The organism is Bradyrhizobium sp. CCBAU 45384 (assembly GCF_028128665.1).
GTDB lineage: Bacteria > Pseudomonadota > Alphaproteobacteria > Rhizobiales > Xanthobacteraceae > Bradyrhizobium > Bradyrhizobium manausense.
In genome coordinates this window covers 2,039-117,381 of record NZ_LBIZ01000007.1, presented here as the reverse complement: position 1 = coordinate 117,381, position 115,343 = coordinate 2,039, and the positions used below count along the sequence as shown (strand labels likewise).

The following is a 115,343-nucleotide window of genomic DNA, read 5'->3' as shown; positions in this document are numbered from 1 at the left end:
CCTGTGCTGCGGCTGGCTTGAGCAAGTCGGTGACAGTGCATACGCTTCGGCACACATTCGCGACCCATCTGCTGGAAAACGGGGCCGACATACGCATCATCCAGGTGCTGCCCGGCCATGCCAGTCTGGCCAGCACGGCGCGCTATACCCAAGTCGCCACAAAGACCATCAGCAATACGCCAAGTCCACTTGACCGGCTCCGCCTGGAGGTCGTGCCGCCCGGCTGAGCCAACCTGATGGCTCCGGTTCTGGAAGTGGCGGATATCTTCCGCCGCTACGGCGAAGCGTTTCGGCAAGCTCGTGCCGGACATCTGGGCCGCGCCGAGCGGCGCGTCATGGGCGCAATCACGGCATGCCGGACGGCTGTGCTTGGCGGCCACATCGAGCAATGCGACGACTGCGGTGCCACCCGGATCGCCTACAACTCCTGTCTTATGGGCAAAGCCGGTAATGGGGAGCTGGCCGTTATTTGATCGCGCTCCTGCACCAATCACCGCCAACCCCGCTCTCCATTACGAGGTACGCCTGAGAAGTTCGATCAGCTGGTCGGTGGGCTGGAAGACGCCGCGCCGCAGGTGGGGCGGCACGATCGCCTCCATCGCATCGAGCTTCTCGGTTGGATCACCGTTGTCTCAGGAGCCAGTGGCTTGCACGACATCTACGGATCCGCGCTCGCAGCGCAGCCGGGCAAGTCGTAGGGGGCGGCCAAGTAACAAAGCGAGCTCACAGCTCATGGTCATGGCGGCCTGCCACCGTTTCGTGCTCCAGCGCCCTATCCCGGCTTCGACAGACTAATCCGGACGACCAGTCCTCTCCACCGGGTTTGAGCGCTGAAAACATCATGCCCTTTAACAATTGCGCTGAGCGTGCATTGAGAGGCATTGTCTTGGGAAGGCGCAACTGGACCTTCGCTGGCAGCCAACGTGGCGCCGACCGTGCCGCTATCATGCTGACGATGATCACGACCTGTCGCCTCAACGACGTCGATCCCAAGGCTTGGCTCGCCGGCGTCCTCGCCCGGATCGCTGATCTTCCCACGACGCGTCTGCGCGAACTGCTGCCCTGGGAATGGAAGCGCCTGCACCAAGCCGGCAAGTCCGCCGATCAGCAAGCCGCCTGACCTTCACGCAACGCCATCGTAGAACTCGCCGTGCTCGCGCGCATGCGTCAATCAGGCGGCCTTCGTCGTATGCGTACGGCTCATGAGCCGCGCAATGGAAGCACGCGTCGCGGCGGCTTCGGGGTGCGCGTGACGCCGAAGAACCTGGCGCGCGAGGGATCGAACGTGTCGCTCGCAATCCCGAGTGCCTTCGGCTGCGTGCGGTAACGATCGCAGGAATCAAACCTGCAACCGCAGCGCATCAGATTCTCGGCATGCCGGATCGAGAGGGTCAGTCGCCTTTCGCGTTGGCAAGCCCATGACGGCCGTGCCCGAGGATATTGGCGAACGGCGGCAGCGCTACGTCTGTCTCGCCTATCAGGACGATCCGCTGCGCGATCCCGCCGCCCGCAAGTGGGCGGAGATGGCCTCCGGCCAAGTAGCCTCGAAGGAAATTTGCATCGGTATCCAGGGGAGCTAAGGCCGATTGTCGGAGTCGTTGCTCGTAGGGCTCCTCCTTTTTGCCGAATTTACACTGCAACCTGTGCGCGACACAGAACTTCGTTGCACTTGCCACTCGGATCGCCTACAGAAAGGGGTGGGAGCTGGAAAATGAATGACAACGCGCCTTCAGCGCAAAGCGATTTGCAGGGACTTAGGTTGATCCGCGCTTTTTTCCGGATACGCGATCAACGGGCCAGAGACCAACTTGTCGAACAAGTCGAAAGGCTCGCCGCGGGCGGGTCGGTTTTGAGCCCGTCAGGTTCACCTGATTTCGCCGAGCATCCGGCGGACCCTCTCAGTTAGTCTCTGCACGCCTCCTTCGTCACCAACCCCACAGGCCGCGTTCCAGTGCCATTCCCGTCTGCCCTCGTTGCAAGAAGCCGACGACCTTGTCCGCAAAGTCGTGATGGTAAGGAAGCCCCTATGTGGCATTGCTTCAAATGCTAATCTGCCGATTAATCCCGCTCTGATCCAGTGCCGCGACAGGGTTGGGTTTGTGGCTCTGCCTCGCAAGAGCTAACGCGTTGCGTCGATGTCTGGTGTTCCTGTCCGAGGACGAGAAGCGGAACTACTCGATGGGTGGCGTCCAGCGCTTCAAGTCGACGCAGATGCTGTCATCCGTCCATTCTCGGCGGTCGCGGTCTTGCTACGGCGCGGGGAGCGCCGGTCTTCGCATCGTCACTGCCTCCTCCGCTAAGAACGACGAATTGAAAAACATAGATCGACGCAGCGGGTATCGCCGAACTGGTGGATGTCGCGACGTGGTCAGAGGACGTCGATGAGTCCAAGCCGGCACCGGATATTGTTTAGTCCCGGCATTAGCCGGAGCGGATTGAGGGTGAATCGTTCGGTTTTGTCCAGGCCCTGCAGATGAACTCATAGGGTGTGAGGCCTTTGAGAGTTTTGAGTCGCTTGGCGAAGTTGTAGGCGTTGACGAAGTCTGAGAGGTGGCTGCGGAGCTCGGCGTGAGTCTCGTAGTGGAAGCGCTTGACCGCGGCGACCTTGATCGTTCGATTCATGCGTTCGACTTGACCGTTGGTCCAGGGATGTTTGGGCTTTTGCGAAAGGCCACGATGATGGCCTCCTCTACCCATAGAGAGGTGGACTTTGGCTCCTTGGGTCCTGTCTTCAGATCAGCGACGGAGCCGCGCCTCTTCCACTTGGCGACCGTTTTGGGATTGATCCCATAGCGCTTAGCCAGCGCTCTTAGGCTCTCTTGACTATTTTGTATTGCTCGACGGACCCCCTCCGTCGGTGGCGCAGCCGTGTAAAATTTGTCGCATCGCGCTTCCTTCGAATTGTGCGATAAGGATGCACCATCAAAGCCCGGGACTAAACATCTAGATGAAGTCAGGCCCCGCGTCTGCGCGGCCGGCTTCGGAGCTGGCGATGATTGCTGCACTGGCAAGAGCAATATCCCGCGCGACGGGAACCAATGTCGATGTCGAGACTCTGAAGATCCTCGTGATCTTCTCCGGCGCGGGCCTCCTGGTCTCGCTCGTGGCCGCGATGATCTACGGACAGGCGCTCAACGCCGCTCTGTTCTGAGCGCGTTGCAATTGCCGTCAGGCCACCGGTTCCTTGGAACGGCTTCGCTCACGCGGCGCCAGCGGCGGCGCCTGCTTCAGCGGAGCATCTTCGCGTGGCGTGGCGCCGCTGCCCGAGAAATGTTCGACCGGCGCAGGGCCGTTGTCGCGCCAGGCGACGAACCAGATCAGCAGGCCAAGGATTGCCAGCGCGGCGCCGACCGGTCCCGTCGAGGTCCAACCCCAACCCTGGCGAATGGCAAGCCCACCCAGGAACGGGCCGAGCGCATTGGCAGTGTTGAACGCCGAATGGTTGAGTGCGGCGGCGAGCGCCTGCGCATCTCCTGCAACATCCATCAGCCGCGTCTGCAAGACAGCACCGAGCGCGACACTGGCTCCGATGGCAAAGATGTCGATCGCGAGCAGCCAGGGATTGCCGGCCACAAGCGGAAAGGCCAGCAGCGCCACGGCCGCGAACACCAGGATGCCGCCCGCGGTCGGCATCAAGGCGCGGTCGGCGAAGCGCGGCACGAACAGATTGCCGAGCGTGGCGCCGATGCCGAAGATAGCCAGGAAGAACGGGATGACCTCGGTGCTGACCTTGGTGACCTCGATCAATGTCGTCGCGAGGTAAGTGTAGACGGCGAACATGCCGCCGAAGCCGATGGCGCTGATCGCGAGCGTGGTCCAGACCCGGCGGCTTTTGAGCGCGCCGAGCTCGCGCAGCGGGTTCGAGCGGCCGGCCTGGTCGCGCGGCGCGAACAACGCGCAGAGCAGTATCGTGAGCAGCGCCAGCACCGAGACGAGACCAAAGCCCGCGCGCCAGCCGACCGCCTGGCCGATCAGATTGGCGAGCGGCACGCCGATGATAGTGGCGACGGTAAGGCCCAGCATCACTTGGCCGACCACCCGCGAGCGGCGATGTTGCGGAACGAGCGAGGCGGCCACCAGCGCGGCGATGCCGAAATAGGCGCCGTGGGGTAGCCCTGAGAGGAAGCGGGCCGCGACCATCGAACCAAAGCCGGGCGCCAGCGCGGTGAGGGCGTTGCCGAGCGCGAATACGGCCATCAATGCCAAGAGCTGCGTGCGCCGCGCAAATTTTGCGCCGAGCACGGCAATCAGCGGTGCGCCCAGCGCCACGCCGAGAGCATAGGCACTGATCGCGTGTCCGGCCGTCGGCTCGTCGATGTGAAGGTCGGCCGCGAAGAAGGGCAGCAGGCTCATCGATGCGAATTCGGTGGTCCCGATCGCAAAGCCGCCCATCGCGAGCGAGAACAGCACGATGGCGAGATGAGGGGGCGCTGAAATGGATGTCGGTTTCGCGCTTGGCGAGGTCGCGTGAGGCGAGGCCGTCATGTGTCCTGCTTAGGTGTTTAGTCCCGGGCTTTGATGGTGCATCCTTATCGCACAATTCGAAGGAAGCGCGATGCGACAAATTTTACACGGCTGCGCCACCACGACGGAGGCGGTCCGTCGAGCAATACAAAATAGTCAAGAGAGCCTAAGAGCGCTGGCTAAGCGCTATGGGATCAATCCCAAAACGGTCGCCAAGTGGAAGAGGCGCGGCTCCGTCGCTGATCTGAAGACAGGACCCAAGGAGCCAAAGTCCACCTCTCTATGGGTAGAGGAGGCCATCATCGTGGCCTTTCGCAAAAGCCCAAACATCCCTGGACCAACGGTCAAGTCGAACGCATGAATCGAACGATCAAGGTCGCCGCGGTCAAGCGCTTGCCGCTGGATGAAAATTCAGCGGCAGGTCATACCCCACGCGCGCGCGGGAACCCAAGCTTGTCCAGTGTGCGCCTTGGCCGGAAGGTGCGATTGCTCGACCAAATGGATGATCTCGGCCTTTCCTAAGGCGATGAAACAGAAATCCGGCAGCGTCAGCAGACCAAGCGCTAAAGGACATTCGGCGGCAGACCCGCCGGCAGTATTCGGGGAAGAGGTGATTTGCATCGTGCTGGAAGGATTGCGCGGCGAGGACAGCATATCCGAGCTTTGCGCCGAAAAGACATTGCTCCTGACGGCTACGATGAACCAGAAATCCTCCTTTCGTTTGGCCGGCCCTGACAGCGAACGGGGTTACTCGGAGTACCGAGCCGATCCTCTAACAGCAGCACGAGCCGTGTCGGAATCGACGTCCGACCTCGCAATCGCGAAAACAGGCTCGGAAGGAGAGGTTCGCTGATTCGGTGAGGGCGATGCGTCGGTGACCTGTTACGAGGCCAGACCCGACTCGCTATCGCCTTATCGTCGGATCCGCTCGCCGGCCATGACAGCGTTGGCGCCATCGCTGAATCCAAGGAACCCGGACGTTCAGGTGAAGAAAAACCGCCAGGACATCGTTTCCCCCGCCCGGCTTGTTGATCCTGACGTTACGTCACGTTGTATGAAGATTGGCCTCTGGCTTAATTCGGCGCTGCGCGCGTCGGTCCACGCATGCAGCCAGACCACCTTCGACAATTAAGAGGTTCAAGCGATGCTATTCTTCTTCTTGCTCTCGATCGCTTTCGCTATCATCGGCACAATTTACGCCGTGAGCGCATGGTGTTCCCGCCGCCCGCGCAGCCGCAACTTACTTTTAGTTCGTCCCACACACAAGTCTAAGCGGAAAGAGGGCTTGCAGCGTTTAGACTAGGTGTTTAGTCCCAGACTTTGATGGTGCATCCTTGTCGCACGATTCGAAGGAAGCTATGGGACAAATTTTACACGGCTGCGCCACCACGACGGAGGCGGTCCGTCGAGCAATACAAAATAGTCAAGAGAGCCTAAGAGCGCTGGCTAAGCGCTATGGGATCAATCCCAAAACGGTCGCCAAGTGGAAGAGGGCGCGGCTCCGTCGCTGATCTGAAGACAGGGCCCAAGGAGCCAAAGTCCACCTCTCTATCGGTAGAGGACGAGGCCATCATCGTGGCCTTTCGCAAGCATACCCTGTTGCCGCTCGACGACTGTCTCTACGCTCTTCAGGCCACGATCCCGCACCTGACCCGCTCATCGCTTCATCGATGTCTTCAGCGCCACAGCGTTTCGCGGCTGCCGGAAGATGGCAAAGGCATCAAAACGCAAGTTCAAGAGCCACCCAATCGGCTACTTCCACATCGACATAGCTGAGGTCCGCACCGCCCAAGGCCGGCTCTATCTCCTCGTCGCCATCGATCGCACGTCGAAGTTCGCCTACACAGAGTTGCACGAGAAAGCCACCAGGCGCGTCGCCGCTGGCTTCTTGCAGAATCTCATCAAGGCCGTGCCTTACAAGGTTCACACCGTCCTCACGGAGGATGGCACCCACTTCACCGATCCGGGGGCCGGCATCCATGGCGACGGGCGACGTCTGTGACAACCGCCCCCGGCTCGAGGCTTTCTGCGGCAATCTGTGCCTTCAAATCATCCGGCCAGCGCTTTCGACCTGCGCCAGCGAACACTTCAACACGCCGTGACAACGGTCGTCTTATGTCGTCAGAATGGTCGCCCATTATGAGCACGCTTCCAGAAGATGACTCTTCTAACGGTGCTCTCATGACTCCGCACAAACAATCCAAAGGGCCTCGGCGCCACGCTTACATTCCAGCAGTAATAGCCCCGGAAGTAGAGGTCCAGCGAGCCGTCGCGAAGCCGGCCGGGCACTCGAGCACGCCAGGGGTCTTCCAGGGTGTGTCGCCCGTGCATCGAGGGCGGACGGGCTTCGCCGCGCGCAACCGCTGTGATGCCCTGCACGAAATCGAACACGCTTTCAGGCTTGCGCATTTGATTTGGTTGGATGACTTTGTTCTCTCAGTGCGTATGCAGTACATGTGACGTGCCCGACGTTTCGTCAGGCTCCGCGACTTTGGGCTTTGGCGAGTTTTCGCGCCACCTTCTCTGCATTTCCGCGAAGTATTTTTCGCGGTCGCTGAAATCCTCTCCTTGGGGCGAGCTCATGGTCCGTTCGGACGCCCAATGGCCCAGTGCCAACGGGTCGTATCTCTTTCGATCTCGCCGTGAATCGTTAAGGTAGTCGCGCTCTTTGGCCTCTCGCGCTGCTTGGCCAGATCGGCGACCGAAACGCCGGCCTCATGCTCCTTCAAGATTCCGATGATCTGCCCTCACTATACTTGATACTCTGATCCTCGTCTGGGCCAGAGCGAACTGCAAGCTGGATTAAGCCGGTGGGGCCAGGTCGCCAGCGGAATTGCCGGTTTGAGACACCCGTCACCGAAGTTGACCGAACGTTTATCGCAGGGCTGACAGTTGCGCTAAGACCGTACGCACCAGCGATCGACATTTTCTGTTTATAAGCTCACTATCCGTAGGCGCGCCGCTCCCGCTGGCTTTCCATATAGCAACTGCTCGCCACCACGTTCGAAATCAGGCTCGCTCTATCTTTCGCCGCGGACGACACCTTAAATTCCATCTAGCTAGACCTTGTCTCTCGACGTCTGTGGCCAGCTGCAGGGGTCGAGAGCTCGGAAGCGACCCAACACATACGTGCGGGACCTCGGACGACGACCGCCGCTTCCGATCCCACGCTGTGGCGGCTTTCCCTACGCCGGTCTGTCTCAAGCCCGCAGCGAACGGGGCCGAACCGTCTTTGCCAGACGACAAAGAGCCCATTGTGGCATCGCCAGTGCCGTTGTGTCCCGCTCCTCTCTAGGGCTGACCGGTAACAAACACCACACCCGGAGCAGAAAGCCATGCGCAGGTGACTCACACGGCAATTGGCCATCGAGACATGTCAAAAAGCCGACAAAGAAGTCGCATCCGGAACACGCTACATGGTCACAATCCGACATCACAAGGAGTATTGCGGTCTGGACGCTTCTTGGCTTGAGGGTGGGAAGGAGCAGGGCCATTCCATTTTCATCCTCGGCTTTAATCGCGACTGGTTGGAGACGATCTTCCGAGTGAATAAAGAGGAGCCACAACTTGTGACTCGTGACCTAGCAACAGGGCCACTACGGCGATGAATAGTGCGACAACCCGTACTCGTTTCAAAATTATTCGAATTGTGCCTGGCACATCGTTCGGTCATCGCAACTTCAACAAGCATCTTTATCCTCTCCTGAAAGCACCGTGAGCAGCTCGGTAGAACGTCTGCAGAGACTGACGTCTTTCTTGCTGAGACATGCAACACAATCTCGGTTTGCTTTTGCGAAGGTACTTCATTGTATCAGGATGTCGAGGAGTGTTTGAGATGGATCAGTTCTCTTCCCCCCAGGTGAAAAATGCCGTCTTGAGCGTCGCATTTGAGAAAGCTTGGAGCTTTGTCGAGAAGGATCCGCTGCTGGCACATAATCGCAAGGCCGCCCTTCAAAGCCGATTGCGCACTTACCTCGAGTATTCAATAAGAAACGGAGAACGGAATACTCTGAATTTGGCAAACGAGGCGATACGCAATTTGCGGACTGAACTGGCGCTGCCGCCCGAGCGACCACGCGCTTGTACATGGACCGGCGAGAGCGTCCGGCACCGTTAAGGTATTCAGGGCGCCTTTACCGATAGAACAATCGGGTCAGCACGTGGTCGAGCAGACTTTTCTCTACTCACGTGCGGCCCCGTTGACGAGAACGTTCCCGAAAGTTGAGGCCTGTAGCTCCTCTGGCGACCCGAGATCAGCAAGCTGAATACAGGCCTAATGGACGAGACGGGGTGGCCGCGCTAGCATTCGCTCGTGACAGGAAGCCGAATTTTTTTTAACTTCAGCTCGGCACGGGCTTGCGCAATTTCAAGCAAGAGCATTGGCTAGCATAGCCACCGCAGGCTTCGCGACCATCGATCGATGGTAGAAGCTGACGGACTTCGAGCTACACTTGTGGTCGTTCCCGAGCCAAAGATCCTGCAATCGGTCGGCATTGCCTCGCTCAAGCGATGGCACATCGAGCCGCAAGAATGACCTCGAGCGACCGAGGGCGCCATCGGTCCATCATTGTAGGGCGCCGCCTGGGTTTGTCGCTCCTTATCGGCAGAACAAGCCAAACACCTCTCAAATTGCTTCGCGTCGCAGCTCATCGTGAACAATTATGCCAAAGCACAATCCGCACGGCGCAACCGCTGCCGAGCCACAGCCTCTCCATAGAAGCGGAGCAGCCTGCTGAGTTGCGCGCTCCGCAATCTGACGCCACGTACGATTGGTGACATTTGTTTCGAGGACATGTGGTGCGGCAGTTACAGCAATTCGCGTTCATGTTGTTAAACGCACGGCGCCGGGGGGCACCGAAAGGAAACGACACGCGAATGAACAAGATTCTGATTCTGACTGCAATTATGGGCGCACTTGGTGCCGCCACTCCCTCATTCGGCGCGGACCTGGCCGGCCAGCCTGTCAAGGTCGAGGCGGCACCGCTGCCGGTCGCGGCCCCGATCATCGATTGGTCCGGCTACTATATCGGCGCCAATGGTGGCTGGGGGACGAGCAGAAATTGCTGGGATTTCAATGGCGTCGCTTCCGAGGGCTGCCATAATTCGACTGGCGGTACCATTGGCGGCCAGATCGGCTATCGTTGGCACATCTTCAACATGGTGTACGGCCTCGAAGGCCAGGGCAACTGGGCCGACTTCCGCGGCGCCAATGTCAGCACCGCCTTCCCGGCAGACACCGTTGGCACCACGACAGATGCATTCGGTCTACTCACGGGCCATATCGGATACGCGTTCAATGCTGTGCTCCTTTACGGCAAGGGCGGCGCTGCGGTGACCAGCAACACCTATCACGTCAACTCGGTGACAATTGGCACAGAGATTGGCAAAAACAATGATGTGCGCTGGGGTGGCGTGCTGGGCGCCGGTGCCGAAGTCAGCCTTACGCCGAGCTGGTCAGCCGGCGTCGAGTATAACCACTTGTTCATGCAACGCAGCAACATAAGCTTCCCCGCGGCCCTTGGCGCGGATCGGGTGCACCAGGACATCGATCTCATCACGGCACGGCTCAACTACAAGTTTGGCTCGCCGTTTGCCAGATAAAGACCCTCACGCGCTCGCATGAATCGGGACCCCGACCGGCGGTCGGGGTTCTTTCCTCAGCTGTTCCTCTCCCTAGAGACCTCTGTCCCACTGCCGGAACAAGCGGTGCGAGCTCGTCTGAGCAAAGGATCACCCGCTGGATGCAGAGAGCCATGCACATCTCACAGACCCTACGAAGCCCCAGAAGCTCAGCCAATGCGAGATGCAGACTTGCCCAAAGGAGCGTTATATCTGCGAGTTCACCGAAAGCGCCATGCTCAGTTTGCCAAAAACAGTTGGCGGTCGTTTCTCAACTGAATTCAGAGAACGTCGAGGCGAGTAGCTGTCGCGACTGCTTGAATCCGACTGGTCACCGAGCTTTCCGACATGAAAATTGATTGCATTGTCGCTGATTCCCAGGATCATCCCAATTTCCCATGACAATTTTCCCTCTCCGACGCCATTTGCCGCATTCATTGCTCTGCCGGCGAATGCGCCAGGGTGATCACAGCGTCAAGCAGCCGAAATAGCGTCATCATCCTTGCTCCGAGGCGATCGACAAGTGCTCGCTGATGGCGGAGCTGGCGAAATCGGAGATCATCGCCTGTCGTCCGTGTGGATCGACTCGATGCGAACACAAGGATTCCTCCACCTTACTCATGCCGGCCGTGACGGACTGAGGGCCGCGGGACTGTGCTGGCGACAAGAACCAGCAGCACTAACGGCTAGATGCTTGGATCTGTTTATCTTTGATGGCGAAAAAACGCGGTCGCCTCCGAACGACGCTTCGCTTTCTCTCGAGTGCGAGCACGAGGAGGTCCCGGGCTCTGAACTGCGCGGTACACGTAAGGGAGAGCACGCGCTTGTCGGTGCGGGACTCGATCTGCGTCTTGTTCAGTACCAATTTCCTGCTTTCAGATGAAGACGACAGAAGCGTCATCCTTTTTCCCAATCTTGCGAATCCTCCATCGCTAACCTGTTGCTGATCGTCGGCGTGTGACAGCGTCGGTGACGCGATCGATGAGCAGCACGAAAGATCCGATGCAGACGCCATGCTCCCCGCATCGTTGTCCGGCGCTTCATCGGACCCGTCCGGCAGGCCCGGTAGAAACGAACCGAACGGGCGGAAAAGGGCCACGTCAAAAGCGCAACAAGAGATAGCCGCAGTCGCGAGACCTGCTTGTTGCGGAAGACATTTTGCATGCGCATCTCCAAAGGTGAGAGCCCCCCGGATCGGACCAGCAAGTGCCATACCAACTGTTGATTTCGCCAAAATCAATCGTCGAGAAGGGCTTCAAACGCGGACGGCTGGTTGCGAGGTAGGTGCCTCGAAGCATTCATGACATGGGGAGCGAAGGCGACAGCACCATTGCGAGCCACGACATGAGGTGAGCTACAGCAAGAAATGCAGCTCACCTCGGCAGCTCGCCTCGGCGGCCCCCTCGAGTGCCGTCCTCTCAGGGATTCAAACCCACCCCTATTGAGCCCAGTCAACCACTAACCTCGGCGATTGATGGGAGGGTCCACACATGGCACTCGCTAAGGAACTTGAACTGACCGCACCTCCGGCCGCGTGATTCGAGCGAAACGCTTAGATCCGCCCCCGAGCGGAAACCCAATTAGGCCGCACCAGATGCATCAATCATGACTGGCTTGGTAAAACAGGGCGAAGGTCGTCGCCGAAATCGGTGAAGCATGGCTTCCCTGCTCTTCGCGATCATCTCCCTGCTATATGCGAGCGTTGGCCAGGCTGGCGGTACTGCATTCCTCTCGCTAATGGCATTTTTTGGGATGTCATCGACAGAGATGCGCCCCACGGCGCTTGGTCTCAACATTGTCGTCGCGACCTATTCCACTTGGCTGTTCAACCGCAACAAGGTCGTTGACTGGACAATCCTGCGCCCTCTTCTTGTTTCGTCGATGCCAGCGTCGCTCGCCGGTGGTTTGATTGGGCTCGAGGAGCAGATGTACAAAACACTGACCGGGTTTGTTCTTCTTCTGGCGAGCGCAATGATGATCATGCAGCGCGGACGAGCTGTCGATCGCGTCGGCGAAACTCCGCTCTGGGCAAGCGTGAGCATCGGCGCGATCCTTGGCCTCGTTTCCGGCCTGACTGGGGTGGGCGGGGGTGTGTTCCTCGCCCCGACGCTCATCGCACTGAATTGGGCATCACCGAGGCAGGCCGTCGCGCTATCACCCCCTTTCATCCTGGCCAACTCCACAGTCGGATTCCTCGGAGCTGTTTTCACTGGCCAATTTCCTTCCCCTGATTTGGCTCTTTACGCAATCGCCGTGCTGGCGGGGGCGGTCGCTGGAACAGTAATCGGCCTAAAATGGTTGAGCCAGACAGCCATCAGATTCATACTGGCGGCGGTTCTGCTCGTTGCCGGCATTCAATTGGTTCGCGCTTGAAGTCGAAACGACATCTTTCATGCGGGATGCCAGCGCGGTCAGATTGAAGTACAAGGTTTCTGCAAGCTGCGGCTCAAGCCTGGTCCGAGCGCCTTGCCCAACTCTGCAAGCCGACAATACGATCGCGAACAGCCGTAGGGTCAAGCGACGGTGAGGCGGATCCGAGCGCCTTTCGGCTGATCGTCCTCGGCCGGACGGCAGCACTAGGTCGCATCCGGTTCGCGCTTCCAATCGACGGGAGGATCAACGTCGGGCAGGCCCGCCGAGCAAACGGGGCCATTCATCAGGTGCTCTTCGTCCGGCACGCTTGATTGAAGCCTCGCCAGGCCATACCCGAGATCGGCGACGCCTCACCAGGAGGCTTATGTGGAAATGAGTCTGGAGGTGCATCGCAGTGATGCGACGCCAATGAAGGCTAGCTGCACAGATATGCGATCTGACCGATCAACAACGGTGCTATCAGAAACAAAACGCCTCAACGATGAAGCAGAATAGAACGTATAGCAAATCGTTCCGAGCTCGCGTTTGCCATCAGCACGACGTCCAAGTCGTTTTGAGTCGGTGCCATGTATTTTGATCTGAACGAGACGCCGGCGAGCCAAGGCGACCCGACGCACCTTGCCGAGGGCGGTGAAGTGCGCCGGGGCTACCCCAACATCATCAGTACATCCGTGATGATGCTTGCTGCAATGAGACAAGTAGCGTGGCGGAATTGAGGCTCATTGATTTCATGCGTGAAACCAAGAACTTTTTTTCGTGAGCAGCTCCAAAAGTCTTGAATCGCACGTAGCGTCACGTGCTGCAATCGCACGTCGCGCTCTGATCTAGCAAGCTACTTATCTCCGTGACACTCCGACCTTAAACGGGAGGCATCCGTCGGTTGCAGAGCAACCAATTCGGCCTTTCCTCGTAAAAACCGGGTTGAAAGTTCAGCAACAAGCTCAGTTGCCCTGCTGAGGTTTAAGATCCCTGTTTCCGTCGCAAAAAGGCAGCACGCCAGGGAATGCGGAAACGACGCTATCCGATGAGAGGTTGATGCGCGGCTAGTCGCGACACGCCGCGCTAATTCGAGCGTCCTCGTAGAAATTCATATGCCACCATAAACGTCCATATAATCGCGGACGAGCGGCTCCCACTTCCGGGCCTCAACCCCTACGCTGCGTTTGGCAGTGACATCGAAAGCAGGCCAAGTCTCAGGGACCGTTAGACCCCTTTGACATAACGCAAAGACATAACAGTGGGCATCGGGCAGCTTCATGCCGCTGGACCACGAGAAAGTTAGGGTTTGAAGACCTCTCTCCTGAACAAGTATTGCGACGCTCGCCTGCCTTGGTACACCTTATACCCGACCGTAGCGGATTTCTCCGCAACTGTCGGTGCCAAGACTTGTGTGACATGGTTGAGGCGGCTGTCGCCCGACGATCCCGTGTCGCTATATATCCATGTTCCGTTCTGTCGTTCTATCTGTTGGTATTGCGGCTTTCCTACAAGCCTCACTCTCAACCAGCGACCGATCCGCAATTACTTGGCGGCGTTGCATGCCGAGATACGTTTGATCGCAGAGCAAGCGCCTCGCAACCTGCCGGTAAGCGACGTACATTTCGGCGGCGGGACGCCGACCACGATTGCACCGGCCGATTTCCTCGCCTTGATGGGACTCCTGCGACGCTGCTTCGCGTTCAGCAAATCAGCTACCATCGCCATAGAAATCGACCCACGTGCGTTCACGGCCGAGACGGTCGAAACATTACAAGGGGCCGGCGTCAATCGCGCGAGCATAGGCGTGCAAAGCTTCGATGGGGTGGTTCAAAGGTCGGTCAACCGCGTGCAGAGTGAGGTGCAGACGGCGTCTGTCGTCGAAACTCTTCGCCAGCATGGGATAAGCCGCATCAATTTCGACCTTCTCTTCGGACTGCCGCATCAGACGGTGCGCTCTTGCGTGGACTCTACACGGACGGCTCTGGCGATGCGGCCAGACCGGCTTGCGGCTTTCGGCTATGCTCACGTCCCCTCCTATATGAAACGTCAGCGCCAGATCGATGAGGCGGCGCTGCCGGACAATGTCGCCCGCGCCGAGCAAGCCGCGGCTATTGCAGATACGCTGGTCTCGGCCGGCTACCGCCAGATCGGGCTCGACCATTTCGCCCTGCCCGACGACGAGCTCGCGCTGGCGCAGAAAGCCGGTCGGCTGCGCCGCAACTCCTTGGGCTATTCGGCTGATACCTGCAAAACCGTAATCGGCTTAGGTCCGTCAGCCATTGGCCGTCTGGGTGAGGGTTACGTCCAGAACGAGATCGCAACCGCCTCCTATCACGAACACATTCAGGCTGGTCGTCCGGCAACCGCAAAAGGCTATTGTCTCACCGCCGAAGATCGCCTCCGCGCCGCAATCATCGAGCGTCTGATGTGCGATTTGCAGGCCGACGTACCAGCGATCTGTGCTGCTCATGGGTTTGATCCGATTCCTCTTCTCAATTCGGCCAACCGGCTGGGAATGCTTGCCGAAGACGGGATAGTGGACATTGAAGAGGGATTCATTCAGGTCAAGCAGGAACACCGGTTTCTCATTCGTGCTGTTGCTGCCGCATTCGACAGCTATCTCGACCGTACCCCTATTAACTAAGCCGCGCATGTGAGCAGATCTCAAACATCTAAGCTCTTCGCGACGGAATGATCTGAAGAGGCACCTCCGGCAGACAGGCCAGATTTCGAGGATGCAGCGGCGGTGTCATGCCAACGACCTTTCAGATATGGCCCCAAACCGGGAGGGCGGACTAAAAGGAAGTGATTTGAAGGAGAGGCGCAGCGGATTGCGCCGTTCAGGGCCACGGCTCGATCATGCCCAAAGGGCACTGCCCCACCTCCCCTTGAGTGCTCTTGATGATGGTGACGGCCTCAGCGACGTGTCGCTGGAGAAGCCGTCGCTCGCACCAGCTTCGGAAATTTTACGGCTAGAGGCGGTTCTGCGAACCTGCGGTCCACCTCGTCGAACACAGTTTGACACTCGACCACGCCTGCAGCGGCTCAGACTCAAGGCTCGGCCTTCTTCGGTCCGGCGATCACTGGCGCGCCTCCGACGGAAACAGGTCCCTGTGGTTTGGACCGCCTGAAGCGTTTCCCGGCGGCGCTCGAAACAGTTCGGGCTGGCGAAGAAAGAGGCTCGGAAGCAGCAGAAGGGACAGGTGTTGAACTCTGCAGCGAATCGATCCGCGACGTCAGCATGGTGATATCTGATCCAGGATATCTTTGAGGGCCTTCCGCTGGGCATCGATCCGGCGGTTGAGTTCTGTGATCTCATCGCTAGCTTTCTGCTGTGCCCACTTTATCTCGAATAGGGATGCCCTGTCCTCTAGTGACAGGCGCATCGTTGAAGCGTCTTCCCTGCTTTCCGGCGTCTCGACAGGCTCTTCAAGGTTAGCCCAAAGCCAGGCGCCAGCAGCACACGAGCCGACGAGGATAAGCGGCAGCACCAAAACCGGGAGAATCCGTCTTGACGGCGCGTCCAAGAGCGGCCGCAAGTCTGAAGCGGCCGCTTGATCACTCAAGTCCATTGTCCCTCGCTCAAGATCCCATTCTAGCGGGCTTATTTGTCGATGCGATAGCCTGCGATGCTCCCCCGCTACAGGAACTACCAGCGTCGATACAATAATCAATAATCAATCTTGGCGAGCTTCCCGATCGGCTGCGCTTGCTTTTATGAAAGCTCCTTCTTGAGCAACGCAACGCGACAATTTGCGCGTTCTCCATGACAGCGCCACCAGTGAGCAATGGGTCTCGTCTTTGTCGGCGATGGCGCAGCATTCAGAAGAACCTTGCAGATTTTCTTACAGTGCCCCGACACGAATGCAAACCGTCCGCTGATTCCTGCAAGTGTTCGATGGAGCCCGCCTCACGCATTGCTCGGACCAGCAACTTCGTCTGGGACGCGCCACGTAAGCGCCACGGCTGATCGGCCGAGCCGCAATGGCGCGATTGGACCGGTAAACATTGCACCTGATCAACTACCAGTTCCGGCAGGTTGTTCGAGATGACGGGCACGTGGCAAGCGTGACCAACGAACGCCGCGCACATCAAGGTTTTGGATGCAGGACAAGTTTTGCCGCGCCGACGGCAGCCAGCAACTACTCGCCGATATCCGCCAGAGCTGCTCGGCGGCTGATTGCTCTGGTCTCCTGGGCCATCACGTTGGATGTTGTGGTGTGGTTGCCGCGCGCGCAAATTCAAAGGCTCTTCGGCCTTCGAGTCCGCCGATCGTCTTTTTCGCTCACAGCGATACTAATGAAGCGCTTCGTAAAGCCAAGCCTCTTGCACGGCGAGCCTTGCGTTCTGGTAGCTGCCGGTTGGTCCAGAAAGCCGCCTTCGATGCAGATGCGCGGCACCGCCAGACTCGCCTGACTCACAGTGAGCTAGGTGGACGTTCGCAATGTTCTGGTGGCCAGGGCGGCAAGCCCCCGCGCGCTCGCGAGCATTTGCCGAGCCAGCGCTCTCCGCTGGCTCTCCGCGCACCGGCGTCATGCACAAGCAAAGTTTCGGACCAGATCATCATCGCGCCGCGAGCTGAGAGGTTCAGGAAGCCTCAATGGCTCTGTTCGGATAGATCGAGTTCTGGCTCGTCCCCCTCACCCTCGGACGCGAAAGGACGCCGGCGATGCCGCTTGGTCCGTCATTGCGAGGAGCGCTGGCGACGAAGCGATCCAGACTGCCGCCGCGGAGGGATTCTGGATTGCTTCGCTGCGCTCCGCAATGACGATGTGGAAGCAGGCGCGTGCCACACGCCGCCGGGAACCACCCCGGGCCAATCAGGGCGCAGTTCAATCTATTCATGGCCAGCAGACATGGACCCGAACTACGCCATGCGTGATTGCCTTCTTGCGACGACCTCGCCTAGGACATACTCGGCTACGGCAGCACTTTCTTTCAATTTAAGACCAAGGGGAAAGCAATCTGGGCTTGTTAGCGCACTTTCGCTAGCGGCTTGTCTGGTCGGCAATTCCGTACTGGCACAAACCGCGAGCGGACTTGATCCTAGTAACCACCCTCTGGATCAGGCCAGCAAAAGAGGAAAGACTCCCGATCGGGCCGCAAAGCTCCCGATCGACCTGATCCCTCAGGCAATCCGCCCTCCTCCCCCGGCGCCAGCAGCAGGTCCCGGAGTGCGTTTCGAGAAGCGCGCCAATGCGGACAGGGTTGCTCGGACCAGACCGCAAAAAACCGTCGATTCCTTCCAAAGGTACGACAATCTGCGTGAAAAAGGGTTGTGGTTCCCGATCCCTGGTCCTGCAGATACGATTGATCAGGACAAGGGGGGCGTTAGATCTGCGCTGGCGGACGTCGGCATCGGCTATATCGGGTGGACACATAACTCCTTTGCAAGCAACCAGCTACCGCATGCAGCAAGAAGCACTATCGCAAACCAGCTCTATATGGGCCAGAATCCGACTTTCGCGTCGGCGAACTTCATGATCGTCACCTACGATCTGAGCCGGTTTGGCATTGCCGACGGACAGATTGTCGTAGGAGCCGAGCAGCAATACTGGACGTGGGATCGCCCAGGGCCAGATCGAGTGGGACTCAATACGCTCGCCTACTACCAGACTTTCTTCGACAGGACACTAGAACTCAAACTTGGCTACCTCATAAACCAGAATGAATTCACCGGTACATTGTTCGGAGGGATGACAGGATCGAACATGTCTGCCTTGTTCCAGGCAGGGATGAGCACCAATGCCGCGCCGACGCCCGCGGCCAATTTGAAGTACAATTTTGACGCTCGCTTGTACAACAAGGTCTCCGTCCAGCGCTCAATCAGTCCAGATGGTGTCTATGCCCATATAACCGAGAATCCCACCGGCTTGAAGTGGAGCACGGCCAATGCAGGCATTCTTCTCGTCGAAGAAGCCGGCTACAAGAGCAAGGTTGCTCCCGGCGTACCCGACACGTGGCTGCGGGCGGGCGTTGGTTTGAACAGTTGCCGCTACACGAATTTGGCGGATCCCAAGCAACAAAGGGAGAGCGGAAATAATTTTCACTACATCGCTGCGGACAGGCAGCTCTGGCAGAGTGACGCCCTTGGGTCGCCGTCTCGCGGCGTCTACGGCGGCTTCTCCGTCATGGGAGCTCCACCTGAGCGCAACAGGATCAGCCGGTATTACGAGCTTCGTCTTTATGCGAAGGGACCTTTTGATAACCGGCCCAGTGATCTGGTTGCCCTCGTTGCGACCAACACGGCCTGGAGTAAGGTTGCAGTGGATGCTGCTCTGGCAAAAGGCCAGCTTGCGCACCGCGATAGCACAGCAGTCACGGGAACATACATCGCGCATCTCGCTCCGGGAATATATACAAGCGTCGGACTATCATACATTCATTACCCGACAAGCATCACACATACGCCCCAAACGGAACACGCGCTCAATCTGTTGGTGTTTACGTTGATATTCTTCTGATCATCGCAAGCGCCGTTCTGCTCCGACGTTATCGTGACGCATGGGACCGGACCTCCGCGCCCCCTTGAAGGGATCGGCCGCATCTGCGCTAGACGTTCGGGGAAAGCAAAGTTACGTGGGGCGACGACCCAATTTTCGATGACATTTTTCCAGATTATCTCGCCTGACAGCAGGTTCACACCCTGCGATCTACGATGGTTTGCGACAGCCTCCCGATCAGATCTCGGTTACAGCTGCTCATTGACGTGAGCGGGGTGGCACTCTGAGCATGAGCTGGGACAGATAAGGAATGTCGCCCACGCTCCAGCGAACCGCTAGCGCGACGGCAACAATCATTGTCCCGAAAGATGCAGCCGCGACAGACCTCGTTGTGGGGTCCCAAAGTTCTCCATACTGTATGGAATCCATGAGACGAAATACCGTCCCCTGAATCAAGTACAGCACGAGCGTGCTCGGCCCCAATTTCGCGGCGATAAAGCGGACCACCCGATTTGAGCGACCGATATTCCAGCATCGAAGCAGGACCTCAATCATTACCACTGAGGCAGCTGCGGAGCCGAGAAACATCAGGAGCACATTTTTTGCCGACCGCAAATCCTGGACCAAAGCGAGATTGTTGTAGACATAAGTGTCGTTGCGCCAGGCCAGAAAGCACATCATAGCCGCTATTGAGGCAGACATAATCAAGAACAACCTGTGAGAGCGCATTATGCTCGTCCACCGTTCTCTCGATTGCGCAAATAAGAATCCCAGGCAATAGAACGGGTACATATACTTTATGAGAGGGAATATGGAAAAAGTCAGAGGCGCAAGCACGACCAGAATGACGGATACGAACAAGGCCCAGGGCGACCAACGATTGAAGATCGAAATAGTTTTAGTGAGAATGAAACAAATGAACGCGGCCCAGACGAACCGTCGACCACGATCCGGCGGCCCGATTGCACATATGACTGCGCCGCAAGAACGGCATCATGTGCGTTTCGGCCCGGACGGAAGCCGTAGCTATGCTTGCTGAAGGTGGGATCGAGAGTGGGCTGCAGCACTTGCAGCAGCGCCTGCTGGATCAACCGATCCGTCACCGTCGGAATGCCAAGCTCGCAGTATGTGCCGACGAACTCATTCAGGAACTGCAAAACGATGCCTGGTGCGTCCGTCGATCGGGGAAACACGGTAAACTTCAATGACTCCAGAAGAGAGCACCAAAACAGCATCGGCACCAGGAGCTGCGTCGCACGATCGCCGACAGCTTGCGTGAACGACTTTACCAGTAGCGCTCGGCAAGAAAGATAACCGCTTATCGCCATAAAGAGGGGCATGTGGAACATGTAGATCCATTTGAAGCATGCCGAATTCCAAAATCCTTCGTTTTGGTAGAGGATATATTGGATCAGGTGACCAACGATCACTAAAATGATGAGCACTCCTTTGATGAAGTCCAAAGCGAGATCGCGACTGTTCGCTGTCTCAGGCACAACCTTTCCTGTTGCATGATGTATCAACATCTCGGCACACTTCATCCAACCAGCCGAATACATGCTGGGGTTGGCCAACAGCTATTGTTAAGGGCACGTCGCTGTTGCGTAGTCTGTTTGCATGGAAATCGAGATATCCGATGACAGCGGAGACAATTGTCACCGAGAGTCTACGCTCCAATAGCTGACTGTGCGATAAAGAGCGAAAGGAAGGGGGAAACGAGCTATACGATGGTTTATCAATTTTTGCCGCACCAAGCTCGCTTTCATCGGCTTCCCGGTCCACCGGGACCGTGCACTCTGCTCCCGAGCAGGCCAGGTGTTTGCAGCGCAGCGCGAGGAGACTTTACATAGCGCAATACTGAGCTGCGCGTGAAGGCTGAAGCTATGCGTTGCGAAGTACCGCGCGCGCCGAGGAATTTGTGCTGCCATCAGGAAACGCCTTCGTCAGCAAACTTTCGTTTGGTGGCCATGTTCTTGGCGCTTGTCCATCGGCTGCACTCGGCGCGGTGCTCCATCGATCACGAATGCGTTCGATCTGTAGTATGCGGTTTTCAAGACAAGAATTGTCGGACTATGTGAAAGGATCAGGGATGCAGAAGGCAGGTCCGGGCCTGCACCAAATTCGTAGAATTCCTTGGCACATTCTACAAAGAGGAGGCAGGACGGTGCAGGCCGTGCCCCTGCAACCGATCCATCGCCTGCCAAAGGCCTCGCATAGAACGCCTTACGCGAGCTGCCCCGCCGAAAGCCTGATTGCATTCCTGCTGCCTCTTCAGCCACGTTCAGGATAAATGCGTACGCGCTGGCGGCCTTCGCTTTCCACTAATTCGCCCGTGTAAGGCACTCCGCGGATCTCGAAATAGGTCGGGCGCCCAACTTCGGGCATGATGCGCTGGCCTTCGAGGGCGCGGACAAGATAATCCGGCAGGAATCGCTCGCGGTGCTCCCATCCCCCGCGGATCAGATACCCAAGATCAACGGGCCCCTCACCGGATTGCGCCGCTGGCACGATCGGCCGGGGACGATGGAGCGACTGAGAGGGGCCAGGTTCATCCGGCTGGCTCAGGCGGGGATGATGGATCAGGCGAACATCCCTGCGGCCTCCCGGTCCAAGCGTCGCCGAATAGCGCTCCCCATTGATCACAAACTGACTTGGCCCGAACTGGTTTGGCAGCAGATTTATATTGCCCAATACATCGATCAACACGTCTGAAGCCGCCTGAGAGCCGTGGCGCCAGCCGGCGCCAACGATCGTGCCAATATCCCGCAGCTCCGGAGCCGCCCCCGGCGGTCCCGCGAACGACGAAGCGGCTGCAAATTCAGATGCTGGCGCAGAGCGCGCATCGTCACGCAAGTCGTGGGGTGTGGGTGGATCCAGATCAACGAAGGAATCGAGACCGCCGTAGATGTTTGACGATCGAGGCCTCACGTACGATGGCGATGCGGGGTCTTGCATCTGTTGCCCAAGCCAAGCCCAGGCTCCCTGGCTGGGGGTGGCCGGTGTAGCAGGAAGCTCGAGTGGCGGATGCGCTTGCGCGGCCCAGTGCGGCGCTGGCTCTGGTGAGACAGGTCCGTGGATCTGCTCGCCAAGCCAGTTCCAGGCTCCGGCGCTCGGCGTCGCCGGGGTTGCGGGAAGCTGCTGCGACGAACCGGCCTGCCAGTGGCCGTGCGGCGGTGGCATCAAGATGTTAGGCCCGTGGACCTGCTCGCCACGCCAATCCCAGGCTCCCGCGCTCGGGGTACCTAGCGTTGCGGGATCCTGTAGTGCATGCGGCTGTCGAGCAGCTTCCCGAGAAGGCTGGCCCGGATCGTCAGGAGGCCTAAATCCAAGCGCCCTGTTCGCCTCCAGGATTTGCTCGTATCGGCCAAGTTTGACCAGATCAGCGTTGATCTTCTTATCCTTGGTTTCGCGCTTGTACTCCTCGAGATCCCGGACAAACGCGGGGGAGGAAAGTCGGCCGGCCATCGGTGGCCTGTCATGGGTCTGCAGCCACTCACTCAGCTTTGACATGCGGCGAGCTTGCCTGTCGATCGTCTCCGGCTCGATCCTGCGTGTCGCCTTTTCTGCCGCCGCCCACATACCGATGAGGGTTGCGTCCGCGCCGTGAGGAGCCAGTCGGCGGAGATCAGGCGTCAGGGCGTTTCCGGCACCGACCTCACGGAGCTTCTTCAAGGCCGCCTTGATGCGCGTGCTGCGGTCCTTTGCGTAGGTATCGACATCCTGATGGAGTTCAGCTTCCAGCTGCTCGTTTTCCACCTGCGGGTTGTCCTGCTGCGCGTTTTCCAATTCTCGGCGAATTCGGTCCGCAATTGAGGGCCTGCCGGCGGTGCTCAGGCGCACGCTCAAATGGCGCAGATCGGCTGCCGCATTCTTGATCGTGCCGTCGGTGAGGTTACCCGCCGCCTTGTTTCTGAACTCTTTTATCAGCACCTCGTCCGCCTCAGGGACAGGCGCCCCGCGCGTCCGGCCCGGCTGCCTGGCGTAGTCAATGCGAAGATTCGTGGAAAAGGCGTCCGCTTGTCCCGCGTCGCGCGAGGACTTTTCGCTACGGCTCCCGCCAAAAGCCTTGCCGACGCCCGACTTGAAGCGTGACCATAATCCGCCGCTTTTTCCGCTCTTGGCCAAGGCGGTAGAATCTGCATACGGAAAGCCGTAGCGTGCGCTACTAAACAGATCATCTCGCAAACTAGACTGCGGCACTTGCGCCGAGGCGAGAGGCGGGAAGCCGGGAATGTCTACGCTCCGACGCCTGTCGCCCAGCGCACTCTCTCTAAAAGCCGAGGGCGGCGGCACCCGCATCGACCCGCCGAAATCCTCCCGCCCGACTGCTCGCTCCTCTCCTTTGGGAGCACGATCAGGCGAACTTGACTTGCTCTCATCAGAGGGATCGAGATGCAAACCCTCCAGCTGCCGTTCAAAATCACCGTGCTCACTTAAGTTGTCCCCTCGCTGCGCGGTCCGCCCCTGCAGCGCGGCGTACTCCCGCATCCAGGCTCCTGAATCGAAGAATGGGTCAACCGGATCCACCCTGCTCTCCTCATGTTTGTAAGCCATACAGCAATCGGTACGGCCTGGTAGCAGATCGTCTAGCAAGAAAAAGGTTGCCGATTGTTGGAGCCGCAACCTTTCGGAAAGCTGACGAGATCAGAACATTGCTTCGCGATTAACGGCCTCGCATGGGCGCCGCCTAGCGACAGGACGGGGCACTCCAATTTTTCGTTGCAATCGACGAAATTCGCAAACCGATAAGAACAATGGATCGCTCTGTCGATCGTGGGAGGAATTCAAGCATCACGGCCGGGCTCACTCAGCCGCGACAGACTCCAATATGCGTGACGAGCATCCTCTCGTCCCTCCGCACAGCTTTGGCGCCAAGCTTGTTATCTTGAGGCGCCCTTTTGGTGATCACGAAGGCTTTTCATTGGCGCAGATGCCGGCAGGCGTTCTCTCGTACCTTCGACTTCCACCTTTTGCGCGAGTATGAGCTTGGCAAGCCGACTCGACCCGCAGTCTGTGACTGGGGGTTCGTAAGGCTTATCACAGGTCTATTTGAGGTCGGATTGTTGCCGCCCACTTTGCCTCGAACGTTGCTCGCTCGCCAAATCGAGCTGGTTCGCTGGCGCAGCGCTCACGTGTCAAACGCCATCCGGAACTGCCCCCGCATTGCCTCACTAAAAATGTTACCGGACAACTTCCCTGTCGTGTCTGGGGCGGAGCTGCCGAATCAGTTCGGTGGCGGGTATGGCAGGGAAGATCAGCATGCGCGCAAAGCGCGAGATCACATCAGCGCTGGTGGAGCGTTATCGGGCAAGCGGACGGCTCGAGAAGGCACGGATCCTGGACGAGCTGTGTGCCGTTACGGGATGGCATCGCAAGCACGCGATCCGAGCACTGTCGGTGGACAGGGCATCGAGATCGGCCGTGCCGCGACGACGAGGCCGGACCTACGGAGCTTCCATTCGCGTTGCACTGATTGTGCTATGGACGCCTCTGACCGGCTCTGCAGTAAGCGGCTCGTCGCGATGATCCCATTTTTACTTCCGGCTCTTGAACGGCACGGCAGATTGAAGCTTTCTGCCGATGACAGGTCGAAGGTTTTGAAGGTGAGCGCGGCGACGATCGATCGTCTGCTGAGCGACGTAAAGATCGCAGCGGCCGGAGGACGCCCACGGCGGGCGGGCTTTTCCAGCGCCGTACGGCGCCAAGTCCCGGTGCGTACATTCAATGACTGGGGATCACCTCCGCCGGGATACTGCGAAGCGGATCTGGTTGCGCACGGCGGCATGTCCGTATCCGGCGCGTTCATTCAGACGCTAACAATGGTAGATATCGCAACGGGGTGGACCGAATGCCTTCCGCTCGTCGTGCGTGAAGCAGCTCTTGTGGTCGAAGCTCTCGAGCGCGCGCAGAACCTATTTCCCTGGCCCGTTCGGGGGCTCGATTTTGACAACGACAGCGCCTTCATGAACGACACGGTCGTAACGTGGTGCCGTTCTCACGATGTCGAAGTCACCCGTTCGAGGGCCTACAAAAAGAAAGATCAGGCATTCGTTGAACAAAAGAACGGAGCTATCGTTCGCCGCCTGGTGGGCTACGGGCGGTTTGAAGGCATTGATGCCGCTCGCTCATTAGCTCGCCTGTTTGCGGCGGCACGGCTGCACATCAATTTCTTCCAGCCCTCGTTTAAGCTGAAGGAGAAGCACCGCGAAGGTGCCAAGATGATCAAGCACTATCTTCCTCCCGCTACGCCATACGAAAGAGCGTTGGTCCACCCGAGGCTAAATGAGGCATTCAAAGGTCGGCTGCGGGAGATTTACCGGACGCTTGATCCGGTGGCATTGCTGGCACAGATGCGGGACGCTCAGAATGAGCTGGGTAAGCGGGTCGATCAACGGGCTGGAAAGTCAGCGATGACTGTAGCGCCGGTGCAAAGCGACTTGGCGGCCTTTGCCGGAGGGCTCGGCGATGGTTGGAAACAGGGTGAGCAGCGGAGCATTCATAGGCGCCCCTACGTGCGGCGCAAGCCTGTGCCACGTCGGCCATCGATGCTCGAGCCCTACATTCCCATCATTGAGGAATGGCTCGCTGCAGCTCCGCACTTGTCCGCGGTCGATATTCTCTCCCGGCTGGAAGCGCATGCGCCCGGTCGGTTCAGCGGCCATCAGCGGCGTACGGTGCAGCGACTGGTGAAGAGTTGGCGATCAAAGGCCGCTCGACAGCTGATCGGCAGCGCAGAGATCACCTTGAGCACCGACCCGCGCTCCGTGCCTGAGGTTCAAGGCCCCACAAGTGCGTTCGCCTAATCACCGCAAGCCGCTCGCTCGCTACAGCGCTATGGATGGCGCGCTTCGCGAGCGGCTTGCTCGGACTCGCGGCGGGCCGGATCCGGCAAGAACTGGGCTCCGTTTCGGTAACATTCTCATCTGAGGCAATATGAGGGGGCAGCTTTCCATGGCGCGCGACAGCTTACGGAAGCGATGAATCAGCGCTGCGCCCTCTTGGTCTCCTCAACCACTATCGACTGACGGAGCTCTCGTCCCGATCGGACTTCCAGGGGGACGCGCATACGCCTCGTCTTACGCGCGAGTTTTCGATCGCTCGGCAAGACCGAAAGGGGCGGGTCGACGGCAGCACACTTTCGGCATGCGAAAGTCCTTGGCAACGATTGGCGAGACTTCATCATCAATCTTTGCCGCAGCCGCAGGGCAATGATAAACATCCCTGAGGCGGTTTGGGACCTCATAGTTCGGGACCGTCACGCTCGGCCAGCACACGGTGCATGACCTCGCGTTTAATCTCGCTGGCGAGCTCGTTTCGGACTTGAGCTCCGAGCACCCGCTCGGCGTCCGGATCGCCTAGAAGGCCTAGCTCGGCCAGTCGCCGATTCAAGCGGGTTTGAAACTCCTCGTCCATGGCTTCAACGAGCCGGTCTTGCATCGCTTCATATTCGACAGGAGCAATTCGCCTCAGCACCGTCTCCCAGGGTTGCCAGCGGGTTGCCATGTAGTCAGTAAACTGGTTCGCCTCTTGCTCGCGAACCAACTCCAGTGCGCGCGCCGCATCATCGGATGTCACGTGAGAAACCGTCAGAAAGCGCATGTCAGGGGCGACGTGAATCAGCTCCAGCGGCTCGCGCAGAAGATGTTGATAAGCCAGGTAGACCTCCACATCATCTACGCCCGGGTCGAGGGTCACGAGCGCGTTGACCCTGTCGCGCGCGATCCCGTCTAGCGCGTCCAGGCGGAATGCAACGCGGCCGCGCTGGATCAATTCGGCGAGCCTATCATCATACACCCCCTCCTCGACGTCAGCATTAAGTCGCGCGGTCCGCATACCGTTCCAGTGCAGAGTAACGCGGTCCTCGCAGCTCGCGTTGGCCTCTGAAGCCTGTGTGAAAAACTGCTCGCGCAATCTCGGATTGATCGCCGCCTGCCGCAGATCATCCGCCACGGCCTGCCGAAACTCGTCGCTGCCATAATTGACGGTGCCGCGTAGCCGATCTAGGAATCGGGCGTAATCCTGGGCGCCAGGCTCATCCGCAAAGTGCTGCCATTCGGCCAATGCCGCCGGATCGTGCCCTAGCCAGTGCGCCGCAGCCTCGGACAGAGGCAGCTGCCGAAGATGCGGCGCCGCGAGGTGAGCGCGGACCTCGTCCGGGAATGGATTATCACCGAATTCGACGTTCAGCAGCGGCCGGCTCAAACTTCCAGGTAGCAGATCCTCAGGCAGGCTGGTCAGCCGGTTACCGCTGACATCGATCGATTCAAGCCAGCTCGGAAGGGTTTCGGGGAGATTGGCCAATTGATTGCTGCTGACATCGAGTTCAACGAGGCCCGATGGGAGGGACTCGGGAAGCGCGGTCAGCTGATTGCCACTAACCGCGAGCGAGGTGAGACTGCTCGGGAGAGCGTCGGGCAGGCTGCCCAGTCGGTTGTTGTTTGCGTTCAGGATCCCCAGCTCCGATGGGAGACTGTCTGGCAGACTGGTCAACCTGTTATCGCTCACCTCTAGTCGATAGAGGGTCGCCGGAAGAGCGTCCGGCAAACTGGTTAACCGGTTGTGGCTAACAAAGAGCTCGTGGAGCCCGGATGGCAGGCTAGCGGGCAGGCTGCTTAGCTCATTGTGCATGGCGCGGAGGTTCAGCAGCCTCGGCGCCAGGGCGTCGGGCAAAGCTGTTAAGGACAGCGATGACACATCGACCGAGTGCGAGCGCATGTTCTCCGCAGCCCTGATTCGCGAGCGCCCGTGTCGCCTGTTCTCGGCTTCGGCCTGCCCCTGTTCGGCAACCCAGTCGTCCAGGATTCGCGCCCGCGCGGAGGCCGGGGTTCGATACCCTGTCAAGCCTTCGACCAAATTCGCCAGGGCACGGTTGAAGCCGCCGAGGTAGCTTTCCCGCTCCGCTTCCTCAAAAGTGTCCGGAGCGGAACCTTCGCTCCGCTGTGCCTGTCCTGTGTCCATCATCTTTCTCCGTCGTCGGAATCTTGAAGACTACGCCGGCCCCTGCGCAAGGCTACGAAGCAGTTTGCCCGCTGCCACAACAATCATTGGGACGAGCGCACGTGGGCCGGGCGCCCCACTCCTGATCGAAGCGGTACGGCTTCACACGAGTTGGAGGCGGCGGATGGATCGATGCTGCTGCAACGTCTGCTGCCATTTCGTTGGGCGGACGGATCCGGGGGACCGCCAACACGAAAGCGTTCTGCCGCTAGCACGGTCACCTGTCGATCAGCTGACGAGCCTTGCTGCGGAACATCGAAGTCGCTCACTTTATCAACGGTGGCAAACACCAGCGTGGACCCAATTGCATTGGCAGGTGAAAGGACGGCCGCGGAGTTGGGCGTTCGAGCGACCGCCGCTCTTCGTCTTTCACGCACTCGGCCGAAAAGGCTTCATTGCCAGCCATTGAGATACCACCATCAGCGGGCTGGGCGCGGGGGCTTAAGTTATGCTGCGCCAGTTGGATGCGGAAAACGTCAAGACGGGAGATAACTACCCGCGACCGCGATCAATTCCTTGCTCCAAATCGTTTTACCGACTTCTGCCGGCTTTGGTGCCATCGCTGCCCTTTCGGCGATAGGACTGTCAGCTTGTCGAAAGATAAATGCCCTAGATCCGAGAGTGTGTTGTCACGGGCTGGGTTGGCTCAGTGTCGTAAGGGGAGTGGAATGGATCCATTTGAGCCAGGACAGATTCGGCACGGCGGAGGCATTCCTTCTGCATCTTCCCGACAAGAGGGGGCGGAAGGCGGGGGGGCGGCACAATGGGATGCTTTCGTGACGGGCTACGCAGCAAACTCCGGGCATTCAACCCATGCGGCGGCCGAACAAGACGAGGCGCTCGAGAATTGGGCTGCTGAACCGCACGTGGGCCCCCTCGAGGACCGGGACGAAGCGGCAAGGCGAGTAAATGCTCTGGGTGAAGACGCCATACTGGATCTCGGATCACTGTCCCTTACCAGTCTGCCCAGACTTCCAAGCCAAATCGTCGTGCTCGATGTGCCCTTCAATCGGCTTACCAATCTGCCTGACGAACTCCCCGCTTCGCTCCAGCGTCTTGATGTCAGTGGCAATCAGCTGAGCAGCCTGCCCGCGCTCCCGAGCGGGCTTAGAGGCCTCGACGTGAACTCCAACCGGCTGGAGAGCCTACCTGCCGTCCTGCCTGCCGGCCTCCAATTTCTTTCCGCCAACTACAACCGGTTGCTGAACCTACCCGAACCCCTCCCTGCTTCGCTCCGATTTCTTCACGTCAGCCACAATCAGTTGACGAGCCTGCCGGTGGCAGTCCCAGCTAGGCTTGAGTTTCTCGACGTAAGCCAAAATCAACTGACAGATCTGCCGCCGGCTCTCCCAGCTTCGCTCGCGTTTCTCGACGCAAGCCAAAACCATTTGACGAGTTTGCCTGAGCACCTCCTGACGGGATTCGGCGCTGGTGCCACCATAGTTCTGACTGATAATCCGCTATCTGAGCAGGTGCTGACGAACCTGAGTACAGTCCTAAGCGCCGAGGGTTATGTCGGTCCGACTGTCCACCTTTCGCGCGACGTTGAAAGTGAAGCGTCCGAGACAGACGATGAACAGGCCGATGCGCTCGCTGAAACAGTTGCAGAATGGCTCAAGAGCGATCCACAGGAGGGCGATCGGGAGGTGCTTGCCGCTTGGCAGAACCTTGCACAAGAGCCGGGCGCTCGGGAATACGAGCTTTTCCTCGGCAAGCTGTTCGACTCCGTCAACTCTGGCAATGAAGGATTCCGGCAGTCGGTGGCCAATAATCTGCGGGACGCGGCAAAAAACCCGCAATTGCGTGCCCAGTACTTTCAACTGGCATGGGACGCCAACCAGACCTGCGAGGATCGCAGAACTTTGACCTGGAACGGCATGCAGACCGCACGCCTTATCGCAGACGTCGAGAACGGCTTTTATAACAACAAGGCCCGGCTTCCGGATCTCGTCGATCTGGGACGCGTCATGTTCCGCCTAGACGCGCTGGAGAGGATTGCGCGCGAGAAGGTTCACTCGCTAGGCTCGGGCAACAACGTCGAAGACATCGACGCCATTGAGGTCTTTCTTGCTTATCAAAACAAGCTACGCGAGCGGCTGGGACTGCAACACGTCGCGCCGGACATGCGCTTCTTTGAGGTCTCCGGCGTCACCGACGCTGACGTTGACAGCGCAGAGACATCCGTGCGGAACAGGGAGGCGGCGGAATTCGCCGACTATTTGGCGGTGGACTGGCAACCTTGGGACGACGTGGTGCGTCGCATCGCACCGGAGGACCACGCCAGGACGCAGGACCAGCTCATTGCTGCAATGGGAAAGGAGTTCGACAGCCAACTGAAGCAACAGCTCGCCGACAAAGGCTTGAGCGGGGTTGAAGCCGGCCTCGTCGAGGATGCCAAGCGAGAGTTGGGTGCCGCAGTTCGTAAAGAAATTGCCCGTGAGATCAAGGGCGCTCTAAGAGACAAGGTGCTCAAAGATCTCGGCCTCACCCTGTAAAGCCAGCTTTGCTGCAGGAGGCTGTTAATTCCTGCTACAGTTTCCCTGTGGTGCGCCGGTTTGCGCCCGAGAGTCTTCACGATGCGCAACAAGCGCAGCGCCGCGCCGATCTAGAAACCGGCGCAGCGCGACTCTTTCCAGTGGGTGTTTCCCGAAAGCGAGGATGGCCGATCTCGCGATGAGGCGGATGCTCGTCGGCTGCTATCGAGGGCCGCATGGATACGGGCGAATTGTCGAAATCGGAGAGCCGATACGCGCGTTTATACGGCTCCGAGCCGGCATGAAGAACGCCGGACGCCACCGTACTTACACCGCGCGGATCGGCTGATCGAGGCGCCGGCTGTTGGCTGAACTATGAGGGGCCTGACCATCACTGCCCGAACGAAGATAGCCGCGAAGCATCAGCCCACTCTCCGGAGAACTGCGCAAGGCGCTGAGCAAGACAATCAGCCGTTCCCGATCGATGGCGGCGGTGCTGACGTGAGGTCCGTAGAGCTTGCCGACACTGATCCGCCAAGACGGGACGAGATCATTTACAAGCTGGAGCGGGCGCATGTGGGTGGACCGCGAACAGATGAGATCGTCGCGCCCGCCCCTTCTGTCGGTGTGACTCCGGCGGCAGTTGGGTTGATGTACAAGACTCTCCATCACGATCAGGCTCCCTCCCGTCATTCATCCGAGGATCGCCGTTGAACCTCTTCAACGTGAAGGTTGTCTTTTGTGCCATGCTGATGGTTCGTTGGCAGCCAATCTGTGACACCTCCGAAGAACACGCCCAGCGACCATCTCGCGGCTTCGCCATCTGTCAGTTGATGGGAATGAGGCTCGCGGCCTGAGGGGTTAGCCCCGACGCCGAAGGATCTGTACTCAGCATAATAGCTCGTCCTCAACATATTGGTCGTGCCGGGCGTCCATTCGCGCCACCCTTCCGCGATCACGGGGGCATCTATCTTCGCCGACAGGAAGACCACGGTGGCGTAGGGGCGCCAGGGGCGGCCAAGTGCGATATAACGCGCAGCAGGGTCGGCACTTAGCCTGCAATGATCAAAAACATAGCCGCTGTCCTCATCCGGCGTTGCCTTGCTCTGAGCGGTATAGACGACCGCTTGATTGGCGATGCCGTGCAACTCACATTGCCGGAACCAGGCCTTGGCGTTGCCAAATATAAAATCGACATGCCCTTCGATGTAGCAGTTCGAGAAGTATTGTCGTGACCTTCTGCCGTTTGGTCCCTTGCCGGCAAACAGCGTGTCCTGGGCGCCGAGCAGGCGGACGCGCGTAATGACGTCCCTATCTCCGGTAACGGACAGCGCTACCGCCTGCGAAGGTGGATTGGCTGGATTGAGGGCGTAGTCGTTCTGGATGGTCAGGTTCTCGAGCCGAAAGTCATCGCCAGCGGCATCCAGCGTCGCCGAACGGGCGGTTCCTCCTACATTGATCGCGCCGTCGTCATACACAATGACCGTATCTTCCGGCTTGTTGCCAGTCCCTGCGAGATGAACACCGGATTTCGTGATTTTGACCTTCTCGCGATAGATGCCTGGCGCGATCTGGATATTTCCGCCCTCCGCCGGCAACGCGTCGATGGCTTGCTGCACAGAGTGATAGTCGGCATTTCCGGCATGCGACACCAACAGTGGATGAGCGTACGTCGCGGGGATGCAGAAACATCCGGCCAGAAGTACAGCGGAGGAAATGAAAATTCGCATGTGATCTTACACTTCGTTTCTCAGCGGGATAGCCGTCGCGCATCGACACGAGATTTTCATCGCCAAATCAGAACCTGCACGTCGCCTTGGCATTTCCGGCCCCGCAAAACCGTCGGCCAATTGCGACCAACTCGGGACATGATGCCGACCTTCATCAGCCCCAGTGATCTTGGCCCCAGATGCGGAACTCACCACCTTGAGTTCGGCACCGGGTGTCGTGCTTACCGATTGCCGTCTCGGAATGCCATGGAACATTCCTGCGATCCACGCAGCAGCGGCTGTGAAGCTCGCCCGGGCAACGGCGGCGATACGTCAGAGTGATTTGCGGTGACGTTGGCATGTTCAACTTGCCATGTCGCGGAATCGGCAAATCGGACATCTTCGAGTGTCACGTCGAGTTTATGCCCCTCGTCTAAGCCGCGCATCAGCAACACACCAGTGTCGCCATGCACATGACGGAGTACGACTTGCCGATAGACCGGAACCCGCATGCCTCGTGCGCGCGGATCATATTTTGTATCGAAAGCCATTGGCCACCGGTTGCCCCTCAGGCACACGTACTCATAAGTCACCCTCTCGACGAGCCCACCTCGACTAACATCGCTCTTGATACGCAGCCCCGACGTCGTACCATCGAGCGTCAGATTACGCACCAATATGTCTCTGACCCCGGAATTGACCTCACTGCCGATCGACATGCCATGCCCCCAGCCGAAATAATTATCAACGATCGAGATATGGCTGCTCGAGCCATTGTCCCCGGCCTTGATCGCGACGTTGTCGTCACCGGTACGGATCGAGCTATGGGTGATGGTTACATCCTGACTGGCGCCAGGGTCGATACCATCCGTATTGCGGGCATCCGCCGGTGAATCGATCGTGAGGCCCCAAAACGTGGCACCTTCGACCCGGTTCATCGCGACATGAAAATTCGGAGAGTTGCGCAAGGTGACACCGGACAACGTAATATCCTGCGCATGATCGATCTGGATCAAGCGCGGCGCGTTCTGGTTGCGGCCCTCTGCTTGGGCACGGCGGGCTAGCTGCCACCAGGTTTCCGCGCCGCCGCCAATCAGTGCGCCGCCCTGACCATCGATGATGCCCTCTCCGTAGATGCCGCCGCCGCGCGTTTTAGAAAAGCTGATGAATGGCCGGCAGCCGTCGCCCTTTTCCGCGATGCGACCACATTGTCCGAGGCCCTTGTCGTAAGCAGCAGGTTCGGGGATGGCGATCAGTGTCGCACCGCGCCCGACCCATAAGGTCACGCCCGATTTCATTTCGAGTGGACCTGAGTGAAACTCGCCGCGCCCGAGATAAACTGCAGCGCCAGCGGGGCAATGTTGAATGGCCTCCTGTAGGCTAACTGTATCGTTCTTGCCGGAAGGCACAGGGCGATCGCAGACCGTATTAGGTACAGCGGGTTCGGCGATAGTCCGGCGGTCTTGCGCTTTTGCGGCGGGGCAGACAACCATAGAGGCGAGTATGGACAACAGGGCCCAGTTGCGAAAACGCTTTGTCATTGACCTGCTCGTGCTTTGTCACGCGCATCCTTGGCGCGTGCCTTGTCTGGTATTGAGCGCTGCCTCGATGGAGACACCGCGCACGTCACTGGCCCGCGTAAGATGACATTTATAAGACGCAGCAGAGGCCTGAACCTTGCGATTGCGCAGCAGCACCTTGGCCTGCGCGAACAAGACGAAGCGTTGTGCGATAGTCCAAAATCCAAACAGCTTCTCAGCGTTCTCACACTGAGAGAGTGCCCAACCGGTCCCGATTTTCGGCATCAACGACTGCGCGTGAATTCAGACGCTGCGTCGCATCGCGTCTGATCGACGAGCCGCACGACAAGAAGTGGCAGGAACGCCCACCGTCACCTGACACCGAAGCCGCTGCTCGGCCAGGAAGGCGCATCGCAAGATTGTAGCGACACGTCGTTGGACGAACGCGGGGGTGGAGAGCCGATTTCGTGCATTGTCATCACTGGCGTCGAGCGACTGGTCGCGCTCGCCGGGGAAACCAGCGCCACCTTGTAAAGCGCTGAAGATACTTCTCAGCGGCCAACCGTAGTTTCGAGTGCTCAGACCGCTCATCATCTCGTCAACCTAATCAAAAGCTGCGATCGACACATTCGGCAGCGGTTTGCGGCGGGGGCGTCGGGCAAGGCCAGCGGAATCGGTCCCGCGCGCCGCATCCAACTGCTGCTCAAGGCGTCTTCTCCTGCGCGTGATTCGACTGCTGATCGTCTGGACCGGCGTGCTGTACCGATGGCGAAGGTGCTGCGTTGGACGTCGAAATTGTGCGAGGCCATGCCAACCTCCCGTTCAGGATCACATCAGCGGGTAGTCTGTATTCGGAGAAGCTTTCGAGAAGCTGACGAGGCTACAGCCGGAACCGGATCGCATTCGCACCGGGAACCCTCTTCCTGGGTTCTCACGAACCAAGGTGACTGCCGTTACCTGCCCTTTTCGGATCGCATTGTGATCGCTTGCGCGGAGGCATGGTCAGTTACTGCGGTCAGCACCGCCCATGACTCGCCACGCCTTGCCTCGAGGCCATAGCGGACAATCGTGTCATTGAACCCGCCCCCTCCACACAGGTCTACCGGTTATTCAAAGGCTTTGAAGATGGACAAACGACCGAACTGACAGGCGCAGGGTGGAGAGTTCTTTGGCATTTGATTGGGGGCATCTACGTGCGCAGCCCCGAAATAGGAGGCTCTAACCAAAGAGGCGGCGATACGTCCCCTATCTGGTGCTGCTCTGCGCGCATCCCCCTGGCGGACGCACCGCGATCAGCCAAAAGGCCGAGCCTATCGGCAGGGCGCACCTAATTATCCAGTTCGCCCGCCGGGTTCGCAACACCATGTGTCTGGAGATCTTCGCCAGGTCCGGGACAAAACCTGTCGCCGTTAACGTGCGCGGCGGCAGCTTTCAGCGGTCCCATGATCGAGGCGAAAACGCCACGGCAGCATCCGGGTTAACAGGATCATCGACACTTCGCGATTTGCGCGGTCGTGCGTTGCCTATTGAATTGTTTGCCGCAGAGTTGCGCTGGCGTTCATCGATCGAGATCGCTCGACACTCAAGCCTTCGCTCCAGATCCGCCAATCCTGCCTTACATTCGGCGACAACCGATTGGGCGCGAAGCAGCTTGACCTTGAGCTCGTCCTGTTGCCTGAATATGTCCTCAAGATTCCAATCGTTCTGCATGAGCTGATTGACCATCTGCAAGCACCGATGCAAGGCCGGCACTTAGCTTCAAGAACGGAGGGCTCCGCATGTCGCAGCTGCCCTGCCCTGAGCCATGGGCTAAAGCGATGCCAAACGATCCTCCTGAGGAGGCCTTTCCGCTGGTGTTCTTGTTGAGAACCACCATTCGTTGCGAGGCCCCTTGCGACACAATCGGCTTCTGCCCGGCAAACCGGAGCGCGATCCGAAGATGGCAGAGTTAGCGAGACAGGCGCACGGTTGGGAAAGCGCATCAGGGGACCTTTGCCATCGATCAAGCGGGCAAGTTTCATCTGAACACCTCAACCGGATGCTGAACGAGCATCATAGTTACGGTGGTTGCGTGACATCTTCAAGCAACCGGCATGCCAATGCCGGTTGAGCGTGTTTTATGAAGAAACGATGTCGGATTTCCCGCAGCACGTAGATGCAGGCGGTGCTGTTGTCGCGCTTGAAACAAACGACGTCTTGAGCGAGACAGCCAAACCCGCAAGCACGAGCGCCCGCGCGCATTTTCTAGTCTAGTGAAACTCTGGCAGGACTGGATCGAGTTCTTCCTGTTCGAGTGTCTTGGCTCCATCTTTGGCGAGGTACGCTGCCAGAGCTGCGATACCGGAGACCGGTGGACATCGAGCGGGTGCCGATTTTTTGAACGGCACTTGCCCCAAACGCTCAGCAACTTCGACGCTCATGAGGTGGGGACGGATCGGTCGATCGACCGCGCGCTCGATGGTGTGGAAGATCCAGGTGCCGTCCGGATCGATGTCCGACCAATGAAAGATCGGCGTCTGTTCGGATACCAAGCCTGCGATTGTCCGCAGCGCCTGCTGGGTGGCAAGCGAGGGGTACCCGCCGACATACATGGTCGTTCCCAGTCGGCCGGGGTCCGCCTCGGCGATGTGCCGGTTGAAGCTTGCGAAGTTCTCGATCGTTAGAACGTAGGCCGGCGGCTCCCGGAACCGGACGCGATCTGCTTCCTTGGGGGTGATTCCGAGATAGTGCGGCGATATCCTGGAAAGATCGGCTCCGTCGAGATCGATCTTGCCCGCGATCAGCAGGGGCGGCGCGAAGCGCTCCAGCCCGATCGCTCGCAGTGCCTCGCGGGGGCGGGCGCCAGGCGGAAAGTCCATTATGCCGCTCAAAAGCCGGACCACGGCCCCCTCGATGTGCTCGAGTATCTTGCTGTGTCCCACCGTACGCCGCGAGAAAGTTTTGTAGTCGACGTCCAGATGCTTGTTATCAAGGATTGCTTGGGCCAGAACGAATGCGTGGCGCAGCGTGTCGACGTCGGACGAACCGAATCCGTGCCACGTCTTACCTCGCGCCCACACCTCTGCGATTTCAGAGCCGCTGTTCTTCAAGGACTCGTGCAGCGCCACTCCGGCTACAAGCCGCACGGCCGCATGCTCGGCGATGCGTGAGGCCGGGGTGCGGCTGAGATATCGGTATAAGATCTCCGCCGAGGCCAACCGCACGTGCGCCACTTGGTCTCGGTTGGCGCCGCGCCCCCAGCGAATCGAGACCGCGCCGGCACTTTCGGCTTGCCTGATCTGTTTCAGGAAGGCGTCCGCCGCGACGACTGATGGGAAGCCTGGGTAGTCCGGATGGGCGATCGGGCTTGCGGCTCCGGCCTCGAAGCGGTTGAGCAGGTCGTTCAGCAGGCCGATCGCATCCGTGAAACGCCGAGCCATGGCTACTCGGCGGCCAGACGGGTGGCGAGCTCATCTTCGGACATCAGGTCCGGATCGATGGCCATCAGCTCGCGCTTGGCCTTCTCTTTCAGTTCCACCACGGTAGCCCTGGACTGCTCGCCGATCCGGTCCACCTCCACGATGGTGTCCATGTGCTCGAGCACGGCGACGCGTTTCTCGAACGGCGCAGCAATCACGAACTGCAGGCCGAGTTTCTTGTAAAAGCTCATCATCTGCCGCTGGTTCTTGCCGTCCATCTTGGAGAAGGCCTCATCGAACATGGCGAGCGCAAAACCGGCGGGCTTGCCGGCACGACGCTCCGCGCTGCCGTAGACGGCGGCCAGCGAAGCGCCGATGGCAACGTAGATAGGCACCTGCTGTTCGGCGCCAGACCCGGTGCCGCGGCGCTGCTCCCAGCGGGTCGAGCGGCCGGTGGCAACATCCTCCATGTGGATCTCGAAGGTGTAGAAGTTGCGGTAGTCCTCGAACTGGGTGAAATCCTTGTCGGGGTCCTCGAGCAGCGCCTCGAGTGCGAGGATCGTATCCTTGTGCGGGAAGTCATCGGGCACGTCGCCCCGGAACAGCATATCGAGCGCCTCCGGAGAGGTTTTGGCGATCTCGATGATCTTCAGGATGGGCTGGAATTCCACCATCTGGGTGCGGTGGAAAGAATATCGCTCGCTATGGAACGGATGTGCGTAGAGACTTCGGTTCAACGATTGCAGCTCCCGCTCCATCTTTCCGATCCGGGCCGTGAGCGCGTTGATGAACTCGCCGCGCAGCAGGGTGGACGCCTTCTCCGCCGCTTCCTGCGCTTGCCGCTCGTACTGGCGCAGCTCATTGGATTCGATATCCGAGATGAGCTGTTCCATCCATGGCTTCACCTCCCGCAGCGGCTCGCTCTCCGCGCCGACTTGCGAGCTCATCCCGAACTGGTCGAAGTAGTCGTAAAGGAGTTCGCGGACCCGTCGCTCGATCCGCGCGCGCTCGTTGTCGGAAGCGTTCGCATCCTTCAAGGCCTTCTCGGCAATGGCCCGGTGTTTCTCCGCAAAGCCCTTTTGGGCTGCGGTATCGAGGCGGTCGCGGTAGACGGCCCTGCCTTTCGCGGTGGAGTAGAGTGGGAAGAACTTGCGGTATATCGACCGGGCGACCCTGAGGTTGAGCTCGGAGCCGGGCACGTTCTCGCCCTCTCCGAGCCTCCTCTCCGTCGACCTGACCTCGCCGTCATGCTCGCCGAACGCCTTCTGCTGTGTCTTTCTCTCCTCCAGCCTCTTCTCCTTCAGCTTCTGCTGCGCCCTCTTTTTGTCGCGAAGCCCGCCGTCGCCCGCGCCGTCGAGCGCTTCGAGCCTCGCCTGGGCTTCGGCGATCTCGGTCTGCGCGGCTGCGAAGGCAGCGGCGCAAGCCTTCAGATCGTCACGTCCCTCGCAGATATTCTTCAGAGCGGCAAAGGCCTGCTCTGCCGCCTGGGCCTGCTTGCTCTTTTCGGTTTGGAGCCGATCCAGTTCCTCGGCCTGATCCTGCAGGGAGCGCAGGGCGTTCGCCTGGGCCGCCTTTCCAATCTTGTGCTGCGAGGCTTCGATCCAACGATGGGTCCTTACGAGTCCGTCATCGTAGAGGCCGTCTTTCATGACAGCCCGGCCGGGCCTGTTGAATTGGTCGAGCGTGTCCGCGAGGCGGACCGTGCCGTAGCGGCGCATGATGAAGGCCATCGCGTCCGGATCCTGGCTCCGGAAGATCGAGGGGAAAGTGCCGCGCTCCGGCTTGGCCCTGAACTGCTCGAGCTTGTTTAGGCTCACGAGCGATGCGTGGCGAAACTCGCGCCGACCTTCCTTGAAGATTGACGTGGCGGCGCTGATATCCGCTCTGTCCACGAACACAGCTTCCCGGTCGCGGCCGAGGAGCGCCTCGGCGGCTCCCACCCACTCGGGTTCGGCGACTTCGATGATGTCGCAGAGCACGCGCGGGACCATGCCCCTCTGGCGCAGCCTGCGGCAGAGGAGTTCGGTGTTGTCGCCAAGATAGGCGCGCGCCCCTCCGGCCGCGTGCTGTCGGATCCGTTCGAGCACCTCGTCGCGCCGGCCTCGGAGGCCGGAAAGCTCCGCGATGATCCTTTGACGCGCTTCGTCGATCTTCGGCAGCCATTTGGCGCCGCTTGCCGCAAAGGACTTCTCGGCTGCGGGGACCTCGTCGGAGACGCCCCCGATGTCGGCCCCGGCGGTGGCGGTCACAAGACGCTCAAGCGCAGGAACGAAGTCCTCAAAACCGTCCGCGCACATCGCGCGGAGCGGCTCCAGGCGACGGATGTTCTCCATGCGAGCCTTGAAGTCCGCCGAGGCGCGCTGCGCCGCCTGCCCGGCCACATCGGCGGTCTGCTGCAAGGACTTTCTGCCGGTCTTGGCATCGTGCTCGGCGATCGCGGCCGTGAGGCGTTCGATCTCGTTATCGATAGCCTTGACGTCGTCGTCGATGAATTCGAGTTGTTTTGCTGCGGCCTCCCGGCGCGCCATTTCGATACGCCGCTTGGTCTTGAAGTCCAGGTTTGTCGCCCGCGCCGCGAGCCAAGTCGCGCGTTTTGCAATCCACTCCTCCCTGAACTTGATCTCGAGCGCCTCTTCAAGCGCGGCAAGCACGCCCCGAAGCGCCCTCAGGGCTTCGAGCCTGAGGCGCATCTTTCGGATGGATTCGCTGATGTTGCGGTAGGTCTGGATCGACTCGCGCAGCACCTTGATGCCGATCGGACTGTCCTCGAGGATGTAGTTCCGCACGAACTGCGTCGCCGTCTGGTTGTGGTCGAGCGTCATCGCGTTGACGATTGATTTCTGCAGGGCGCTGGCGTTCTGCTCGCCAAAGGGCGAATGCGGCAGAAGATGGCGCATGTACTCACGGACGTAGTCGCTCGCCCGGTCGCGATGATTGACGAAGTTGCCCTCGCCGACCGCCGCGACGATCCGGGCGCGCACGTCCTCCCACGGCGCCGGGAATTGCGACTTTCCTCGCTGCTCGATGAAGTCCTTGGAGCTCAGAATGGCGCCGACGGCGACGAACAGTGCCAGAACGGTCTCCCTGCTGTCGGACTTGCGCGCTTCAAGCGCCATGCCGATCGTGACCGGCGGCCGGGCGCCTTCCGTGTCTTCAAACCCTAGCGCCAGGTAGGTGCGCGCCTCGTCGCGCCGGCGCTGGTCTTCGCCGAGCGTCCCAAGGCAGTAATCGACGACGCTGCGCTTCGAGCCGCTGCGCGATTTTCCGCTGTCGCCGGCGACCGCGTTCAGGCGCAAGAACCGCCGGCTCGCGCCGGTGAGAACGACCTGTGCCATGTCGAGGATTGTGGATTTGCCGGACCGGTTCTCGCCCAGGACCCCGACGTGTCCTGTCACGTCGATGTCGGCGACGTCGAACAGGTGCCAGTTCACCATCGTCAGGTGGCATAGCTCCATCATGCCTCGTCTCCTGCGGGCTGCGGAAACCGCGCCTCCTCGCTACGGACGTAGCGCTCAAGCCGTTGGAGGGCATCGCCGCCGCTGATCAGCTTAATCATCGGGCGGATCCTGACCTCACAGTCCTGCTGTTCGTCGTCAAAATCACCAATTTCGACCAAACTGCGCTGGGCGGCCTCGCGCAGGACGTCACGGAAACGGGCGGCCGAGATCGCGCCTCCGCCGCCATGTTGCGCCATCTCCCGGTATCGGTCGAACAGGTCGTTCAAGGTGGCAACAACGACGGCCCGGTCCTCGACCGCTCCGACGTTCACCTCTTGCTGCCAGTACGCCGCCAGCACCAGCATGACGATGGTTTCGTCGAGCTTCATCCGGGGCAGCGGCACGTCCTCGTCCATGGCGACGATGCCGGCCCACTGCGCCTCCGGATCGCGATGGAGGCGGTATCCGCAACTATCGAAGAAGCCGTCGACCACATCGCGGAAGCGGCCGTCCATGATCGTGTTGTAGACTGTCCCGGTCCGAGGGTCTCCCGCGAACACGAACTGCCGCCGTAGCAGGAAGTGCAGCGCTTTGCGGAGGTCGGCTGCCTTTTCCGCGCCGAAGGAGCGCTCGACGTTCTCGAATTCACCGAGCATGAGCCGCCCTCGCCTTCCGGAGTGCGCCCGATCGCTTGACCAGGAAGTTTGCGCAACGGAGCCATTCGCTGTCGTGGGGTGGCGTGTCGGGACACGGTTCGAGTTCGAACCCGGCCGCGACCTGCGCAGGAACCTCGCCCGTCAACGCATATCGGCGGGCGCAATCGAAGGCGAGAAAGTCGTCCACGGTATCGATCTCCATGAAGCGGGCTTCCCTGGTTGCGAATGGCGGCACCTGGCCCTCAAGGAATCGTCTGACATCCTCGGGGCGGGGCGCGATGCGAGCGATGTATTCGAGGCGGAGCTTCTTGCGCAGTTCGTACAGCGGATCCGACGGCGGCTCTGAGAGCTCTCTAGCTTCGACGGGACGGCGCGGCTGCCTGGCCGGGGCCTGATGGTGCTCCGACCAGGGCGACCGCAGCGGCTCGATGCTCCATTCGATTGTCGCCTTGTGGTGTCTGCCGTCGCGCAGTAGGGCATCCAGGCGCCGCACCAGGTCGCCGGCCCGGCCGACGAGTCCCTGCCCGCCCCGCTCGGCGTACTTAATGGTGTTGCGGACCCGGGCTTCGAGCTGCCTGCGGAAGGCCTCGATCCTGTCGAACATCTCCCCGATCTGATCGAAGATGCTTTCGATAGCCAGCAGGTCGTCGACAGCGGCCATTCGACCGTCCTCGATGTCGGCTGCCATGCTGGAAGCTGTGTACTCCTCGGCGAGGACCTGCATGGTTTCCGGGGTGTAGGAGATCCTCCGCGCGAGATCGACGATGGCGTCGCGGAAGCGGTACGGATGGTTGACGGTGAGGATGGACTCGAAATCCTTCAGCAGGAGCTGTTCGACGAACTCCTCGAAAAAGGCTTCCAGCCGGGTAGCGACTGTTTTCGACTCCATGACGGTCCGTCGGACGCGCTTCAGGTCGGCCAGAATGGCCCGCAGGCTCTTAGTGAACTGGTCGGCCTGATTGCGCGCCTCGCGGACGGCGAGCGCAGCTTCGCGCTGCTTGCGGTCGGTGATCTCGGGCCTCAGTTTTTCGACGGCCTCCAGGTTGAGGCGGATTTGCACGATCAAGCCGCCGAACCGCTGCGAGAGATCTTTATTGAGGCTCGCGAGCCGCTGGATCACGAGCAGCGGTCCCATAGCCATGTCCACGGTGACGCGAAGCCCGTATTCCTCCTCTTCAAGCCATCCCCAGGCGAGCAGCCGGGCGTAGAGTTGTCGGGCAAGACCGAGCGCCTTGTCGCCCTTCTCGGAGGCGAGCGCGACGTCGGCCTTCCGGATCCGTCGGCGTCCCGCGGAGATCATTTCCGGCAGGCTGCCGAAATCATCGCCCTCGTTCCAGAGAGCGGGGTTGGCGCGCATGACATCGTAGATGGCATGGACGACCTGCTGCGGGGTCGGAAACGACGGCGCGCCTGAAAAGAAGCGTTCGTGCAGATCGAGCAGGCAGGCCGCGTACAGGTGCTTGTGATCGCGCGAGAAGGCCAAAAACGCGTCGTCATGCAAATGGCGGAACAAGGTCAATGACGCGGCTCCTGAGCCCGACTTCATGCTGAGATGGCGACACTAAACGCATGATGTGCCGGACAACATTGTTATTGAGAGTGGGCCTTGAAAATACAACCGGAAGATCTGTTCTTAGTATGTTCCGGCACAGGTTTCTAGCTCAATCGCTGTCGAGACGCCAAAAGCTCGATCGGCGCTGGGTGTCCGGTCTTCGATCCGGACAATGCGGCCTCAAGTCATTGAATTCCCTGTTGTTACCATTATGGCAAAATGGATACAAGGGTTTGCTAATCCATTGTTACCATTCAGCCAAAATGGTAACAAATACCTATGAAGCAGTTTTCCAACATCGACCAAGTCATCTTCTCCGACCTGGTTCAGAAGGCGACCGACGCGGATTTCGACGAGAACTTCCCGGAAAACGGGACCTTTCTCAAACAGAAGCGAGCCAACCGCGAATATTATTACTACAAGGCCTACGAGCCCTCTGGTGGCGAGCGACCGACGAAGACGACCCTCAAATATGTCGGTCCGGCCGATGATCCCGAGATTGCCAAACGCGCGGAAGCTTTCCAGCGCACCAAGATTGGCTATCGCGCGCGACGCGAGCTGGCAGCGAAGTTGAGGCGGGCCGGCTACCCTGCCCCTCCCCACATGGAAGGTCTCGTCGTCAACGAACTCGCGCGCGCGGGACTTTTCCGGCTTCGCGCCACGCTCGTCGGTTCGATGGCGTATCAGACATACAGCGGCGTACTCGGCGTCAAGCTGCCCGACGAGCTCGTGACGACCGAGGATATGGACATCGCGAAATTCTACGGCATCTCGATCTCGATCGATGAAAGCATGCCTGACATCGAAGAGATCCTGAAAAAGGTGGATCCGACATTTGCGCCCTCATTCTCCCCCGATGAAACCAAGCTGTTCAGCGGTTTTGCCAATGCCACCGGCTTCAAGGTCGAATTCCTTACACCAAACCGTGGCGACGAGGGCTACTCCTCCAGACTGACGCAGATACCTTCATTGGGACCGTCTGTAGGGGCGCAGGTCTTGCGGTTCCTAGACTACCTGATCCATGAGCCCATCCGCTCTGTGGTCTTGCACGACGCCGGCGTGCCGGTTCTTGTACCGGCCCCGGAGCGGTACGCCGTCCACAAACTGATCATCGCGACCAAACGGAATGTGTTCTTTGCGGATAAGGCCAAAAAGGACATGAACCAGGCGGGCGCGCTCATTCAAGCATTCAATGCCGTCAAACGTAGTAGCGACCTAGGCTTTGCGTGGATGGAAGCGTGGGAACGCGGAGCCAGATGGCGACGACGGCTTGGTGTTGGCGCCCTGCGTCTTTCGGACGACACTTTCGAGATGCTCGCAAAGGGCGTAGCCGAAGCGGCCAAACTCGACGGCAAGCCAGCAGAGGAGTACGGGCTTACGGGAGGTAAGGAAGGTCTTCTGGCGCGCGTTTCAATTGCGAAGCCGACGGCGTCGCCAACGCCATGATGCCACCTCGACATGTCGACGAGCCTCTCTCGCCCACCGGCAGATTCGAGCCACCAGCTCTACATCGACCATCAGCTTTAGTTTTTTTAAAATTCCGATAAGAGAGGCAGAGTGGGATCGCGGGCTTCATAAGTAAACGCGGAAACGTATAATCGATAGACATTCGCGATCGCGTATACTGACGATATACGCATTGGCGCATGGTAGCTTATGGATACGATTGCCCGCACCCCGCAACAGCCCCACTTTCCTCGCAACTGCTCCGTGTCTGCGCTGGATTGTTGGCGGCGAGACAAGCGCCTATAATCCACTTGGTAATCGGGATCTCGGCGCAGCCATTCCCAGGCCACGTCGGCAGCTTCTGCCTTCTTGAGGTCGCTGTATGCTTCCTCAGATCTCCAGTCGGGACCCCGCATTGTCGCAACTTCCCCGCAACATTACACATGCGAGCAAATGCCTCCCATGATTGTGGCGCTTTCCGGCTGCGTACGCACCGCGTACCGGCCCTGCACTTAATCGATGGAATGATCGTTTTTGCGATTGCTAGAAATTCCCCGATCCTGAGAGCGGCGGTGTTCATTGCTTTGGCCAACCGCCACGCAGCAGATCACGATAGCCGTGGCCTGCTAGCCACCTGGCCCGCGTCAGATGACTTTCGAAGGTGCGTCGCGCGCGATCCGGTTCAACGGTCGGGTCAAGCCCAAGCACAACGCGCGCGATTTCGGTCCAATCTGCCTTCTCAGCGTCGGCATCGAGAAGTCGCATGTAAGTGACGGGGTGCTTCTTGTCATATGACGTGAGCTAGGCGCGCTGGGAGCCAAGTCTGCGATCTTCGGGTCGGCCGGCACTGACTGAAACTCCTACCTTGAACAACGAAACCCAGAATAGCTTGAGAGCCCATCGGCGCTCCAACCGCATAAGACGGAAATGTCGCAATCGTCCGTAACGGAATTATCGATAACTCTCGCGAGTTGCGCGCTCAACCTGAGCAGAATGGCGCCAAATTTGCTTCGACACGAACACTGAGGTCGTGAAACGGGTACCGAGCGAGGAGGCGGCGCGGAAAATGGCGCTGCCAACCCGCTCGATAGTTCGAGCTCGCGCGAGCCGCCCGGCGGCACGTCGACGGGACTTGATTCGCACGTAGCGTCAAATTGTAGGTTCGAGAAACAAGCCGCCGCGGCCTTTGGAAAAGCCGTCGCAGGCCTGCGCCTCACCGGGAGCATCGCATGACGCTGTCACCTATGTACCGACTTCTAGGCCAAGGCTCGCTGCATCAGTTTGGAAGGCTTGGCTTGCCAACTCCGCACCGCTGCACGCAGTCGCGCTGAGATCGACAAGGCGCTCGCAACGTCGCGCACCACCGATCAGGGCCTACGAGAAGCGGGCTGTACTTTAGTCGCCGACTTTCGGCTCGCGCACCGCCAACGCTCTAGATCGCGCCACGCCACGTCCGCAAAACGGACTGCTGTTGGAAGACCTTGCGCACTCCCGATGGCAACTGCCGTCTGCGCATCAAAAGGGAAAAGGACATGATCGATGTAAAACTGCAAAGTGTGCTCTCTTCTCTTGCGCAGCCGGCTAAAGAGCTAGGCGCTCAATCGCCCGGACGGCGGGCGCCAGATGCACGTTACGTGAAGCTAAACACCAATGAGAACCCATTTCCACTGCCAAAAATGGTATGGCGAAGTGCGATCTCCGCGCTTGAACGTCAGTATTTGTATCCGGAAGACGACAACATCGGCTTGAGAGAAGCTGCCGCTGATGCCTACGGCCTCTCAAAGGATCATGTGATCGCCGGCAACGGATCGTCGGAGCTTCTCGCCCTGATCTACAGGGCCTTCCTTGGACCTGGCGACAGCGTCGCGATGATGTCTCCTGGATTCTCGTTCAATCGCAAGCTTGCTCTGTTGCAGCGCGCCAAGCTTCTCGAAGTGTCGTGCAGCGACTCGCATTCCATTCCGATTGAACAGTTGCTCCTCGGTCCGGCAAAGGACGCCAAGTTCATCCTGCTGGCCAATCCCAATAACCCAACCGGGACGTTCGTCTCTATCGACGATATCGAACGCCTCGTTGCACAGTCTGATCGCTTAATCGTGCTGGACGAGGCCTATGTCGACTTCGCACCGGACAACGGTCTGAGGCTCGTCCACCGCTATCCCAACCTTCTGCTCCTGAGGACTTTGTCGAAGAGCTATGCGGCCGCGGGCATTCGGGTCGGCTTCGGCCTTGGTCATCCAGAGATTATTGGACGGCTGCGAAACATCCAGAACGTCTTCAACATGAACATCATAGGGCAAGCGGTCGGAGTCAGCATCCTCTCACATCGCGCGGCCTACCAGGAGAATCATAGGCATATCAAGGACGAAAGAGAGCGAGTTGCGACCCAATTGCGTCAATTCGGATTCGGTGTAGCGCCTTCTCATACCAATTTCTTGCTGGCGCGGGTGCCGAATGGACACGACGGCAAGTGGTGGCATGCCGCGCTGGAGAGAGACGGCATACTCGTTGCTGTCTTTGCAGATGACGGCCTTGACGACTGCATTCGCATCAGCATCGGCACAAAGGAGCAAATGGACTTGTTCTTGACAGCGGTTGCCGCGATCTCAGAGGGCATGAAAAGAGATGAATAGCCAGCCGCCCGCCGATGTGCGCTCGTTTCACTATACCGCTAGTGGAACGAGAAGGCCGCGACCGCGCATCGTGCGAAAGCAGACACCCCATGCAACTGAGGGCCAAGCGGTCGCCAAACAATCGCTTCCCCTCCGGATCCTGCGGAGCCGACGCATCACCACGATGTCGCGCGATCTTCGCCATGGGTACCGAGAGAGGACCGGACCCGACAGTCACGAGATGCGGCGCTAGCAATTCGTTCTTTGAATCTCCAGAAAACGGTTACGTAGCCCGCCCAACCATGGATTTTTCTGATGACACACCAGCCTTCGTCAAAACTCACTTGCGGCATTTTTGATCACCTGGACGACGACGGCCGCGATCTCGGTCGTCAATACGAAGATCGCCTCGTCTTGGCGGAGGCATACGATCGCCTCGGCTTCTATGCGTATCACGTGGCCGAGCATCATTGCACGCCACATGGAAGGAGCCCCTCGCCAAGTCTTTTCCTGTCGAGTGTCGCGCAGCGTACGCGACGCCTTCGTCTCGGCCCATTGGTCATGCTGCTCAATTCCTATCATCCGCTACGGGCATTTGAGGAAATCTGCATGCTCGATCAATTGAGCGGCGGCAGGCTGGAGCTGGGCTTCGGACGGGGCACTCTCCCAATCGAGCTGAATTACTTTGGAATTTCCGATGAATCGGCGCCAAGCCGGTATGAGGAAGCCAACGAGATTCTCCTGAACGCCATGAAGGGTGGGGTCTTGTCCTACCAAGGTAGGCATTTCCAGCTGAACCAGGTTCCCCTGACTTTAATCCCTCAACAGCGTCCATCCCCCCCCATATGGGTGACAACCAGTCGCCCCGACACGGCCATCTGGGCCGCAGGCAATGGCGCAAACCTCGCCTGCATGGGGCCGGCCGCCGTTGTGCGCAAAGTTACCGATGCCTACCACACACATCGAGAGCGCAGTTCCAGTTGTTCTGGTCATGAGCCATATGTCGGATTGCTTCGCATGATCGTGATTGGGCGATTCGAGGCGGATGCGTATTCCCTAGCCCGGTCCGCTTACGAGCGATGGTTGCGGAGCTTCAAATTTCTCTACGAGCTCAATTGTATCCCGACGCCAAAGCCCCTTCCGCTGACATTCGATGCAGCCATCGAAAGTGAATTGTGCGTGGTCGGAACGCCAGCGTCCGTCCGGCGCGTTCTGCTCAATCAAATGGACGAAGCCGGCACAAATTACCTGCTTTGTCAGCTCGCCTTCGGTGATTTGCCCCTAGATGCCTCGCTATATGCAGCCAGGATCATCCAATCCGAACTGCTCGGCCGGACCTGAGTCCTACGGGCAATTGGGCCGATTTCAACGGTTCCAATGTCAGTGCCGCCTTCTCAGCGAACATCATCCAGACCAAGACCGACTCGTTCGGCCTGCTTACAGGCCAAGTCGGGTACGCCATCAACAATGTATTGCTCTATGCCAAGGGCGGTGCCGCGGTGACCGGAAACACCTATGAGATCAACTCCCTCACCGGCGCACAACTGGCGAGCACGGACAAGACCCGCTGGGGCGGCGTGGTCGGTGCGGGCATCGAACTCGGCTTCGCGCCAAATCGGTCGGTCGGCGTGGAGTACGACCACATATTCCGGCAAGACGCTAACGTGGACTTCACCACCGCCGCCGGCTCGGCCGGTAGCGATCGCATCCGGCAGGATTTCGACCTATTGACTGCCCGGCTCAACTACAAATTCTGAGATTCTATCGCGTAAAGCGATGGATCGAGAGCCCCGGCCCAAGGCCGGGGCTTCTTTTTTGACGATCGTGGTGACGCTCGAGGCGATCTCGAGCTTTGCCTCGTGTCTGCCGTTGTACTGGCAACTGCAGATCATGGCTGGCCGAGGCATCCATCTTAACCCTGCTCGACTGGATGTCACGTGCCGCCCGGCGCTGAAGAGCCTATTAGCATGGTCTCATCATCGTCGTTTTTGGCGGCAGCCGCTCGAGGGATCCGACTGATGGCTGCAGACCTTTATCGGCCAGGATCCTGCCGCCTCCACTTCGCCGTGCTCGACGGCAACGTTGCCAGAAAACGCGGCGAGCCCGTATCAATGAGCCGGTTCGGCTGGATCTGCTGGGTATCGATGATGCTTCCAATCACGGTGGCGTCGCTGCGTGTACGTCGACTTGCGACGTCGATCGGATGTGCTGCCAGCACGCCCTGAGATCAGACTGCGGTGCGATCACCGCATGCCCGAAGCTTCGACAGCCCCTCGAAAGCGTCGCCAGCTCCAACCCCGGCTTGTCCTGAATGCGCGCTCCACTTATCTCGATTGCCGCCAAGCCGCAGGTCTTGTCCGTCAGGCCGCATCCAACGGCCTCCTCTGTGCCGACGAATACGCTCGGACTCGTTAGCATTGACATCAAACGTCGCTGACGGCATGTCGTATCTTGACCGCAACAGGCGGCTTCAATTTGTGAGCGTTCAAGGCGATTGTGAGCGCTTTTACGTTCCTATCGAGCGCCAATCGCACTCTCGCCATCAGCCTTTGCGCCCCGCGAGGTGGAACGACGCGCTTCTCCGAGAGGCTGGGCCGAGGCTGGCCCGTGCGTGGGGAAAGTCGGCTCTGCATTCCAGACGCGCGAGGTCGTTTTGCGGGATTCGAGCTCGGCAGTTGCCGGCTTTATCATTCCGTTAGGGCGCAGCTCGAGCAACTCGCCGCGCGTTCGGATAAGGCACTCGTGGCCGTGCCGTGAACTGGCTCTTTCAGGCAAGCGCAGCAAGCTCATGACTGCCATTCACGTCGTCCGGATTTCTCCCTCAGGTTGGATCCTGCTTGCTCGACGATCCGCACGGCAACGGATTATGGCAACGCGCGCCAGCCATAAGTTGATGAAGAGAGAGACGTCTCGATTGAATTCGCGACATCCCGCTCAACGCGCGCCGCAGGGCATTGGGCTTGGTCAGCGTCGGGCTCTAGGATGCAATCAGCATGAGAAGCACGCTGCCATCCGTCGCCCGCCTGCTGGTCAGCGCGCAGACCCGCCTGCAGCCCGTCTCATCATGCTGCAACACCGAAAGGTTGAGAGCATAATCTACCTCGGTACGCCCTTACGGGACGCACGCGCGGCTATCTTCAAAAACACCTCTCACGGCTCCAGTGCGACCTGCAAACCCTCGTGACCTGCAACGTGAACGTAACGTGGTCCGATTGGCCGACCTCGACCGCTGGCGACAGTGACGATGTCCTCCAGCGGAGCAACGCGTGCATCCGATTCAGGGCGTGACAAGATCAGGTCGGCGTGGAACAGACCTTCCGATTCCAGTCCGGTTGCATCGATGCCAAGAGCTGCCAACGTGGACAACGTCCCCTCAAATTCCTCAGCATCGCGAAATCGCCGCTGAATAAATGTCGCACCGGTCAGGCGTTCCGTCACAAGGCCATGTTTCGCGAAAGTCGCGGCCAGGGAATCATATGGGAACATCCGCAACACGAAAGAGATGATCCACGGATGCTTCTGTGTAGCATCGAGAATTTTGCTGAACGTCTTTTCAGTCACGTAACCGATGCAGCCCGTCGACATGATAACATCGGTGGAACGGAGAACACGCGCGCTTTCTGTCGAAAGCGGTTCTTTTTCAAGGTCGGCGACAATACCCTGCTCAAGCAGGCCAACGGCCGTTGCATAGCGGATCGCCGGAGCCGATACATCGAGGCCGACAAATCGTGCAAGACCAACATCAGGCCAAGCCGAGTAAAAATTGCGGTCGAGACCCATCAGTGTCTCGGAACGGATCGCCCTCATCTCACGCCGGGCATAGCGGTGCCGCAGGCCGCTGAAGGTCAATGGAAAACGATGCACCGCCGCGTTGATGCCGTATGAGCAGCCGACATCAAGCACGATCGGCTTAACGCCAGTTGCAGACGCTTTCGCGGCCAGAATCTGACGCACGATCGGCTCAGCCACATCCGGGATCATATAATCTAAGGCTCCAAGAACAGAGAAATACGCTCTTGGATCATCCAAGGCATAAATGTCATCGAAGACAGCTTTATCCCGATTGATACGCGAAAAATCTGCTCGCAACCCAAGGTCTCCACGTTCAATTTGCACGCAAGCCCAAGGCTCTTGCCTTGGCCGGGAGGCTCTTACTGCAGATCTTGGCCGATATATGAACCTTACAGCGCTTTACTCTCTGTCTAACCCCAATTTCTTGAATGGCCAGTCTTTCTCCCTGCTTGAGGCCTGCAGCTTGTCGGGTGGATGCCGATGCTGGATATCGAGGCTGGGTGAAGACGCGGGGTGGTGGGGGTGTCCAAATGCGGACCGCCTCGAGTATTGGGCGCGCGCCTTTGTTCGCCCCAGATGCTTCTGACGGCGTAACGCTCTCGACCGATTGTGACGAGCGGCTCAAAAGGGGCTTGAACCGCACGTAACGGGAGATTGTATCATCATACGGGTAAGCGGCGGATCACGTCCGACCGTGGGTTACTTCTTGACGCGTGATGAGACTCGTGAACCTCTCAGAATTTCGAACCTGTATCGCGATGCTCCGTTCTGATGCCCGAGTACTTCCCAGAGGGACGAGCGGTCATCATGCTAGGACAGCCGGTCCGGCGTCAGCTCGGTTGACTCCGTCTTCCGAGAGCGCAGGCCGCCATTCCGGTATCGTGGCGGGACTTGTCGCAAGCTCGCCCATCGCGATGTCCGATGCGATGGACGCCACATCCGAACCACGCCAACTACTCGCGGAGGCAAGCAGGACGTCGACGTCTCTTGCGCACTGGTGCCGTTGCTGACAGCCCCCGATACTGACGCCGCAGTTTGAAGACCATTGCGTCAGACATTGCTGGATCAAGCACTCTGGAGTGAGCGCTGCCGCATACGATCGCTCGAATTGTGCCGCCGATGTCTGGAATGCGGGCATATCACGTGCGGCATGAACAATATCGTAGATCGCCGAGAGAGGATAGACGTGAAGCACAAGCAGCGAACCAACGAGCCGTCGCGCCCCAAAGCGCATCATTATACAACCTTTATTTTTGGACTTGCGGTGACGACGGCTCTGTGCTGCGGAAGTGCAGGTGCGCGCGATTGGCCGGCCCCAGCGGAGGCGCGACAGGCGTGCACACCAGATGCGTTTCGCCTCTGCGGCGCTCACATACCTGATGAGGACGCTGTCGCGGCCTGCCTCAAATCTAACACCCAACGCTTGAGTGTACAGTGTCGCAAGTTCATCTCAGTTCGGGATGCTCCCGCAAGTGATGGCGTCCCAAGATGAGGTCTTCGCGACACCTGGTTTCGCCGGATCATATCCCTGTCGCTATGGGTGGCGCCGCCTCCGACCGATCTGATCAACGGTTGTGATGCGTCACACGGGGCTGGCAGGACGATCCGCCGCGGCTCTCTCAACGTCTGTTGCCGCTCACACTAAATAGCTGAAGATACCGGAATGCATGATCTGCCTTTTGATACCGTCCTGATCGCCAATCGGGGGGAGATCGCTGTTCGGATCATCAAGACCCTTCGCAAGCTGGGACTTCGTGCCGCGATCGTTTACCACGATATAGATGCGGGCACGCTTGCTGTCGCTATGGCCGATGCAGCCATCGCGATCGACGGACGCACGCCGATTGCTGCCTATCTCGACATTGGGCAGATCGTCGCTGCCGCCCGAAAAGCGAATGCTGGTGCACTGCACCCAGGTTATGGATTTCTGTCGGAAAACGCCGAGTTTGCCAGGGCGGTTACAAGCGCCGGCATCACGTTCATCGGGCCTGCCCCCGAAAGCATCGAACTGATGGGCGACAAGATCCGGGCCCGCAGCTTCGTTCAGCGGCACGGGTTTTCGGTCGCTCCTTGCGCCATTGAGGACGATGATCCGGCAACTTTCGTCCGCAGAGCCCGGGCTATGGGTCCCCCTTTGCTCGTAAAACCTTCCGCGGCTGGGGGCGGCAAGGGCATGCAGATTGTGCGCGACATCGGCGCCCTGGAGGACGCGATTGCGCAGGCGCGCAGCGAGGCAGAGCGCTACTTCGCAGATGGCCGGCTTTACGTCGAACGTTACATCGAACACCCGCGCCATATTGAAGTGCAGGTGCTGGGCGACGCGTTCGGAAACGTTACTCATCTGTTCGAGCGCGAGTGCTCAATCCAGCGTCGGTTCCAGAAGGTTATCGAAGAGGCGCCTGCGCCGCGGCTATCGTCTGCGTTGCGTCAACGGATCTGCGATACTGCCGTCGGTATCGCCCGTGCAGCCACCTATAAAGGCGCAGGCACCGTCGAATTCATCCTTGGCGGAGAGGAGTTTCATTTTCTGGAAATGAATACGCGTTTGCAGGTTGAGCATCCCGTGACCGAAGTGATCACCGGCGTCGATCTTGTTGCCGAACAGATCCACATTGCTGCGGGCCATCCACTGAGGTTGGCACAGTCCGAAATCGTGCCGAGAGGACATGCAATCGAAGCCAGGCTGTGTGCCGAAGCGCCGGAGCGCGGATACGCTCCAACAACAGGCAGGGTCCTTGTGCTCGATTACCCCGATGGCGACGGTATACGCGTCGACGGTGGCCTTTCGCGGGGTCAGAGGATTACGACGGCATTCGACCCCCTGCTCGCCAAGATCATCGTGCATTCGCCCACGCGTATCGTGGCCGCGCAAAAAGCGCATCGCGCGTTGCGGGAATTGGTGCTTCTCGGTTGCGCAACCAACGCAAGCTTCCTTGCCCGGATCCTTGCGGACGACGGATTTCTTCATGGGCAAATTCATACGGGGTATCTTGAGGAACATCCGCATATCGCCGCTGGGGAGCCCCTGGCCGATCTATCGGATTTCCTGGCAATAGGCGCCCTCCTGACCGGACCGGTCCGCGAATCGGCGGATGCCGTGTCCGACCTTCATGCGGCGCTGGGCAATTGGAGAAACTAACTTGAATCATTCTTTTGAGGTTGATGGCGTCGAATACAAGCTATGGATGTCCAGATACCGAGAGAACTACCGTCTCTGCTTGCATGACAGGGTGATTGCCCCCATCGCGTTCTCCGATCGCGGCGACGGCCACGGCGTTGTTACGATTGCGAATGAAAGCCGGCCGATCCGCTTCGCTATCGATGGCGAAACCGTTCACGTGCACATAAGCGGCGAAACGCGCAGTTTGCGTTACCGCGACCCGCTGCGAACGCTTGCGACGTCGAAGCAGGAGATAAGCCAAGCCGTCGCTCGCGCGCCGATGCCGGGCGTTGTCGTCGTCACCCGTGTTTCGTCTGGTCAGTCCGTTTGCGCGGGAACGGCCCTGATGACGATCGAAAGTATGAAGTTGGAGACTGTCATACGTTCTCCACAAGATGGCATTGTCGAGCGTATTCACTTCGAGGAAGGCGAAAGCTTTGAGCAGGATGCCGTATTGGTTACGCTCATCGAGGAGCGGTCCTGAAATGCAGCAGCTCTCGTCCTTGGTCGATGTCAGATCGGAAGACTATCGACTCAACGAACTTCATAACATGCGACTTGCAAAAGAATTGGAGGAGCGTCAGCGGGCCGCACGCTTCGCGCGTCCGGTGCGGGATCTTGAGCGCCTCAAGCGGCAAAACAAGCTGTTTGTGCGTGATCGGATCGAGGCTTTGCTGGATCCAGATACCCCGTTCCTCGAGCTTTCGACGCTGGCGGCGAACAAAGCCTATAACGGTGAGGTGCCCGGCGCCGCTCAAGTCGTTGGGATCGGCATTGTCGCGGGCCGGGAGGTCGTTATTCACGCAGACGACGCTAGCGTCAAGGGCGGGGCGTGGTATCCGCTATCGGTCAAGAAGATTGTGCGGGCCTTGGACATCGCGATCGAGAATTGCCTGCCGGTGGTCCATTTATGCGACTGTGCCGGCGGGTTCTTGCCCTTACAGGCGGAGTTCTTTGCTGATCGCTATCACGCGGGTCGGATCCTTCGCAATCAGTCCATTCTCTCAAAGATGGGAATACCGCAGGTTGGTATAGTCATGGGCCATTGCAGCGCCGGCGGGGCATACGTCCCTGCGCTTTGCGACTATAATATCATTGTTGAGGGCGCGGGCGCGATCTTTCTGGGTGGTCCTCCGGTCGTCAAGGCTGCCACCGGCGCAGAGATTTCTGCCGAAGAACTCGGCGGCGCACATTTGCATACCAGCGTATCTGGAACGGGCGACTATGTCGCAAGTACGGAGCTGCATGCAATCGCACTTGCGCGAGACGTCGTCGCTCGCTTCAGCCCCCCTGTAAAAGCCTCCGTCAATCGAGCCGCTCCGGAGCCGCCCGCTTATTGTGCATCCGAACTTTACGGCATTATTCCGCGGGATCCCCGGACGCAATTCGACATGCGGGAGATCATTGCCCGCCTGGTCGATGGTAGTCGGTTCCACGAATATAAGCCACGTTATGGCGAGACCCTTGTGTGCGGCTTCGCGCGTCTGCATGGCTATCAGGTTGGTATTCTCGCAAACAACGGAGTGCTGTTGGGAGAAAGCGCACTGAAAGGCGCTCACTTCATCCAACTGTGTGATAGGTCTCGAACGCCTCTGCTCTTCTTTCAGAATACGACCGGCTTTATGGTCGGCCGCGACTACGAAAGGCGTGGCATAACCAAGGACGGCGCCAAGCTGATCATGGCTGTCTCCGGGGCATCTGTGCCAAAATTCACGATCATCTGCAACGCCTCCCATGGAGCTGGCACCTACGCTATGGCGGGGCGCGCTTTCGATCCTCGTTTTGTGTTTACTTGGCCGCAGTCGCAGATTTCGGCGATGGGCGCGGAGCAGGCAGCGGGCGTACTCACACACGTTAAGGCCAGACAGCTGGCCCGTCACAATGGCCACCTTGCCACGGAGGAGTTGGCAGCCATTCGTCAACCGATTCTGGAGGAATATCGGGAACGGTCGAGCGCGTACTATGCGACATCCGAATTGTGGGATGACGGCATCCTTGATCCCGTCGATACTCGAAACGCGCTTGCAATCGCTCTGAGTGCATCGCTCAACAGCCCGATTGCGTCGCCGCATTATGGCGTATTTCGAATGTGACGCTCCCAGCGAAGGTCGCGCACCGGGCGAGATGCCCCACGCCAGATCTCCTCATTATCAAACACGTCAACAATACCAATCGCCAGAAACCAGCTCACGGGCCTTGCGGATCTTGGAGGGGAGACCGAATCACCGCGAAGTCATTGAGGACTTGAAACTCGCGTGGCGTCAGGTTGTAGGCTCGAAAAAGAGATGATTTGTCGATGCTGCACCGTGCGAGCCGCAATGGCTACACCGCAGTCCCGTCGTTTCGTCTTACCGCCCGTGCAGAAGCCGCGGTCTATTCGAAGTCGCCCCAACTCAAGGACTGAAAGAGATCTTCGGTGCACCTGTGGCAACGCACTACGGAGTCCAACTCTATTTGATTGCGATTGCCATCTCCGCCGCGTCGACTGAGTAGATCTTTATCCGAAGCGCCGGCGACAGCTGGTGCAACTGAACCCGCGAATGACTGATGATGGATCTTCCTACACTGATTGAGCGCAACGTGGCGTTCGCTCCGGACAAGCCTGCGATCCGTTTCGAGGGCGCGAGCTTAAGCTACCAGGTCTTCAATAGGCGCATCGAACTGACGGCGCGCGCCCTCAAAAGTCAGCTCGGCGTTGAAAATGGTGATCGCGTCGCGATCCTGAGCCTCAATCGGCCTGACTATCTGGTACTGCTGTATGCCTGCGCACGGCTTGGAGCAATACTCGTGCCGTTGAACTGGCGGTTGGCTGTCACCGAGCAACTCTTCATCCTGTGTGACGCTGGCGCTCAAGTGCTGGTGCTCGAGCAAGCTTTTGAGCCGATTCTATCGATTTTAGCGGAGAGACTGCCCTCGACTGCCGTCGTCGGTCTTGATTTCGCGCCACCTTGCGGAAGCAGCTGGGATGAGCTGCTTGAAGCAGGTCGGGGAGATGGTCGCAATGCCCGCGCTGACCTGTCCTGCCCGCTTCTGATTGTCTACACATCAGGCACTACGGGCCGGCCGAAAGGTGCCGTCCTGCGCCAGGAGGCACTATTGTGGAACGGGGTGATGAGTCAGCACATGCACGGCCTCACCTCAGCTGATCACGTCTTGACTGTGTTGCCGCTATTCCACGTTGGCGGCCTCAACATTCAGACGTCGCCAGCATTGCACCACGGCGCGACGGTAACGCTGCACAAGCGGTTTACGCCGGACACGACACTTGCTGCATTTGACCGGGATCGACCTACTCTAACGGCGATGGTCCCGACCATGATCCAAGCGCTGATCGATCATCCTCGGTGGCCGACGACCGACCTGTCCTCGTTGAAAGCAATCACTACCGGTTCAACCATGGTGCCGCAGCCCGTCATCACAGGAGTTACAGCGCGTGGGGTCTCGGCATTGCAGGTTTATGGATCCACGGAAACCTGCCCCATTGCGATCTATACAAAGCTCGGTGGCGATCTTGCCCGTGAGGGATCGACCGGTATGCCCGGCCTATGCTGCGAGGCTGCAATCATCAACGATGCTGGCGACAGATTGCCGGCAGGGACTGCGGGCGAGATCGCGGTGCGAGGACCCAATGTGTTCTACCAATACTGGGGCAATGGACAAGCAACGCGTGAGGCGCTGCGGGACGGGTGGTATCGTACGGGCGACATCGGACGTTGCGATGCCGACGGATATTTTTGGGTTCTTGATCGAAAACGAAATCTGATCATTTCCGGCGGAGAGAACATTTACCCGGCGGAAGTGGAGCGCGTAATCCTGCAGCACCCAGATGTCGGGGAATGCGCCGTCGTCGGCCGGCCACACCCCAAGTGGGGCGAGGTGCCGATCGCCTACGTGATTCGCCGTTCGGGGACGCAGGTTCAACAACAAGCGCTGATGGCGCATGTGCAGTCGCAACTCGCCCGGTTCAAAGTACCGGATGAGATTATCTTCACGGACGATTTGCCCCGAACGGCTTTGGGTAAGGTCGAGCATTACATCCTGAGAGCAATTCAAGCGAGATCGCGCCCCTAATGGTGTCAATCGGCGTTCGACTGGGACCCCCTATGGGCATCCAAAAGGGGCTCTGACTCGCTTTTGATGCAGTCTGAGGGATGTCTGGCGTTCTGATTGGAGGAGAATCAGCGTCATGCAGCAGGCACTCCACCGCTCCAGTTTGGTGACGCATGGGTTTGTTGTAGAGAGTGCTTACTACGAGGGTGATCAGGCGACTGTTCTGGTTCGGGCTTCCGGGAGCGTCGGCCTGTGTCCGAGTGCGGAACGGTTTCCCGACGTGTCCATAGCCGCTATCGAGGCCGCGTGACCGATCTGCCGCTTTCAGGTCGGATCGTCCAGCTCGTGGTGATCGCTCGTCGCTTCCGCTTCGATGCGGTTCTGTGCGGGCGGCAGATCTTCACTGAGCGCTTCGCGGAAGGCGTACTGGCACCATCGGCGCGCCGCACGGCGAGGCTGGACTGGTAAGGCAGGTGATCCGCGGCGAGCGCACTGATGTCTTCGGGACCCGGCAAAGTTGGATCTACATTTGCCATGGCTCGACGATCGGTGGGCGTCTGGCTGTCGCAACGGGGCTGAACTTTGGCGCCGTTTGAAGGCGCGTGGCTTCCGAGGCTCGCTCCGCGTCATCAGCGAGTGGGCGACCCGCAGACGACGAGCGGAAAGGGCCGACACACAAAACCTTCAGAGGATTCCGTCGGCCAGAACAATTGCGCGCCTGCTGACAGTCGGCCGGGACTTGCTCATGAAAGCAGAGACCGTCACGGTCGCGGCAATTGAAACTAGCGTGCCAACCCTGCTCGAGGCCCGCGAGATCATCGCCGAATTCCACCTGATGATCCGACGCAAGACCGAGGCAGGCCTCATCCCGTGGATCGAGCGCGCTCGCGCCAGTTTCGTCGCCTCGTTCGCCAGCGGCGTCGCCAAAGATAAAGCGGCGGTTCGAGCAGCGATCACTTTGCCCTGGTCCAACGGACAGACTGAAGGTCAGATTACGCGCCTCAAGCTCGTCAGACGTCAAATGTACGGTCGTGGGAAGATCGATCTGCTTCAGGCCCGATTAATCGGCGCAGAATGAAAGGAGCTGCACCAAAATTGCGTCAGAGCCCCAGTCGAACGCCGATTGACATGAATTTCGCGGAAATGGGAAAAAAATGGGCAGTTGGTGTACGCCCGATGCCGGCGGATGGTCGGCCGATGATTGGCGCTATTGACGAAGACCGCACCATATACGTAGCGGTCATGCACGGCGGAATAACCCTTGGTCCTTTAGCAGGACGCCTCGTCGCATATGAAATAGTGCAAGAGAATGAGGCCATCGAGCTAAGCGCCTATCGGCCCATGCGATCAATTGCGCAAGATGCCGATTGGCGTGAGCAAACGCTGTCACCGGCCCGTTCAATGTAGCTCGCAACGCGCCGGAACGTGATCATGGATGCAAAGCTTAATCAAAAAAGAGAGCTGGACGCAATGGTCAACTGAGCAGACTGACTTGTCAGCAGCTGCCGTCCACAAAGTCGGAGACGTTCATCTCTTGGCGACATCATGATGCAAGGGATGGCTGACGACGTTATGCTTGCCCGGAAGTGCCACGATTTCGGGACCGTAGAAACTGTGGCCAAAGCTAAAATGCATTGAATGTCCTTTCTATAGAATGCGTTCAGACCACCGACTCGGCGCTGTTTGAGGCGTGATCAAATAGGAGAAGCCGAGGTCCAGTGCTTTTTGAAGGTCGGAAGACGCAATCTCGTAGGCATTCACGCTCCCGGTGATCGAGCCGCACAACTGTATGTGCATCAAACCGTCGGTGGCTTTCTTTTGACTGACAATTGCAATTCCGGCGCGTGTGAGTTCGTTGGCCATCTCGTCAAGATTGGTTCCACAGCCTTCGGCACAAAGGATAGTACCGTCATATTTGTATATTTGTAGACAACCACATTCTTTAGGAAACACCCCTGTCGGCGCGTGGCTTTCGATCTTTCCTTGCTCTGTCCGAGGGGCCTCACCGACTTTTGCAGCTTGCGCGCGGGCGGAACCGATAGTGCTTGGCAGCAGTCTTCCTGCGGCAGCCGCGACAGGCGGCCGTCGCGCGTCCAGGTGCGATCGAACCGCTCAACTGCGAGCACGCGGCGTCCGGCGAAATCGATCCTGGCTGGCTTCTCTATCGGAACGGGATCAACTGGAGGGGAGATCAATTATCTGAAGCCGACGCGCGACCGAGACCGCCAGGCATGTCATAAGAGCCACGGCAACGGTCGAATCGACTTGGTATTCTACCAGAACTAAGACGCTGACGGAGTTCACGCCGCTCAACCGGCCCCGACTTCAATCCGATCGAGAACGCCTTCGCCAAGCTCAAGGCGCTTTTGTGTCAGGCCGCAGAACGAACCGTCGATAGCCTCTGGAGCGCGATCGGTCGCATCATTTATCGCTTCACAGCTCAAGCCCGCGCTCCCCGAGCACCTGGCGCATCAGAGGGACCTTGATCTCGCGGGCGATCTCCTCGCTGATCTGGGCTCCGAATTGCCACTCGGCATCGCTATCTCCGGTTAGCTGATGGTCGGCGAGCCGTTGCTCAAGGCGGCTCGGAAACTCCTCGTCCATCGCCTGCCTAAGCCGGCCCTTCATCTGTGCATGAACTTGTGGGGCGATCCGGCTCACCACCGTCTCCCAAGGCTGCCAGCGAGTTGCGAGATAGTCGGCGAATCCCGCCGCCTCCTCATTGCGCACCTGGCTCTCGGCTGCGGTGACGTCGTCTTCAGTGACGTGGGCGACATCAAAGAATCGCATGTCCGGAGCGATGAGCTGCAGGTCCAGCCGGTTTCACGTAGCTTGACTTGATAGGCGAGATAGACCTCGATCTCGTCGACGAACCCGAGCGCGTCGACCTTCTGACGGGCGATCGGCTCGAGCGCGTTCAGGCGGAACAGGACCCGCGCCTGCTGGATGAGTTCGCCGAGCCGATCGTCATAGGCTCCGTCCTCGACATCAGCGGTCAGACGTGCGGTCTGCATGCCGTTCCAGGTCAGAGTGACGCGATCCTGGCAGGTCTCGCTCGCCCCGTAGGCCAGCTCAAAAAACTGCCGCCGCAACGCCGGCCTGATCGCCGCCTGCCGTAGATCCTCGGCCACCGCCTCTCGGAATTCGGGATTGTCATAGTTCACAGTCTTCTGCAGCTTGTCGAGGAAGAGCGCGTATTCCGGGGCGCCCTCCTCGTGGGCGAAGTTCTGCCAGGCGGCGATCGCCTCCGGCTCGCCGTTCAACCAGTCCGCGACCGCATTGGCGAGCGGCCGCTCCTGGTCCACCATCGTTCCTCCCCCCATTGAAAAGAAGACCCGCGGGCCGGCATAGCTCGGCGCATTCATAGCTGCCGCCAAATTCGTCCGCACCTGCTCGGGCAGCGCATTATCCTCAACATAAACCATGCACCCAGAACCGAGCCGGGTTAGCAGGGTCTCCGGCAGGTTGGTCAGCCGATTGTTGCGTGCCTCGAGCATCTGGAGCTCGGTCGGGAGGTTCTCGGGCAAGCTCGACAGGCTGTTGCCGCTGACGTGGAGTCTCTGGAGCTCAGTCGGGAGGGTCTCGGGCAGGCTGTTCAGCCGGTTATCGCGGGCGAAGAGCAACAGGAGCTCGGCCGGGAGAGTGTCGGGCAGGCTGGTCAGCCGGTTGCCGTCGGCTTCGAGCTCTCTAAGTTCGGGCGGGAGAGTGTCGGGTAGACTGGTCAACCGGTTGCTGCCGAGGGCTAGCGACTGAAGTCCGGTCGGTAAGGTGTCGGGTAGGCGGGTCAACAGGTTGCCGCGGACATCGAGGTCCTGGAGCCCGGCCGGCAGGTTGTCTGGCAGGCTGGTCAACCGATTGCTGCAGACGGCGAGTGTCGAAAGGCTCTCCGGAAGCGTTTCGGGCAGCCCGCTCAGCTGGTTGCTGCCGATGACCAGAGACTGAAGTCCGGTCGGGAGGGTGTCGGGCAGGCCGGTTAACCGATTGTTGCTGGCGCCAAGCGTCCGGAGGCCGGACGGAAGGGTGTCAGGGAGGCGCACCAGCTCATTGTCGCTGACGTTGAGCGACTGCAGCCCGGGCGGAAGGGCGGCAGGCAGTGTCGTCAGGCCCAGATCATGCAGCTCCAGCCCTGCATAGACGTCGCCTGCCTCTGCCCAGGCTCTTATTCGCCTTACGGCCTCTTGGCGGTCTTCGTCTTGCGTCTGCCCCTCCTCGCCGGCCCAGGTGTCCAAGATGTGGTCGAGCCGCGATTGCCTGAGGACGGGGTCTTCAAGGTCCGTCGTACTGCCATCGCCCGGTCGACCAAGGATTGATGCTCCGAGATTTTGCTGCCAAGGAATTGCCGTGGTCGTTGGCCACTCAGGCACCGCATGACCGGCATCCGCCCAGCAATGCTCCTCCTGATCGAGACTTTGCGTCGGCCAATCGGCAGCTCCATCCATGCCGTGCCAACTATCCGTCAGACTGAAACTGTCGGTTGGCAACTGGCCACCCCGATCCGCGGCCGGAAAAAGCAGATCTTGATTGATCCCTTGTCCAGAGAAGGCGGGCGAATCCGAGGGCAACCGCGAGGTGCCATGTCCGGCGCGATCCCCGTGCGGCATTCTCAAAAAATCCGCATCTCTGTTCGACGCAACGCGGTCGCCGAGGCTATTTGAATTCTGGGGCGGGCGCTCGTGCGGATGCCACTCGTTCAGGTGCTGCTGAAACCCCGCCCGGTACTCCTGCTGCTGTTCCAGCTCGTCGTCATACGCCTCGACATCTGGGGCCTCGAATGGGTGGAGGTGGTTGAACGGATCCATCCAATTCTCCTGTCTGAGCAGCGAACGCCGAACCTGGATAAACACGTTCTCGCTACGAGGCTTAGCTTTCGAGAAGCTGACGGGGAACCGAAATGATTGTAACTGCCCTGTTAGATCTCTGTGGGAGGCTTAGCACTTGAATGCCCGTAACGCAGTTCGACATGTCGAGCTCGGACCATCTCGGGGTTTCGAGAAGCCGTTTTCTGAGCCTCTCAAGAACGTCCGCGCTTGTGGGCGCCGGGCAATTCATGCTGAGAAGCATCGCAATGTCGGGACCCCCGTGGTCCACTGAACGTAAGGTCATATGTCCGTCGCTGCATGTTCCAGATCTTCCACCGCCTTTAGCGACCTTCTCCGGTCCTGCGCGACCTTGTCAGAGATCGGCCAATTGCTCCAAAGCGAGAGCCATGACCTAAGTAAAGACTCGCACATTGCCCCTGTCGCGGCTGGTAGAAGACCTTGTCTGCTGCGGGCAGATTGAGCTCGCGCCCCAACAGCCATTCGTAGAGAAACCAGATCCAGCGCGTGTAGAGCCGCGTCCGCTTTTTGGTTCACAAGGTGCGCAATCCTATCCCCCCTCACGGTGAGGAAGAGCCGCTTCAGGATGGCCCCCGCGGCGCTCCGCCGCGCCGGTTGAAATCGCAGGTTTGAAATACAGCTAAAATACTTAATACGACTGAGCGTTTTGGCAGAAAGCCAAACCTCCTCGAACATGCCTCCCGGCTGTTCGACGAGCTGGCGCATAGCGAGAGCTTCCAGGAGGCCGAGATGCTTGTTGATAGCTTGTGCAAGCTCAATCCCCACAAGCTGCAAAAGCTGCTGGGCAATTCCAGAAGCATGAAAGTCAAAAGGCTGTTCTTGTTTGCCGACCGGCACAACCATTTTTGGCTGAAGCAAATAGACCGTGACAAGGTCGATTTGGCACTGCGACCTGGCTGGGAAAGGCTGTAACTCTGGCTGCAGCGATTGGTCAACGGCTTCAGGAGATCGAGGCTCTCAAATGTTTTGCGAGACAGCCCATGCCTGGAAGAGGAGGTCGAAAGGCCGAATGCCCGGCACTGTGACACGGCATCGCCGGGCAGGTGCGAGAACACGCTTTGCAGAGTCCAGTTTCCGGAGACAGGTCAGATCAGCCCACCCGGAGATCCTCAGCCGACATCTTACCCGTACGCCCGGCCTTGAGCTGATAACTTACCCGGGCCCCCTCTTCGAGGGTGGTGTAACCGGCTTTTTCGACGGCACTGATGTGCACGAAGACATCGGGACTTCCGTCCTCAGGCCTGATGAACCCATAACCTTTGGTCGAGTTGAACCACTTCACAATACCCATTGCCACGGCGGCATCTCCATAGTGAACCGTTGTGATCTAGCGAAGAGTCTCCCGGCCATCAAGAGGGTTGGCAAGAGACGAGTCGCCGCGCTGCTCACGTGGGTGTTTTATCGCGTGGTCTAGCTGCGGCCGCATTGTGCAAGCGACAGAAGGGTCCTGACGTCAACGACACTTTGCCTCACGGCTTCAGCCCAGATGACGTTTGACCTTCGTTTCACTCGCCGCACGCGACTGGCTTGCAGAAGACCTGGGGAGCCTCGAACATGCCGCGCTCATCCAAACCGGCGGAATCGTTTTCATCGACGTTGAACGACAGGGCGGTCGTGAACTCCTTTGCGCAGCGCCGAGCAGGACTATCAATGCGAGCATGCCTGTATCGAAGCCACCTGACATGCTTTCTCAAGCGAAGACGCCGCAGGGCTGCGCTTTGGCGGTTCGTCTTCGGATGTCAATAGCACGTCGCGCCCTGTCGAACGAACAGGGTCCGCCGAGACAATCCTGAAGGAAGCGCATTTGGCAAGTTGTCCGCTCGTCTCGTTGTATTTGGGAAGCCGGAAAACCCGCTCGTCACCGGGGGAGCCTGTTCAAACCGGTAACTTGCGCCTCTGACGAACTTCATCGCGCCGCCGGCGGCTCTTCAGCCTCTCGCCTTGGGTTCCGACGAACTGAGCACCGTGAAGGCGTTGAGATAACCGATGGTCTCGATTTGTTTGCTTTGATCAGCCCGTCCACCGACTTTACTCAGAACAAAGCCGCCTCGATGCATAGGTGTATTTCAGGGCGAGTTGACGCGCATCTTCCATGAGATTGGCCACGGCGCTGTGTCCCCCGTCGATGTTCTCGTAATAGAAGTAAGGCTGGCCCAGCGCGGCGAGCTTCGCGGCAGCTTTACGGCCATGCGCTGGATGCGCACGGTCGTCCTTGGTGGAGGTAAGAATTAAGGGAGCGGGATAGGTCTTGCCCGCCACCAGCTTCTGATAGGGCGAGTAGCCTTCGATCCACGCACGCTGCTCGGCAATGGCGGGATCACCGTACTCGCCGATCCAGGCGGCGCCCGCGCCCAGTTTGGTGTATCTAAGCATATCAAGCAGCGGCACCTGGATGATCGCCGCGTTGAAGAGCTCGGGACGTTGGGTGATTGCGGCGCCAACGAGCAAGCCGCCATGGCTGCCGCCAATCGCACCTAGCCGGCACGGACTTGTGATCTTTCGGCGGATCAAGTCCTCGGCAACGGCAATGAAATCATCCCATGTCGTCTGCTTCGTTGCTCCCTGCGCCGCTTGGTGCCATTGTGGACCAAACTCGCCGCCCCCGCGCAGATTCGCAACGACATAGGCATTGCCTTGTTCGAGCCAGAGCCGCCCCACCGGTCCCAGATACGAGGGCAGAAGCGACTCCTGGAAACCGCCATAGCCATAGAGAAGTGTCGGAATCGTGCAGTCAAACCTTGCGTTTTTCGGCCGCACCAGAGAATAAGGAATTGACGTGCCATCGCGCGAAGTGGCTTCGAGCTGCTCCACGACATGATTGGACGCATCGAAGGCAGATGGTGCCGTCTTCAATTCCTCAAGGCTTTTGCTTTCGGCATCAAAATACCAGACCGAGGTTGGCCTGAGATAGCTCGAGACGGTGAACATGGCCTGGTCCGCTTCATCGGAGATGCCTGATAGGCTGACATTTGCATGCTCCGGCAACGGGATCGGCGTCGCCGACCAAGCTCCCTGATCGTATTTATAAGCGAACGCTTTGCTCCGAACGTGCTCGAGGATCGTCAAGATCAACAAATTCTTTGTGGCGCCTAACCCGCTCAGGGCCTGCCGGGGCCCAGGTTGGAAAACAAGCGAAGGTCTGGCGCGCAGCGGATCCTGTTTCCATTCGTTGAGGTCATACGAGATCAGCGATCCGGCGGCGAAGCTGATATTGCCTGGCGGCATCCAATCTTCAGCAAGCGTTACAAGCAGGCTACCACCCGCTAGGCCATTCATCGCGGCCTTCTTCGGCAGATTGAGCTTGACGGGCCCGTCGGCGCGGAAGACCACATACTCGAACTCAAAAGAGCTGATCGCGCGGCCCGCGCCGGTCGCATGAACATGACCCCTGCTGTCACGAAGCACGAAGGGGTACGTCAGAACGTCGGTGGGCTCGCCGCGAAAGATCTCACGAGCCTCACGGAACGGCTGAGCGCGTTTGAGCTCCTTCACCACAAAGGGGTAGCCGGCTTCCGTCAAAGTCCCCTCACCCCAGTCCCGTGCAACAAGAAGTGTGTCACGATCGACCCAGCTGACGTGCTGCTTGCCTTCTGGGAGAGAAAAGCCGTGTGCTACGAAGGTCTTGGCGTCGCGGTCGAACTCTCGTATGGACACGGCATCCTTGCCGCCATCGGAAAGACTAATCAGGCAGAGGCGATCTTCAGGCGGAAGGTAGTTCGCACCTTGAAAGACCCAGTTTCTTTTTTCGGCGACGGCCAAGGCATCCACGTCGAGGATGGTCTCCCACTTTGGATCTTGACAACGATCGCTCTCAGGCGTGGCGCGCCGCCAGACGCCGCGTACGTGGTTCTCGTCTTGCCAGAAACTCTCCAAATCGCGCCCTTCCAATCGAACATCTGCGATCTGATCCTTGGACTGCAGGATGGAGAGCGCCTGTTCGTAGAAGCGTCGATAGCGAGGATCCGACTGGAGCACCCCGAGCGTCTTCTCGTTCTCGGCGCGAACCCAAGCCAACGCGCTTAGCGCTTCGATCTCCTCGAGCCAAAGGAATGGGTCGTCAGTCACCGCCGGATCCGCTCGCTCCTGTGAAAGCGCCGTGGAGGTGATGCAGGCATTCGAAAGGAGCGAGGCGGAGAAGAGCGATGTATTCATGGACTTGCTCCGGCGGAGGTCGAGCGGTCAGGCTCGCGGGCCCTGGCGCGTCAAGCAGAAGCGGCGGAAAGCGCGCAAGCGCATGACATAGCGCGGCTTGCGCTATGTCATGGGCCGTTCACTGCAAGCTGCGTGCCGACTAAAGGGTTGCAAGTTTCAGCCGTCCGGAGCTCCACGTCTGTTCGGTTGCCGACCTGGTTGCCAAGCGGACATCACATCGCGTCGGCCAACCGCCTGGCAGACAGCGCCAGCGTTTTTGATCTTCAGTGGCAAAAACCCAGGATGCAGCGATGCTGCTTTCATCCGCATATGCGCTTGTTCCTTGTCGCTGGCGTCACCGGGCAGACTTGTCGACGGGCATCATCCCCACGAAGAGCAGCGCATTGATCAGCAGCCAGGTCGACATCGGCAAGGGTGGTATGCATGGCACCTCCGATTGGTTGACTGCAAGCGTTGCCGATTTGGACGAGCTTTTTTCCTCGCGAAACCCACTAGTCGCGGCGAAAGATCGGTTCGTTGACTGATTGCCGAGATGATTGCGCTCGAGACGAGGAAAGTAAAAGCGCTTAGAAACGGTCTACGTTGCAACACGTCTTGAGATTGAGCCAACAGTCAACCACAGGTACAAGCACCAGATCAGGTTATTCGGCGGGCCGCCCGCTCTGGCATCCCGACGGTACGATATAGACGGCCCATAGAACTCCTGGCTTCGTCCTCCGTGGCGCGTCAGCGCGCATCCGTTACGAGGTAGAAACCTGCGCGTAGGTCGCGACGTCCTGGATGATCGAGCAAGAGAAGCTTCTTTCAAGCTGCCGCTGCCACAACCTTGGCTCTATCAGGTTGCGGCCCTGTGCGGTGATACGATCCCTTCCCATGACATGCCCCTTTCATACCGTGAGGAGGATACCTCCGATGTGGTCGGCTTGATGCTCTGCAGGCGGCACAAACAATGGCCAGCTCCCGACTATGCGACAGCGAAATTGCAGCTCAAATGTTTGACCAGTTTAATGGGGGCGTGCGTCGTTAATGGCTCCGTACGAGGCGTACCCACCTCGCGGAGATGTATATGAGCTGTTCACTGCGTACCGATTTGTGACGTGTTCCGCGCCTCGAATCCTCCTCAACGCCGTCCTGATAGTGCCAATTCGACGTCTCTGGTCGTGGTCCAAGTCAGCCACATCGACTTCGGGTCACCTGCCGCAGAAAAGGCCGGATCGCGGCCCGCCGCAACGTGTCCAGCTTACGGCTCGAATCCGCTAGGTTACCGAGAAACGCAACCTTCGCATTACCGGTCCGCGAAAGGATAGTTCAATCAGCTAGCTATGGTTGCGACGATCGCCCGCACTTGGTTGAGCGCGCAGAGCGCTCGCGTATGGTGCAACGTCTACCAGCGGCACGCTTTCGGAACTGCGTTACGAACTATCACTGCCGTCTGCCTATCCGGCCCAGGCCGTCTACCCCGCCGTTCCGATGAGCACGACTTCAGTAGCTAAGCCGCTACGATCACCTCTCTTCAACTTGCGACACGCATACCCGCGTCATCAGCAAGGGGGGGGCCAGACCGATCACAACGTTAACACAGGGATCCGACGGCCTCGCGCATTGAAGAGCGATATGCGCCGGTGATCTCACCTCGCCTAGTGGTCCACGGCGCCCCGTGACAATCGGCGACGAAATAGACGCCGTCTCAGCGGCAACGAAACTGCGGCCGTTAGTCAAGAAGACCCAGACGCCGCGCCTCGACGACGCACTGGGTGCGGCTGGTCGTTTCCAGCTTTCGCATCGCATTCTTGATATGAAAGTTGACGGTGTTATAGCTCACGCCCAGGATAACTGCGATGACCCAGGATGACTTTCCCTTCTCCACCCATCGCAAACACTGTCTTTCTCGTTCCGATAGAACAACTTCTTGCACATCCGCCATGAATTTCTCCTGGACTCGAGAGAGCAGGGAGAGGCATCAGCAAGTGCCATGCCACTCACACGCAAACTCTCGCAGCAGGATAAGTTCTTGGGAGATTGCCGGTCTCTTATCGGGAGACGGCTATCGAACTGCAGCCCCCTCGACGGGATTGCGACATATGTCGCAACACAATAGCACATTTACGACAATCGCAGCACGCGATATTTCAACATCTGTGTGAGATGGATATCACCCTTTGACTAGGTGCTCCTCCCGCCAGGGCTGAATGCTCTGTGAAGGGCCGTAGCACGCGGCTCACGAGCCCAGATCTTTCATTTGCACCAAAGCTTTCCTTTCCGCGCGTCGGCTCGACGCTCATCCGGCCAAAACGACAGGCTAGCGTTCGGCGCCAACCCTATGGCGATCATGCAAGCTTTTACGCCCCAATAAACTACCAACGCTGGTCATTGATCGACATCACGACAAAACGATATGAACAGTGACATTTGCGCCAGTCGAAGCTCGGCCGCCAGGATTTCCGTATGCAGTATCAGCCACAAGCCGTTCGGCCTAACGCAGGTCATCAATGCACTCGTCGGTCGTCTGTCGAAATGCTTCGCGCCCAGGTCTGCTCGAATGATGAGCTCTCGTTTCTGATGGAAGCGCATGATGGCCTGTCCGCCACAATCGCCCAGCGCTCAGGATTCAAGGGGCTCTGGGCGTCTGGTCTGTCGATTGCCAGCTCCCTCGGCTATCGCGACGCCAATGAAGCTTCATGGACCCAGCTCGTCCAGAGCGTGGAACGCATAGTGGATTCAACTGAGCTACCTGTGCTCGTTGACGGTGACGGCGGCTTCGGCAATTTCAACAATGCTCGCCTCCTCGCACGCAAACTTCATCAAGCTGGCGCGGCGGGCGTCTCGCTTGAGGACAGCTGCTTCCCGAAGCTGAATTCGCTCATTGGTGAACGGCATCCGCTCGCCGATATTGATGAATTCTCCGGTCGTCTGCGGGCTGTAAAGGATGCAATCGCCGACAATCTTGTTCTCGTGGCCAGGATCGAAGCGCTGATCGCCGGGCACGGATTGAACGAAGCTATCTTGCGTGCTCACGCCTATGCCGACGCGGGAGCCGATGCAATCTTGATTCACTCGCGAAAGAGTACCGCGGACGAGATGCTTTCGTTCGTGGCCGAGTGGCGGAACCGGCTCCCTGTCGTGATCGTTCCGACGACGTACTTTCGAACGCCAGTCTCTGCCTATCGCAATTCGCGCATCTCCACAGTCGTCTGGGCCAATCACTCCATGCGAGCTGCGGCAGCTGCAATTCGGCGCATCTGCGATAGCATCGCAGCTCAAGAGAGCGTTGCGAACATCGAATCTGATATCGCGCCGCTGAGCGAGATATTCGAGCTCCTGAGGTATGACGAACTGGCCGTGGCCGAAAAGCAATATCTGCAGCCCAGCTAGTTCATGTCAGCAGGGGTGGCACCAAAAGTTTCTTTTTTTAAGCCCGGCCGATGCGCCTCTGACTTCTCGTCGGTCTCGCTCCAGTGACACCCGCCAAGGCCGCGACCTAACATCCTGGACAGCTCCGGACATGGCTAAACATCTGTCCCTGATGCTCAAGGAAGCTCGCACAGCGGCTGATGTAGATGCATGCGTTGACGACAATTCACGCCTACCCGCTTCAATAACTGCTGTGGTCGGAAAAGTCTGCGGGCAGGTAACACTGAACAGAGGATTCACGATGCTTACGGAACGACACACGGGATGAAGAAGGCGAATGAAATGCCTCTGAACGCTCCCAAGCATGCTCTCATTCTCGCGGCGGGGGTGGGCTCTCGACTGCGGCCTCTAACGGAGCTAAACCCGAAACCTCTAGTCCAAATTCATGGCACTCCCATCCTACACAACGCGCTACATAACCTTGGGCGGGTCGGCGTGGAAGAGGTGACGATTGTTGTCGGGTATCGCAAAGAGGCGATCCAAGACGCCTGCGGCAGCCGCTTTGGCAGTGTTGCAATCAAATACGTAGAATCCCCGGTTTACGACCGTACTGGGAGCGCCTATTCGCTCTGGCTGGCGCGTGACGCGCTCGTTTCCGGGGACCACCTCCTTCTTGAGGGCGACGTCTTCTTCGAGGAAAACGTATTGCGGCGGCTGGTCTTCAGTGCAGCGCCCGACGCAGCTGCTGTCGCTCCCTTCCACGAGCTGATGCAGGGATCAGCCGTCCTGTTGTCCGATCTTGGCTTTATTTCAGAATTTCGTTTGAAACAAACAGTGAGAAATCTTATCGCGGGTGACCCGCCTCTTTACAAGACGATGAATCTGTTACGGCTGTCCGCGTCTACTCTGCGGACAGAAGTCGTTCCGGCCCTAGACGATATGATCAAGGCCGGAGCTACCCAGGGCTACACTGAGGAGCTTCTTTCCTATCTCGTGGAAACACAGGGCCTGCAAATTGCTGCCGTAAGATGCGATGATCTCAGGTGGTACGAAATCGACGACGCGGAAGATCTACGTACTGCAGAACGCATCTTCGCGAAAGCTGACGTTTGATCCAACCGCGCAGGGGCGCGGTTCACGACGATCGCGGAAGGTTTGACGCTGCGCCTTTTCACGACCTGCGGCTGGCTGCTCGCGCGGGCGATCTCGGTCGGCGTTTTGCAGTTGTCGCCGAGGAATCTGCGGCTTGAGGCATCTAAGGATCTTGCGTCGCCCTCCCTTACAAGCCCAGTCAGGAGGAACTATACAGTCCTTGGCAAGTAACGGAGCAAGAGCTAGGCTAACTCACTACGCTCGTGCCAACTATGGCCGCCGGAATCTGGCACAGCCCACGATAGCTTGATTGTGCTGGCCTGCTTCTGAAAGGGAACGGCACAGCTTTCTTGCTTCAAATCCGACAGCATTGCTGCGAGCCCGCCCTTGGACAGCAAAGCCGAAGCAATCTGAGTCGCCCCTTCTTGACGCTTACAATTGCGGCCAACAGACGGAAGACGGGCAAAAGTAGATCAGCGGCGTTTTTTCACGGGTCGTGATGACCTCCGCGTACGATCAACTCCGGTGATTGGATGAAGAAGCATCCGCCGAATCGACGTAGATTGTCGCGCCAACCTGCACGCGACGCAGTTCCTGCCGGTATCCACCGGCTCTCGCCTTATGAGCCGTCTCGATGGTTGGAGGATCCTCTGCACCGAAAATAAGGAGCTCCGCGAGGACGCGGCCGGTCATCGTGGACGGTCGCGAAATGCCAAGCAGACTGAGTACCGTCGGCGCAAAGTCGCAGATACCCGAAGGCACACGCGATTCCACGCCGCTTCTGATCAATGGGCCCGCTAGGATGCCGAGCGACGACATTTCCTTGGCGTGCAGCCCGCCGTGCACACCGAACCCAACCGGCGAATTCGGGCTCCAGCAGCGGCCGGGAAAGCCAAAGGAATCGAGACCATCGTCTCCCCGAAACGAAAACAATATGTCAGCCGACCGGGGATGATCGGCGAAGACCAGATGACGGGCAAGGCTACCTGAGGCGATCCCATCCTCCCCGCTCTTAGCGGCTGTAAAAACCGGTCCGCACCAAGGCCGTTCCATCATTGCCCCAACCAGGCGGCGGATGGCACGGTCGGATGGCTCCGTCAGGTAAATGGCGCCAACCTGACCCGATATGACGACCGCGTCGATCCCGGGTCCTGGCACTTGGCCACAACGCATCCCAGTCGCCTTCAACGTGTCCAAGAGATCAGCCTGAGCGTGCACCGTGACCTGACCATGCTCGGATGCGACGATAAGATGCACACCTTTGGGCGCACCTTCAGATTCCCACCAATCAAGCACCCGGCCGAACTGGCGGTCGAGAAAGCGGATCGCCTCCAGCGTCGGCGTCGCGCCGATTCCGCAATGATGCGAGGAGGTGTCAGGCTCGCCGAAGGAGAGAATTGCGACATCTGGCCGAATTTGAGGCCAGACCTCGTCAAGCAACGCCGAAGTCAGAAAGGCTTGACCGGCCAGATCCGGCGTACCGTGAGGCGTCGGCGCGGGCGTCGGCCCAAGCCGCGCCTCTACCCTTTCGAGCATTGCGGCCGACGTGGCGACGCGAGCGAAATGACCCGAGAGCGTCACTTGGCTGAGGGATCGCGCCTTGTGGTTCAGCAAGCGAGTTGCTCCGGCCGAATTGGAGGCGAGAACCGCAAACGTCTTGCCGTTCGTTGCGAGGATCTCGCCCAGCGACGGCGCACCGACCAGATGGCCGCCGCTCGCGGCATCGAGGTCCTCGACCAGGCGGTCGTCACTCGTATCGATCAAGCGCGGCGCTGCGGCCACGCGGTCCAGAAACCTGTTGCCGACAATCCCATGACGATCCGGCGTTGCGCCAGTGATAAGGCTCGTCAGTGAATTCAGGGTTTCGCTGGGATAGGTTGTGCGCTGCCGCGCTAGCGTAGCACCGCGGCGCTTGAGTCTGTCCAGATTCGGCGTCAGCGATCGACTAACAAGATCGGGCCGAAGCCCGCTAAATAGCACAATGATAACGCGGTTTGGGCTTGATTGATCAGACATAGTGGTCATGCTCGCTTAGTGGTCATGCTCGCTTAGCTGTATGTTTCAAGGGTGCCCGCGGCTGCTCACTTGAAGCGCCGCGACACGGTGAGAGCTCGGCACAGGCTGGGTGAGACTATGCCACCGATACTTTTCGCGCCGTCCATGTGAACCTATCCGTGATCCCATCACGACTTTCGCCCAGGACGCGAGACCGTGCCGCGATCATCGCACACGACAGCCGCTTCCGGACACAATACCTGGGTCGATTGTCCTGAAGACGCACTCTTTGCCTTAAAGGTCCCTCGCAGAGCACTGTCGTCCCGATGATGCCTTCTCTCGCCAACTCTGCAACATCGCTATTGGAGAGCTCGAGAAGCCCAGTCAAGATCTCGCTATTGTGCTGCCCCCACGTCGGCACCGCCGCACGAAAGGTATAAGGTCCGATCCCTTCGCGGATCGGCATTGATGGCTGTAGATGCGCCGCTATGGAAGGGCGCTCGACTTGCGGCAGGAATGCGCGCGACCTTAGATCGGTATCCTGAAGCAGGTCGATTGGATGCCGAGCTACGCCAGAAGCAACCCTTATCGAGTGCAAATCGAACATCGCCTGATCTGCATCACGGCTGCACGTCCAGGCTTCGATAGCGTTCTCGATGTTGTCCTCAATGCTACGGCGGGCTTCTGCAGAATTAAGCGACGCGTCCATGGCCCAGTCTGGTCGGCCAATAAGACTGGCAAGACTCTGCCACATCTCATTGTCGGTCGCGGCTACTACAAGCCAGTTATCCTCGCCCGCGCATGGAAAGCAGCCGTGAGGCACGAACTGCGGATGTCGATTGCCGTACCTTTTCGGCGGCATAGGGCCGATCGAGTGGATAGTGAGCCATGGCGCCGCGAATGGCAGCATGCATTCGATCTGGGCAAGGTCAATAAGCTGCCCCTGCCCGGCATCACGGGCACAAATCAGCGCGATCAGAACTGCGGCGCAGCCGTTCAAGCCGCCGATAGCATCTCTGAAGGCAACATGGCTCATCACGGGCGGCAAGTCGGACTTTCCGACTACGCGCGGCAAGCCCGAGCCCTGTTCGAGAGTCGAGCCGTGAGCTCGACAATCGCGATAAATACTATCCGCGCCAAACGCGGACATCGACAACTTGACCAGTTGAGGGTTGAGCGCTCGGAGCGCATCACAACCTAGTCCGAGCTTCGGCAGGACATCTACTGAATAATTATCGACGACAATATCGGCTTTCGCCAAAAGGCGCTTAACAAGAGCGAGACCTCGTGGCCGCGTGAGGTCGAGTGTAGTTCCTCGTTTGTTGCGGTTCATGATGCAGAAGCATGGTGCCCGCTCGTACATTTTGTCTTCGATGAAAGCTGGGCGTCGGTCGACGCCGCGCCACCAATCCGGGCGTTGGATGGCCTCGATTTTGATGACGTCCGCACCAAGATCGGCCGGGATGCGCGTACACAACGGTCCTGACCACCCCATCGAGAACTCTATCACACGCCCCCCATCCAACGGCGGCCGTCCGGCATCAACGCAGGCCGCTGAAGGTGAAGGCAGACGCCTGCGGACGTTCGCGATAGCTTGCTGTTCGCCTGGAACCGGAACCTTACCACCTCGGCGCGGCGGCGTTAACGTCAAGCGTTGCATAGAGCCCGCGGTCAGACCCTCTTCTTCGTCAAGGAGAGCAGGCACGATCGCGCCGCGCTCTTTGTTCTCAGTGTCTTGGAGAAGATCAGACATTTGGGGTACTGGCACGATAGGAATCTTACGTTTACGCCCCTCGGTAAACCACTGCTGCGCCGTACGCGTTTTCAGCCGCGGTGCTAATTGTTGTTCGATCCGTTCAATGTCCTGCAGACGATCCCTGCCGAGGGGCAGATCCGGATTGTCTCCAAGTTCGGAAAGGTTGAGCATATCGCAAAACGCTTTCCACTGAGCGGGTGTGAAGGTTGTAACGCCAAGCCATCCCTTTTTTGTTCGTAAATACCCGCAGGAAAGACCGGCCAGAAGCGATTGATGCCAAGACGGCGTACGACGTCGCCATGCACTGAGGCCTCAAAGATGAGGTATTCGCTCAGAGCGAGGCTCGATTCGAAGATACTGAGTGACCACCTCTGGCCCTGCTCGCCGCGCATTCGAGCAATCACCGAAGAAGCCGCCGCGATAAACCCCACAGGCCGGCAAGATTACCCGTCTGGAAGTCTGGAGCGTGTGAAGGTGGCCCCTCTGCCGGTCCAACCAGCTTGATGAGGCCAGCAAGCGCACGGATTGTCGAATCCGCCGCTGCAAAGTCTGCGTAGGGTCCTCCACGCCCGAACCAGCTCGCCTCAATCTGGATCAAGCCGGAGTGGCGTTCACGGATCGCAGCGACATCAATAGGAGGGTAATTCGCGGAATCAACATCCAGACCATCGATCAAGACGTCGCAATCCTCGATCAGCGCAGTTAGCCGCGTGATCGTGCCCGCCGCCGCAGGACCGATGATAGTGCTCGATTTATTGAAATTGAGAAACGCGAACCACGCACTTTGGCCCTTGACAGTGAGTGGCGCAGTACGGCGAATTCGATCTCCCCTCGGCGGCTCGATGTTCTGAACGTCGGCGCGGAAATCTGCAAATAATCGAGCGCAATAGCTGCTTGCGTCCGAGCTGCCGATCTCGATGCCCCTCAGATGTGACAATACCCCCGGTGGCTGTTTGTCTTTCCTATCCATACCATGCCTTCGAATATCACTAGCCAAATCGCGCCTCGACGAGCGAGCGTGCCGCTGCTTAGCAGGCCATGGGTACCCCGGCCGTCGTGATATAGCGATCAAGGGTCGGTTCTGTAGCCGGTACTCGGAATCGAGCCTGAGCACGGCGGAAATCACGGGGACCCGAGCGACAATGACTAGGACACTCAACATCCGGCTCGAAGAAGCAAAATACCATTAAGTGGCCAGCGCTTGGCTGTCCACGGTGAGATGAATTGCCGAATTTGTGCAGAATGTAGGAACAGCTAGATGCAGACAAGGCCGTATGCGCTCTTTTCGCTCTCGTAGAGGAAGTGAGGCCAACGCAGCAACAATCGTACCAATCACGCCCAGCCAAAATTCACGACGCGAGACAAGGGCTAAATAAAGTTTGCATCCCGTGACGCAATTGAGCGCATTGAAGCATCTATCACAAAATGTCCGGAATGAGACAAAGCGTCCGCTCGCGCTCGGCTATCTGCCGAACAAGATCCAATAGGCGAATATAGGGAACATCTTCGATGGTGGCGGCGCGATCGCTGCTGTTTCGACATCTATGCGTCATTCGTAGTCAACTATCAAAGCTCACAATTGATCGAGTTGAGCGACGTATGCCACTGCAGATTGGGCGACCGCTGAGTGGCGCGTCGTCAGCGGTCCAACGCAACTAGGAGCTCTCTACCTCATGGAAGCGCATGATGTTCGACGCGCATTCGCCGAGGACACCACCTCAGACGTCGCTGGACTGAAGACGGTGAGGTCGGTGCCGAACAGCCGGCAGAGGCTGCGGCGCGCAACGCCCAGGACGCGGCACCGACCACCTATACCGAATGGGGCGGCGGCGCCTCGGGTGACGAAGACTACAATCTCGAAGCCTTTGTCGCGGCCGAGACAACGCTGGCGGACCATCTCGCCGAGCAGCTTTCGGTCGCGTTCACCGCACCCGCGCAGCGCATGATCGGCCAGTACCTGATCGACCTCGTCGACGAGGCCGGCTATCTGCCGCCCGATCTCGGTCAGGCCGCCGAACGTCTTGGCGCGTCGCAGCAGGAGGTGGACGACGTCCTCGCCGTGCTGCAGAAATTCGACCCGCCTGGGGTCTGTGCGCGGTCATTGAGCGAGTGCCTGGCGATCCAGCCTCGCGAGCTCGACCGCTACGAGGCGATGCAGGCCCTGGTCGAGCATCTCGACCTTCTCGCCGGCTGGCATGTCGAACTCAACAGCGACACCTTGCCGCGCGTGCTGGTCAACCAGACCTACTATTCCGAGCTGTCGAAGAAGATCGGAAAGGACGGCGACAAGTCCTACTTCACCGATGCACTGCAGAACGCCACCTGGCTCGTGCGCGCGCTCGACCAGCGCGCCCGCACTATCCTGAAAGTTGCAACCGAGATCGTGCGCCAGCAGGACGGCTTCTTCACCCACGGCGTCGCGCATTTGCGGCCGCTGAATCTGAAGGCCGTCGCCGACGCCATCCAGATGCATTAATCCACGGTGTCGCGCGTCACCGCCAACAAGTACATGGCGACAAATCGCGGCACATTCGAATTGAAATATTTCTTCACGACCTCGATCGCCTCGGCCGACGGCGGCGAGGCGCATTCGGCCGAAGCCGTGCGCCACCACATCAAGCAGCTGATCGATTCGGAGGAGCCCTCCGCGATCCTGTCGGACGACACCATCGTGGAACGGTTGCGGGCCTCGGGCATTGATATTGCCCGCCGCACGGTCGCGAAGTACCGCGAAGCCATGCGCGTTCCTTCCTGACTGCAACGCCGCCGCGAAAATGAGTGGGTAACAATCAACAGCCGAGCATCGACTAGAGCTCGGCGTCCGTGAAGAACTCGCGAGCCGCTGATCGGGAGCCCGAAAGCGACCTTTTGTCGTAACTACCGAAGAGCGGCCTGAAACGTCCGTGGCGCTAATTCCGGGCCTCAGGATCCTGATGACGCTTTTGCCTCTGCTTCGGTTGCTGTGGCTAACGGTTCACAGGAGAATTGCATGCATAGCACATGCCGCTCCAATCACCCAAAAGACGCGCTGGGGATTGGTGGCCCGCGAAGATCGTTCACCAAGCCGGCAAAGCTCCTTGAGCATCACCCGAACTTGGTGAGGCGTGTAGCCCCTAGAGTTCGAGCAACGTTTAGCAGCAGCACGTTTTGGAAATGCGTCTGCCGACTTTCACTGCCGCCCCCAAAATCCGGCCCATGCCGTCCGGACTTCAACCTGTGACAGGTATATGCCAATAGGCTCGGAACAGGGAGAGAGGCGATTGGGGCCGGGCTCACCGTCGAGCTTTCAAGCGCGTGACGCGCCGGGGACACTACATCGGCTCGCTCGTCGGCATTGCGCCTCACCACTACGTCGGCAACCACCTGGAAGCACGCCATGTTTCTAGTATCAGCGCCTCTCTGATCGCAGTATAGGCATTTCGCCAGCAATTCACGGCCTTATTAGCCCCGCCGCGAACGGCGGTCCAAATAAGACGCAGACGTCGCGCTTTGACGACACACTGGGTCCGGGTGCTCGTTTCGAGCTTTCGCATCGCATTCTTGATATGGAAGTTGACGGTGTTATAGCTGACATTCAGGATGACCCCTATCGACCAGGATGACTTCCCCTTCTCGACCCATCGCAAACACTCCCTTTCCGTTCCGACAGCAAAACCTCTTTCTCATCGACATCCGCCATGACTTTCTCCGGGGCTTGAGAGAACAAGAACGGCATCAGCAAATGCCATACCATTCAGTCGGTCCAGGCAAACTCTCGCCGAATCAGAGCGAGTTCTTCGGAGATAGCGGCTCCACTCTCGCGAGGCTGCGATCTCAAGCCGGCCATATCGAGGAGCTCTCGCCATATGTCGTAAACGCCACAACCGCATTACGACAGCCGTGGCGGTCGATATCACAGTTTGTGTGAAACATCACCACTTCACTAAGCATTCCTCGCGCCAGAGAGCGGGATCAACGCCAATGCACTCATAAGGACGACTTTGCGTTTCACGCCAATCCTTGGCAATCATGCATGCCCTTTACGTCAAAACAAACCACCGAAGCTGGTCATTGATCGGCGTCAATCCAAACGGATATGAACAGCGACGTTTGCGTCAATCGAACTCGGCCTTCTAGGATTTGTGCATGCAGTGTCAACGCCTTCGACCCACCGCAGCTCATCAATACACGCGGGTATCGACTGTCGAAAGGCTTCGTGCCGAGGTCTGTTCGAATGGCGACCTCTCGTTTCTGATGGAGGCGCATGATGGCCTTTCGGCTAGAATCGCCGAGCGCTCGGGATTCAAGGGGCTCTGAGCGTCTGGTATGTCGATTACTAGCTCGCTGGGCTTTCGCGATGCCAACGAAGCCTCATGGAGCCGCTCGTCGAGAGCGTCGAACGCATCGTGGATACGACTGAGCTACCGGTGCTCGTTTACGGGGATGGGGGCTTCGGCAATTTCAACAATGCCCGCCTCCTTGCACGCAAGCTTTGCCAAGCTGGCGCAGCGGGCGTCGCGCTTGAGGATAGCTGCTTCCCGAAGGTGAACTCGCTCATTGGTGAGCGGCATTCCCTCGCCGATATTGATGAATTCTCCGGGCGTCTGCGGGCTGTGAAGGATAGGGTCGCGGAACACCTTCTTCTCGTGGCCAGGATCGAAGCGCTGATCGCCGGTCACGGATTGAACGATGCCATCTTGCGTGCTCATGCCTATGCGGACGCAGGAGCGGATGCCATCTTGATTCACTCGCGAAAACATACCGCGGACGAGATTCTTTCGTTCGCCACCGAGTGGGGGAACTGGCTTCCTGTCGTGATCGTTCCGACGACATACTATCAAACGCCGGTCTCCGCCTATAGTGATGCGCGCATCTCCACAGTCGTTTGGGCCAATCACTCCATGCGAGCTGCGGCAGCTGCAATGCGACGCGTCTGCGATAGTATAACAGCTGAGGAGAGCGTTGCCAGCATTGAAGCTCATGTTGCGCCGCTGAGCGAAATTTTCGAGCTCCTGAGGTATGACGAACTCGCCTTGGCCGAACAGCAATATCTGCGATCCCGATAGCCCAGGACAGCAGGGTTGACGCCTGACGTTTCCCTTCTTCAAACCCTGTCGGATGCGCCCTCACCTCTCGTCGGTCCCGCTCCGGTGTCACCCAACGGGCTGCGACGTAAACTGCCGGAGACGCTATGGACATGCAAAACCCCTGTCGCTACGACTTAAGGAAGCACACACAGCTGCTGATGCCAGTGTACGCGCCGAACACAAATGATGCATTCCTTTTCAATCAGCGAGGTGGTCTGACACGTTCGCGGCAAGCCCCGGCGCGCCGCTGCAACTCGCTGGTTGAGGAGTGAAAACCCGCGTTACGATTTCATAAGCACGAGTCTGCATTCATTTACCGCGATGATTACGCCCGGTATCGACAAGTATCGCCTAACCCACGTCGAGCCCTTCCGCACAATCCTGGGCTGCAGCGATGTGGCGTTACAGAATGCGCGCTCCTACTTCTGCGTTGGCTACGGCTTCAATGACGAGCATGTTCAAACAAAACTTATCGAGCGATGCGACCGCAATTCTATACCGTTGGTTGTCCTCACAAAAGAGTTGACGCCTAGCGCCAAAGCTTTTCTCTCCGGTGGTCGGTGCCGGCGCTATCTCGCCATTGAAGAGGGTAAGGCCGGCGCGCGCGCGTATATGCACCATGCACCCGCAGGATTCGACCTCGAGAAGCCGCTTTGGCGTCTCAATAGCTTTCTCGATCATTTCATAAGAGCCGACGCATGAGCATCTTGGACTTTGCAGATCATGAGGCGCTCGGCCGCGTCCAATCGGTCGACACTGCCACTGTGATTGCTCGCGTCGATGATATCGAGGCCTTTGCGAGCCATCCATGTCAACCGGCTGGTGGCACTGCAGAGCAGCGGCAGGCCACAAGCTGGTTCGTGTGATATACAAGATTACGCGCACAGCGCTCGAAGAAGCGAAAGTGGCCGACGTTGACCTTGGTGCGGAAGCACACCCAGAGGTCAATCTCGTCCGTGTCACGTTGATTGGCACGCTGCTCGATCGAGACGGTAGCCGATCGAACGTATTTAGGCGCACGCTTGAGACTGTTCCCGAGATAGATGCATACTGCTTTGCTCTCGAAGGCGAACGGCTCACCCGCTTCATGAGCGTCATCTCCAACGTGACCGCGGGTGCCCAGCGTCTGTCGCTTGGAGCCTATACTCTTGACCCCAAGGCCGAAGCATATGTCGATGGCAACAAGCTCTTTCAGCGCCATGCGTTGGTCGTCGGCAGCACCGGCTCCGGCAAGTCCTGGACGACCGCCCGCCTCCTCGAGCAAGTGGCCGAGCTCAAGAGCGCCAACGCGATCGTATTTGACATGCACGGGGAATATGCATCCATGGTTGGCGATGGTTTCGTGCATCTTCGCGTCGCAGGTCCGGGCGATATTGACGCCGGCAGGGGGCTATCCGATGGCATTCTTCATCTTCCGTACTGACTGATGAGTTACGAAGCGCTTGTCTCGATGTTCGTTGATCGCACAGACCAGAACGCGCCCAATCAGGCCATGGTCATGTCCCGCGCGATTGTGGATGCCAAGTCCAGCTTTCTGGCGGATGGAGGACATAGCGATATCCTGGCCAACTTTACCATCGACAGCCCCGTCCCGTTCGCAATGGATTCTGTACTTGCAACGCTTAACCGCCTGAACACGGAAATGGTCCCGGGCGCCAGAGGTGAGAAGCAGGGCGACTTTTACGGCAAACTCAGCCGCCTGATCCAGCGCCTCGAAGGCAAGCGCACAGACCGGCGGCTTGGGTTTCTGTTTCGAGCCGCTTCGATTGCCGATGGCTATGAATGGCTTGAGCAGGCGGTGACACTGTTGCTGGGCGGACGAGCCGCCAAGGGCGGTCAAGGTGGGGTGAAGGTAGTTGATTTCTCAGAGGTGCCCTCGGATATCCTCCCATTTATTGTCGGAATGGTCGCGCGCATGACATTTCATGTGCAACAGTGGAGTGCACAGGGTGCTCGCCATCCCGTTGCGCTATTCTGCGACGAAGCACACCTTTACATTCCCCAGGATGCAGCCTCCGCCGCTGCCGAGAATGCGATCGCAATATTTGAGCGTATTGCCAAGGAGGGCCGAAAATATGGCATCGGCCTGGTCGTGATCAGCCAGCGGCCCGCAGAGGTAAATCGTACCGTCGTCAGTCAGTGGAACTGCCATGCGACTGACCAATGGTGACGACCAAGCGGTGGTTCGCCGACTGTTGCCCGATAGCCTCGGCAGTTTCGACGAATTACTGCCAGTCCTCGACACCGGCGAGGCTGTGGTTGTTGGTGATGCCATTCTACTACCAACACGTATCCGGATTGCCAAGCCTCTCAACGAGCCGCTCAGCGGCACGATCGAGTTTTGGGACCGCTGGGCAGATCCAGCGGCTGCAGCCGCTCTAGACAAGGCAGTTGAGAGTTGGCGCCGTCAGACGCTCATCAAATAGCAAGTGTCACGCGACTACTCATCAGTTCGTCGGCAATAGTTGTTCGACTCTCCGGAGAGGACAGCGCTTGTGGCGAAGGCACTTTTAAGAGGCTGGCCGGTCGGGCCTTTTGTATCGATGACCTGCCCCTGCGTATTTCCTCCAGAAGGAGTTAGAGTCCGGCCCGAAGAAGGACGGACAGATGAAGCGAGCAAGGATCACGGAAGCAGATTATCGCGGTGTTGAAGGAGCATGAGGCCGGGGCGAAGACGGCCGATCTGGCTCGCAGGCACGGGATCTCCGAAGCGACGATCTACAACTGGAAGGCCAAATTCGGCGGCATGGATGTCTCCGAGGCCAAGCGGCTGAGGGCCCTGGAGGATGAGAACGCGAAGCTGAAGAAGCTCTGGCCGAGCAGATGCTCGATGCAGCCGCCCTTCGCGAGCTCCTTTCAAAAAAATGGTAGGGCCCGCCGCCCAGCGCGCTGCTGTCGCGCATCTGCAGGCCGTCATGAGCCTGTCGGAACGGCGGGCCTGCTCGATCGTGGGCGCGGATCGGAAGATGGTCCGTTACCGCTCCAGCCGTCCGCCGGACGTTGCTTTACGCGGCCGGCTGCGTGACCTCGCCAACGAGCGGCGACGTTTTGGCTACCGCCGGCTGTTCGTCCTGCTGCGGCGGGAGGGAGAGGCCTCGGGAATCAACCGGATCTACCGGCTTTATCGGGAAGAAGGGCTCACCGTCCGCAAGCGGCGGGCTCGCCGCAAGGCCGTGGGGACCCGTGCCCCGATCCTGGTCGAGGCGAGGCCCAATGCGCGCTGGTCGCTGGATTTCGTCCACGACCAGTTCGCCAACGGTCGGCGCTTCCGCATCCTCAACATCGTCGACGACGTCACCAAGGAATGTCTGGGCGCCATTCCGGACACATCGATCTCGGGGCGGCGCGTGGCCCGCGAACTGACGGCGATCGTCGAGCGGCGCGGCAAGCCAGGAATGATCGTGTCTGACCATGGCACCGAGTTCACCTGCAACGCCATGCTCGCCTGGTGCAAGGACGCAGCCATCGACTGGCACTTCATCGCACCAGGAAAGCCGATGCAGAACGGCTTTGTCGAGAGCTTCATGTATAGACGGCCCCGCGGATGCAAGGGATTTCAGCAGCACTTTGGATACCGGTCGGGTGCGTTCATGTATACGGCCTGTTAGTGCGACCGATGCCATGGTCGCTGGCCCTGATGGAGATCGCGGATCGAGGCCTCATCAACGGGTCGCGCTTGTTGCGCTTAAAGCTCTTCGGGCTTTCTCGATCCCCAGCTCCGCCGGTGTTCATCATGCTGTCATTTTGCCCTCACACCATAAGGTGGCCAACACGCGGAAAGTCAGGCCGCGAGCTTAGGCCGATAGAATTCCCCGGTCGTCATCATCGCCCAGACGATCCGGGCCAACTTGTTGGCAACGGCGATGGCGACGACCATGGGCCGACGCCGTTCAAGCAGGGCTTCGATCCAGCCGCCTCCCACCCGCGAGCGTGCCTTTGGGTACCGAACGACGTTGCGGGCTCCGATGACAAGCAAGTGCCTGAGATAGCAATCGCCCTGTTTCGTAATGCGGCCGAGCCGATCTTTCCCGCCGGTGGAATTCTGCTTAGGCGTCAGGCCCAGCCAGGCCGCGAACTCCCGCCCGGAGCGGAACATGGTCGCGTCCGGCACGGTCGCGGCGAGAGCCGTGGCCGTTATGGGACCGATCCCGGGAATCGAGGACAGCAACTTCGCCATCGGATTTACTCGCTGGATCTGAGCCAGCTCGCCTTCGATGGCCTCGACCTGCCGGTCCAATTCCTTCAGTTGGTTCACAAGGACGGCTAGTGCGATGCGGGCGTGGGCCGGTAGCGTCAGTTCCTCGTCATCCAACAAGTCCACCAGACCATCCACCCGTTGCCGGCCTTGTCCGACAATGATTCCGAACTCAGCAAAGTGAGCCCGAATGGCGCAGGCTGTCATGGTTCGCTGGCGGACCAACAAGCCTCTTGCACGATGAAGCATCAAGAAGCCCTGGTTCTCGACGCTCTTGATTGGAACAAATCGCATATTGGGACGGGTGACCGCTTCGCAGATCGCGGCCGCGTCAGCGGCGTCATTCTTGGCTCCTCGTCGTACGTAGGGTTTGACATAGGCTGGCGGGATCAATCTCACATCGTGTCCAAACTGCCGAATCTCCCGCGCCCAGTGGTGAGCAGTCGCGCAGGCCTCAATGCCGACCAGGCAAGGTGCGAGCGAGGAGAAGAACGACACGATCTCGCCTCGCCGGAGGCGTTGGCGACCGGCCACTTGGCCTTGGCCATCAACTGCATGGATGTGAAATACGTGCTTCGAAATGTCCAACCCAATTGTCGCGACTTCCATTGGTGAATTGCTCCTGTTACCGGGTTCGTCCATCGCCAGTATATCGCCGGCGCCGAGGGAGCGGGGCCGTCTTCCCCATCAATGGCCGGATGCGCGACGAACTGCTCAACGAGACCCTGTTCTTCGAACTTGACGATGCTCGCGCCAAGATCGCGAATTGGGTTGCCGACTACAATTTCCAGCGGCCTCACTCGTCGCTGAAATACCTGACCCCGGCGGCCTATGCCGCCCACCTCACCGCAACGGACGACCGGCCGCGCAACCCCGACCAGCTCCGCCGATCGTCCGTTGCTCCACCCGCGTTACTTGGCGTAAAAAACCCCGAGACTCTAACTGCCACCGGATGAAAACTCAGTGGCAGGTCAGCGACTCCGCAGGAAGGGGCGTACTTGGAGTGGCAAGTTTGCTCACCGTGTAGCCCGATCGCCACGCCACGCGATCCTGCGGTGTGGTGCTCTGCAAAGGACGTGTGACAACGAAACAGCTATCACGCGCGCCGGGGTTGGGGAGAAAGTCGATGCCAACATGCCGCGGCAGGGCGGACAGATGGAATTTCGCATTTGGCGAGGACTCCTCGCCGCCTTTTCCATCAGTCAGAGCACTGCGAAGGCGAAAAGTTGATGGCAACGGGTGCGTGAGAAGCGGCGAATGCCTCATCGGCAAGACAAATGCCCGGCGGACCGGAAGCGCGGCAACACTCCCGCTCCAGCGCACCTTTCTCACAGTGGATGATCATGCCGCCCCGAACATAGCTGAACACCGCGCCCGTTCAATTGTCCCCGCACGCACTATCTCCTAATCCCATCGGGCGATGATGTTGATCGCCGCAAGCACATCTTACGGTTGCACAATCAGACCACGTATCTCGGCGCGGCGAAAGGATCGCAACGGACTTCACTCTTCAACTCTTCACCAGTTACCCACACGAGCCAATTATCCTCAGCAATATTCTCTCTAACCAGCCGCAAGATCGATCCGTCGGGTTCATGATGATAATAGTGTGGAAGCCCTCTATCCACTCGCCAGCGAGCGACAAGCGCGCATAAGAAATCGGGAGCCCACATAGCATAAGCGATGCTGCGCGTAACTCGGGCTATCATCCTCGGGACACCCTGCCCTCTAAGATCTCTGCGCACCCAAAGATCACCGTTGTACGCTATTTTTCCGGTCATCTTCTCTGCGGCGGGTGCTATGCAAGCGCAACGGTCATGATGATGCGCATGTGTGATCGGCTCACTGTAAAATGCTTTCAGCGTCCGAAGATGCTCTGCGAAGTTACTGTGCGAAAGGTCATACAGCCGAGTAGCATTTGTAAGCACGACGTCGTTGTTCTTGTCGAGGCCGACCACCCAATATCCCTCGCCTGGGCGAATAGTCGATCGGTCAGGCCGAAAGTTTGGAAATGTTCGCGCTTTCGTCGGAGTTACCCGGGTAATTGAGACATATTCATGAAAATCGAATCCCAGGAACAGGTTGATGTCTTTCTGCGCGGCCATGGTGTCGTATATTGGAATGGACCGTGAGACATGCACCGGAATGCGTGCGCACATTACTGCCGCTCGCTCGTCGACCATCATGAGATACCTCGCAGGTTATAACGATCAAACATGATACGCGCTGGACAATGAATATCGTACTACCATTTATCGTGGGCGCTTACAGGCCAAGTTGTGGGATGCCGCTCGTACGCAGGTACGCGCGAAAGACTGGTGGCGTTCACATTGAACTAATCGAAATCAAAACACTCGAAAGTCTTGTTGGACGGACCACTTGACATGCGATCGCGAACTTCTTTTGCTTCAGCTTACATCTTTCTCGAGGAACACGCGACTCGTTCACCAAGCTTCACCTGAGCCGCGCGCACGCAGCATAATTGTTTTAGTCGTCCCGCCCCTCTACGTTGGCTGACGATACTTCGATGCTTTGACTTCCCATTCAGTTCGCATCCAGCAGCGGCTAGCGTCTGATGTATTTTTCAGCTAAACTGCTCACCACTCGAAAGAGTTCTGCCTTTCGTTCACATTTGCGCAACCCTAGCTTGCTTGCAGACCCTTTCCAGTATCACCACTCCACTGCCGATGCCGCCCCTCTCACCGCAAAGGACATCGGCTGCGTAATCCGGACGTCCATTGCTCACCCAACTTTGCGGACAAAATGGTGACACGCAGTTCAGTGATTGGTCAGGTCACATCATCTTTGTCTCTATCCCGCTTGGATTTGGGCCTCGAAGTCCCTCTTTGATCCAGGGCCCCTGCCAAGGCCTCTTCGAATATTTCGAGGCCCCTATTGAGAGTCTCTCTGTCAATCGTGAGTGCCGGCAAGAATTGTATGACCTCACCAACCGAGGCGCATCGTTCAATGAACAGACCTCTCGCGAAGGCGTTGCGTCTGGTCGCTATTGCAATTTCCGATGTCTGGCAATTAAACCCCAACGCCAGCCCCCTCCCTCGAACAGAAAAACAGTTCCCATAGTAGGATGCAATGGCGTTGAGCCGGCAGCGCGCAAGCTCTCCCAAGCGCTGCACCTCCTCCGAGAGGATGCAGTCGCGCCAATAGATATCTATGGCAGCGGCTCCAGCCGCAAACGCAATGTCGGTCTTTTCCGTACCCGCGTGCTGCACAGGCCAAGTATGGTCGACCTCATCTCTAATCAGCAGCATTGACAACGGCAAACCACAGCCGCTCAGAGAACTCGACATCACTACGATGTCCGGCGATAAGCCTGCGAACTCGAAACTAAAAAATTGGCCTGTCCGGCCACAGCCCATTTCCGTTTCGTCTAATATCAGAACGGCACCAGTCTCTTTCGCAATTGCCTGGATCGCCCTTAACCACTCTTTGCCAGCTACGTTCATGCCACTGTTTCGCTGCACTGCTTCGACCAGAATGGCAGCTGGACGATCAATGCCGCTGTACTGGTCCAGCAACAACTTTCGCAAATGCTCGGTCGTGCTAACGACGGGCCCAACATAGCCGTCGAACGGGACAAGACCTAGTCCGCGCGGAGACAAGTCAACGCCAGTACGTCGAAGCCCGCCACGGCACAGAGCAATGGATCCGGGACTCACGCCGCTGTGTCCGCTGGTGAACAAGACGATATTCTGACGACCCGTGACTTTGCGCGAGAGGTCCATAGCTGCGTCGATAGCGATGGCGTCACTTGGTCCAGTGAATTTGAAATGATAAGGCAGCAAACCCCGTTCGCGAAGCACGACAGATCTGAACGTATCCACAAACCTAAGTTCAGCAGAAGTAGCCATGTCAAAACCGCTGACCACCGCATCTGACGTTAGATACTCGAGAATAGCCTCCCTGATCTGATGATTGTTGTGGCCGTAGTTTAGCGACCCGGCTCCTGAGTAAAAGTCGATAATCCTCCGGCCATCCACCGTCAATGCAATGGAACCGCGCGCTCGACTTAAAATGACAGCAGAGGTCTCCGTATCAAGGTTGCTGTTCAATTCTAGCGACTTCAAATCGTGCATTTTGTCCGGCTCGCTACCCAGCCTTTTGCACTGCGATCCTCCAACAGCGATCAGCCCGGCTCCTGCTGGGCACGACAGCATGTGTTCCCGCATTAGTTCACTCACTTACCGGAGACCTCTTTACCGGACCCCCTTGCGACCCGTTCCTGGACGATTGGGTACATTGTTGCCGCGGAGTAGATGAGGCCGCAGCCTAGGATCCGCCGCCCCTTGATCCTCCTCTGCACTTTTCCGCTCAATACGGAGGTGCTTCACGTCGTCCCGCGGCGGCCTCTAGTTCTTCAATCGATCATCCTCCGGCAGATCATCTAACCAGCAAGCGGTCTCGACGTATCGCCTTGAAAAGATCTTTCCAATTTTGTCTGGGATCTTGTTTTGATGATATCGCATATAGATACGTCCATCATCACCCAGATCAAGAATCTCGATCTTCCCGGTGTAATGCGACATGATATATTTGAAAGTCTTTTCGATGCCCGCCAGACGTTGATTGACGCCGTTCGCAATCTCTATTCCGCGACGAAGCGGCACCTGAAAATGAGACGCACCCTTTACCGGCCTTGCTTGAAAGAGATAATAAGGCCGGACCCCGATTTGGTGGCACTTAGCGAAAGTCGCCGTCAAGATCTCCGGATTGTCATTTATGTCTGCAAGCAGCACAGTTTGATTGAGGAACTGCACTCCTTGTGCACGCAAGGATCGGATATTTCGCTCAGCATCGACCGAGATCTCACCGATGTGATCGAAGTGCGTGACAAGCACCGTAGTCTTGCCTGCATCACGTATTCGTTGGAAGAGAGCAGGTATAGTGGGATCCTCGAAGCGCTTTGGCTCAAAGGCGAACAGTTTCGTGCCGATTCGAATGGACGCTAGATGCGGAATCGAGAGCAGATGAGCAATAATCTCGTCGAGCTTTGCCGTACTAAGAACAAAGGGGTCGCCTCCCGACAGCAGCACGTTTGTCATCTCAGGATGACAGCTAATGTACTTGGCAACTTTCGCCACATCTGGGACGATCTCATCTGATTCTCGGCCAACAAGTCGTTTGCGGAAGCAAAACCGACAATATGAGGCACAGCGGTTAGTCACCAGCAGCAGTCCGGTCTGTGCGTACTTGTGCTGAAGTCCACGCACCACGGTATTATCATGTTCACCACTCGTGTCCAACACGCCCGGGCTGTCGAGCTCCCTGACTGAGGGCTCCACAATACGTTTTAGCTGCTCGCAGTAATCACTGTTGGCAATCTGCTGGCGGTAGAATTTTGTGACATGATGACGTGTGATGCTACGGACTTGCAGCTCCGTCGCCTCAATCTTGCGATCGCCTTCTATAAATCTCATGACCACGGTGCGAGGGGATACCTCTGATTGGGCGGACGAGAAGCGGGGCGAGAGATCTCCAGCAGCCGCCAATTCGCCTGGTGCACTGACCGCGTCAGCTATTTGAGTCAACGGAGAGGGTTTCATTTGAACTCCTTAGGAACGGAGGGAGATCGTTCCGCAATGACGTTCGTCCGCTTCCAGCAATCCGCGTGCCAACAATATCTGGCGCTCCATCAGCGCAACACATCGGACTAGGAAGCGACTTCCCGGCTGTCGAGTAAACAATGGTCGTCCGTTTGTCTGGCTTCAAACAGGATGTCCTCAATTGGACATAAGCTCCGATGAGGCAAGAAGGCTCATTTGCTTCAACCGTTCGCCGCTTGACAAGTTAGGACGGACCGACCGATCAGACACCACCGGCCCAATGTTCCGGAGATCACAAGAAAGAGGTCCTCCTCGCTACGACGGACTCTCAGAGCGTTGGTAGGCGTACTCGTCTCAAGAGACCGGCGACCGCGAACGGATAGCTTGCGCCGATCGAAATAGACGCCGCTAAGATCGTGCAATTCTCCGCGAAGACCAAGTCAGCCATTTGATCGGCAAGTTCTGAACTCAAGGCAAGGGGGATTTCGAACCGGGCAATCGGTCTGCACGACATTGGAATGAGAGCACTACTCCCACCGGCATCTGAAGCAATATGACAATAAATCCGCACCGCCTCCCGAACTCCCCTCTTTGAAGATCTGCGTACCTTGCTCGCTGCCTCTACTGTATGTCTGCAGATACGAACATGCCCGGTAAACACTGGCGTTGTCTGGCTTTTACGTCACAATATTGACGTCGAGCAGCTCCGACCGCCGCTGAACGCGATTTTGACGCGCGAACTCCCTCTGTTGGTAGGTGCGCACATCTGTATGCCTCGCTAAATGTGCGGCTGCTAGTCCAGTAAAGTCAGTCCGGCATGCTACGACGCGAAGCATGCGATCACCAAAGAGCCCGACGCTGTCATGAGCAAAATCGTCAATCCAAAGGCATAGTTTTACGGATATGATGGCTTGAGGTCTCTATTCACGTAAGTAATGAGACGGCAGTGATGCAGATGAAGCTCTTGGTTGGTTTCTATGACACTCTTCGTAAACGGACGTCACGGGATGAAGGCCGTTTCCATGGGATTCCATACCACTTTCAACGCAAGTCCCTTGCTCTTCGGCCGCGCGGCCGCAGTAGAGGCATGATATGATGGAGATGCTGACGAGAACTCTAGGGGACGGCAAAATTGCTAGCTCCCACTCACTCGCGAAGCCATGCGGGGTCGCAACCTGCTACCCTCACTTCGGCGAGCTGCTCCAGGGTGCTTTCGCCCTTGAGAAAGGGGCGGACCGCCGCACGGTGCGCGCGCTCGTTTCAGTTCACATGCCGCACGCCGATGGGTCGGAAGCCCGTGCGACGTTGGAGCCGAGCCGCATCGGGAAGTTTGTGCCGCAAGTTGGCCGCACCGGCATCCAAGTGACACCAAGTCATTTCTACAAATGTGAGCTCGCCGCTCGACTTGCTCTCGATGCCTTTGGATTGAGGAATATGGCAGGCACTCTTGAGGTCAAGACTTTTGTTCCGGAAGGCGCCGGCATGGGCTCGTCGACGAGCGGCGTAGTGGCCTCTATCCGTGCGATCGCTAAGTGCGTCGCAGTCTATCGGGGATCACGGGTGCTTCTGGCGCCCCATCTTCAGGCGGAGCTTGCGGTGGCGGCTGAGCATGCGTGCGACTCGCTGATGTTCGACTGCACAAGCAGCACCATTCTTTTCGCTCAACGAATGGGCAAGGTTGTCCAACTGTTCAACGGCCCTCTCCCACAAATGTACATTTTGGGGTTCGACACCGGCGCGGCCAATGGTGGCATTGGAACGGACTGCCTACCGCGAGCGCGCTACTCACGTGATCAGATCGCCGCCTTCGGCTGCGCATTGGCCGTCCTGGAGCGTGCCATCGCAGAGCAGAGCGTCGCACTCGCCGGCCGGGTGGCGACTTTCTCCGCGATACAGAGCGAGACCGCCCTGCGGAATCCGCTCAAGAAGCCGAAGTTTGACGAACTCCTCCGCATCAAGGAAGACACGGGATCGGCCGGTATTGTTGTTGCCCATAGCGGTACGGTCGCCGGCCTGATCTTCGACCCGCATTTAGCCGACCTTCGCAGCCGACTGGATGAAGCTAAATCCGCGATCGGTCGCCTTGGCTTCGATATCCTCCGCAGTTTCTCGACTCCCTATTGAGATAGACGATGGCGCACACGCTCTCCGACACCATCGACGCCCATGCGCCTCTCAAAATCGTTTCCTTGCGGCCAGAAAACCTGGCCGCGATCGATTTCAGGGTCATGAAGGTATTTCCTGCCTTCAACATCATCGAATCAGGCCTTCGCGATGGCACAATCAGCTCCAACACGACGATTGTTGAAACGTCGAGCGGAACAATGGCTCTCGCTCTCGCCATCGTTTGCATGCAGTTCTCGCTGAGGTTACACATCTTCGGCGACCGCGCCATCGAGCCCGCCCTTAAACGCACCATCGAGGAGTTAGGCGCTGAAGTTCACCTCGTCGAGGCGACAGCGTCCGACGCGAATGTCCAGCAGCTCCGTAAAACGGCGCTCCTCGACTTTATGGATCGGACCGGAGCTACCTGGTCACGACAGTACGACAACCTCGGCAACCATCTTTCGTATGCGCGCCCCGCTGAGCAAGCGATAAGGCATTTCGGGAAGATCGACATCCTGGTCGCAACTGTGGGCTCCGGAGGTTCATCCTGTGGCCTTGCCCGCTATTGTCGCGCATTCTTTCCCGAGATGAAACTCATCGGGATCGACACCTTCGGTAGCGTCTTGTTCGGCCAACCGGCGGGCCGGCGTGATTTGCGGGGGCTCGGCAACAGCATTCTACCAGGCAACTTGTTCCACGAAGCCTTTGATGAAATCCATTGGCTTGGCGCTAACGAAGCATATCAAGCTGCGCACCAACTCCACCGCGAGACTTCGTTAAGGCGTGGGCCGACGAGCGGGGCGGCCTATCTCGTCGCTAAGTGGTACGCCGAGCGCTTCACCAAAAGCAAGGTGCTCGCGGTCTTTCCAGACGATAGCAATCGCTACGAGCACAACGTTTACGATCCCACGTGGATGCGCGCCAACGGCTATCAGGCCGCACTCGCCGCGACCGAGCCTGTCCTTGTCCATCACCCGCTTCATGCTGATAGCGGCTGGTGCCGCTTCAACTGGAGCCGTCGCTCGTTGACCGAGGTAATGGATGATCAACCTGCCCCCAACTGAAGTATACACAAGTGATCAACTCAGCTGCGATCTTCATCGAATCCAACACCACGGGCTCGGGCGCCGACTTTATTCGGCGCGCACAAGGACTTAAGCTCGTTCCCATCCTTGTTACAGCCTCACCAGAGCGGTATCTGTTTCTGAGTCGCATTTCGGACCTCGAACTACGTACATGCGATACATCTTCAGAAACCGCTGTTAGAGCTGTGATCGACAGCATTGCTGCCATCATGCCGATCGCGCTGCTAACGACCTCCAGCGACCTCTACCTTTACACAGCAGCGCTGGAAGCTAAGCGGCTAGGGCTTCCCGGTCCGAATCCAAATGCAATCGCACTTTGTCGAGACAAGGACCGCCAGTCCGCAGCCCTGCGGGCGGCAGGTATCGGCGTGCCCTATAGCGCGACAGTGCGAGCGGAGTGCGATATCCGCACCGCGATCAAACAAATCGGGTTACCTGCAGTAACCAAGCCGATCAGCGGGACCGGCAGCATCGGGGTCACCCTCGCCGACACCGAAACAGGCGCAAGTGATGCCTTGCGCAGGCTACTGCAGGCGACGAACGACGTGCGTGGCCGCCCTATCCAGCCTGGTGCTCTTCTTATGTCGTATGTCGCCGGCGAGGAGTATTCAGTCGAGATTCTCGATAGCAAGATCATCGGCGTAACGCGTAAACACCTTGGACCTTTGCCGCATTTCGTTGAAATTGGACATGATATACCAGCAGCGATCTCGTCCAGCTTGCGCGTGAAAATCGAAAATGAGGCGCTTCGTGCCATCCGGGTTCTCGGGCACGCGAAAGGACCAGCTCATGTCGAACTCCGGGTCGGCGAGGATCATGTCACGATAATCGAGGTCAATCCACGCCTTGCTGGCGGTTCGATCCCCACCCTTTTTCGTTACACAACTGGTTTTGACCCGGTCCTCGCGGTCCTCCGTAGCCTGCTCGGGATGTCCTCGCCCGCATTGAGTGGAGACGCAAGCGGCTCGATACGATTCATTGTTCCAGAGCGTGACGGCTTCTTCGCCCTTCCTCCGAATTGCGAGCAGCTCGTCGACCGCTTCGGACTGACGGAGTTCGTACTGTACCAAACTCCCCCATTACAGTTCAGGCGCTGCAACGATTTCCGTGATCGGATCGGTCACGTCATTGCAGTTGGCGACGACCCTGCTGCTGTTGTACGGCGCGCCGAAGCTGCCGTCGATTTCATCCTTGGCGCGTGAGGAGTTACCCTTGAAAAGCACAGGCCGCATCAAATCGACCCTTCATCCTGAAGCGAGCGCCATCGTTTTTGACAGTGATCTACAGCGTGCAGCGAAGGACGAGCTACCCTTCTACGCGGATATCGACAGAGCGCAGGCCATCATGCTTGAGCGGGCCAGATTGATCGACCGCGACCTCGCCCGAAAAGTGCTAACCGAGCTCGACAAACTGCAGGCTGAAAACTTTCAGAGCGTTGCAGGTCGCCCTGCCCCCCGCGGCTCTTATCTCGCATATGAGGATCATCTCCGTTCAGTGGTTGGCAGAAAAGCCAGCAATCTACACCTTGGCCGGAGCCGCAACGATATCAATGCGACCCTCTTGAAGCTCAAGCTGAGAACGCCGTATCAGGAACTGGCAGACGAGCTACTAAAGCTTCTGCGACTGCTGTGCGGTCTGGCCCGCGAGAACCTTAAAACCGTATTCCCGCTGCACACCCACCGCCAACCAGCATTGCCATCCACTTTTGCGCACCATCTGACGGCCTTCGCCAGCGCGCTCGCGCGCGATCTAGATGCGCTTCTGGCCGTGCATCCGATTCTCAACCTTTCCTGCCTCGGGGCCGGGGCTGGCGGCGGCACGACGTTGCCCATCCTCCCGGAGTTGACGGCCAGGCTGCTCGGCTTCTCGAGCCCGCCACTTAACTCGATCGACAGCGTTGCCTCTCGGGACCTGGTTCTCCGCCTCCTGGCAGCTTGCGCGATCCTAGGATCATCTCTAAGTCGCATCGCCGAGACGTTGCTGCTCTGGGTCGGCGATCATGGATTGGCTACTCTACCGGACGAACTAGTAGGATCTAGCTCCGCGATGCCTCACAAGCGTAATCCCTTCCTTCTCGAGCAGGTCCAGGGAAAAGCAGGCGCGATAGTTGGCTTTCTCGTCGCCGGCATAACGGCCATGCATAGCACGCCCTTCACGAACTGCGTCGCTGTCGGAACGGAGGCGACGCGCCACGTTTGGCCTGGGATTGACCATTCAATTGGAGCGACGCGTCTAATCCGCTTGTGTCTCTCGGGTTTGATCATCGCGGAAGACACAGCCTCCGCAATGCTCGAGACATCGTTCGTAAATGCCATGGAGACGGCGACCCGCCTCACGCTTGGCGGCGATCTCGATTTCCGTTCCGCTCATAATGAAGTCGGGCGGTTGGTTACGTCGGCGACTCAGGGGGGCGCGGCGAGCCTCTTGGCGATCGAGCAGCATGACCGGGCGCTCAACTTAGCGACATCGCCACCGCCAGACGTAATCGCGCGAACGGCTCAGACAGGGGGAGGACCCGCTCCTGATGCCGTGGCGACATCGCTGGATGAACTTGAAAGCGGTATCGAACGGGCGGTCACGATTTTACGTGATCTATGCGCGGGTTGGGGGCGTGCTCACGAGGAGCTTCGATCGGCCATAGCTAACCTTGAAGTACCGACAAGTCAGACGACCAATGGCGGGTAAAGAACTCAACAATGAGAGCCGACATCCCAAGTCTAGGCGACGTTCTTTTAAAGCGCTCGGCCGACCAATCGGTCGGCAATAGACTTGAACCGATCAGCCTCCGAGCTCACGTCAGAGCAATCTCCCCTGGCCGTGCTCCGGGCCTACGCGCTCACGACTTTGGAGGCGGACGTTCGTTTCTTGACCTGACATTCACATAAGTTTGCCAGCCGATGCGCTGTTATAACCCAGCTATCACTCGGGAGATTTTCTAATGAGAAAGAAGGATTCACGTCCTCTTGGAATTCTGAACCTCGAAAGAGGACCGGCTCCCTCGCCTCCTAGGCTTGGCTCGATCCTCCACCCGTCGACGTTTGAGTTCCCAATCATCTCGGAAACTGTCGAGGGAGCTTGGGCAGATGTGGCAATGAGCGGCGATCCAGCCATTGGACCTGCCACTATCGCAGCAGCCAAGCGTTTGGTGCAGAGAGGAGCTGCTGCGATAAGTTCGAATTGCGCCTCCTTTATCCATCACCAGGAAGCTGTGGCCGCGTCGGTGAACGTGCCAGTCGCGACATCCAGCTTGCTTTTGCTACCAGCATTGCTCCGCCAACTGCCGCCGACTTCCAAGATTGCTGTCGTTTCCGCTGACGCGAGCAATTCCAGCGAACGAATGCATAACGTTATCGATCCGGTTCAACGGTCCAGATTGGTGATTGGTGGCATAGAGGGGGGTAAATTGTACCGGAACGAAATGAAGCGACCGCCAGCATTTACCGAAACCACCGACATTGAGGCGGATGTAGCCACTTGCGTCTCTCGTCTCCTTGCTGCCAATCCGGAGATAGCTTCGATCTTGTTCGAGTGCACGGCTTTCCCACCTGTCTCGCTGTCGATCCGCCGCATGACGAATCTGCCTATCTACGACATTGCCGGACTCTGCCGCATGATGATGGACTCTGTTGCTCATGATGGAGCACGGGCCTCGAAAGTAGTGGGCCTGGGCCCATAGCGCGCGGCCAGCCATAGCCGGATAGATGCGAGTTGGACGAAGGCAAGGTAGTTTCCCGCAAGCTTGTCGCAGCGCGTCGCCACACGACGACATTGTTTGATCGTGTTGAAGAACCGTTTGACCTGTTTGCGAACGCGATAAAGGTACGGGCCGAGTCCGATTGGATCGCTGCAGTTGCTTTTCGGCGGCATGTTGACTTACGCGCCGCCCTTCTTCACTGCAAGCTCCCTGATCCAGTCGACGTCATAGCCACGGTCGGCAAGCAGCATTGAGCCGGGCTTCAGGCAAGGGAGCAGTTTTCCGGCAAGTCGAACGTCGTGGGCCTCGCCGGGGGCTCAAGGCCAACCGTACCGGCAAACCATTGCTATCGACCACCGCATGGATTTTACTCGTCAAGCCGCCGCGTGACCTTCCCATCGGTTGGCGCCGATTCCTAGTGATGCAGGCTCCATGTTGATGCACTCGAACAATCGAGTGTCGATCATTTGAACAGCGGCATGTGGGCCGCAGCAAGTGCGTCCATGATGCGGCCCCAGACACCATCCCGCCGCCAACGGACAAAGCGGTTGTAGCACGTGGTGTATGGACCAAACATCTCAGGCAGATCACGCCAAGGCGCTCCAGAGAGCAAGACTCAGAAGATCCCATTGAGGACACGACGGTGGTTAACCCGAGGAACGCTACGCAGCTTGTCCGGCAGCATGGGCTTGATGGCAATCCATTCATAATCGGCGAGTCCGTAGCGCATGATTCGAGCCCCCAGTTTAGAAACTTGAATCACAGGGTCTGGCCAGATGCAACGCTTCCAAGCAGGTCCCGGTCGGACGCTTACGGAGTAGAAGCGGACATCAGCTAGCCGACAATCTCCGCTGAAACCGTCGAAAATGACCCTTCAGCGACATTGATGCTCGGACGGCGTCGAACAAAATCGCTCAAGCCACTTTTCAGATTTATTCGCTTCGTCTAAGTTGCGAGGTGCTGGAAACGCATTTTTTACGAGCCTCAGACGCGCGGGGTACGAAATGCGGCTTACTTCGGACGATTAACTCCCGTGGTCGAGCCCGAGCAAGTGGCTCAGCAACTCGCGACTTGGTGCATTCCACGGACTAAAGCCGCGAGAAAGGCGCAGAAGGAGCGCGATCCCGCAATCGCTGCTCCCATCGCGCGAGCGTCTCGCCAGCGCCGTAGCGTTGAGCCCGCAAGGCCTGCAACACTGATACAAGGCAGTCGTCCCGCTTCTCTTCGAGCTCGGCGAAATTCAGCTTCTCAATTCTCGCCTGCGATTCTGATTGCTCGGCAAGCCTATCAAGAAATGCATCAGTGAGCTCCGGTACGTCTGTCAGCCTCGTCCAGGGGCATTTTAGCATGGGCCCCCATTGCTCCATATAACGACGCATTCCGGCCGCGCCGCCGCCGATGCGGAAGGGTCCGAGAACGGCCCGACGTAGGCCGAAGGAGTAGCGGACAGCGTCATCAACCTCGTCCACAGTGGCCACACCGTCGTGGACTAACCAAAGTGCCTCGCGCCACATCGCCTCCTGCAAACGGTTGGCGATGAACCCCTCCATCTCTTTGCGAACCACGAGTGGGTGCATTCCAACGGTCCGGTAGATCGCGGCAGCTCGAGCCAATGTTTCGGGCGTGGTGCACTGCCCTCCGCACAATTCGACCAGCGGCATCAGATAGACAGGGTTAAATGGATGCGCAACAAGCAGGCGCTCGGGGTGCTCCATTTCCTCCTGCAACAATGATGGTCTAAGCCCGGAAGTCGACGAGCAAATCAGGGTTTCTGCGGCAGCTGCGCGGCTAGCCTCCGCGAGCAGTTGCCGCTTGACCTCCAAGCGCTCCGGCGCCGATTCTTGGACAAGCTCCACGTCACGCACGGCTTCTGACGGCGACTCAACCACCACCAGGGCTCCCTCCTTGGGCAGCGGCGCCTCCGTAAGACGCCGATATGCTCGTCGGGCCTTAACCAATATCTTCTGTACGCGCTCAATAGCACCGGCCGATGGGCCATACAGGCGCACATCTACTCCGTTCAGTACAAACCTTGCTGCCCAGCCACCTCCGATGAGACCTGCACCCAGCAACCCAACCGTACGCGGTGGACTGTCTGAACTCGACTTTGAACTCTCAGGCATGGGATTTGAGCTCTCTAATATTGCCTTTTGAATTTAAGCGGAAACCTTGAGCGCCAGCTTTGCGTGCAGCGCGTCCGGGCTTCCTTCGCACCCCGATGGTACCGAGAGTCTGTACCGCCCTCTGGGCCAGCTACGCGTTGGTCGTGTGATGAACACCTGAGAAATCATCTCTGCTTCTCCTTCTCAACGTGCCAGGCAGCTCAAGGAGTAGACCGAATCCAAAGTACGCACGTGTCCGGGGCAAAGTGACGTAAGACCCTCGACGGCGCGATTTCGAGCGTATTACCGACTCTTCCCTCGAGAAACGCCGCTGTTGAAGGTTGCGGCCACCAGACAGACCTAGCAAGCGGCGTGCCATACTGTTTGTGCCGCTTTCTGGTGAGGCAAGCGCGATACAAGAAGCTGGTTAGGTCGGACTAAGCTCATCAGCTGTCACAGTTCCAACGTTTTGAAGCTGAAGTTGACACCGCTATGGCATTAATCGCTTCGCTCGAACATGTGAGGTTGACCCATGGTGGCATCTCGAGATGTAGCAATGTGCCGTCCTGAGGCCGTGAAGCGCGGACCCACTCTCGGTTTTGCGGACTGACATTGGAGATCCGCATCTCAACCGAGGGCGCTTACCCGCTCAACCTCAACTAACCTGACGATAACTCTTCTAAAGGCCCATCAAATTATCTCAGAAATGGTCCGCTGTAATGCACACCCTAGCCACTCCCTTGTGCGCGACGGCCGAAAAGGATGTGACCAGATACGGAAACCGCTGTCGAGAGATCCTCTTGCTATTGCAAACGCGCTGGCCTCCGATCCAACAGTAATTATCCTGATTGGTAGTGTGAATTTCCTTAGACGGGTGTTGTAACCCGACTATCAAATAGTTCGATACGTCGTGCCAGTTGAGCCTGTCGTTGTCTCAGTTCCGCAAAAAGATGAATCTTGCGCGCCCCAAGCGCCCCGCGCCACCATGCTGTGCGAAGCCGAATACGCAGCGGGTATGGAATGCAATCGAAAGAGCGCCTCGTGATCCGCTGACCGCCGGATGCGCCAAATCCATTGGTCAGCGATCCTGTTATGATTGTACGATCCCCAAGCACTTGCGGAAGCCGAGATCGCGCGTATCCTTGGCCTCGGCTTCCGCAAATTGACAATCCGTGAAAGTCGTCGATGTACAGAAAGAGCCCATAACTTCTCTGTAGTCTACACAATTCCTCAATCGGCAAATGGCCTCCGGTCCAATAAGCACCATCTCACACATAGGCGACTACTGGTTTATGACACAAGGGCTCGAGCGCACTGATGTCGTTGTGGTCAACTGTGGCGGCAATGTCATCCGGAACAGCGTCGCGATCGGCATCCATGAGACGCAGTGAACAACAGATTGGACGCGATGGGACCCCAAAATGGCGGCGGCCTTAACTAGCAAGCCCGCACGGACGTAGAATAACGCGCCTCTTTTAGCCTGCACCGAGGGTATGTTCGGGACTGCGGCTTCATTGACCGTCGCCGCAACGCTCTTGCTATTTTCACACTTCGACCCGCCGTTTGAGCTATAGGAGGATTGTCTTCCCATGGCACATTGCGTTACCACTCATCCGATTTGCTTTCGACGAGGCGACTCGCAGTTAGCCTTGAGAGCGTACGGGCCGGGAGCCTCGACCCGCTTTCATGAGTGGGTCCCCGGCGAGGCATGTGCGTTCCAAGTTACGCCTGCTCATTGGGACGAGGAGTTTCCTAGCGCCAACGCTTCTCCTCAGCGTCATAGGCGCCCGCCAACGGGTCACTGACAGCCGTCAGCTCCCGTTTCAGGACCTTGTTACTGGACGTATTTCTTGGAAGTGTCGAAATGAACGCAATGTACCGTGGCACCTTAAACACGGCGAGGTGCGAGCGAGCATGCTTTAGAATGCGCTGCACCGTGACATCATCTGGCGAAACGCGTTCCCTTAGCTCGACGTAAATCTTCACCTCCTCTCCGCGCTTTACATCGCGAACCGGCACAGCAGCCACGTCTGACACCTCAGGTATCTCTCGGATCACCGCTTCCACCTCTCGCGCAGCGATGTTCTCGCTCGATCGGCGGATCATATCCTTAGTGCGCCCCACAAGCCAATGAAACCCGAGCTCGTCGCGACGCATTAGATCGCCCGTTCTGAACCAATCCCCTTCAAACGAGGCGGCATTTGCGTCGGGCTTTCTCCAGTATCCCTTGAAGATGCCCCGCCCTCTCACCCACAACTCGCCGACCTCGCCCGGCGCAGCGCGCGTGCCATCCTCTCTCACGAGCCTGAGCCTCCGAAAAAGTGCAGGAACGCCAACCGAGCCGGAGTCGGCCAGCTCTTCAAAGTCATTCGCCATTCGGGTGCCGAAACCTATCTCCGTCATCCCGTAAGCTTCCTGAGTGCGCACCTGGAACCGCTTTCGGAATTGACGTACCGTATCGGGGCCCCACCCCCAGTTCAGGACCTGCTTCAAACACGTCGCGGAGTCTTCATTCCTGGCCTCGGCTTGGCGCGCTATCAGCTCGGGACACTGGCACCACTCGATGCGGTGCTTCTTGAGCCAGTGCATGAATTGAGTCGAACTGAGTTGCGGAGCCAAGTAGTGGGTGCCACCGCGGCGATACGACTGCAAAAGATGCCATGGTCCATCGACATAGAAGAATGGCTGCGCAGAGAGAAATCTCGTGTATGGCTGCTCATCCCAACTCGCAGCTTGATATGAGAAGATTCCCCAATAGTCGTGAGTCAACATGCAGCCCTTTGGAAAACCTGTTGTCCCCGATGTGTATTGAATGCTCAGAAGGTCATCGGGACGAACATCCTCGCCAACGAACGTGTCGGCCGCACCTCTAAGCAACTTATCGAGGGTATTTTCTGTTCTGTGCGAAGCCTGCCCAACAACGATCGCTTCCTGGACTGTACAGTCTTTCGGATGCACCTTTAACTCAGTTAACAGTCCTGATACGGATTCATCGACCACGACGAACCTTGCTTCTGAATCGGAGAGAACATATTCTATCTCTCGCGGAGTATAGCGCATGTTAATCGGGATTATCACCGCACCGAGCTTCGCAAGCGCGAACCACAGGAGTGGGAATTCAATCCGATTGGGCAGCATAACTGCAATGCGCTCGCCTTTGCGTACGCCGAATCTGCGTAAGGCATGCGCGTATTTGTTTGACCATTGATCCATCTCGGCGTAGGTAGCGCGCTGGCCGCGGTCGAAAACGTCAATTGCCCTTATTAAGGCGTGCGATATCGCTCTACTTGAAACAAGTTGACCGACGGTGATCGTGTCGTATGCAGACTCCAGCATCTCACTTCTGCGCATTGCGTTTGCGACGCGCTCTTGCAGCTTCATTCGGCTCAACTTTGTAGGACTCATCATCTACCTTAGAGTTCGAAAGCTCGAAAGCCCGTCATCAGCCGCACTTTTCATCTACAATTCGCAAGCTTGTGGCCGCAAGCGACGCAGTCAACTGAGCCTATGTACGCGTGAGTCTCGATTGCTGCTTCTTTGAGGAAGCCGTCCATCAGATCATCACGCTTGCCCTGATTACCTCTCTTGCCGAATTCGCAACTGACATCATGAAAAGCAGATACCTTAGCAAGGAGCAGCGGGACAACTACCAGCTCTGGTACTCTGGTGAATTAGGTATTGCAGAGACAACCGCGTGGTATTCTGGGAAATGAGCAATCGAGCTTTCTGCTGGTCTACCCTCTTAACCAATGCTCTTCAGAGTAACAGCCCGATCACCAAGCTGAGCAAACCCGATATGCTCGCCATCGCTGTGCCGCTGCGCCACAGTGCACCTCCTGTCGACAGCCAGCGGAACTTTTAAGCCAGCCAGGTCTACATACTCGAGCTGAAGCCTAACAGGGCCGCACACGCGTGTACCCAGCGACACACGCAAAGCAAGGATCTCCACCTATGATTGTCTTAGCAGCTCAACATCGTATCGAGACTCTTGCTGATTGGCAACATCGGGGGCTGCCGATGCTACCCATGAGTGAGCCACCACAATTTGCTTATTGGAAACGCTCATCTGCCTGTTGGAACTGTTACTTTGGCAGCTTTGCGTTGTAAGGAGCGTGTTTTTGGGAATGCCGGTATGAAGGCGGCCGATCGTGCGGTTACGTTGCCTTTCCAAGTACTCCCCCGCGCTACTCATCAGGGCTTTTCTCGCGCCAAGGTACGGCCGAATGAAAGTGCATCCGGGTCGCACAGAGGTACACCATTCGTGAAAAAAGTGAGCGACATCGCCTGACTTTGCTCATCGACGGCAAACCGAGCGTTGGTTCTAAACGTCAGCTCAAGGGATGGATCCAGTTGAACGAGAGGGCTGCGGCAACAAACTAGTGGGTGAAATAGGTCTTCGCGCGCTTCGAATAAGTGTTCGAAATCGTTAGGAGCGGACAGAAGAAGTTAAAGTCGAGTAGCATTGACAAGAAAACTATCGGCGCCGCGTCGGGTGACGCTGAAATCGTTGGAAAGAAGCTCGCTAATAAAGGAGTGATCAGCTGCGAACTTCCCGCCGCCCATCCGTTCGGTCAACGCAGCAGCAATCGTTGCCTTGCACTTGCCCATTCGGCCCACTCTGATGCGAGGCTGCCGGATGATCCCGCGCGACTTCACGCGACACTAACTGAGTGTTAGACCGATCGTCACCGCCGCAATGCAACAAAACATACCTCCAGTCTAACAATCGGTTCGCGGTAACGTTGACCAATTACTCAAAGAATTGACCTCATCGTAACAGGCTGCCAAAAGCGGACCGAAGCAGGCATCTTCAGACGTCGAAGATCACACATCGAGACAAACTCCGTCGCTCCTCCGAGGCAAGAGAGCCCCTGAAAGGAGGACAGCGGAACCAATGAATCATCGACGATCTTCTTCCAATGACCGACGGCGCTTTGCTCGTTACCGCTGCCTTGACTGCGGCATGTTCGTTATTCAGGTCAAAGCTAGCACAATATGAGCACTCGCCAGCGCCCCTAAAACAACGATCTTCGGACTTCCGTATCATGTTCGACGATTGCTAGCGCATCGCGAACCTTTTGCGTGGGCTAGTCGAGGTAGCATTCATTAGCCCTAACCGCCACATTCCTTAAGCCGCGATGGCCGTAGAAACTCAGTCCGGCGGACCGGCCAACTAGGGCAACTCTCGCACTACTCCCGAGCGAACATAACGAATTTGCACTTTCACAAAATCAGATGTAAGCCGGCATCTGTGCGCACGCATTCACCCGTAATGTTGCTCGAAGCAGCGCTTGCCAGGAACAATATTAGCTGCGCAACGTCCTCAGCTGTCGAAGCTTTCTTAAGCGGTGCACGCGCTAACACAGCATCGCGCACCTGCCGAGCGCCAGCCTCTCCGCGATCTTTGGCAAACCATTGCGTGTCGATGTACCCGGGACAAACGGTATTGACGCGAATGAAAGGCGCGAGCGCGCGTGCTAGCGGTTGCGTCATTGCATTCAGCGCGCCCTTGCTAGCTGAGTAAGCGATCGAGGAGCCATCGCCGTTAATGCCTGCGATCGAAGATACATTCACCACGGCTGCTGTATGCCCACTCAGGTTGGCGCCGGCTTGGAGCAGCGAGCGCGCCGCACGAACCATTTGGTACGGTCCGATAGCATTGACGGCATAGATGCGCTGAAACTCCTCTGCCAAAAGTCCATCAAGATCGCGCTGGGGCACGTGCTTTGTAACGCCGGCATTATTGATGAGCACGTCAAGCCGACCCCACGGCGCGGCGGCCGCAACAATCTTCCTGCAATCTCGTTCGAGTGAGACATCACCTTGCACTACCACTACCTCAGCAGCGCCCGCGATGCGGCAGGCCTCGGCAGTGGCCTCAGCTTCTTTTTGGCTCTTGGAATAGTTCACCACGATGTGCGCTCCGCCATGAGCCAACAATAGAGCGGTGGCCGCTCCAAGCCCGGATGCTGACCCGGTCACTATCGCGCATATTCCATTTCTCAGCATCGTTCTGTCCTCTTGAGCACGTGAGCGTCCATTAGCGTACGACGGAACGCGCGAGATCAAAACCGGCATAGCTTCCCACCATGTTTTTTTCGACCCGACGTGACCTTGCATATAGTGACCGGCTACCGCGCTCGGTTAAGTTCTTCCCTGCCGGCTGTCTATCGAACTTTGATTGTTAAACACCCAAAAGTTGATAGAGGCAGCTCCTTTTCTCTGAGCAATGGAACAGGCTCGCCGGAACGATTTGCGACAGCGTTGGCAAGCGCCATTAGATCTACGATCCTTTAAGCAATCGGCGTGCCATGCAGCGCGGCCTCCTAGTCGCTGATTGAAAAATGCAAATCGCACCTATTGCAAAGACAACAAAAGAAGCTTTTCAGACATCGCGGTAATGAGTCCGACACAGCTGCTGTGACAAGACCTGACTTCAATGCTATTCGCCCCTCCGTTCACCGAACTAGCATCATTGTGTGTATGCGCCTCAGGTAACAAGGCGCTGCCGTTCTCTGACAGGTTTAGGTCCAGTAGCTCCGCGGCGGACGCCTTCGTATGTACAAGCAAGGACGCGGTCGTCGCCGACGGCGATGGTGTGGACAGACGACAATGGCAAGAAAGAAACTGCCACTCTCCCCGCCTCCACTTTCGCGCGCGGGGGGTAGTGTGCGGGAGGTTCTGCAAAAGCTGAGAGGTTGAAGCGGTCATGGTAAGTCCGGTGATTGCGAAGATCACCGCTCGTAGAGGAGCTTGGACCCGCCATGACCGTGACGAAGATTAGGACACATGTCTCTGCAGTCAAAGAGTTGTTGAGGTCGGACAAGGAGTTCTTGAAGCCGCTGATCCAGGGTGCGGTGCAGGAAATTCTCGAAGCCGAGATGACGGAAACGCTGGGTGCGGAGAAAGGAGAGCGCAGCGAGGGGCGGCTTGGCTATCGCTCCGGCTACTATTCCCGCTCGTTGATCACCCGGGTCGGCAAGATCGAGCTGAAGGTGCCGCAGGACCGGCAGGGGCGGTTCTCGACCGAGTTGTTCGAGCGCTACCAACGCTCGGAGAAGGCGTTGGTGGCGGCCTTGGCCGAGATGTACGTGCAAGGCGTCTCGACGCGGAAGGTCAAGCAGGTCACCGAGGAACTGGTGGGCCATGCCTTTTCGGCCTCGGCGATCAGCGCGATCAGCAAGCGGCTGGATGCGTCGCTGAAGGCGTTCTGCGAACGCAAGCTCAAGGAGCCGTTCCCTTATCTGATCCTGGACGCCCGCTACGGGCGGATCCGGGAGGATGGGATCATCGTCAGCCAGGCGGTGCTGATCGCGATCGGGGTCGACTGGGAAGGCCGGCGCCAGGTGCTCGCGGTCCAACTCGCCAACCGGGAGAGCCGGTCGAGCTGGAAGAAGTTTTTGGAAGACCTGAAGGCTCGTGGCCTTCATGGCGTCGAGTTCGTCGTCTCCGACGATCATCCGGGCTTGAAGAAGGCAATCCCCGAAGTGCTCACCGGCGTGTTCTGGCAGCAGATGGATGTACGACCGGCGCGACCTCTCGGAGGTCCGGCGCGATCTGGCCGCCTGGCTCGCAAAACGGGGTGGCAAATACCCCAAACTCACCGGCTGGGTTGAGGAGAACATCGAGGAGACGCTCACCTACTTCCGCCTGCCGCTGGTACACCGCAAGCACATGAAGTCGACCAACATGCTGGAGAGGCTCAACGAGGAGATCAGGCGGCGCACTTATGTGGTGCGGATCTTCCCCAATGCCGAGAGCTGCTTGCGGCTGGTGCGCGCCTTGACCGTCGAGCGTCACGAGACTTGGTTCGAGGATCATCGCTATCTGAATATGGACCTGCTTGCTGAAGGAACACAAGAAGGAGGCGTTACGCCAAGCGGCCTGACGATGCTCAGGCCCACCAAGGGGATGCACGCCACCCCTCTCCGCCGCCGTCGCTCGCCAGCGCTACGCTTTTGGGCAAGCGAGCGACGGCGGCTCCGAGGGGATGGCTTGGCCGGACCCATGATCGATTTTGCTGAACTTGACGCACAGAACTCGCGGGGGTGCCGGCTTTGGCCGCCCACCGCGAGGCGCACCCGAGCCTCACCCTGTACCTACAGCAGCCCCGGAAGTTTCGGTCTCCTTAGACACGCAGCCGGACTAGGCGCTGCTCTATCGGCTGAATGGAGATTTCAATCCGCTTCATTCCGATCCAGACGTCCCCAAGCATGCCGGCTTTTCGCGGCCAAGCCTGCGCGGCCTCAGCACTTTTGCTATCACTTGCCGTGCCGTGCTGCGGGAGTCCTGCAATTGCGATCCGACGAGGATCGTGAGCCACGAGGCGCGCTTCTCCCGTACTGCGCGCGATGCAATCACTGTCGATCTCTGGCGACATGTCAAAGTGATCTCGTTCGAGGCGCGCCTAATCGATCGGTGTGCGACAGTGATCAAGAATGGCGAAGGCCGTGCGGTGCTACTTTCTATAAGTACTTCTCAACTCGGTGACCCGCACTCGTACTTGCTCGGCCCGGTTGCGAAAGCGCTTCCCGCTTCTACGCCGGCGAGGACTTGCCCCCTCCATTAGGATCACGACGGACGTTCCGTTGGTGATCAAAGTTTGCAGCAGCTGTTGTCAGAAGAATGCCGCCACCAGAGAACCGGTTGATAAGGGTGCCACGCTCGACCGCACCACCCTAGCAGTCCGACGTTGATCTCCTATTCAGATCTGCGAAAAAGTCGGTCCTACAGTCAAGAACCCGATAGCTTTTCGCTTTGGTGTCGATCGCCTTCCTTTCGCGCAATCCGCTCGTCACGGAGCTGAGCCCGGCGCACTTTTCCGGCCTCATCCCGAAGCGGCTCGGCAACAAATTCGATAGTGCGCGGAAGCTTGTAGGTAACCAGCCGCTCGGCCAGATGCGCGAGCAGCATCTCAGCAGATAGGCTTGGATGAGCCTGGACTATGGCGTGAACGCAGGAGCCCATCTCCTCATGCGGCAGACCGATCACAGCGCTCGATATCGCCAGTGGATGCTCGTCGATTGCGGCCTCGACTTGGGCTGGATAGACGTTCGCGCCGCCTACCAGAATCATGTCGGTGCGACGGTCGGCGAGATAGAGATAGCCATCCTCGTCGAAATGTCCGATGTCTCCGAGGCTCTCCCAACCGCCCGGGAGCGTGCGGGCCATGGCGCCACGATAGGCGTATGAACGCCCCTCAATCTCGCGCATGTATATCTCGCCCGGCTCGCCATGCGGCAATATACTTCCCTCATCGTCTACGATCTTGATTTCGCCCCAGCTCACTCGACCAACGGATCCCCGATGCTCAAGCCATTCGCGCCCAGTGATGACTGTGCCCGCTTGGTTCTCGCTACCACCATAGAGCTCCATTATGGTATCAGGCCCGAGCCAATTGATGAACGCTTCCTTGAGCCAAGGCGGACAAGGTGCAGCAAAGTGCCAAAGCGTCTTCAGCGACGAAACGTCGTAGCGGGTCCGCACCTCTTCTGGCAGCCGCCAGATGCGGCTCATCATGGTCGGCACCAAATAGACCCATGTCGCTCTTCGCCGCTCAATCTCGGCTAGCACATCCTCTGCGTTGAAGCGCGGCATCAGGACTATTTGGGCGTCGCTGGCCAAGGCTTCCTTGGCGCTTGAAAACGGTCCAGTATGATAAAGTGGACCAGGAATTAGCGCAGTGTCGCCGCGGCCCAATCGATAAAAGCTTTGGATCGCGGGTTTAGCGAGTGTCGATCCGGGCTTTCCGGAAAGAATCAACTTAGGTCGTCCCGTAGACCCTCCTGAAGTCATAGCCGTACAAACAGGGGCAGTGCACGACATCAGCGGACTGTCATCCTCGCAGATCTTGAGCAGCTCTGACACGTCGAAGCGACGTCTGTCGGTTTCCATTCCTGGCAATGCGATTACGATCGGCGGATCGGCGAGGTCGACTATGCCTTGCAACTCGGCGCGCGGTAGTCGGGAGGAGACAGGCTGCGGTGTAGCGCCAAGCTTCCAAACACCCCAGCATGCCTGCACAAACTCGACGCTGTTGGGCAGTCCGATGGTGACCAAATCGCCGAGCTTAACACCCAATGCCTGCAGTGCTCGTGCGACGCGATTCGCGCTCACGTCCAGCTGGCTCCAGGTAAGTTCGGTTTCCCGGCAGCTAACCGCTCGCTCGTTCGGCATCATTTCGGCAGAGCGGGACAGCTTCTCGCCTAGCGAAATCACATCTTCAGCCATATTTCCTCACCAACGCTTTGGTCCGTCCGTTTTGTTTAACCGCAACTCCACTCTGCGAGAATGAGCTCAAATTCGCGGGGAAAATGCGCAAATGCAACACGACTTGCGCAGTTTTTTCCTTAAAAAATTGCCGAAGGAGCGATTTGGCGGTGTTTGCTCCAAGTGGTCCGGGCTTCAGAATATCTCAAGTGCGCGCGTGCACTTGAACTGTGGAAATGGCCAATGGCAATCGAGCCACGCGAGAAAGGATCTTCCTGTGTAGTCTCGGTGCCTGTCCCCTCATCGGCTCGGAGATGAGATGACTGATCTTCCTTCCGCGATCTGGCCGGTCTCATGCCGACCGCAACCTTCATGCTATTGACCAGGGACGAGCTGGTGAGCGAAGCCGCCTTTTTCCTGGGCCGGGGCCAGTGCCTGACTTCCGAGCCACAATGATGCAAACTCAGCCTGCCCGCCATATGCCGGACTGAAGAACAATCAAGCTGGCCAGCTTGACCGCGGGATCGCCATGAAAAAATCGATCGCGGCTCGACACTGCTTGATGCGCCTTCTATTCGCGCATCACACGCAGTTCCTGCTTGGCTCCTGCCTTTCCTGCGCAGGACTTCTTTTCTTTCGCGAGCTTCTCCTCAGAGAGCATTGCACTGCCGATGATGCCCTGCCTAGCCAATTCCGCGATCTCTGCGTCGGACAAGTTGAGAAGCTTTGAGAGGATCTCTCTGTTATGTTCACCCAATGTGGGAGCTGGCACATGAATCGCACTGGGAGACCTGCCTTCGCGTATCGGCAATGAAGCCTGTGGATGTCGCCCTATGAAAGCACGTTCCACGTCCTGCAGAAAAGCGCGTGACCTAAGATGCGGATCGTTGAGAAGGTCAATCGGTAGTCGAGCCACACCGGCAGCGATCCTCGCAGCCTGCAATTCGGACATAGCCTGGTCCGGATGGCGAGTGAGCGTCCAGGCCTCAATGCAACTCTCGATGACATCCTCGATCTCACGGCGTGCTTCCGTATCTTTCAAAGATTCGTCCGCGGACCAGTCTCTGCGCCCAATAAGCGATGCAAGCCTCTGCCACATGCGCTCATCCGTCGCAGCCAACACAATCCAATTGTCGTCACCCGCACATCGGAAACAGCCATGGGGCACGAACTGCGGATGTCGATTACCGTACCTTTTCGGGTCCTCACCATCGATAGAGTGAAGGGTTATCCATGGTGCCGCGAACGGCATCATGCATTCAATTAGCCCAAGGTCAATGAACTGACCGTGCCCGGTACGACGGGCGTGGATCAGCGCAACTAGTATTGCAGCACAGCCATTCAGACCGCCCACGGCATCGCCGAATGCGATGTGGCTCATGGCGGGTGGCCCGTTAGCGCTTCCAATCAAGTTCGGCAGCCCAGAGCCCTGCTCGAAAGTCGAGCCGTAGCCTCGGCACTCGCGGTGTAGGCTGTCCGCACCAAAAGCGGACATAGACAACATCACAACTCTCGGGTTGAGTGCTCTAATCACCTCGTAACTGAGCCCAAGCTTCGGCAGCACATCGACTGAATAATTGTCGACGGCGACGTCCGCGCCCGCCAAAAGCCGTTTGGCAAGAGCGACGCCTTGCGAACGTGTCAGATCAAGTGTGATGCCCCGCTTGTTGCGGTTCAGGACGCAGAATGGCCCAGCCTTCTCGTACATCTGTCTGTCTACGTAAGCGGTCCGCCGGTCAACGCCACGCGACCAATCCGGATACTGGATAGCCTCAATTTTGATGACGTCGGCGCCGAGGTCGGCCAGTGTGCGGGTACACAAGGGGCCCGCCCAGCCCATGCTGAAATCGATGACTCGAATTCCTTGTAATGGCTGCCGGGCCGCATCACTTCGGCCATGGCCCAGGGGGTCTATGCTGATCGGAGGCCTTCTGCTATTTGCGTAAGCCTGCGGCTCACCGGTGGCCGGCACCTTCCCTCCCCGGAGCGGCTGGCTCCTAGTCAGTCGCTGGGCCGATCCTACCGAGAAGGCCTCTTCCTCCCCAAAGAGCACGGGCACGAGCGCGCCGCGTCGTTTTTTCTCCTCATCCAGGAGCAGATTGGATATTTCGGGCACGGGTACTAACGGGATTCTGCGGTTAAGCCCTTCCGCAAGCCACTGCAGCGCCGTGCGAGTCCTCAACCTCGGGATGAACTGCCGTTCGATCTGCTTCATGTGCTGTAGACGATCTTCAGTGAGAAGAAGACCTAAATCATCACGCAAGTCAGACAGCCCGAGCATATCGCAGAATGCGCGCCATTGAGCTGGCGTCGCCACCGAAACGCCCAGCCACCCACTCTTCGTTTCATAAATGCCCCATGGAAAGACCGACGAGAAGCGGTTGACGCCTAGCCGGCGCATCACGCCGCCGTGCTGAAACGCTTGCGCCATCTCATACTCGCTCAGGGCGACGCTTGATTCAAAAACGCTGAGAGACCAGGAGCGTCCGGGTCCGCCGCGCATTCGCCCAACCGCTGAAGCAGCTGCGGCAATGAAGCCCCACAAACCGGCGAGAATCCCCGTTTGGAAATCCGGTGCATGCACCGGGGGCCCCTCGGCTGGACCAACCAACTTGATGAGGCCGGCGAGCGCACGGATAGTGGAATCAGTCGCGCTAAAGCCTGCATAAGGACCATGTGTTCCAAACCAGCTTGCTTCGATGTAGATCATCAGGGGGCGCTGCTTCCGAATTGCGGCAACATCAATGGGGGGACAAGCGGCGCAGTCGATATTGCGCCCGTCGATAAGAACGTCGCAGCTGTTGATTAGTGCCGACACTTGCTTACTCGCGTCCGATTTGGCAGGGTCGACAATGATGCTTGACTTATTGAAGTTCAGGAATGCGAACCACGCGCTGTGGCCTCCGGGCGTGAATGGCTCGCTGCGGCGAAGTGGATCGCCTGATGGCGGCTCGACCTTCTGAACATCCGCACCGAAGTCGGCAAATAAACGGGCGCAATAGCTGGTCGCAGCCGAGCTGCCAATTTCGACAACACGCAAATGACCGAAGGCTCTGCTTGTTTCTTTTGCTTTTTCAACCATGCTGCCGTTCCTTCACGAGAGGCGCCCTGACGTGTGTAGCTGCCGAGACAGCCCTTTCAGCGCCGCTCATTAGCTTCCATTCGCACGGACGCTCTAGAGCGACGCACAAACCCATTATATGCAAACTAAGGGTTTTCGAGATCGCCCTGGAGTGCCACAATATCGAGCATTGCATAGAATTGCTCCCCGTCGCACTTCGGCGAACGGCCCAACTGCAAATGCAGCCTGCGCGATCGTCTAGGGAACCTATTAATTGCGACGGACAAGCGACTTTTATCAATTCTGCACATTTACCCGTCACAAGCTTAGGTAGTACCTAAGGCGAGTCGGCAATACACGATACCCGCCGACGGAAGACCGAGACACTACCTACCTAGGTGAGGAAACCGCCGGATCTCGGCTTCGGCGGCGGCACACCCGCTCCTAAGCGACAGCAGTGTCAATCGAGACTGCGGTTTGAAGCGGAAAGATCTCGCCGGGCGCGTTCCACTAAGCTTTGTAGCTGTGGTGAGTGACACCGGGCGACACGCCAGCACTGCCTGACGAATTTGAATGTCGTACAAAAGCGGTTCGCAGACGGTCTGCAACCGATCTCTATCATTTTCGTAGAGCTCATTTCGGAACCAGGTGCTTGTTTCAGGAAACGGCGGTAACTCTCGTGTGCGCCTTCACGTCGTTCAGTCCAAGCAGCCGCTCAAGTAATGTAGAAGCCAAAACAGGTCGACAAAAAGACCATATAGACGCGCCGACCACCTCACATTGACTACGACTGGTGTGCTCGAGCGCCTCATGAACGACAAATCAAAAGGAATCACAGAAAGCGCTCTTAGGCCATGCTGATGAGATCGTGCGGCTCGTCGGCTATTTGGACCGGGGCCAGCAATCCGCAGCCGGCGAACACCGTCATGTGGCGTGGAAAGTCACGCCTCAACGACAATGCGCTGGGCGCCGAGGGAAGGGAGCCTTTGTAGGCAAATTGGAAGCCCACGGATGCCGCATGTCCGGAGCAGAAGCAACGATAACTTAATGCCACGGATTTCAACGGCACTTTGGTTATCCTCGGGTGAGTTCATGTACGGTCTGCTAGTTGCTGCCGCTGCCGCGGCAGCTACCCTGATGGAAAATGCAGATGCGACTTCATCAACGCGTCGTGCTGGTCACGGAAAACATCATTCTGGACAATGAGCGCAGCCCGGCCTTAGGCAATTTGCGACCGAGGCGTTGTGGAATGAAGTCTCCCCAACATGAGGAACATCCGCTGATCGCAGGACTCGTTTTTTGGCTGAGCCCCTCGGCTGTTGACTTCCACTCCGCTCACGGATTAGGCGGCAGCGGAACCAACGCTCGCTAACGCAGCTTTATACTGCTCTGAAATCTCCTCCACCAGCTCGGCAGCACCTATGATCGAGCGAACAGCTGAAACGGAGTGACCAGCGGTTTGGATACTGTTCCAGCATGGCGGTTCATCGCTTGAACGCGTTCCGGTAACTTTATGCTTTGTGCGCCACTCCGATACCGATTCATCAACCTTTGATGGATCGAGACCGGCTGCCACAATCGAACTCCGCAGCACATTCATCGGGATGCCCGAAAATGCACTGGTCAAGATGACGTCGTCGAGAGTGCTATTAATCAACATCTGACGATAGTTATCGCTCGCCATGCTTTCCGACGTCGCAATGAAGCGAGTACCCATGCAAGCAAGCTCGCAACCAAGCACGCGTGCTGCTGCAAGGGAGCCGCCGTCCACAATACCGCCGGCGAGTACAATTGGGACATCGAAATTGGCACGAACCGCGCGAACGAAAGCAAATGGATTCGCCCAACCGGTATGACCTCCCGCGCCAGCGGCGAGCAAAATCAAGCCATCGACGCCAGCTGAGGTGGCTCTTTCAGCGTGATGCAACGAGGCGACGTCAGCGAACACAAGACAACCGATCTCGTGCAAAGCATCGACTGCAGCAGCGGGGGGGCCGAGGCTCGTGATAACAATCTCCACCTTGTGACGCACGAGACATGCAAGATCGTCTTTGAACCGCGGGTCTCGTATCATAAGAGTTGGACAGTGCGGCGCTACTGGTTTCGCCGAATTAGCTAGATTGCTTTCAATTCTGACCAACCAATGATCGAGTTCATCAATAGACCTGGCGTTGGCTGTGGGAAACGCCCCGATCGCTCCCGACCGGCAGACGGTGCTGACAAGATCCACCCCCGATACACCAAACATTGGCGCGACGATTAGAGGCAACGTCATCCTGGAAGATAATGTGTTCCGCAATCGGGCACTGTCAAATACTACAGGCATAGACGTCGGCTCCTTTTGAGTTCTACTTTACAGAAACTTTCGTTGGGACGCTGTACGGCGGTTGTGAGTTCAGTGCATCTCGGTGGTCCGAACCTGCGATCTGTGAACACAGGAGGTCACACAGGGCAGAAGGCCCCTGACGTTTGCAAACGAATCGATCGCATGCTCTTACCACCAATTCAATCGCAAGAACTGGTAGTAGACTGAGTTGATATTGTGCACAGTGGCCGATTTGCGCTGCACTCGCAGCGAACGACTACATGCTGGATGTTCATCCCCGGAGGCGGCAGCTGCGGGACGGGTCTTCCAAAGCGACGCTTTGATAGATTTAGTTGCCTTACCAGCGCGGTGGACGCGTCGCCGTGTTTCCTTCTTAGGCCGGTATCTCTACTTCATTGATTGTGGATGCGGAGATCCGCAAGGTTGACCAGATGGCGCGGCGGTTCGACTTGGTCTGGATTTGATGTTACCGCGTCCTGTGAATTTCGTACTAATGACGATGTGGAAATCGGCTTTCGAGAGATGGCCTCGTCGGTCTCGTCTCCGTGTTTTCAGCATGGCTGAAGCTCAAGTCGGTCTTGCTGCGTCATTCTCCAAAAATCGACGCTTCGAGCGCACGGTTGCAGACGTTGTACGTGGCGAGATCCTCGCAATCTATCCACGCCTCTGCGCTCATCATTGCAATAAACGATGGGCATAGCTTCGGCCATTTTCTTCTCGGACAGTTAAGAGCCTCGATAATGTGAGCCCCCACCGGTTCAGCATGCCCGTCGAACCAATCTGGCTCGACAAAAGCCGCCGCGGTTCTACATCGAGCCCCGTCCGTGAACTCAGCTTCATCTGCAGCACCGAGTTGGCGAACGATAGCGGGGTTCGAGCGATCTTTGGTTTCGCTTGGGAATAGTCCCACTGCGATCTCTGCGCATCCCGAGGAGTTCCAGGTTTGACAGCGTCATTTGAAGCGGAGGCATAGCCAGCACCGCCACAAGCTTCGGCAAGATCGACGTTCAGCGTAGTGAAAGGCGAACCGTCGCATTTGCCACGCCATCTCGGGTCGACGTGCTCTGCTTGAG

At 58.3% G+C, this 115,343-nt stretch carries 71 protein-coding genes and 21 pseudogenes (1 of these 92 cut by a window edge); 48 read left to right on the top strand and 44 right to left on the bottom strand.

Going from position 1 to position 115,343, the window contains the following annotated elements:
* From XH80_RS01030 to XH80_RS01015, 4 genes and pseudogenes are all read left to right on the top strand, one after another.
* Nucleotides 1-227 (top strand): annotated as a pseudogene (locus tag XH80_RS01030) (tyrosine-type recombinase/integrase); it begins 633 nt to the left of the window's first position.
* Nucleotides 228-236: 9 nt separating this feature from the next.
* Nucleotides 237-431: pseudogene (locus XH80_RS01025) on the top strand (transposase zinc-binding domain-containing protein); the annotation flags it as partial.
* A gap of 185 nt (nucleotides 432-616) precedes the next feature.
* Nucleotides 617-1,120 carry a transposase domain-containing protein gene (locus tag XH80_RS43675; RefSeq protein WP_333968627.1) on the top strand — a complete coding sequence of 168 codons (504 nt, stop codon included), beginning with the start codon at nucleotides 617-619 and terminating at the stop codon, nucleotides 1,118-1,120.
* Nucleotides 1,121-1,418: 298 nt separating this feature from the next.
* Nucleotides 1,419-1,580: a hypothetical protein gene (locus tag XH80_RS01015; RefSeq protein ID WP_271596970.1), complete on the top strand. Its 162-nt coding sequence runs from the start codon at nucleotides 1,419-1,421 to the stop codon at nucleotides 1,578-1,580.
* 788 nt (nucleotides 1,581-2,368) lie between these two features.
* Here XH80_RS01015 and XH80_RS43825 read toward each other — a convergent pair.
* A pseudogene (locus XH80_RS43825) lies at nucleotides 2,369-2,661 on the bottom strand (integrase core domain-containing protein); the annotation flags it as partial.
* 331 nt (nucleotides 2,662-2,992) lie between these two features.
* Between XH80_RS43825 and XH80_RS01005 the strand changes: the two are divergent.
* Complete coding sequence (locus tag XH80_RS01005) at nucleotides 2,993-3,151, top strand: hypothetical protein (RefSeq protein ID WP_200469582.1); 159 nt, start codon at nucleotides 2,993-2,995, stop codon at nucleotides 3,149-3,151.
* A gap of 17 nt (nucleotides 3,152-3,168) precedes the next feature.
* On the opposite strand, the gene XH80_RS01000 is transcribed toward XH80_RS01005, so the two are convergent.
* A complete protein-coding gene (locus XH80_RS01000) occupies nucleotides 3,169-4,485 on the bottom strand; it encodes an MFS transporter (protein ID WP_271596969.1) in 1,317 nt (438 codons plus the stop codon).
* Between the two features lie 70 nt (nucleotides 4,486-4,555).
* Here XH80_RS01000 and XH80_RS00995 point away from each other — a divergent pair.
* The 3 genes and pseudogenes from XH80_RS00995 to XH80_RS00985 all read left to right on the top strand — a co-directional run.
* Nucleotides 4,556-4,798 (top strand): annotated as a pseudogene (locus XH80_RS00995) (helix-turn-helix domain-containing protein); the annotation flags it as partial.
* A gap of 168 nt (nucleotides 4,799-4,966) precedes the next feature.
* On the top strand, nucleotides 4,967-5,317 hold the full coding sequence (locus XH80_RS00990; protein WP_271596987.1) for a hypothetical protein: 351 nt from the start codon (nucleotides 4,967-4,969) through the stop codon (nucleotides 5,315-5,317).
* Between the two features lie 505 nt (nucleotides 5,318-5,822).
* Nucleotides 5,823-6,427 (top strand): annotated as a pseudogene (locus tag XH80_RS00985) (helix-turn-helix domain-containing protein); the annotation flags it as partial.
* Here the strand turns inward: XH80_RS00985 and XH80_RS00980 are convergent.
* Complete coding sequence (locus tag XH80_RS00980) at nucleotides 6,420-6,602, bottom strand: transposase (protein WP_442869089.1); 183 nt, start codon at nucleotides 6,600-6,602, stop codon at nucleotides 6,420-6,422. The pseudogene XH80_RS00985 and the gene XH80_RS00980 sit on opposite strands and share 8 nt — an antisense overlap.
* A 1,697-nt stretch (nucleotides 6,603-8,299) precedes the next feature.
* On the opposite strand from XH80_RS00980, the gene XH80_RS00975 reads away from it, so the two are divergent.
* The 5 genes from XH80_RS00975 (at nucleotide 8,300) to hemN (ending at nucleotide 15,079) form a co-directional block, all read left to right on the top strand.
* Nucleotides 8,300-8,581 carry a hypothetical protein gene (locus tag XH80_RS00975; protein ID WP_271596968.1) on the top strand — a complete coding sequence of 94 codons (282 nt, stop codon included), beginning with the start codon at nucleotides 8,300-8,302 and terminating at the stop codon, nucleotides 8,579-8,581.
* Nucleotides 8,582-9,339: 758 nt separating this feature from the next.
* The gene (locus XH80_RS00970) at nucleotides 9,340-10,065 is read left to right on the top strand and encodes an outer membrane protein (RefSeq protein WP_271596967.1); all 726 of its coding nucleotides are present in this window, start codon (nucleotides 9,340-9,342) and stop codon (nucleotides 10,063-10,065) included.
* A gap of 1,674 nt (nucleotides 10,066-11,739) precedes the next feature.
* Nucleotides 11,740-12,456 (top strand): sulfite exporter TauE/SafE family protein, encoded by a 717-nt coding sequence (locus tag XH80_RS00965; RefSeq protein ID WP_271596966.1) that lies wholly within the window; start codon nucleotides 11,740-11,742, stop codon nucleotides 12,454-12,456.
* A gap of 566 nt (nucleotides 12,457-13,022) precedes the next feature.
* Nucleotides 13,023-13,172: a hypothetical protein gene (locus tag XH80_RS00960; protein WP_271596965.1), complete on the top strand. Its 150-nt coding sequence runs from the start codon at nucleotides 13,023-13,025 to the stop codon at nucleotides 13,170-13,172.
* 569 nt (nucleotides 13,173-13,741) lie between these two features.
* Nucleotides 13,742-15,079 (top strand): oxygen-independent coproporphyrinogen III oxidase, encoded by a 1,338-nt coding sequence (hemN, locus tag XH80_RS00955; protein ID WP_271596964.1) that lies wholly within the window; start codon nucleotides 13,742-13,744, stop codon nucleotides 15,077-15,079.
* Between the two features lie 592 nt (nucleotides 15,080-15,671).
* Here the strand turns inward: hemN and XH80_RS00950 are convergent.
* A complete protein-coding gene (locus XH80_RS00950) occupies nucleotides 15,672-16,001 on the bottom strand; it encodes a hypothetical protein (RefSeq protein ID WP_271596963.1) in 330 nt (109 codons plus the stop codon).
* 442 nt (nucleotides 16,002-16,443) lie between these two features.
* Here XH80_RS00950 and XH80_RS00945 point away from each other — a divergent pair, with 442 nt between their 5' ends.
* Nucleotides 16,444-16,851 (top strand): hypothetical protein, encoded by a 408-nt coding sequence (locus XH80_RS00945; RefSeq protein ID WP_271596962.1) that lies wholly within the window; start codon nucleotides 16,444-16,446, stop codon nucleotides 16,849-16,851.
* Nucleotides 16,852-17,609: 758 nt separating this feature from the next.
* A complete protein-coding gene (locus XH80_RS00940; RefSeq protein WP_271596961.1) occupies nucleotides 17,610-18,899 on the top strand; it encodes a carbohydrate porin in 1,290 nt (429 codons plus the stop codon).
* Between the two features lie 237 nt (nucleotides 18,900-19,136).
* Here XH80_RS00940 and XH80_RS43670 read toward each other — a convergent pair.
* The 4 genes and pseudogenes from XH80_RS43670 to XH80_RS00930 all read right to left on the bottom strand — a co-directional run.
* Nucleotides 19,137-19,814: pseudogene (locus XH80_RS43670) on the bottom strand (acyltransferase family protein); the annotation flags it as partial.
* Nucleotides 19,815-19,816: 2 nt separating this feature from the next.
* Nucleotides 19,817-19,999 (bottom strand): annotated as a pseudogene (locus tag XH80_RS43820) (group II intron reverse transcriptase/maturase); the annotation flags it as partial.
* A gap of 3 nt (nucleotides 20,000-20,002) precedes the next feature.
* Nucleotides 20,003-20,404, bottom strand: a pseudogene (locus XH80_RS00935) (acyltransferase family protein); the annotation flags it as partial.
* A gap of 745 nt (nucleotides 20,405-21,149) precedes the next feature.
* Entirely contained in the window at nucleotides 21,150-23,405 is a 2,256-nt protein-coding gene (locus XH80_RS00930) for a hypothetical protein (RefSeq protein ID WP_271596960.1), read from the bottom strand.
* Between the two features lie 953 nt (nucleotides 23,406-24,358).
* Here XH80_RS00930 and XH80_RS00925 point away from each other — a divergent pair.
* Nucleotides 24,359-25,681, top strand: coding sequence for an integrase catalytic domain-containing protein (locus tag XH80_RS00925; protein WP_271596959.1), 1,323 nt, complete (start codon nucleotides 24,359-24,361; stop codon nucleotides 25,679-25,681).
* A 436-nt stretch (nucleotides 25,682-26,117) separates the two neighbouring features.
* Here XH80_RS00925 and XH80_RS00920 read toward each other — a convergent pair whose 3' ends face one another.
* Nucleotides 26,118-27,836 carry an NEL-type E3 ubiquitin ligase domain-containing protein gene (locus XH80_RS00920; RefSeq protein ID WP_271596958.1) on the bottom strand — a complete coding sequence of 573 codons (1,719 nt, stop codon included), beginning with the start codon at nucleotides 27,834-27,836 and terminating at the stop codon, nucleotides 26,118-26,120.
* Nucleotides 27,837-28,543: 707 nt separating this feature from the next.
* Here XH80_RS00920 and XH80_RS00915 point away from each other — a divergent pair.
* On the top strand, nucleotides 28,544-30,370 hold the full coding sequence (locus XH80_RS00915) for an NEL-type E3 ubiquitin ligase domain-containing protein (RefSeq protein ID WP_271596957.1): 1,827 nt from the start codon (nucleotides 28,544-28,546) through the stop codon (nucleotides 30,368-30,370).
* Between the two features lie 668 nt (nucleotides 30,371-31,038).
* Here the strand turns inward: XH80_RS00915 and XH80_RS00910 are convergent.
* The 7 genes from XH80_RS00910 to XH80_RS00880 all read right to left on the bottom strand — a co-directional run bounded on the left by XH80_RS00910 (nucleotide 31,039) and on the right by XH80_RS00880 (nucleotide 42,588).
* Nucleotides 31,039-32,079 (bottom strand): pectinesterase family protein, encoded by a 1,041-nt coding sequence (locus XH80_RS00910; RefSeq protein ID WP_271596956.1) that lies wholly within the window; start codon nucleotides 32,077-32,079, stop codon nucleotides 31,039-31,041.
* A gap of 221 nt (nucleotides 32,080-32,300) precedes the next feature.
* Nucleotides 32,301-33,599, bottom strand: a complete 1,299-nt coding sequence (locus XH80_RS00905; RefSeq protein WP_271596955.1) for a glycoside hydrolase family 28 protein — start codon at nucleotides 33,597-33,599, stop codon at nucleotides 32,301-32,303.
* 1,410 nt (nucleotides 33,600-35,009) lie between these two features.
* Entirely contained in the window at nucleotides 35,010-35,303 is a 294-nt protein-coding gene (locus XH80_RS00900) for a hypothetical protein (RefSeq protein WP_271596954.1), read from the bottom strand.
* Between the two features lie 524 nt (nucleotides 35,304-35,827).
* Nucleotides 35,828-36,997 (bottom strand): Wadjet anti-phage system protein JetD domain-containing protein, encoded by a 1,170-nt coding sequence (locus tag XH80_RS00895; RefSeq protein ID WP_271596953.1) that lies wholly within the window; start codon nucleotides 36,995-36,997, stop codon nucleotides 35,828-35,830.
* Nucleotides 36,998-36,999: 2 nt separating this feature from the next.
* Complete coding sequence (locus tag XH80_RS00890) at nucleotides 37,000-40,434, bottom strand: SbcC/MukB-like Walker B domain-containing protein (RefSeq protein WP_271596952.1); 3,435 nt, start codon at nucleotides 40,432-40,434, stop codon at nucleotides 37,000-37,002.
* Nucleotides 40,431-41,069, bottom strand: coding sequence for a DUF4194 domain-containing protein (locus XH80_RS00885; protein WP_271596951.1), 639 nt, complete (start codon nucleotides 41,067-41,069; stop codon nucleotides 40,431-40,433). The genes XH80_RS00890 and XH80_RS00885 overlap by 4 nt, the downstream gene beginning before the upstream one ends.
* Nucleotides 41,059-42,588 (bottom strand): Wadjet anti-phage system protein JetA family protein, encoded by a 1,530-nt coding sequence (locus XH80_RS00880; protein ID WP_271596950.1) that lies wholly within the window; start codon nucleotides 42,586-42,588, stop codon nucleotides 41,059-41,061. The genes XH80_RS00885 and XH80_RS00880 overlap by 11 nt, the downstream gene beginning before the upstream one ends.
* Before the next feature lie 312 nt (nucleotides 42,589-42,900).
* Between XH80_RS00880 and XH80_RS00875 the strand changes: the two genes are divergently transcribed.
* On the top strand, nucleotides 42,901-44,067 hold the full coding sequence (locus XH80_RS00875) for a nucleotidyltransferase family protein (protein WP_271596949.1): 1,167 nt from the start codon (nucleotides 42,901-42,903) through the stop codon (nucleotides 44,065-44,067).
* Nucleotides 44,068-44,153: 86 nt separating this feature from the next.
* Here the strand turns inward: XH80_RS00875 and XH80_RS43815 are convergent, their stop codons facing one another.
* A complete protein-coding gene (locus XH80_RS43815) occupies nucleotides 44,154-44,483 on the bottom strand; it encodes a transcriptional regulator domain-containing protein (RefSeq protein WP_442869088.1) in 330 nt (109 codons plus the stop codon).
* Nucleotides 44,484-44,643: 160 nt separating this feature from the next.
* Nucleotides 44,644-44,915, bottom strand: a pseudogene (locus tag XH80_RS00870) (DNA -binding domain-containing protein).
* A gap of 684 nt (nucleotides 44,916-45,599) precedes the next feature.
* On the opposite strand from XH80_RS00870, the gene hisC reads away from it, so the two are divergent.
* From hisC to XH80_RS00855, 3 genes and pseudogenes are all read left to right on the top strand, one after another.
* Nucleotides 45,600-46,700 (top strand): histidinol-phosphate transaminase, encoded by a 1,101-nt coding sequence (gene hisC / locus XH80_RS00865; protein ID WP_271596948.1) that lies wholly within the window; start codon nucleotides 45,600-45,602, stop codon nucleotides 46,698-46,700.
* 294 nt (nucleotides 46,701-46,994) lie between these two features.
* On the top strand, nucleotides 46,995-48,020 hold the full coding sequence (locus tag XH80_RS00860; protein ID WP_271596947.1) for an LLM class flavin-dependent oxidoreductase: 1,026 nt from the start codon (nucleotides 46,995-46,997) through the stop codon (nucleotides 48,018-48,020).
* 8 nt (nucleotides 48,021-48,028) lie between these two features.
* Nucleotides 48,029-48,436, top strand: a pseudogene (locus XH80_RS00855) (outer membrane protein); the annotation flags it as partial.
* Nucleotides 48,437-49,829: 1,393 nt separating this feature from the next.
* On the opposite strand, the gene XH80_RS00850 reads toward XH80_RS00855, so the two are convergent.
* Nucleotides 49,830-50,660 (bottom strand): class I SAM-dependent methyltransferase, encoded by an 831-nt coding sequence (locus XH80_RS00850; RefSeq protein ID WP_442869091.1) that lies wholly within the window; start codon nucleotides 50,658-50,660, stop codon nucleotides 49,830-49,832.
* 1,474 nt (nucleotides 50,661-52,134) lie between these two features.
* Between XH80_RS00850 and XH80_RS00845 the strand changes: the two genes are divergently transcribed.
* The 7 genes and pseudogenes from XH80_RS00845 to XH80_RS00815 all read left to right on the top strand — a co-directional run bounded on the left by XH80_RS00845 (nucleotide 52,135) and on the right by XH80_RS00815 (nucleotide 59,088).
* On the top strand, nucleotides 52,135-53,610 hold the full coding sequence (locus XH80_RS00845; protein ID WP_271596945.1) for an acetyl-CoA carboxylase biotin carboxylase subunit: 1,476 nt from the start codon (nucleotides 52,135-52,137) through the stop codon (nucleotides 53,608-53,610).
* A gap of 1 nt (nucleotide 53,611) precedes the next feature.
* On the top strand, nucleotides 53,612-54,115 hold the full coding sequence (locus XH80_RS00840) for an acetyl-CoA carboxylase biotin carboxyl carrier protein subunit (protein ID WP_271596944.1): 504 nt from the start codon (nucleotides 53,612-53,614) through the stop codon (nucleotides 54,113-54,115).
* Nucleotide 54,116: 1 nt separating this feature from the next.
* Nucleotides 54,117-55,724 (top strand): acyl-CoA carboxylase subunit beta, encoded by a 1,608-nt coding sequence (locus XH80_RS00835; protein WP_271596943.1) that lies wholly within the window; start codon nucleotides 54,117-54,119, stop codon nucleotides 55,722-55,724.
* Nucleotides 55,725-56,181: 457 nt separating this feature from the next.
* Nucleotides 56,182-57,702: a class I adenylate-forming enzyme family protein gene (locus XH80_RS00830; RefSeq protein WP_271596984.1), complete on the top strand. Its 1,521-nt coding sequence runs from the start codon at nucleotides 56,182-56,184 to the stop codon at nucleotides 57,700-57,702.
* A 231-nt stretch (nucleotides 57,703-57,933) separates the two neighbouring features.
* Nucleotides 57,934-58,149: a transposase family protein gene (locus XH80_RS00825; protein WP_333968626.1), complete on the top strand. Its 216-nt coding sequence runs from the start codon at nucleotides 57,934-57,936 to the stop codon at nucleotides 58,147-58,149.
* A pseudogene (locus XH80_RS00820) lies at nucleotides 58,143-58,759 on the top strand (transposase); the annotation flags it as partial. The gene XH80_RS00825 and the pseudogene XH80_RS00820, both read left to right, overlap by 7 nt.
* A gap of 50 nt (nucleotides 58,760-58,809) precedes the next feature.
* The gene (locus tag XH80_RS00815) at nucleotides 58,810-59,088 is read left to right on the top strand and encodes an FAD-dependent oxidoreductase (protein WP_271596941.1); all 279 of its coding nucleotides are present in this window, start codon (nucleotides 58,810-58,812) and stop codon (nucleotides 59,086-59,088) included.
* 240 nt (nucleotides 59,089-59,328) lie between these two features.
* On the opposite strand, the gene XH80_RS00810 is transcribed toward XH80_RS00815, so the two are convergent.
* On the bottom strand, nucleotides 59,329-59,544 hold the full coding sequence (locus XH80_RS00810) for a hypothetical protein (RefSeq protein WP_271596986.1): 216 nt from the start codon (nucleotides 59,542-59,544) through the stop codon (nucleotides 59,329-59,331).
* Nucleotides 59,545-59,678: 134 nt separating this feature from the next.
* Nucleotides 59,679-59,825: pseudogene (locus XH80_RS43810) on the bottom strand (HipA domain-containing protein); the annotation flags it as partial.
* 174 nt (nucleotides 59,826-59,999) lie between these two features.
* Between XH80_RS43810 and XH80_RS00800 the strand changes: the two are divergent.
* Nucleotides 60,000-60,167, top strand: a pseudogene (locus XH80_RS00800) (IS630 family transposase); the annotation flags it as partial.
* On the opposite strand, the gene XH80_RS00795 reads toward XH80_RS00800, so the two are convergent.
* The 3 genes and pseudogenes from XH80_RS00795 to XH80_RS00785 all read right to left on the bottom strand — a co-directional run.
* Nucleotides 60,115-60,342 (bottom strand): hypothetical protein, encoded by a 228-nt coding sequence (locus XH80_RS00795; RefSeq protein WP_271596985.1) that lies wholly within the window; start codon nucleotides 60,340-60,342, stop codon nucleotides 60,115-60,117. The pseudogene XH80_RS00800 and the gene XH80_RS00795 overlap by 53 nt on opposite strands.
* A 39-nt stretch (nucleotides 60,343-60,381) precedes the next feature.
* A pseudogene (locus XH80_RS00790) lies at nucleotides 60,382-60,471 on the bottom strand (NEL-type E3 ubiquitin ligase domain-containing protein); the annotation flags it as partial.
* A 92-nt stretch (nucleotides 60,472-60,563) separates the two neighbouring features.
* Nucleotides 60,564-60,989 (bottom strand): annotated as a pseudogene (locus XH80_RS00785) (NEL-type E3 ubiquitin ligase domain-containing protein); the annotation flags it as partial.
* Nucleotides 60,990-63,248: 2,259 nt separating this feature from the next.
* On the opposite strand from XH80_RS00785, the gene XH80_RS00780 reads away from it, so the two are divergent.
* Nucleotides 63,249-63,431 (top strand): type IV toxin-antitoxin system AbiEi family antitoxin domain-containing protein, encoded by a 183-nt coding sequence (locus XH80_RS00780; RefSeq protein ID WP_271596940.1) that lies wholly within the window; start codon nucleotides 63,249-63,251, stop codon nucleotides 63,429-63,431.
* 178 nt (nucleotides 63,432-63,609) lie between these two features.
* Here XH80_RS00780 and XH80_RS00775 read toward each other — a convergent pair whose 3' ends face one another.
* On the bottom strand, nucleotides 63,610-63,816 hold the full coding sequence (locus XH80_RS00775) for a cold-shock protein (protein WP_027575593.1): 207 nt from the start codon (nucleotides 63,814-63,816) through the stop codon (nucleotides 63,610-63,612).
* 731 nt (nucleotides 63,817-64,547) lie between these two features.
* Nucleotides 64,548-66,671, bottom strand: coding sequence for a prolyl oligopeptidase family serine peptidase (locus tag XH80_RS00770; RefSeq protein ID WP_271596939.1), 2,124 nt, complete (start codon nucleotides 66,669-66,671; stop codon nucleotides 64,548-64,550).
* Between the two features lie 290 nt (nucleotides 66,672-66,961).
* Between XH80_RS00770 and XH80_RS00765 the strand changes: the two genes are divergently transcribed.
* On the top strand, nucleotides 66,962-67,195 hold the full coding sequence (locus tag XH80_RS00765; protein WP_271596938.1) for a hypothetical protein: 234 nt from the start codon (nucleotides 66,962-66,964) through the stop codon (nucleotides 67,193-67,195).
* Nucleotides 67,196-68,382: 1,187 nt separating this feature from the next.
* Here the strand turns inward: XH80_RS00765 and XH80_RS00760 are convergent.
* Nucleotides 68,383-68,595: a helix-turn-helix domain-containing protein gene (locus XH80_RS00760; RefSeq protein ID WP_271596937.1), complete on the bottom strand. Its 213-nt coding sequence runs from the start codon at nucleotides 68,593-68,595 to the stop codon at nucleotides 68,383-68,385.
* A gap of 590 nt (nucleotides 68,596-69,185) precedes the next feature.
* Here XH80_RS00760 and aepX point away from each other — a divergent pair.
* Nucleotides 69,186-70,043 (top strand): phosphoenolpyruvate mutase, encoded by an 858-nt coding sequence (aepX, locus tag XH80_RS00755; protein ID WP_271596983.1) that lies wholly within the window; start codon nucleotides 69,186-69,188, stop codon nucleotides 70,041-70,043.
* Between the two features lie 321 nt (nucleotides 70,044-70,364).
* Nucleotides 70,365-71,135: a phosphocholine cytidylyltransferase family protein gene (locus XH80_RS00750; protein WP_271596982.1), complete on the top strand. Its 771-nt coding sequence runs from the start codon at nucleotides 70,365-70,367 to the stop codon at nucleotides 71,133-71,135.
* A gap of 495 nt (nucleotides 71,136-71,630) precedes the next feature.
* Here XH80_RS00750 and XH80_RS00745 read toward each other — a convergent pair whose 3' ends face one another.
* From XH80_RS00745 to XH80_RS00735, 3 genes are all read right to left on the bottom strand, one after another.
* Nucleotides 71,631-73,139: an alkaline phosphatase family protein gene (locus XH80_RS00745; RefSeq protein ID WP_271596936.1), complete on the bottom strand. Its 1,509-nt coding sequence runs from the start codon at nucleotides 73,137-73,139 to the stop codon at nucleotides 71,631-71,633.
* Between the two features lie 106 nt (nucleotides 73,140-73,245).
* Nucleotides 73,246-75,129, bottom strand: coding sequence for a CaiB/BaiF CoA-transferase family protein (locus tag XH80_RS00740; protein WP_271596981.1), 1,884 nt, complete (start codon nucleotides 75,127-75,129; stop codon nucleotides 73,246-73,248).
* A 136-nt stretch (nucleotides 75,130-75,265) separates the two neighbouring features.
* On the bottom strand, nucleotides 75,266-75,835 hold the full coding sequence (locus XH80_RS00735; protein WP_271596935.1) for a CoA transferase: 570 nt from the start codon (nucleotides 75,833-75,835) through the stop codon (nucleotides 75,266-75,268).
* Between the two features lie 777 nt (nucleotides 75,836-76,612).
* On the opposite strand from XH80_RS00735, the pseudogene XH80_RS00730 reads away from it, so the two are divergent.
* A pseudogene (locus XH80_RS00730) lies at nucleotides 76,613-77,692 on the top strand (RNA polymerase factor sigma-54); the annotation flags it as partial.
* Between the two features lie 520 nt (nucleotides 77,693-78,212).
* On the opposite strand, the gene XH80_RS00725 reads toward XH80_RS00730, so the two are convergent.
* Complete coding sequence (locus XH80_RS00725; protein WP_271596934.1) at nucleotides 78,213-78,491, bottom strand: response regulator transcription factor; 279 nt, start codon at nucleotides 78,489-78,491, stop codon at nucleotides 78,213-78,215.
* A 607-nt stretch (nucleotides 78,492-79,098) separates the two neighbouring features.
* Here XH80_RS00725 and XH80_RS00720 point away from each other — a divergent pair.
* The 6 genes and pseudogenes from XH80_RS00720 to XH80_RS00695 all read left to right on the top strand — a co-directional run.
* Nucleotides 79,099-79,910 (top strand): annotated as a pseudogene (locus XH80_RS00720) (isocitrate lyase/phosphoenolpyruvate mutase family protein).
* Between the two features lie 342 nt (nucleotides 79,911-80,252).
* Nucleotides 80,253-80,633, top strand: coding sequence for a hypothetical protein (locus XH80_RS00715; RefSeq protein WP_271596933.1), 381 nt, complete (start codon nucleotides 80,253-80,255; stop codon nucleotides 80,631-80,633).
* Between the two features lie 106 nt (nucleotides 80,634-80,739).
* Nucleotides 80,740-81,354: a helicase HerA domain-containing protein gene (locus XH80_RS00710; RefSeq protein ID WP_271596932.1), complete on the top strand. Its 615-nt coding sequence runs from the start codon at nucleotides 80,740-80,742 to the stop codon at nucleotides 81,352-81,354.
* 3 nt (nucleotides 81,355-81,357) lie between these two features.
* Nucleotides 81,358-82,101 carry an ATP-binding protein gene (locus tag XH80_RS00705; RefSeq protein WP_271596931.1) on the top strand — a complete coding sequence of 248 codons (744 nt, stop codon included), beginning with the start codon at nucleotides 81,358-81,360 and terminating at the stop codon, nucleotides 82,099-82,101.
* Complete coding sequence (locus XH80_RS00700) at nucleotides 82,082-82,357, top strand: hypothetical protein (protein ID WP_271596930.1); 276 nt, start codon at nucleotides 82,082-82,084, stop codon at nucleotides 82,355-82,357. The genes XH80_RS00705 and XH80_RS00700 overlap by 20 nt, the downstream gene beginning before the upstream one ends.
* A 181-nt stretch (nucleotides 82,358-82,538) precedes the next feature.
* Nucleotides 82,539-83,455 (top strand): annotated as a pseudogene (locus XH80_RS00695) (IS3 family transposase); the annotation flags it as partial.
* Nucleotides 83,456-83,712: 257 nt separating this feature from the next.
* Here XH80_RS00695 and XH80_RS00690 read toward each other — a convergent pair.
* Nucleotides 83,713-84,735, bottom strand: a complete 1,023-nt coding sequence (locus XH80_RS00690; RefSeq protein WP_271596929.1) for an IS110 family transposase — start codon at nucleotides 84,733-84,735, stop codon at nucleotides 83,713-83,715.
* Nucleotides 84,736-84,812: 77 nt separating this feature from the next.
* Between XH80_RS00690 and XH80_RS00685 the strand changes: the two are divergent.
* Nucleotides 84,813-85,082 (top strand): annotated as a pseudogene (locus XH80_RS00685) (integrase core domain-containing protein); the annotation flags it as partial.
* A gap of 504 nt (nucleotides 85,083-85,586) precedes the next feature.
* Here the strand turns inward: XH80_RS00685 and XH80_RS00680 are convergent.
* The 3 genes from XH80_RS00680 to XH80_RS00670 form a co-directional block, all read right to left on the bottom strand.
* Nucleotides 85,587-86,312, bottom strand: a complete 726-nt coding sequence (locus XH80_RS00680) for a hypothetical protein (protein WP_271596928.1) — start codon at nucleotides 86,310-86,312, stop codon at nucleotides 85,587-85,589.
* Between the two features lie 603 nt (nucleotides 86,313-86,915).
* Nucleotides 86,916-88,313 carry an aminotransferase class III-fold pyridoxal phosphate-dependent enzyme gene (locus XH80_RS00675; protein WP_271596927.1) on the bottom strand — a complete coding sequence of 466 codons (1,398 nt, stop codon included), beginning with the start codon at nucleotides 88,311-88,313 and terminating at the stop codon, nucleotides 86,916-86,918.
* A 180-nt stretch (nucleotides 88,314-88,493) separates the two neighbouring features.
* Nucleotides 88,494-89,687, bottom strand: coding sequence for a KamA family radical SAM protein (locus XH80_RS00670; protein ID WP_271596926.1), 1,194 nt, complete (start codon nucleotides 89,685-89,687; stop codon nucleotides 88,494-88,496).
* Nucleotides 89,688-90,779: 1,092 nt separating this feature from the next.
* Between XH80_RS00670 and XH80_RS00665 the strand changes: the two genes are divergently transcribed.
* From XH80_RS00665 to XH80_RS00645, 5 genes are all read left to right on the top strand, one after another.
* Complete coding sequence (locus tag XH80_RS00665) at nucleotides 90,780-91,811, top strand: GHMP family kinase ATP-binding protein (protein WP_271596925.1); 1,032 nt, start codon at nucleotides 90,780-90,782, stop codon at nucleotides 91,809-91,811.
* Nucleotides 91,812-91,819: 8 nt separating this feature from the next.
* Nucleotides 91,820-92,857 carry a pyridoxal-phosphate dependent enzyme gene (locus XH80_RS00660; protein WP_271596924.1) on the top strand — a complete coding sequence of 346 codons (1,038 nt, stop codon included), beginning with the start codon at nucleotides 91,820-91,822 and terminating at the stop codon, nucleotides 92,855-92,857.
* Nucleotides 92,858-92,868: 11 nt separating this feature from the next.
* A complete protein-coding gene (locus XH80_RS00655) occupies nucleotides 92,869-94,080 on the top strand; it encodes an ATP-grasp domain-containing protein (protein ID WP_271596923.1) in 1,212 nt (403 codons plus the stop codon).
* The gene (locus XH80_RS00650) at nucleotides 93,986-95,563 is read left to right on the top strand and encodes a lyase family protein (RefSeq protein WP_271596922.1); all 1,578 of its coding nucleotides are present in this window, start codon (nucleotides 93,986-93,988) and stop codon (nucleotides 95,561-95,563) included. The genes XH80_RS00655 and XH80_RS00650 overlap by 95 nt, the downstream gene beginning before the upstream one ends.
* A gap of 253 nt (nucleotides 95,564-95,816) precedes the next feature.
* On the top strand, nucleotides 95,817-96,554 hold the full coding sequence (locus tag XH80_RS00645; protein ID WP_271596921.1) for a hypothetical protein: 738 nt from the start codon (nucleotides 95,817-95,819) through the stop codon (nucleotides 96,552-96,554).
* Here XH80_RS00645 and XH80_RS00640 read toward each other — a convergent pair.
* The 5 genes and pseudogenes from XH80_RS00640 to XH80_RS00620 form a co-directional block, all read right to left on the bottom strand.
* Nucleotides 96,509-97,302, bottom strand: a pseudogene (locus XH80_RS00640) (IS5 family transposase). The gene XH80_RS00645 and the pseudogene XH80_RS00640 sit on opposite strands and share 46 nt — an antisense overlap.
* A gap of 358 nt (nucleotides 97,303-97,660) precedes the next feature.
* Entirely contained in the window at nucleotides 97,661-98,695 is a 1,035-nt protein-coding gene (locus tag XH80_RS00635) for a 3-hydroxyacyl-CoA dehydrogenase NAD-binding domain-containing protein (protein ID WP_271596920.1), read from the bottom strand.
* A gap of 1,731 nt (nucleotides 98,696-100,426) precedes the next feature.
* A complete protein-coding gene (locus tag XH80_RS00630) occupies nucleotides 100,427-102,055 on the bottom strand; it encodes a class I adenylate-forming enzyme family protein (protein WP_271596919.1) in 1,629 nt (542 codons plus the stop codon).
* Nucleotides 102,056-103,120: 1,065 nt separating this feature from the next.
* Nucleotides 103,121-103,282 (bottom strand): hypothetical protein, encoded by a 162-nt coding sequence (locus XH80_RS00625; protein ID WP_271596918.1) that lies wholly within the window; start codon nucleotides 103,280-103,282, stop codon nucleotides 103,121-103,123.
* A 615-nt stretch (nucleotides 103,283-103,897) separates the two neighbouring features.
* Nucleotides 103,898-104,683, bottom strand: a complete 786-nt coding sequence (locus tag XH80_RS00620; RefSeq protein WP_271596917.1) for an SDR family NAD(P)-dependent oxidoreductase — start codon at nucleotides 104,681-104,683, stop codon at nucleotides 103,898-103,900.
* A gap of 755 nt (nucleotides 104,684-105,438) precedes the next feature.
* Here XH80_RS00620 and XH80_RS00615 point away from each other — a divergent pair.
* Both XH80_RS00615 and XH80_RS43805 read left to right on the top strand, forming a co-directional pair.
* A pseudogene (locus XH80_RS00615) lies at nucleotides 105,439-106,562 on the top strand (IS256 family transposase).
* 264 nt (nucleotides 106,563-106,826) lie between these two features.
* Nucleotides 106,827-107,243, top strand: a complete 417-nt coding sequence (locus XH80_RS43805) for a MaoC/PaaZ C-terminal domain-containing protein (RefSeq protein ID WP_442869090.1) — start codon at nucleotides 106,827-106,829, stop codon at nucleotides 107,241-107,243.
* 164 nt (nucleotides 107,244-107,407) lie between these two features.
* On the opposite strand, the gene XH80_RS00605 is transcribed toward XH80_RS43805, so the two are convergent.
* The 4 genes from XH80_RS00605 to XH80_RS00590 form a co-directional block, all read right to left on the bottom strand.
* Nucleotides 107,408-108,904 (bottom strand): AMP-binding protein, encoded by a 1,497-nt coding sequence (locus tag XH80_RS00605; RefSeq protein ID WP_271596915.1) that lies wholly within the window; start codon nucleotides 108,902-108,904, stop codon nucleotides 107,408-107,410.
* A gap of 550 nt (nucleotides 108,905-109,454) precedes the next feature.
* Entirely contained in the window at nucleotides 109,455-111,965 is a 2,511-nt protein-coding gene (locus XH80_RS00600; protein WP_271596914.1) for a CoA transferase, read from the bottom strand.
* A 1,321-nt stretch (nucleotides 111,966-113,286) separates the two neighbouring features.
* Complete coding sequence (locus XH80_RS00595) at nucleotides 113,287-114,270, bottom strand: NAD(P)H-dependent flavin oxidoreductase (RefSeq protein WP_271596913.1); 984 nt, start codon at nucleotides 114,268-114,270, stop codon at nucleotides 113,287-113,289.
* A 675-nt stretch (nucleotides 114,271-114,945) separates the two neighbouring features.
* On the bottom strand, nucleotides 114,946-115,343 hold a 398-nt coding region (locus tag XH80_RS00590; RefSeq protein ID WP_271596912.1), incomplete at its 5' end, for a hypothetical protein.

What these genes read in the sequence shown, in the direction of transcription:
- XH80_RS01015 (WP_271596970.1), top strand. Translation starts at nt 1,419, where the DNA reads ATGACGGCCGTGCCCGAGGATATTGGCGAACGGCGGCAGCGCTACGTC.
- XH80_RS01005 (WP_200469582.1), top strand. Translation starts at nt 2,993, where the DNA reads ATGATTGCTGCACTGGCAAGAGCAATATCCCGCGCGACGGGAACCAAT.
- XH80_RS01000 (WP_271596969.1), bottom strand. Translation starts at nt 4,485, where the DNA reads ATGACGGCCTCGCCTCACGCGACCTCGCCAAGCGCGAAACCGACATCC.
- XH80_RS00990 (WP_271596987.1), top strand. Translation starts at nt 4,967, where the DNA reads ATGATCTCGGCCTTTCCTAAGGCGATGAAACAGAAATCCGGCAGCGTC.
- XH80_RS00980 (WP_442869089.1), bottom strand. Translation starts at nt 6,602, where the DNA reads ATGGGCGACCATTCTGACGACATAAGACGACCGTTGTCACGGCGTGTT.
- XH80_RS00975 (WP_271596968.1), top strand. Translation starts at nt 8,300, where the DNA reads ATGGATCAGTTCTCTTCCCCCCAGGTGAAAAATGCCGTCTTGAGCGTC.
- XH80_RS00970 (WP_271596967.1), top strand. Translation starts at nt 9,340, where the DNA reads ATGAACAAGATTCTGATTCTGACTGCAATTATGGGCGCACTTGGTGCC.
- XH80_RS00965 (WP_271596966.1), top strand. Translation starts at nt 11,740, where the DNA reads ATGGCTTCCCTGCTCTTCGCGATCATCTCCCTGCTATATGCGAGCGTT.
- XH80_RS00960 (WP_271596965.1), top strand. Translation starts at nt 13,023, where the DNA reads ATGTATTTTGATCTGAACGAGACGCCGGCGAGCCAAGGCGACCCGACG.
- XH80_RS00925 (WP_271596959.1), top strand. Translation starts at nt 24,359, where the DNA reads ATGGACGCCTCTGACCGGCTCTGCAGTAAGCGGCTCGTCGCGATGATC.
- XH80_RS00920 (WP_271596958.1), bottom strand. Translation starts at nt 27,836, where the DNA reads ATGGACACAGGACAGGCACAGCGGAGCGAAGGTTCCGCTCCGGACACT.
- XH80_RS00915 (WP_271596957.1), top strand. Translation starts at nt 28,544, where the DNA reads ATGGATCCATTTGAGCCAGGACAGATTCGGCACGGCGGAGGCATTCCT.
- XH80_RS00910 (WP_271596956.1), bottom strand. Translation starts at nt 32,079, where the DNA reads ATGCGAATTTTCATTTCCTCCGCTGTACTTCTGGCCGGATGTTTCTGC.
- XH80_RS00905 (WP_271596955.1), bottom strand. Translation starts at nt 33,599, where the DNA reads ATGACAAAGCGTTTTCGCAACTGGGCCCTGTTGTCCATACTCGCCTCT.
- XH80_RS00900 (WP_271596954.1), bottom strand. Translation starts at nt 35,303, where the DNA reads ATGGTCAATCAGCTCATGCAGAACGATTGGAATCTTGAGGACATATTC.
- XH80_RS00895 (WP_271596953.1), bottom strand. Translation starts at nt 36,997, where the DNA reads ATGGCTCGGCGTTTCACGGATGCGATCGGCCTGCTGAACGACCTGCTC.
- XH80_RS00890 (WP_271596952.1), bottom strand. Translation starts at nt 40,434, where the DNA reads ATGATGGAGCTATGCCACCTGACGATGGTGAACTGGCACCTGTTCGAC.
- XH80_RS00885 (WP_271596951.1), bottom strand. Translation starts at nt 41,069, where the DNA reads ATGCTCGGTGAATTCGAGAACGTCGAGCGCTCCTTCGGCGCGGAAAAG.
- XH80_RS00875 (WP_271596949.1), top strand. Translation starts at nt 42,901, where the DNA reads ATGAAGCAGTTTTCCAACATCGACCAAGTCATCTTCTCCGACCTGGTT.
- XH80_RS43815 (WP_442869088.1), bottom strand. Translation starts at nt 44,483, where the DNA reads ATGCGGGGTCCCGACTGGAGATCTGAGGAAGCATACAGCGACCTCAAG.
- hisC (WP_271596948.1), top strand. Translation starts at nt 45,600, where the DNA reads ATGATCGATGTAAAACTGCAAAGTGTGCTCTCTTCTCTTGCGCAGCCG.
- XH80_RS00860 (WP_271596947.1), top strand. Translation starts at nt 46,995, where the DNA reads ATGACACACCAGCCTTCGTCAAAACTCACTTGCGGCATTTTTGATCAC.
- XH80_RS00850 (WP_442869091.1), bottom strand. Translation starts at nt 50,660, where the DNA reads ATGATCCCGGATGTGGCTGAGCCGATCGTGCGTCAGATTCTGGCCGCG.
- XH80_RS00845 (WP_271596945.1), top strand. Translation starts at nt 52,135, where the DNA reads ATGCATGATCTGCCTTTTGATACCGTCCTGATCGCCAATCGGGGGGAG.
- XH80_RS00835 (WP_271596943.1), top strand. Translation starts at nt 54,117, where the DNA reads ATGCAGCAGCTCTCGTCCTTGGTCGATGTCAGATCGGAAGACTATCGA.
- XH80_RS00830 (WP_271596984.1), top strand. Translation starts at nt 56,182, where the DNA reads ATGGATCTTCCTACACTGATTGAGCGCAACGTGGCGTTCGCTCCGGAC.
- XH80_RS00815 (WP_271596941.1), top strand. Translation starts at nt 58,810, where the DNA reads ATGAATTTCGCGGAAATGGGAAAAAAATGGGCAGTTGGTGTACGCCCG.
- XH80_RS00810 (WP_271596986.1), bottom strand. Translation starts at nt 59,544, where the DNA reads ATGGCCAACGAACTCACACGCGCCGGAATTGCAATTGTCAGTCAAAAG.
- XH80_RS00780 (WP_271596940.1), top strand. Translation starts at nt 63,249, where the DNA reads ATGCTTGTTGATAGCTTGTGCAAGCTCAATCCCCACAAGCTGCAAAAG.
- XH80_RS00770 (WP_271596939.1), bottom strand. Translation starts at nt 66,671, where the DNA reads ATGAATACATCGCTCTTCTCCGCCTCGCTCCTTTCGAATGCCTGCATC.
- XH80_RS00765 (WP_271596938.1), top strand. Translation starts at nt 66,962, where the DNA reads ATGCTGCTTTCATCCGCATATGCGCTTGTTCCTTGTCGCTGGCGTCAC.
- XH80_RS00760 (WP_271596937.1), bottom strand. Translation starts at nt 68,595, where the DNA reads ATGGCGGATGTGCAAGAAGTTGTTCTATCGGAACGAGAAAGACAGTGT.
- aepX (WP_271596983.1), top strand. Translation starts at nt 69,186, where the DNA reads ATGCTTCGCGCCCAGGTCTGCTCGAATGATGAGCTCTCGTTTCTGATG.
- XH80_RS00750 (WP_271596982.1), top strand. Translation starts at nt 70,365, where the DNA reads ATGCCTCTGAACGCTCCCAAGCATGCTCTCATTCTCGCGGCGGGGGTG.
- XH80_RS00745 (WP_271596936.1), bottom strand. Translation starts at nt 73,139, where the DNA reads ATGACCACTATGTCTGATCAATCAAGCCCAAACCGCGTTATCATTGTG.
- XH80_RS00735 (WP_271596935.1), bottom strand. Translation starts at nt 75,835, where the DNA reads ATGGATAGGAAAGACAAACAGCCACCGGGGGTATTGTCACATCTGAGG.
- XH80_RS00715 (WP_271596933.1), top strand. Translation starts at nt 80,253, where the DNA reads ATGATTACGCCCGGTATCGACAAGTATCGCCTAACCCACGTCGAGCCC.
- XH80_RS00710 (WP_271596932.1), top strand. Translation starts at nt 80,740, where the DNA reads ATGTCAACCGGCTGGTGGCACTGCAGAGCAGCGGCAGGCCACAAGCTG.
- XH80_RS00705 (WP_271596931.1), top strand. Translation starts at nt 81,358, where the DNA reads ATGAGTTACGAAGCGCTTGTCTCGATGTTCGTTGATCGCACAGACCAG.
- XH80_RS00700 (WP_271596930.1), top strand. Translation starts at nt 82,082, where the DNA reads ATGCGACTGACCAATGGTGACGACCAAGCGGTGGTTCGCCGACTGTTG.
- XH80_RS00690 (WP_271596929.1), bottom strand. Translation starts at nt 84,735, where the DNA reads ATGGAAGTCGCGACAATTGGGTTGGACATTTCGAAGCACGTATTTCAC.
- XH80_RS00680 (WP_271596928.1), bottom strand. Translation starts at nt 86,312, where the DNA reads ATGATGGTCGACGAGCGAGCGGCAGTAATGTGCGCACGCATTCCGGTG.
- XH80_RS00675 (WP_271596927.1), bottom strand. Translation starts at nt 88,313, where the DNA reads ATGCGGGAACACATGCTGTCGTGCCCAGCAGGAGCCGGGCTGATCGCT.
- XH80_RS00670 (WP_271596926.1), bottom strand. Translation starts at nt 89,687, where the DNA reads ATGAAACCCTCTCCGTTGACTCAAATAGCTGACGCGGTCAGTGCACCA.
- XH80_RS00665 (WP_271596925.1), top strand. Translation starts at nt 90,780, where the DNA reads ATGATGGAGATGCTGACGAGAACTCTAGGGGACGGCAAAATTGCTAGC.
- XH80_RS00660 (WP_271596924.1), top strand. Translation starts at nt 91,820, where the DNA reads ATGGCGCACACGCTCTCCGACACCATCGACGCCCATGCGCCTCTCAAA.
- XH80_RS00645 (WP_271596921.1), top strand. Translation starts at nt 95,817, where the DNA reads ATGAGAAAGAAGGATTCACGTCCTCTTGGAATTCTGAACCTCGAAAGA.
- XH80_RS00635 (WP_271596920.1), bottom strand. Translation starts at nt 98,695, where the DNA reads ATGCCTGAGAGTTCAAAGTCGAGTTCAGACAGTCCACCGCGTACGGTT.
- XH80_RS00630 (WP_271596919.1), bottom strand. Translation starts at nt 102,055, where the DNA reads ATGAAGCTGCAAGAGCGCGTCGCAAACGCAATGCGCAGAAGTGAGATG.
- XH80_RS00625 (WP_271596918.1), bottom strand. Translation starts at nt 103,282, where the DNA reads ATGGGCAAGTGCAAGGCAACGATTGCTGCTGCGTTGACCGAACGGATG.
- XH80_RS00620 (WP_271596917.1), bottom strand. Translation starts at nt 104,683, where the DNA reads ATGCTGAGAAATGGAATATGCGCGATAGTGACCGGGTCAGCATCCGGG.
- XH80_RS00605 (WP_271596915.1), bottom strand. Translation starts at nt 108,904, where the DNA reads ATGGCTGAAGATGTGATTTCGCTAGGCGAGAAGCTGTCCCGCTCTGCC.
- XH80_RS00600 (WP_271596914.1), bottom strand. Translation starts at nt 111,965, where the DNA reads ATGGTTGAAAAAGCAAAAGAAACAAGCAGAGCCTTCGGTCATTTGCGT.
- XH80_RS00595 (WP_271596913.1), bottom strand. Translation starts at nt 114,270, where the DNA reads ATGCCTGTAGTATTTGACAGTGCCCGATTGCGGAACACATTATCTTCC.